Source organism: Persephonella marina EX-H1, from assembly GCF_000021565.1.
GTDB classification, from domain to species: domain Bacteria; phylum Aquificota; class Aquificia; order Aquificales; family Hydrogenothermaceae; genus Persephonella; species Persephonella marina.
The window spans coordinates 1,666,677-1,778,529 of the sequence record NC_012440.1; the positions used below are offsets into that span (position 1 = coordinate 1,666,677).

Annotated in this window: 138 protein-coding genes and 2 tRNA genes (2 of these 140 only partly in view); 75 read left to right on the top strand and 65 right to left on the bottom strand. The window is 35.9% G+C overall.

The features are described 5' to 3' along the window. The 3 genes in view from ruvX to PERMA_RS08535 are tightly spaced (at most 22 nt apart) and all read left to right on the top strand, a layout consistent with a single transcriptional unit that may run on beyond the window. Positions 1-343: the 3' portion of a Holliday junction resolvase RuvX gene (gene ruvX, locus PERMA_RS08525; RefSeq protein ID WP_012675569.1), read on the top strand. Its footprint begins 86 nt before the window's first position; only the last 343 of its 429 coding nucleotides appear in the window; the start codon falls outside the window, past its left edge; it ends in the stop codon at positions 341-343. After that, the gene (mltG, locus tag PERMA_RS08530; protein ID WP_012676145.1) at positions 336-1,316 is read left to right on the top strand and encodes an endolytic transglycosylase MltG; all 981 of its coding nucleotides are present in this window, start codon (positions 336-338) and stop codon (positions 1,314-1,316) included. Before ruvX ends, mltG begins: the two co-directional genes overlap by 8 nt. A gap of 22 nt (positions 1,317-1,338) precedes the next feature. Further along, positions 1,339-2,352 carry an LptF/LptG family permease gene (locus PERMA_RS08535; protein ID WP_012676902.1) on the top strand — a complete coding sequence of 338 codons (1,014 nt, stop codon included), beginning with the start codon at positions 1,339-1,341 and terminating at the stop codon, positions 2,350-2,352. On the opposite strand, the gene aroA is transcribed toward PERMA_RS08535, so the two are convergent. The 5 genes from aroA to hemA are packed head-to-tail and all read right to left on the bottom strand — an operon-like array spanning position 2,353 to position 6,881. After that, positions 2,353-3,651: a 3-phosphoshikimate 1-carboxyvinyltransferase gene (gene aroA / locus PERMA_RS08540; protein ID WP_012676333.1), complete on the bottom strand. Its 1,299-nt coding sequence runs from the start codon at positions 3,649-3,651 to the stop codon at positions 2,353-2,355. It lies immediately after the preceding gene. 7 nt (positions 3,652-3,658) lie between these two features. Further along, entirely contained in the window at positions 3,659-4,579 is a 921-nt protein-coding gene (locus PERMA_RS08545; protein WP_012675895.1) for an ExeA family protein, read from the bottom strand. Continuing rightward, on the bottom strand, positions 4,579-5,049 hold the full coding sequence (lptA, locus tag PERMA_RS08550) for a lipopolysaccharide transport periplasmic protein LptA (RefSeq protein WP_015898884.1): 471 nt from the start codon (positions 5,047-5,049) through the stop codon (positions 4,579-4,581). The genes PERMA_RS08545 and lptA overlap by 1 nt, the downstream gene beginning before the upstream one ends. Next, entirely contained in the window at positions 5,050-5,562 is a 513-nt protein-coding gene (gene lptC / locus PERMA_RS08555) for an LPS export ABC transporter periplasmic protein LptC (protein ID WP_012675990.1), read from the bottom strand. Positions 5,563-5,564: 2 nt separating this feature from the next. Beyond that, positions 5,565-6,881 (bottom strand): glutamyl-tRNA reductase, encoded by a 1,317-nt coding sequence (gene hemA / locus PERMA_RS08560; protein WP_012675992.1) that lies wholly within the window; start codon positions 6,879-6,881, stop codon positions 5,565-5,567. Between the two features lie 104 nt (positions 6,882-6,985). Between hemA and PERMA_RS08565 the strand changes: the two genes are divergently transcribed. The 9 genes from PERMA_RS08565 to PERMA_RS08600 are packed head-to-tail and all read left to right on the top strand — an operon-like array spanning position 6,986 to position 12,723. After that, entirely contained in the window at positions 6,986-8,602 is a 1,617-nt protein-coding gene (locus PERMA_RS08565; RefSeq protein WP_012676340.1) for a sodium-dependent transporter, read from the top strand. Then, a complete protein-coding gene (locus PERMA_RS10925) occupies positions 8,583-8,705 on the top strand; it encodes a hypothetical protein (RefSeq protein ID WP_012675576.1) in 123 nt (40 codons plus the stop codon). The genes PERMA_RS08565 and PERMA_RS10925 overlap by 20 nt, the downstream gene beginning before the upstream one ends. A gap of 13 nt (positions 8,706-8,718) precedes the next feature. Next, entirely contained in the window at positions 8,719-9,141 is a 423-nt protein-coding gene (ndk, locus tag PERMA_RS08570) for a nucleoside-diphosphate kinase (RefSeq protein WP_012676408.1), read from the top strand. Next, complete coding sequence (locus PERMA_RS08575) at positions 9,134-9,631, top strand: DUF4149 domain-containing protein (protein ID WP_012676495.1); 498 nt, start codon at positions 9,134-9,136, stop codon at positions 9,629-9,631. Before ndk ends, PERMA_RS08575 begins: the two co-directional genes overlap by 8 nt. Positions 9,632-9,688: 57 nt before the next feature. After that, the gene (locus tag PERMA_RS08580; RefSeq protein WP_012675621.1) at positions 9,689-10,072 is read left to right on the top strand and encodes a HAMP domain-containing protein; all 384 of its coding nucleotides are present in this window, start codon (positions 9,689-9,691) and stop codon (positions 10,070-10,072) included. 39 nt (positions 10,073-10,111) lie between these two features. Continuing rightward, on the top strand, positions 10,112-11,080 hold the full coding sequence (locus PERMA_RS08585; RefSeq protein ID WP_012675776.1) for a DUF8082 domain-containing protein: 969 nt from the start codon (positions 10,112-10,114) through the stop codon (positions 11,078-11,080). 37 nt (positions 11,081-11,117) lie between these two features. Continuing rightward, the gene (locus tag PERMA_RS08590) at positions 11,118-11,477 is read left to right on the top strand and encodes a roadblock/LC7 domain-containing protein (RefSeq protein ID WP_012676839.1); all 360 of its coding nucleotides are present in this window, start codon (positions 11,118-11,120) and stop codon (positions 11,475-11,477) included. A 6-nt stretch (positions 11,478-11,483) separates the two neighbouring features. Then, positions 11,484-12,179, top strand: a complete 696-nt coding sequence (locus PERMA_RS08595) for a DUF4388 domain-containing protein (protein WP_012675668.1) — start codon at positions 11,484-11,486, stop codon at positions 12,177-12,179. 1 nt (position 12,180) lies between these two features. Beyond that, positions 12,181-12,723, top strand: coding sequence for a GTP-binding protein (locus PERMA_RS08600; RefSeq protein ID WP_012676337.1), 543 nt, complete (start codon positions 12,181-12,183; stop codon positions 12,721-12,723). Here PERMA_RS08600 and PERMA_RS08605 read toward each other — a convergent pair. After that, positions 12,720-14,027 carry an amidohydrolase gene (locus PERMA_RS08605; RefSeq protein ID WP_012676635.1) on the bottom strand — a complete coding sequence of 436 codons (1,308 nt, stop codon included), beginning with the start codon at positions 14,025-14,027 and terminating at the stop codon, positions 12,720-12,722. The two genes, PERMA_RS08600 and PERMA_RS08605, sit on opposite strands and share 4 nt — an antisense overlap. 122 nt (positions 14,028-14,149) lie before the next feature. Here PERMA_RS08605 and PERMA_RS08610 point away from each other — a divergent pair, with 122 nt between their 5' ends. The 6 genes from PERMA_RS08610 to lpxD all read left to right on the top strand — a co-directional run bounded on the left by PERMA_RS08610 (position 14,150) and on the right by lpxD (position 22,409). Beyond that, on the top strand, positions 14,150-15,364 hold the full coding sequence (locus tag PERMA_RS08610) for an FtsX-like permease family protein (RefSeq protein WP_012676953.1): 1,215 nt from the start codon (positions 14,150-14,152) through the stop codon (positions 15,362-15,364). After that, positions 15,357-16,031, top strand: a complete 675-nt coding sequence (locus tag PERMA_RS08615; protein WP_012676070.1) for an ABC transporter ATP-binding protein — start codon at positions 15,357-15,359, stop codon at positions 16,029-16,031. The genes PERMA_RS08610 and PERMA_RS08615 overlap by 8 nt, the downstream gene beginning before the upstream one ends. 72 nt (positions 16,032-16,103) lie before the next feature. Then, entirely contained in the window at positions 16,104-18,554 is a 2,451-nt protein-coding gene (locus tag PERMA_RS08620; protein WP_012675839.1) for an ATP-dependent Clp protease ATP-binding subunit, read from the top strand. A 125-nt stretch (positions 18,555-18,679) separates the two neighbouring features. Further along, on the top strand, positions 18,680-20,911 hold the full coding sequence (bamA, locus tag PERMA_RS08625) for an outer membrane protein assembly factor BamA (RefSeq protein WP_274377782.1): 2,232 nt from the start codon (positions 18,680-18,682) through the stop codon (positions 20,909-20,911). A gap of 11 nt (positions 20,912-20,922) precedes the next feature. Continuing rightward, positions 20,923-21,426 (top strand): OmpH/Skp family outer membrane protein, encoded by a 504-nt coding sequence (locus PERMA_RS08630; protein WP_012676736.1) that lies wholly within the window; start codon positions 20,923-20,925, stop codon positions 21,424-21,426. After that, positions 21,423-22,409 carry a UDP-3-O-(3-hydroxymyristoyl)glucosamine N-acyltransferase gene (gene lpxD, locus PERMA_RS08635; protein ID WP_012676876.1) on the top strand — a complete coding sequence of 329 codons (987 nt, stop codon included), beginning with the start codon at positions 21,423-21,425 and terminating at the stop codon, positions 22,407-22,409. The genes PERMA_RS08630 and lpxD overlap by 4 nt, the downstream gene beginning before the upstream one ends. Here the strand turns inward: lpxD and PERMA_RS08640 are convergent. Both PERMA_RS08640 and PERMA_RS08645 read right to left on the bottom strand, forming a co-directional pair. Next, positions 22,406-23,260 (bottom strand): cytochrome c biogenesis CcdA family protein, encoded by an 855-nt coding sequence (locus PERMA_RS08640; RefSeq protein WP_012676060.1) that lies wholly within the window; start codon positions 23,258-23,260, stop codon positions 22,406-22,408. The genes lpxD and PERMA_RS08640 overlap by 4 nt on opposite strands. Positions 23,261-23,263: 3 nt before the next feature. After that, positions 23,264-23,743: a peroxiredoxin family protein gene (locus PERMA_RS08645; RefSeq protein WP_012675362.1), complete on the bottom strand. Its 480-nt coding sequence runs from the start codon at positions 23,741-23,743 to the stop codon at positions 23,264-23,266. A gap of 122 nt (positions 23,744-23,865) precedes the next feature. Between PERMA_RS08645 and PERMA_RS08650 the strand changes: the two genes are divergently transcribed. Beyond that, the gene (locus tag PERMA_RS08650) at positions 23,866-24,597 is read left to right on the top strand and encodes a succinate dehydrogenase/fumarate reductase iron-sulfur subunit (protein ID WP_012675321.1); all 732 of its coding nucleotides are present in this window, start codon (positions 23,866-23,868) and stop codon (positions 24,595-24,597) included. On the opposite strand, the gene PERMA_RS08655 is transcribed toward PERMA_RS08650, so the two are convergent. From PERMA_RS08655 to PERMA_RS08695, 10 genes are all read right to left on the bottom strand, one after another. Then, a complete protein-coding gene (locus tag PERMA_RS08655; protein WP_012676969.1) occupies positions 24,594-25,661 on the bottom strand; it encodes an AI-2E family transporter in 1,068 nt (355 codons plus the stop codon). The two genes, PERMA_RS08650 and PERMA_RS08655, sit on opposite strands and share 4 nt — an antisense overlap. A gap of 127 nt (positions 25,662-25,788) precedes the next feature. Then, positions 25,789-26,733, bottom strand: a complete 945-nt coding sequence (locus PERMA_RS08660) for a UDP-glucuronic acid decarboxylase family protein (protein WP_012676434.1) — start codon at positions 26,731-26,733, stop codon at positions 25,789-25,791. Continuing rightward, positions 26,733-27,956, bottom strand: coding sequence for an NAD(P)/FAD-dependent oxidoreductase (locus tag PERMA_RS08665; protein WP_012676843.1), 1,224 nt, complete (start codon positions 27,954-27,956; stop codon positions 26,733-26,735). The genes PERMA_RS08660 and PERMA_RS08665 overlap by 1 nt, the downstream gene beginning before the upstream one ends. Positions 27,957-28,010: 54 nt before the next feature. Further along, positions 28,011-28,811 (bottom strand): 2-amino-3,7-dideoxy-D-threo-hept-6-ulosonate synthase, encoded by an 801-nt coding sequence (locus tag PERMA_RS08670; RefSeq protein ID WP_012675743.1) that lies wholly within the window; start codon positions 28,809-28,811, stop codon positions 28,011-28,013. 24 nt (positions 28,812-28,835) lie between these two features. After that, the gene (locus PERMA_RS10785) at positions 28,836-28,973 is read right to left on the bottom strand and encodes a hypothetical protein (protein ID WP_015898901.1); all 138 of its coding nucleotides are present in this window, start codon (positions 28,971-28,973) and stop codon (positions 28,836-28,838) included. After that, a complete protein-coding gene (locus tag PERMA_RS08675; RefSeq protein ID WP_012676146.1) occupies positions 28,960-29,361 on the bottom strand; it encodes a LapA family protein in 402 nt (133 codons plus the stop codon). Before PERMA_RS08675 ends, PERMA_RS10785 begins: the two co-directional genes overlap by 14 nt. Next, positions 29,351-29,854 (bottom strand): HIT family protein, encoded by a 504-nt coding sequence (locus tag PERMA_RS08680; RefSeq protein WP_012676243.1) that lies wholly within the window; start codon positions 29,852-29,854, stop codon positions 29,351-29,353. The genes PERMA_RS08675 and PERMA_RS08680 overlap by 11 nt, the downstream gene beginning before the upstream one ends. Positions 29,855-29,863: 9 nt before the next feature. Further along, on the bottom strand, positions 29,864-31,942 hold the full coding sequence (locus PERMA_RS08685) for a primosomal protein N' family DNA-binding protein (RefSeq protein ID WP_012676786.1): 2,079 nt from the start codon (positions 31,940-31,942) through the stop codon (positions 29,864-29,866). Between the two features lie 3 nt (positions 31,943-31,945). Then, positions 31,946-32,479: an ATP-dependent protease subunit HslV gene (gene hslV, locus PERMA_RS08690; protein ID WP_012675687.1), complete on the bottom strand. Its 534-nt coding sequence runs from the start codon at positions 32,477-32,479 to the stop codon at positions 31,946-31,948. Beyond that, positions 32,466-33,065 carry a C40 family peptidase gene (locus tag PERMA_RS08695; protein WP_012676531.1) on the bottom strand — a complete coding sequence of 200 codons (600 nt, stop codon included), beginning with the start codon at positions 33,063-33,065 and terminating at the stop codon, positions 32,466-32,468. Before PERMA_RS08695 ends, hslV begins: the two co-directional genes overlap by 14 nt. A gap of 81 nt (positions 33,066-33,146) precedes the next feature. Here PERMA_RS08695 and PERMA_RS08700 point away from each other — a divergent pair, with 81 nt between their 5' ends. The 6 genes from PERMA_RS08700 (at position 33,147) to nadA (ending at position 37,563) form a co-directional block, all read left to right on the top strand. After that, the gene (locus PERMA_RS08700; RefSeq protein ID WP_012676254.1) at positions 33,147-33,605 is read left to right on the top strand and encodes an RsmD family RNA methyltransferase; all 459 of its coding nucleotides are present in this window, start codon (positions 33,147-33,149) and stop codon (positions 33,603-33,605) included. Beyond that, positions 33,602-34,087 (top strand): pantetheine-phosphate adenylyltransferase, encoded by a 486-nt coding sequence (coaD, locus tag PERMA_RS08705; protein ID WP_015898933.1) that lies wholly within the window; start codon positions 33,602-33,604, stop codon positions 34,085-34,087. Before PERMA_RS08700 ends, coaD begins: the two co-directional genes overlap by 4 nt. 2 nt (positions 34,088-34,089) lie before the next feature. Next, positions 34,090-34,584: a hypothetical protein gene (locus tag PERMA_RS08710; protein WP_041530927.1), complete on the top strand. Its 495-nt coding sequence runs from the start codon at positions 34,090-34,092 to the stop codon at positions 34,582-34,584. Next, positions 34,584-35,582: a DNA polymerase III subunit delta gene (holA, locus tag PERMA_RS08715; protein WP_012675631.1), complete on the top strand. Its 999-nt coding sequence runs from the start codon at positions 34,584-34,586 to the stop codon at positions 35,580-35,582. The genes PERMA_RS08710 and holA overlap by 1 nt, the downstream gene beginning before the upstream one ends. Further along, complete coding sequence (ruvB, locus tag PERMA_RS08720) at positions 35,582-36,547, top strand: Holliday junction branch migration DNA helicase RuvB (protein WP_012676845.1); 966 nt, start codon at positions 35,582-35,584, stop codon at positions 36,545-36,547. The genes holA and ruvB overlap by 1 nt, the downstream gene beginning before the upstream one ends. A gap of 74 nt (positions 36,548-36,621) precedes the next feature. Continuing rightward, entirely contained in the window at positions 36,622-37,563 is a 942-nt protein-coding gene (nadA, locus tag PERMA_RS08725) for a quinolinate synthase NadA (protein WP_012675794.1), read from the top strand. Positions 37,564-37,609: 46 nt separating this feature from the next. Here the strand turns inward: nadA and PERMA_RS08730 are convergent, their stop codons facing one another. After that, entirely contained in the window at positions 37,610-37,960 is a 351-nt protein-coding gene (locus PERMA_RS08730; RefSeq protein WP_015898978.1) for a rhodanese-like domain-containing protein, read from the bottom strand. A gap of 177 nt (positions 37,961-38,137) precedes the next feature. Between PERMA_RS08730 and PERMA_RS08735 the strand changes: the two genes are divergently transcribed. Together PERMA_RS08735 and cas6 are read left to right on the top strand one after the other, a co-directional pair. Beyond that, positions 38,138-39,541 (top strand): FAD-binding oxidoreductase, encoded by a 1,404-nt coding sequence (locus PERMA_RS08735; protein WP_012676767.1) that lies wholly within the window; start codon positions 38,138-38,140, stop codon positions 39,539-39,541. Between the two features lie 76 nt (positions 39,542-39,617). Next, positions 39,618-40,418 carry a CRISPR-associated endoribonuclease Cas6 gene (gene cas6, locus PERMA_RS08740; protein ID WP_012675739.1) on the top strand — a complete coding sequence of 267 codons (801 nt, stop codon included), beginning with the start codon at positions 39,618-39,620 and terminating at the stop codon, positions 40,416-40,418. Here cas6 and PERMA_RS08745 read toward each other — a convergent pair. Then, positions 40,412-41,395 (bottom strand): MBL fold metallo-hydrolase, encoded by a 984-nt coding sequence (locus PERMA_RS08745; RefSeq protein WP_012676855.1) that lies wholly within the window; start codon positions 41,393-41,395, stop codon positions 40,412-40,414. The two genes, cas6 and PERMA_RS08745, sit on opposite strands and share 7 nt — an antisense overlap. 72 nt (positions 41,396-41,467) lie before the next feature. On the opposite strand from PERMA_RS08745, the gene PERMA_RS08750 reads away from it, so the two are divergent. Next, positions 41,468-42,751 (top strand): GGDEF domain-containing protein, encoded by a 1,284-nt coding sequence (locus PERMA_RS08750; protein WP_012676533.1) that lies wholly within the window; start codon positions 41,468-41,470, stop codon positions 42,749-42,751. Here PERMA_RS08750 and PERMA_RS08755 read toward each other — a convergent pair. Next, complete coding sequence (locus tag PERMA_RS08755; protein WP_012675685.1) at positions 42,740-43,597, bottom strand: M28 family peptidase; 858 nt, start codon at positions 43,595-43,597, stop codon at positions 42,740-42,742. The two genes, PERMA_RS08750 and PERMA_RS08755, sit on opposite strands and share 12 nt — an antisense overlap. Positions 43,598-43,696: 99 nt before the next feature. Here PERMA_RS08755 and PERMA_RS08760 point away from each other — a divergent pair, with 99 nt between their 5' ends. Beyond that, the gene (locus PERMA_RS08760) at positions 43,697-44,122 is read left to right on the top strand and encodes a bacteriohemerythrin (protein WP_012675489.1); all 426 of its coding nucleotides are present in this window, start codon (positions 43,697-43,699) and stop codon (positions 44,120-44,122) included. Here PERMA_RS08760 and PERMA_RS08765 read toward each other — a convergent pair. The 6 genes from PERMA_RS08765 to PERMA_RS08790 all read right to left on the bottom strand — a co-directional run bounded on the left by PERMA_RS08765 (position 44,110) and on the right by PERMA_RS08790 (position 52,516). Further along, complete coding sequence (locus tag PERMA_RS08765) at positions 44,110-44,745, bottom strand: class I SAM-dependent methyltransferase (RefSeq protein WP_012676815.1); 636 nt, start codon at positions 44,743-44,745, stop codon at positions 44,110-44,112. The two genes, PERMA_RS08760 and PERMA_RS08765, sit on opposite strands and share 13 nt — an antisense overlap. 1 nt (position 44,746) lies before the next feature. Continuing rightward, positions 44,747-47,512 carry a PD-(D/E)XK nuclease family protein gene (locus PERMA_RS08770; protein ID WP_015898866.1) on the bottom strand — a complete coding sequence of 922 codons (2,766 nt, stop codon included), beginning with the start codon at positions 47,510-47,512 and terminating at the stop codon, positions 44,747-44,749. Between the two features lie 719 nt (positions 47,513-48,231). Further along, positions 48,232-48,305, bottom strand: a tRNA-Trp gene (locus PERMA_RS08775). 1 nt (position 48,306) lies between these two features. After that, entirely contained in the window at positions 48,307-50,736 is a 2,430-nt protein-coding gene (locus PERMA_RS08780; RefSeq protein ID WP_012675733.1) for a phage tail tape measure protein, read from the bottom strand. Continuing rightward, positions 50,736-51,257 (bottom strand): HK97 gp10 family phage protein, encoded by a 522-nt coding sequence (locus PERMA_RS08785; protein WP_012676680.1) that lies wholly within the window; start codon positions 51,255-51,257, stop codon positions 50,736-50,738. The genes PERMA_RS08780 and PERMA_RS08785 overlap by 1 nt, the downstream gene beginning before the upstream one ends. Then, entirely contained in the window at positions 51,257-52,516 is a 1,260-nt protein-coding gene (locus tag PERMA_RS08790; RefSeq protein ID WP_012675650.1) for a phage portal protein, read from the bottom strand. The genes PERMA_RS08785 and PERMA_RS08790 overlap by 1 nt, the downstream gene beginning before the upstream one ends. 125 nt (positions 52,517-52,641) lie before the next feature. Between PERMA_RS08790 and PERMA_RS08795 the strand changes: the two genes are divergently transcribed. Further along, on the top strand, positions 52,642-53,022 hold the full coding sequence (locus PERMA_RS08795) for a hypothetical protein (protein WP_041530928.1): 381 nt from the start codon (positions 52,642-52,644) through the stop codon (positions 53,020-53,022). On the opposite strand, the gene PERMA_RS08800 is transcribed toward PERMA_RS08795, so the two are convergent. From PERMA_RS08800 to PERMA_RS08930, 26 genes are all read right to left on the bottom strand, one after another. Continuing rightward, the gene (locus PERMA_RS08800; RefSeq protein WP_041530929.1) at positions 52,993-53,265 is read right to left on the bottom strand and encodes a hypothetical protein; all 273 of its coding nucleotides are present in this window, start codon (positions 53,263-53,265) and stop codon (positions 52,993-52,995) included. The two genes, PERMA_RS08795 and PERMA_RS08800, sit on opposite strands and share 30 nt — an antisense overlap. Next, positions 53,246-54,592, bottom strand: coding sequence for a hypothetical protein (locus tag PERMA_RS08805; protein WP_012675433.1), 1,347 nt, complete (start codon positions 54,590-54,592; stop codon positions 53,246-53,248). Before PERMA_RS08805 ends, PERMA_RS08800 begins: the two co-directional genes overlap by 20 nt. Then, positions 54,585-54,896 carry a hypothetical protein gene (locus tag PERMA_RS08810; RefSeq protein ID WP_012676247.1) on the bottom strand — a complete coding sequence of 104 codons (312 nt, stop codon included), beginning with the start codon at positions 54,894-54,896 and terminating at the stop codon, positions 54,585-54,587. Before PERMA_RS08810 ends, PERMA_RS08805 begins: the two co-directional genes overlap by 8 nt. After that, entirely contained in the window at positions 54,887-55,210 is a 324-nt protein-coding gene (locus PERMA_RS08815; protein WP_012675629.1) for a hypothetical protein, read from the bottom strand. Before PERMA_RS08815 ends, PERMA_RS08810 begins: the two co-directional genes overlap by 10 nt. A 36-nt stretch (positions 55,211-55,246) precedes the next feature. After that, positions 55,247-56,212: a hypothetical protein gene (locus PERMA_RS08820; protein WP_012676544.1), complete on the bottom strand. Its 966-nt coding sequence runs from the start codon at positions 56,210-56,212 to the stop codon at positions 55,247-55,249. 17 nt (positions 56,213-56,229) lie between these two features. Next, complete coding sequence (locus tag PERMA_RS08825) at positions 56,230-56,574, bottom strand: DUF2190 family protein (protein WP_012675565.1); 345 nt, start codon at positions 56,572-56,574, stop codon at positions 56,230-56,232. Positions 56,575-56,588: 14 nt separating this feature from the next. Further along, positions 56,589-57,467 (bottom strand): coiled-coil domain-containing protein, encoded by an 879-nt coding sequence (locus PERMA_RS08830; protein ID WP_012676454.1) that lies wholly within the window; start codon positions 57,465-57,467, stop codon positions 56,589-56,591. A gap of 53 nt (positions 57,468-57,520) precedes the next feature. Then, positions 57,521-58,246, bottom strand: coding sequence for a hypothetical protein (locus PERMA_RS08835; RefSeq protein ID WP_012676080.1), 726 nt, complete (start codon positions 58,244-58,246; stop codon positions 57,521-57,523). 136 nt (positions 58,247-58,382) lie between these two features. Continuing rightward, positions 58,383-58,940, bottom strand: a complete 558-nt coding sequence (locus PERMA_RS08840; RefSeq protein ID WP_012676753.1) for a hypothetical protein — start codon at positions 58,938-58,940, stop codon at positions 58,383-58,385. 124 nt (positions 58,941-59,064) lie between these two features. Beyond that, positions 59,065-60,144, bottom strand: a complete 1,080-nt coding sequence (locus tag PERMA_RS08845; RefSeq protein WP_012675465.1) for a recombinase RecT — start codon at positions 60,142-60,144, stop codon at positions 59,065-59,067. A gap of 7 nt (positions 60,145-60,151) precedes the next feature. After that, entirely contained in the window at positions 60,152-60,349 is a 198-nt protein-coding gene (locus PERMA_RS08850; protein ID WP_041530930.1) for a hypothetical protein, read from the bottom strand. Beyond that, positions 60,333-60,503 carry a hypothetical protein gene (locus tag PERMA_RS10790; RefSeq protein WP_012676401.1) on the bottom strand — a complete coding sequence of 57 codons (171 nt, stop codon included), beginning with the start codon at positions 60,501-60,503 and terminating at the stop codon, positions 60,333-60,335. The genes PERMA_RS08850 and PERMA_RS10790 overlap by 17 nt, the downstream gene beginning before the upstream one ends. Continuing rightward, positions 60,478-60,939 carry a YopX family protein gene (locus PERMA_RS10580; RefSeq protein WP_015898976.1) on the bottom strand — a complete coding sequence of 154 codons (462 nt, stop codon included), beginning with the start codon at positions 60,937-60,939 and terminating at the stop codon, positions 60,478-60,480. The genes PERMA_RS10790 and PERMA_RS10580 overlap by 26 nt, the downstream gene beginning before the upstream one ends. Next, positions 60,936-61,307 carry a hypothetical protein gene (locus PERMA_RS08865; protein WP_041530931.1) on the bottom strand — a complete coding sequence of 124 codons (372 nt, stop codon included), beginning with the start codon at positions 61,305-61,307 and terminating at the stop codon, positions 60,936-60,938. Before PERMA_RS08865 ends, PERMA_RS10580 begins: the two co-directional genes overlap by 4 nt. A 3-nt stretch (positions 61,308-61,310) precedes the next feature. Further along, complete coding sequence (locus PERMA_RS08870) at positions 61,311-61,553, bottom strand: hypothetical protein (protein ID WP_012676000.1); 243 nt, start codon at positions 61,551-61,553, stop codon at positions 61,311-61,313. Positions 61,554-61,583: 30 nt separating this feature from the next. Next, entirely contained in the window at positions 61,584-61,823 is a 240-nt protein-coding gene (locus PERMA_RS08875) for a hypothetical protein (protein ID WP_041530932.1), read from the bottom strand. A gap of 67 nt (positions 61,824-61,890) precedes the next feature. Continuing rightward, complete coding sequence (locus tag PERMA_RS08880) at positions 61,891-62,169, bottom strand: HU family DNA-binding protein (RefSeq protein WP_012676808.1); 279 nt, start codon at positions 62,167-62,169, stop codon at positions 61,891-61,893. Positions 62,170-62,273: 104 nt separating this feature from the next. Continuing rightward, positions 62,274-62,906 carry an ATP-binding protein gene (locus PERMA_RS08885; RefSeq protein WP_148206425.1) on the bottom strand — a complete coding sequence of 211 codons (633 nt, stop codon included), beginning with the start codon at positions 62,904-62,906 and terminating at the stop codon, positions 62,274-62,276. Between the two features lie 18 nt (positions 62,907-62,924). After that, positions 62,925-63,446, bottom strand: a complete 522-nt coding sequence (locus PERMA_RS08890) for a hypothetical protein (protein WP_012676644.1) — start codon at positions 63,444-63,446, stop codon at positions 62,925-62,927. Continuing rightward, entirely contained in the window at positions 63,443-63,985 is a 543-nt protein-coding gene (locus PERMA_RS08895) for a hypothetical protein (protein WP_012675551.1), read from the bottom strand. Before PERMA_RS08895 ends, PERMA_RS08890 begins: the two co-directional genes overlap by 4 nt. Continuing rightward, entirely contained in the window at positions 63,982-64,674 is a 693-nt protein-coding gene (locus PERMA_RS08900) for an AAA family ATPase (RefSeq protein ID WP_012676630.1), read from the bottom strand. Before PERMA_RS08900 ends, PERMA_RS08895 begins: the two co-directional genes overlap by 4 nt. A gap of 1 nt (position 64,675) precedes the next feature. Further along, positions 64,676-66,130, bottom strand: a complete 1,455-nt coding sequence (locus PERMA_RS08905; RefSeq protein WP_012676410.1) for a helix-turn-helix domain-containing protein — start codon at positions 66,128-66,130, stop codon at positions 64,676-64,678. A 5-nt stretch (positions 66,131-66,135) separates the two neighbouring features. Further along, complete coding sequence (locus PERMA_RS08910) at positions 66,136-67,155, bottom strand: ParB N-terminal domain-containing protein (protein WP_015898936.1); 1,020 nt, start codon at positions 67,153-67,155, stop codon at positions 66,136-66,138. Between the two features lie 234 nt (positions 67,156-67,389). Then, positions 67,390-67,605, bottom strand: coding sequence for a hypothetical protein (locus tag PERMA_RS08920; RefSeq protein WP_012675964.1), 216 nt, complete (start codon positions 67,603-67,605; stop codon positions 67,390-67,392). A gap of 12 nt (positions 67,606-67,617) precedes the next feature. Next, positions 67,618-68,088, bottom strand: a complete 471-nt coding sequence (locus tag PERMA_RS08925; RefSeq protein ID WP_015898928.1) for a phage regulatory CII family protein — start codon at positions 68,086-68,088, stop codon at positions 67,618-67,620. 108 nt (positions 68,089-68,196) lie between these two features. After that, entirely contained in the window at positions 68,197-68,472 is a 276-nt protein-coding gene (locus PERMA_RS08930) for a helix-turn-helix domain-containing protein (protein ID WP_041530935.1), read from the bottom strand. 424 nt (positions 68,473-68,896) lie between these two features. Between PERMA_RS08930 and PERMA_RS10585 the strand changes: the two genes are divergently transcribed. From PERMA_RS10585 to PERMA_RS09080, 31 genes are all read left to right on the top strand, one after another. Further along, a complete protein-coding gene (locus PERMA_RS10585) occupies positions 68,897-69,376 on the top strand; it encodes a helix-turn-helix domain-containing protein (protein WP_012676173.1) in 480 nt (159 codons plus the stop codon). Positions 69,377-69,402: 26 nt separating this feature from the next. Beyond that, positions 69,403-69,912 (top strand): hypothetical protein, encoded by a 510-nt coding sequence (locus PERMA_RS08940; RefSeq protein WP_012676797.1) that lies wholly within the window; start codon positions 69,403-69,405, stop codon positions 69,910-69,912. 123 nt (positions 69,913-70,035) lie between these two features. Beyond that, positions 70,036-70,206 carry a hypothetical protein gene (locus PERMA_RS10795; protein WP_012675874.1) on the top strand — a complete coding sequence of 57 codons (171 nt, stop codon included), beginning with the start codon at positions 70,036-70,038 and terminating at the stop codon, positions 70,204-70,206. Next, a complete protein-coding gene (locus PERMA_RS08945; RefSeq protein ID WP_012676226.1) occupies positions 70,172-71,008 on the top strand; it encodes a chalcone isomerase family protein in 837 nt (278 codons plus the stop codon). Before PERMA_RS10795 ends, PERMA_RS08945 begins: the two co-directional genes overlap by 35 nt. A gap of 4 nt (positions 71,009-71,012) precedes the next feature. Beyond that, entirely contained in the window at positions 71,013-71,648 is a 636-nt protein-coding gene (locus PERMA_RS08950) for a hypothetical protein (RefSeq protein ID WP_012675667.1), read from the top strand. A 20-nt stretch (positions 71,649-71,668) separates the two neighbouring features. After that, entirely contained in the window at positions 71,669-72,712 is a 1,044-nt protein-coding gene (locus PERMA_RS08955; RefSeq protein WP_012675958.1) for a hypothetical protein, read from the top strand. Further along, positions 72,705-73,073, top strand: coding sequence for a hypothetical protein (locus PERMA_RS08960; protein ID WP_015899043.1), 369 nt, complete (start codon positions 72,705-72,707; stop codon positions 73,071-73,073). The genes PERMA_RS08955 and PERMA_RS08960 overlap by 8 nt, the downstream gene beginning before the upstream one ends. Continuing rightward, positions 73,051-73,755, top strand: coding sequence for a hypothetical protein (locus tag PERMA_RS08965; RefSeq protein ID WP_012675505.1), 705 nt, complete (start codon positions 73,051-73,053; stop codon positions 73,753-73,755). The genes PERMA_RS08960 and PERMA_RS08965 overlap by 23 nt, the downstream gene beginning before the upstream one ends. A 32-nt stretch (positions 73,756-73,787) precedes the next feature. Then, positions 73,788-74,495 (top strand): hypothetical protein, encoded by a 708-nt coding sequence (locus PERMA_RS08970; protein WP_012676820.1) that lies wholly within the window; start codon positions 73,788-73,790, stop codon positions 74,493-74,495. A 1-nt stretch (position 74,496) separates the two neighbouring features. Beyond that, positions 74,497-74,889, top strand: coding sequence for a hypothetical protein (locus PERMA_RS08975; protein ID WP_012675265.1), 393 nt, complete (start codon positions 74,497-74,499; stop codon positions 74,887-74,889). A 10-nt stretch (positions 74,890-74,899) separates the two neighbouring features. Continuing rightward, entirely contained in the window at positions 74,900-75,319 is a 420-nt protein-coding gene (locus PERMA_RS08980) for a contractile injection system sheath initiator (protein WP_012676620.1), read from the top strand. Positions 75,320-75,322: 3 nt separating this feature from the next. Further along, positions 75,323-76,486, top strand: a complete 1,164-nt coding sequence (locus PERMA_RS08985) for a baseplate J/gp47 family protein (RefSeq protein ID WP_015898942.1) — start codon at positions 75,323-75,325, stop codon at positions 76,484-76,486. A 3-nt stretch (positions 76,487-76,489) separates the two neighbouring features. Next, on the top strand, positions 76,490-77,128 hold the full coding sequence (locus tag PERMA_RS08990) for a hypothetical protein (RefSeq protein ID WP_012675734.1): 639 nt from the start codon (positions 76,490-76,492) through the stop codon (positions 77,126-77,128). Positions 77,129-77,209: 81 nt separating this feature from the next. After that, positions 77,210-77,491, top strand: coding sequence for a PDDEXK family nuclease (locus PERMA_RS08995; protein ID WP_012675310.1), 282 nt, complete (start codon positions 77,210-77,212; stop codon positions 77,489-77,491). Then, positions 77,473-77,766 carry a hypothetical protein gene (locus tag PERMA_RS09000; protein WP_012675956.1) on the top strand — a complete coding sequence of 98 codons (294 nt, stop codon included), beginning with the start codon at positions 77,473-77,475 and terminating at the stop codon, positions 77,764-77,766. The genes PERMA_RS08995 and PERMA_RS09000 overlap by 19 nt, the downstream gene beginning before the upstream one ends. Beyond that, entirely contained in the window at positions 77,750-78,043 is a 294-nt protein-coding gene (locus tag PERMA_RS09005; RefSeq protein ID WP_012676595.1) for a hypothetical protein, read from the top strand. Before PERMA_RS09000 ends, PERMA_RS09005 begins: the two co-directional genes overlap by 17 nt. A gap of 2 nt (positions 78,044-78,045) precedes the next feature. Further along, entirely contained in the window at positions 78,046-78,558 is a 513-nt protein-coding gene (locus tag PERMA_RS09010; RefSeq protein ID WP_012676622.1) for a hypothetical protein, read from the top strand. Then, the gene (gene terL / locus PERMA_RS09015) at positions 78,548-80,104 is read left to right on the top strand and encodes a phage terminase large subunit (protein ID WP_015898931.1); all 1,557 of its coding nucleotides are present in this window, start codon (positions 78,548-78,550) and stop codon (positions 80,102-80,104) included. The genes PERMA_RS09010 and terL overlap by 11 nt, the downstream gene beginning before the upstream one ends. A 93-nt stretch (positions 80,105-80,197) precedes the next feature. Further along, positions 80,198-80,557: a hypothetical protein gene (locus tag PERMA_RS09020; RefSeq protein ID WP_012675824.1), complete on the top strand. Its 360-nt coding sequence runs from the start codon at positions 80,198-80,200 to the stop codon at positions 80,555-80,557. A 96-nt stretch (positions 80,558-80,653) separates the two neighbouring features. Beyond that, positions 80,654-81,106: a hypothetical protein gene (locus tag PERMA_RS09025; RefSeq protein ID WP_012676130.1), complete on the top strand. Its 453-nt coding sequence runs from the start codon at positions 80,654-80,656 to the stop codon at positions 81,104-81,106. Further along, positions 81,103-81,402: a hypothetical protein gene (locus PERMA_RS09030; RefSeq protein ID WP_015898883.1), complete on the top strand. Its 300-nt coding sequence runs from the start codon at positions 81,103-81,105 to the stop codon at positions 81,400-81,402. The genes PERMA_RS09025 and PERMA_RS09030 overlap by 4 nt, the downstream gene beginning before the upstream one ends. Beyond that, the gene (locus PERMA_RS09035) at positions 81,402-82,601 is read left to right on the top strand and encodes a DUF2586 family protein (protein ID WP_012675476.1); all 1,200 of its coding nucleotides are present in this window, start codon (positions 81,402-81,404) and stop codon (positions 82,599-82,601) included. The genes PERMA_RS09030 and PERMA_RS09035 overlap by 1 nt, the downstream gene beginning before the upstream one ends. A 6-nt stretch (positions 82,602-82,607) precedes the next feature. Next, positions 82,608-83,060 carry a hypothetical protein gene (locus PERMA_RS09040; protein ID WP_012676311.1) on the top strand — a complete coding sequence of 151 codons (453 nt, stop codon included), beginning with the start codon at positions 82,608-82,610 and terminating at the stop codon, positions 83,058-83,060. After that, positions 83,060-83,725, top strand: a complete 666-nt coding sequence (locus PERMA_RS09045) for a phage tail protein (RefSeq protein WP_012675828.1) — start codon at positions 83,060-83,062, stop codon at positions 83,723-83,725. Before PERMA_RS09040 ends, PERMA_RS09045 begins: the two co-directional genes overlap by 1 nt. A gap of 1 nt (position 83,726) precedes the next feature. Further along, the gene (locus tag PERMA_RS09050) at positions 83,727-84,275 is read left to right on the top strand and encodes a hypothetical protein (protein ID WP_012676749.1); all 549 of its coding nucleotides are present in this window, start codon (positions 83,727-83,729) and stop codon (positions 84,273-84,275) included. Positions 84,276-84,287: 12 nt separating this feature from the next. Then, complete coding sequence (locus tag PERMA_RS09055; RefSeq protein ID WP_012675823.1) at positions 84,288-85,202, top strand: hypothetical protein; 915 nt, start codon at positions 84,288-84,290, stop codon at positions 85,200-85,202. 11 nt (positions 85,203-85,213) lie between these two features. After that, positions 85,214-85,615: a hypothetical protein gene (locus tag PERMA_RS09060; RefSeq protein ID WP_041530936.1), complete on the top strand. Its 402-nt coding sequence runs from the start codon at positions 85,214-85,216 to the stop codon at positions 85,613-85,615. Then, positions 85,612-86,040, top strand: coding sequence for an N-acetylmuramidase domain-containing protein (locus tag PERMA_RS09065; protein WP_041530937.1), 429 nt, complete (start codon positions 85,612-85,614; stop codon positions 86,038-86,040). The genes PERMA_RS09060 and PERMA_RS09065 overlap by 4 nt, the downstream gene beginning before the upstream one ends. Positions 86,041-86,042: 2 nt before the next feature. Further along, complete coding sequence (locus tag PERMA_RS09070) at positions 86,043-87,164, top strand: hypothetical protein (RefSeq protein WP_012676315.1); 1,122 nt, start codon at positions 86,043-86,045, stop codon at positions 87,162-87,164. Continuing rightward, positions 87,161-87,406 carry a hypothetical protein gene (locus PERMA_RS09075; RefSeq protein WP_012675223.1) on the top strand — a complete coding sequence of 82 codons (246 nt, stop codon included), beginning with the start codon at positions 87,161-87,163 and terminating at the stop codon, positions 87,404-87,406. Before PERMA_RS09070 ends, PERMA_RS09075 begins: the two co-directional genes overlap by 4 nt. Then, positions 87,375-87,827 carry a synaptonemal complex protein 1 gene (locus PERMA_RS09080; protein WP_015898943.1) on the top strand — a complete coding sequence of 151 codons (453 nt, stop codon included), beginning with the start codon at positions 87,375-87,377 and terminating at the stop codon, positions 87,825-87,827. Before PERMA_RS09075 ends, PERMA_RS09080 begins: the two co-directional genes overlap by 32 nt. 523 nt (positions 87,828-88,350) lie before the next feature. Here the strand turns inward: PERMA_RS09080 and PERMA_RS09090 are convergent. Next, positions 88,351-88,441 (bottom strand) — tRNA-Ser (locus tag PERMA_RS09090). A 56-nt stretch (positions 88,442-88,497) separates the two neighbouring features. Here PERMA_RS09090 and gmhA point away from each other — a divergent pair. Next, positions 88,498-89,079, top strand: coding sequence for a D-sedoheptulose 7-phosphate isomerase (gene gmhA, locus PERMA_RS09095; RefSeq protein ID WP_012676120.1), 582 nt, complete (start codon positions 88,498-88,500; stop codon positions 89,077-89,079). Here the strand turns inward: gmhA and PERMA_RS09100 are convergent. The 3 genes from PERMA_RS09100 to PERMA_RS09110 are packed head-to-tail and all read right to left on the bottom strand — an operon-like array spanning position 89,072 to position 92,444. After that, positions 89,072-90,319 (bottom strand): sigma-54 interaction domain-containing protein, encoded by a 1,248-nt coding sequence (locus PERMA_RS09100; RefSeq protein ID WP_015898944.1) that lies wholly within the window; start codon positions 90,317-90,319, stop codon positions 89,072-89,074. The two genes, gmhA and PERMA_RS09100, sit on opposite strands and share 8 nt — an antisense overlap. A 2-nt stretch (positions 90,320-90,321) precedes the next feature. Then, positions 90,322-91,302, bottom strand: coding sequence for a tetratricopeptide repeat protein (locus PERMA_RS09105; RefSeq protein ID WP_012676750.1), 981 nt, complete (start codon positions 91,300-91,302; stop codon positions 90,322-90,324). Positions 91,303-91,328: 26 nt separating this feature from the next. Continuing rightward, positions 91,329-92,444, bottom strand: coding sequence for an MFS transporter (locus PERMA_RS09110; RefSeq protein WP_012676637.1), 1,116 nt, complete (start codon positions 92,442-92,444; stop codon positions 91,329-91,331). A gap of 72 nt (positions 92,445-92,516) precedes the next feature. Between PERMA_RS09110 and PERMA_RS09115 the strand changes: the two genes are divergently transcribed. Genes PERMA_RS09115 through PERMA_RS09130 form a run of 4 tightly spaced genes read left to right on the top strand, consistent with a single transcriptional unit; the run spans position 92,517 to position 95,738 of the window. Then, positions 92,517-94,103: an ATP-binding protein gene (locus PERMA_RS09115; protein ID WP_012676664.1), complete on the top strand. Its 1,587-nt coding sequence runs from the start codon at positions 92,517-92,519 to the stop codon at positions 94,101-94,103. Further along, positions 94,103-94,765: a phosphoribosyltransferase gene (locus PERMA_RS09120; RefSeq protein WP_012675526.1), complete on the top strand. Its 663-nt coding sequence runs from the start codon at positions 94,103-94,105 to the stop codon at positions 94,763-94,765. The genes PERMA_RS09115 and PERMA_RS09120 overlap by 1 nt, the downstream gene beginning before the upstream one ends. Beyond that, positions 94,762-95,373 (top strand): Tll0287-like domain-containing protein, encoded by a 612-nt coding sequence (locus PERMA_RS09125; protein ID WP_012676619.1) that lies wholly within the window; start codon positions 94,762-94,764, stop codon positions 95,371-95,373. Before PERMA_RS09120 ends, PERMA_RS09125 begins: the two co-directional genes overlap by 4 nt. Before the next feature lie 59 nt (positions 95,374-95,432). Next, complete coding sequence (locus tag PERMA_RS09130; protein ID WP_012675234.1) at positions 95,433-95,738, top strand: hypothetical protein; 306 nt, start codon at positions 95,433-95,435, stop codon at positions 95,736-95,738. Between the two features lie 18 nt (positions 95,739-95,756). Here PERMA_RS09130 and PERMA_RS09135 read toward each other — a convergent pair whose 3' ends face one another. Then, a complete protein-coding gene (locus tag PERMA_RS09135) occupies positions 95,757-95,978 on the bottom strand; it encodes a ferredoxin (RefSeq protein ID WP_012675991.1) in 222 nt (73 codons plus the stop codon). Positions 95,979-96,102: 124 nt separating this feature from the next. Here PERMA_RS09135 and hemW point away from each other — a divergent pair, with 124 nt between their 5' ends. Together hemW and PERMA_RS10590 are read left to right on the top strand one after the other, a co-directional pair. Next, a complete protein-coding gene (gene hemW / locus PERMA_RS09140; RefSeq protein WP_012675421.1) occupies positions 96,103-97,203 on the top strand; it encodes a radical SAM family heme chaperone HemW in 1,101 nt (366 codons plus the stop codon). A gap of 95 nt (positions 97,204-97,298) precedes the next feature. Beyond that, positions 97,299-99,410 carry a cytochrome c3 family protein gene (locus tag PERMA_RS10590; protein ID WP_015898984.1) on the top strand — a complete coding sequence of 704 codons (2,112 nt, stop codon included), beginning with the start codon at positions 97,299-97,301 and terminating at the stop codon, positions 99,408-99,410. Here PERMA_RS10590 and ligA read toward each other — a convergent pair whose 3' ends face one another. The 7 genes from ligA to hisD all read right to left on the bottom strand — a co-directional run bounded on the left by ligA (position 99,411) and on the right by hisD (position 106,402). Further along, positions 99,411-101,555, bottom strand: coding sequence for an NAD-dependent DNA ligase LigA (gene ligA / locus PERMA_RS09150; protein WP_012675999.1), 2,145 nt, complete (start codon positions 101,553-101,555; stop codon positions 99,411-99,413). It abuts the gene before it with no gap. 4 nt (positions 101,556-101,559) lie between these two features. Then, positions 101,560-102,219: a deoxyribose-phosphate aldolase gene (deoC, locus tag PERMA_RS09155; protein ID WP_012676543.1), complete on the bottom strand. Its 660-nt coding sequence runs from the start codon at positions 102,217-102,219 to the stop codon at positions 101,560-101,562. Continuing rightward, positions 102,185-103,024, bottom strand: a complete 840-nt coding sequence (locus tag PERMA_RS09160; protein WP_012675915.1) for a 50S ribosomal protein L11 methyltransferase — start codon at positions 103,022-103,024, stop codon at positions 102,185-102,187. Before PERMA_RS09160 ends, deoC begins: the two co-directional genes overlap by 35 nt. A 1-nt stretch (position 103,025) precedes the next feature. Beyond that, complete coding sequence (locus PERMA_RS09165) at positions 103,026-103,454, bottom strand: hypothetical protein (RefSeq protein ID WP_012675520.1); 429 nt, start codon at positions 103,452-103,454, stop codon at positions 103,026-103,028. A gap of 12 nt (positions 103,455-103,466) precedes the next feature. After that, a complete protein-coding gene (locus PERMA_RS09170; protein ID WP_012676613.1) occupies positions 103,467-103,895 on the bottom strand; it encodes a heat shock protein transcriptional repressor HspR in 429 nt (142 codons plus the stop codon). Between the two features lie 15 nt (positions 103,896-103,910). Further along, positions 103,911-105,041 (bottom strand): molecular chaperone DnaJ, encoded by a 1,131-nt coding sequence (gene dnaJ / locus PERMA_RS09175; RefSeq protein WP_012675495.1) that lies wholly within the window; start codon positions 105,039-105,041, stop codon positions 103,911-103,913. Positions 105,042-105,112: 71 nt separating this feature from the next. Then, the gene (gene hisD, locus PERMA_RS09180; RefSeq protein ID WP_012676228.1) at positions 105,113-106,402 is read right to left on the bottom strand and encodes a histidinol dehydrogenase; all 1,290 of its coding nucleotides are present in this window, start codon (positions 106,400-106,402) and stop codon (positions 105,113-105,115) included. A 53-nt stretch (positions 106,403-106,455) separates the two neighbouring features. On the opposite strand from hisD, the gene PERMA_RS09185 reads away from it, so the two are divergent. The 7 genes in view from PERMA_RS09185 to lptB are tightly spaced (at most 40 nt apart) and all read left to right on the top strand, a layout consistent with a single transcriptional unit that may run on beyond the window. After that, positions 106,456-107,094, top strand: a complete 639-nt coding sequence (locus tag PERMA_RS09185; protein ID WP_041530939.1) for a purine nucleoside phosphorylase YfiH/LACC1 family protein — start codon at positions 106,456-106,458, stop codon at positions 107,092-107,094. Continuing rightward, positions 107,095-107,931 carry an acetyl-CoA carboxylase, carboxyltransferase subunit beta gene (gene accD / locus PERMA_RS09190; protein ID WP_012676566.1) on the top strand — a complete coding sequence of 279 codons (837 nt, stop codon included), beginning with the start codon at positions 107,095-107,097 and terminating at the stop codon, positions 107,929-107,931. 1 nt (position 107,932) lies between these two features. Then, on the top strand, positions 107,933-108,430 hold the full coding sequence (mobB, locus tag PERMA_RS09195; protein ID WP_012676946.1) for a molybdopterin-guanine dinucleotide biosynthesis protein B: 498 nt from the start codon (positions 107,933-107,935) through the stop codon (positions 108,428-108,430). 32 nt (positions 108,431-108,462) lie between these two features. Beyond that, positions 108,463-108,732, top strand: coding sequence for an acylphosphatase (locus PERMA_RS09200; protein WP_012675784.1), 270 nt, complete (start codon positions 108,463-108,465; stop codon positions 108,730-108,732). After that, positions 108,716-109,927, top strand: a complete 1,212-nt coding sequence (locus PERMA_RS09205; RefSeq protein WP_012676201.1) for a LysM peptidoglycan-binding domain-containing protein — start codon at positions 108,716-108,718, stop codon at positions 109,925-109,927. The genes PERMA_RS09200 and PERMA_RS09205 overlap by 17 nt, the downstream gene beginning before the upstream one ends. Before the next feature lie 40 nt (positions 109,928-109,967). Then, on the top strand, positions 109,968-111,197 hold the full coding sequence (locus PERMA_RS09210; protein ID WP_012675339.1) for an aminotransferase class I/II-fold pyridoxal phosphate-dependent enzyme: 1,230 nt from the start codon (positions 109,968-109,970) through the stop codon (positions 111,195-111,197). 6 nt (positions 111,198-111,203) lie between these two features. Next, a protein-coding gene (lptB, locus tag PERMA_RS09215) for an LPS export ABC transporter ATP-binding protein (protein WP_012676642.1) crosses the window boundary here: on the top strand, positions 111,204-111,853 show its 5' portion. 85 nt of this gene lie beyond the right edge of the window; only the first 650 of its 735 coding nucleotides appear in the window; the start codon lies at positions 111,204-111,206; the stop codon falls past the right edge of the window.

The following is a 111,853-nucleotide window of genomic DNA, read 5'->3' on the forward strand; positions in this document are numbered from 1 at the left end:
TCCACTTCCATATATAGATAATGATGAGCATGCCTTTGAGAAGATAAGGGATGTTGTGAGAGAGTACGATATAGGAACTGTTGTTATAGGGCTACCTTTAACACTTAAAGGTAAAGAGGGAACACAGGCTAAGCTGACCAAAGAGTTTGCACAGAAGCTGAAAGGCTATCTACCTGAGGATGTTGAGATAGAGTTTGTTGATGAGAGGTTCACAACATCGCTTGCTGAGAAACAGCTTAAAGAGACAGGTAAAAGATCAAAAAAGAGGGAAAAGATAGACAGTCTCTCTGCTGTTTATATACTTAAAACATACCTTGAAAAGAAGCAGTACATGAATGGTTAGGTTACTGAAGTATACCTTTTTCTTCATATCCACAGCTCTCTTTTTAGCTTTATTAATGTATATCTACATAATCATTCCACATCCTGTTGGGAAGGAAAAAACGGTCTTCATACAGAAGGGAAAGTCATTAAAGGAGATATCTTCCATACTTGAGAAAGAAGGGATTATTAAGGACGGAAATATTTTTTTAATATACAGCCTTTTAAGGAATAAGCCTTTAAAGGCCGGTTACTACAGGTTTAAAGGAGCTTACTCAGTTAAAGATGTGTGGGATATACTCTATGAGGGAAGGGAGCAGATATACCCATTTACTATAATCCCTGGAGAAGATCTTTTTGATATAGCTGAAAAACTTGAGAGTGAAGGTTTTGTGAAAAAAAGGGAATTTCTGGATTATGTCTTAAATAGAAAGAATGTGGAAAAGTCTGGTCTTAAAGGCATATCATTTGAGGGTTACTTCCCACCGGAAACCTATTTTCTCAGTAAAAACTCTGATGTAGAGTATATCGTTAAAGCATTCTTGAAGGAGTTTAAGAAAAAATATCTTCCTTTTAAGGAACAGTTTGAGAAAAAGGGGATAGCATTTTACAAAGGTATGATAATAGCTTCTATGGTTGAGAAGGAAAGCCCTGTTGATGAAGAAAAGCCTGTTATTGCCGGAATAATAATAAAAAGGCTTAAGAAAAATATGCCCCTACAGATAGACCCTACCGTTATATACAGTCTAAAACTTGAAGGGAGATGGGATGGAAAGCTCGGTGGTGATATTATGAGATTTGATTCGCCTTATAACACTTACATAAATAAGGGACTTCCACCAACTCCTATATCATCTTTCAGTCTTGAGAGTCTGAAAGCTGTTTTAAACTACAGAGAGACAGATTACCTTTACTACTTCTCACCTGACGGAAAGAGACACATTTTTTCTAAAACGTACAGAGAACACCTTAGAAAGCTGAAAAAATACAGATGATTTATGATAGAATGATCAGGAAATGAAGATACTCTACAGATACATAACTAAAAATATACTAAAGAACTTTCTGGTGCTTATAGCTGTATTTTCCATAGTTATTGTGTCCTCACAGCTTCTTCATCTTCCTTCAGTTATGTACCATGCCGATATAACAAACTTCTTCAAACTTCTCTTTCTTATGAACCTGTCTTTTTTAAAGTTTCAGCTTTTATTTGCCTTCTTCCTTTCAACAGCTCTCCTTGGTTTCAATATGAGGGAAAACAGGGAGATATATGCGGTTTACTCAGCAGGTATAACTAAAGGTCAGCTGATAAAACCTCTAGTTGTTATCTCACTGATCATCTTTACAGTATCTCTGATTGTAAGTATGTTTGTGGTACCTTATGCAAACAGGGAAAGGGCAAAATTTATAACACTGAATATAAAAAGATACTTCCTTGATGCTGTTCAGGAAAAGAACTTCTTTCAGCTTTCAGACAATGTTACGATTTATACAGAGAAGAAGGAAGGGAACAGATTTGAGAACGTTTTTATATATAACAGGGAAAGGGGACAGACAATATCTGCAAAGGAAGCCTTTTTTGATACAACAACATTCTTTCTGAAGAAGGGCTATATACAGATACCTGATGAAAAGGGTTTTAATATTTTAAGATTTGAAAGTTACAGATTTAATATAGATGTTGAGTACCTAAAAAAGTACTCTATAGAGGATTACAGAAATAAAGATCTTCTGATGATAATTAAGAAAAGTAAAAAGGATAAGAATAGAGCCCTTTCTGTCTTAACTGACAGGATTCTTTTCCCTTTTCCATTTCTTTTTATTGGTGTTTTAGGTTTTATGGTAGGAATAAAAACCCAGAAAGGTAAGGACAGCGTTATAGCAACAACAGTTCTTATATCTATAGTTTATCTTGTTTTGAACTTCTACTTTATAAAGCTTATAGGGAAAGGTAAGATTGATCCGTCTGTTTACGCTTTTGTCCTTTTAGCCTATTTCTCATCAATCACTTACTATTTCTACAGAAAGTGATCAGTTTGATATTATCCTTTCAAGATGTTCGTAAAACTCTGGATAGGATATAAATACAGAGTCGGCATCTTTTATCTTTATCCCTTCCTCAGATATAAGACCTAATATTGAAAATCCCATAGCTATTCTGTGGTCTTTATAGCTGTCAACAACGCCGCCTTTTACCTTCTGCTTTCCTTTTATCACCATTCCGTCAGGTAGCTCCTCAACATCTATACCTAAATTTTTAAGGTTTTCAACAACAGCCTTTATTCTGTCGCTCTCTTTTACCCTCAGCTCTTCAGCACCTGTTATTATCGTCTCTCCTTCAGCCTGTGTTGCTACTATACTCAGGAGAGGTATCTCATCAACCATTGATGGAACATCTTCCTTTTTTATCCTTATTCCTTTAAGGTCGGGTGAGTATCTTACATAGATATCCGCAACAGGCTCCTTTGCCTTCTCCCTTATATTTGTGTACCGGATATCTCCTCCCATCTCTTTAAGCTTTCTGAAAAATCCATCCCTTGTTGGATTTATGAGAACATCCTTAAGTAAAAGCTCAGAGTCAGGTATTAGAACAGCAGCAGCTGCAAAAAATGCTGCAGAAGATGGATCAGCTGGAACATCAATCTCTATACCTTCAAGTTTTTTTGATCCTGAGATAGTCACTGAGTACTCATCGTCCCTTTCTATATGTATATCAGCCCCCATAGCATCAAGCATCTTTTCAGTGTGATCCCTTGATATGTATGGCTCTGTAACTTTTGTTTTCCCTTCTGCTAAAAGTCCTGCAATAAGAAGTGCAGATTTTACCTGTGCACTTGATCTTTTGTTGTAAAACTGTATCCCTTTAAGTGATGATCCTCTAACAGATAGAGGTAGAAGTTTTCCGTCCTGTCTCCCATCTATCTTTGCACCCATACTTCTTAAAGGATCTGCCACCCTTCCCATAGGTCTCTGTCTAAGACTGTCATCACCTGTTAGAGCGGAGAAGAACTCCTGACCTGATAGAAGTCCAAGTGTCAGCCTTGTTGTTGTCCCTGAGTTTCCCATATCCAGTATGTCCTCAGGCTCTTTAAAGCCTTTAAGATTAACACCTTTTATCTTGAGAACGCCTTTTTCCTCAATAATAGAAACTCCCAACTTCCTGTAGACATTTAATGTTGTTAATGTATCTCCTGCTTTAAGAAAGTTCTTCACAACTGAGACACCATCTGCAAGAGATGTAAGTATTATTGATCTGTGGGATATTGATTTATCTGAAGGAACTCTAAGTTCCCCTTTTATTCTACTTACCTTAGATATCTCCTTCTCCATTCAAACCTCACTGAAAGAATATTCTGTATATTATGTATGCAATACCTGTCAGGTTCAGTAAAACAAGTAAAGATATTATAATCTTTTCCTTTGATAAAAATCCAAATCTGTCCTCTATCAAAAAGTCCGGATTTAGTGTCTCCTTCGCAGCCTCAACATTCTCAGGTTTTATTAAGAATGATCCTGTCATGAATGCAGACATTAATGATCTTGAAGCCAGTATATTTACTATCCTTGGTATTCCTTTTGAGTATTTATGTATCTTTGTTACAGCGTTTTCTGTAAATCTTACATTCCCACCACCTGCTATCATAAGCCTGTGTTTTATATACTTCTCCGTCTCATCCAGTGTTAGATGTCTGAGATATACCTTGTTTGTTATTCTCTGGTTCAACTGTCTGAGCTGTGGAAGTTTAAGTTTTTTATCAAGCTCAGGCTGACCGAGAAGGATTATCTGGACGAGTTTTTCATTCTCCGTCTCAAGGTTTGAAAGGAGTCTCAGCTCCTCAAGTGTCTCAACAGGTAAGTTCTGTGCCTCATCAACTATTATTAGAACTTTTTTCCCTTCAGACACCTTCTTCTCAAGGAAATCTCTGAACTTTTTTATAAGCTCATTCTTTGATGTTGTGTTTATCTCAAGTCCTAGATCATCAAGGACAACATTTAAAAACTCCTCAGGTGAAAGATTCGGTGTAAGAACAAATGCGTATATAATGTTGTCTGAAAGGGACGCTATAAACTTTCTTATTACAGTTGTCTTCCCTGTTCCAGGTTCACCTATTATTACGCAGAAACCTTCACCATGCTTTATAACGTAGTTCAGAAGTTCATCTGCAAGTCTGTGTGAGTGGGATGGATAAAAATACTTATAATCAGGTGTTATCTTAAAAGGATCTTCCCTAAGCCCATAAAACTCAAGGTATGTCATTATTTTTCCTTTTCTTTTATCTTGTCTGGAAATATAACAGTTCTTACCTTGTTGTCCTTTCCTTTAACTTCTGCAACTTCAGTATCTAAATGGTATATGATCTCGTCCCCTTCAATTATATTCTTTTCCTGGATCAGTTTTGCTTTGTCAATCAGAACTATAATATCTTTATCTTTAATATACTCAGCCTTTTTACTGCTTCCTGATCTGTTCCCCTTTTTGAATCTAACATCACCCTCTGCATATATCCTTGATATATCACCTTCTTCACTTAAATAGATTATCATCTTTTCGGCATTTATTGTAAGGTTTCCCTTTTTTACAGTTACATTTCCCTTATAAACAGCTGTATTTTCATTTTTATTATATACAAGCTCATCTGCTTCTATAAGTATCGGTTCTTCCTTTTTCTCTTCCTGTGGATAAGCGAAGCTGAATAACATAAAAAATATAAGGATTAGTCTCACCATCTATATACCTCTGAACACCGTTCTTGCATTTTTTATTATCATTCTCTCATTTTTCAGATCAATAAAAACCCCTTTTCCTGTTGTTACCATCCTATCGGAGTAAAGGTGAACATCACTGTTGTTTTTTGCCACCCTCTCCTTTGTGAATATATAAAGCTGTGGTGTTTTCATTACAAACCTGTCTGTCTGGATATTAACATTCTTTATAAGTTTTAGAACATTTTTATTCTTAAAGTATATCCCTTTTTCAGCCTTTATCTTGAACTTTTCTTTCTCCTTTATATAATCCAGATCAAATATGTCTATAAGTATTCTGTCCCTTTTTTCTGTCAGCCTTTCCCCTCTCAGTAAAAAGCTGTCTCCATTTTTACCTATTAGCAGAAAATCGTTTATCTGTGCATCTGAGTATTTTATATTTGACAGCTTCTCCTCAAGTATGTATCTGTTTATCTCGTTAAGGATGAAAACAGCTGTAAGAAATATGATGGAGAGTGATATTATATGCCTTTTCACTCTCAGTCCTTCTTAACATTTTTTTTCTTCTCTTTTTCCTTAAGCTTTCTCAGATCCCATTTTGAGCTGAACATCTCATCAAGGATATCAACATAAAAATCTTTGTTCTCCTTGGATGCTTTATCCTTGATGTACATTGTAGGTCTGTGGAGAAGCTTGTTTATTATAGCTCTGACAGCAAGATCTATATTCTCCCTCTCCTTCTCATTCAGGTAAGGCATCTGGTTGAAAAGCTTTTCAAGCTGGTACTCTCTTATCTCGTCTGCGTAGTTTCTTATTTTTGTTATTAAAGGTGCGACCTTTAACTGGTTTAACCAGTGCTCAAACTTGTGAACCTCCTCATCAAGCATCATCTCGGCAGAAAGGGCTGCAAGTTTTCTTTCCTCAAGGTTTTTATCAACTACAACCTTGAGATCATCAATGTTGTAAAGGTATACATTATCAACATCATTAACATCTTCAGCAACATTTCTCGGGACAGATATATCAATTATAAATACAGGATCACCTTTCCTTATCCTGTTTATCTCCTCAAAATGCTCCTTTCTCAGTATAGGCTCTTTAGCCCCTGTTGATACGATAACTATGTCTGACTCAGGTAAAAACTCAAAAAGCTTATCAAACCTTATAGCACTTCCACCAAACTCCTCAGCAAGCTGGACAGCCTTCTCAAATGTTCTGTTTGATACAAAAATATGTTTAACTCCTGATGATGAGAGATGCCTCGCTGCAAGCTCGGCCATCTCACCTGCACCTAAAAGGAGAACATTTTTGTCTGATAGGTCTCCGAATATCTTTTTTGCAAGCTCTACAGCAGCATAACTTATTGATACGGCTCTTTTGCTTATCCCTGTTGATGTTCTTATCTTTTTGGAAACATTCAGAGCCTTATCAAAAAGTCTTGTGAGAATATGTCTTACAGTTTTCTCTTCCCTTGCTTTTGTGAAAGCATCTTTAAACTGGCATACTATCTGTGGTTCTCCTATTACCATTGAGTCCAGGCTTGCTGAAACCTTGAATATATGTTTTATAGCCTCTCTACCTGTGAGTTTGAAAAGATACTTCTCAAGCTCATTTTTCTGAAGTCCTGAGTATGATGACAGTATCTGAACAATCCTGTTAAAGGCATCATCCGGATCATCTGTTACACCGTATATCTCAACCCTGTTACATGTTGATAGAATTGAGACCTCGTATATGGAGTTAATCTCTGATATTTTCTTTAAAAGACCTGATAGCTGATCTTCAGATATAGCGAGCTTTTCCCTTACATCTACTGGAGCCGTCTTGTAGTTCAGTCCTACAGCAAAAATTTCCATCTCTCACCAGCTGTTTAATATATGTAAAACAATCCCTTAAAGTATTATAATATGAAATAAAAATGTTATATGTCAAATCTTGGATATGAGGAGAAAGAAAATTAATGGTTCATAAGAGAGAGCAGTGGGGAACAAGGATCGGACTTATACTTGCAGTGGCGGGAAATGCTATTGGACTTGGAAACTTTCTGAGATTCCCCGTTCAGGCTGCCGATAATGGTGGCGGAGCTTTTATGATCCCATACATGATATCTTTTATCCTCCTTGGTATACCTTTAATCTGGGTTGAGTGGGCACTTGGAAGGTATGGTGGAGAGAGAGGACACGGAACAGCTGTCGCCGTTTTTGATCTTATATGGAGACATCCTTTGGCAAAATATATAGGGATATTTGGTGTTCTAATACCTCTCGTTGTTGTTGTTTATTACACTTATATAGAGTCCTGGACACTAATATACTCATTTTTTCATCTTATAAATGAGGTTCCGAGCACACCTCTCACAGCTGATATTAAAGATTACCTTAAGCCTTTTAATGATTTTCTCGGTGGTATTATAGGTGCATCTTCAGGGAGTGATATATTTTTCACTCCACCTTTAGAGACGTACCTTTTCTTTCTTGTAACACTTCTTTTGAATCTTTACATAATTTACAGGGGAGTTTCTGCAGGTATTGAGAAGGTGGCGAAGTTTGCTATGCCCCTGATCTTCATAATGGCTATCATACTTGTTATAAGAGTTTTCACACTTACATCTCCAGATGGAAGAAACTTCCTTGATGGACTTGGTTTCCTCTGGAATCCTGATTTCTCAGCATTAAAGGATCCTAAGGTATGGCTTGCGGCAGCTGGACAGATATTTTTCACTCTAAGTATAGGTTTTGGGGCTATACTTACATACGCTTCATATCTTAAACCTAAAAGTGATGTTGCTTTAAACGGTCTTGCATCAGCATCTGTTAATGAGTTTGCAGAGGTTATTCTTGGTGGTTCAATAGCTATAACAGCATCTGTTATATTTTTCGGGATTGCGGGAACACAGTATATAGCATCAGAGGGAGCGTTTAATCTTGGTTTTATGGCTCTACCTGCTATATTTGCAAACATACCTTACGGTGCATTCTTTGGCTTTCTATGGTTTTTACTTTTATTCTTTGCAGGTATAACATCTTCTATAGCGCTTATGCAGCCTGCCATGGCATTCCTTGAAGATGAGTTTGGTTTGTCAAGGGATAGAGCTGTTAAATATCTTGGAGCTTTTCTATTTGTTTCTTCACATATACCTATATTTTTAAAGGGAGCTTTAGATGAGCTTGATTTCTGGGTTGGAACCTTTGCCCTTGTGATATTTGCACTTTTTGAGGTTATAACTTTTGTATGGATACTTGGTATCCCCCAGCTGAGTGAGAAATTGCAGGAAAAGTCTTTATTATCAAAAATCTTTATCGTTTTAAAACATTCACCTGAGTATGCCTGGAAAGAGCTTAACAGGTATGCTGATATAAAGATCCCAAGGATTTTTTATTACATCCTGTCCTATATAGCTCCATTATTTTTGATAGTTATACTTTTATGGTGGTTTGTTACGACGCTTCCAGCAAAGTTTATACCTGAACATATAAACGGCTGGATAGCAAGGCTGTTCATACTTTTCGTTTTCATTCTTGGTGTTGTTCTCGTTAAAAAATCATGGGAGAGAAAGTATGGAAGGACATCTTCTTAACAGTTACGGGGCTCTATTTATGGCTGTTTCCTGGGGAATAGTTCTCACACTTAATATATATTCATTCTACAAGATACTGTATAATAATAAGAAAAACAAATGATCAGGAGGTTTTAATGTCGGTGGAAAGGACGCTTATGCTTGTCAAACCTGACGCAGTAAGAAGAAATCTTGAAGGAAAGATTATAGCTCATGTTCAGGAGAAAGGTTTTAAGCTTGTTGCACTGAAAAAGCTTAAGCTTACAAAAGAACAGGCTCAACAGTTCTATATCGTCCATAAGGACAGACCTTTTTATGATGAACTCTGTGAGTTTATGTCTTCAGGACCTATTGTTGCTATGGTATGGGAAGGAGAGAATGCTATATCAAGAATAAGGGAGATAATGGGCGCAACAAATCCTGAGGAAGCTGAAGAGGGAACGTTAAGAAAGTTATATGGAACTAATGTAGGGGAAAATGCTGTTCATGGATCAGACTCACCGGAGTCTGCCAAAGTTGAGATACCATTCTTCTTCAGCAGGTTAGAGATTGTTGAGTAAGATCATTGATCTTCTGATCCTGTTTATTCTTGGAGTATTAGCAGGATTCAATATATTTTTAACATTTATAGTAGCACCTGTTCTTTTCTCAAATTTAGATAACAGACATGCAGGGGAGATCATGAATCTGATCTTCCCCTATTATTTTTCATCAGGATGGATTTTAGGTATAGCTGTATACTCACTTTTTGCCCTTAAAACTGTTAAAAATAAAGAGATAATAAAGAAGTTTAAACTTTTTGTTGTAGCACTTGGACTTTTAATAATACTGAATATGGCATTACATAAAACGGTTCTTCCTATAGCCAGATCGTTAAATATCCAGTATTACACTCTCCTTAAGGAAGACAAAAAGGAAGAGGCTAAAATAGTAAAAGATAAGTTTAAAAAGGTTCATGCTGTCTCAAGTTCAATCAATCTGATAAATCTCATACTCGAGATCTATCTTTTTCAGCATTTCTTATTAAAGATAAGAAAAAAAGAGGATTAATTTTAGTAACTTCCTTTCCGAAAAATTAGTACTGATACAATCTTTCGGAGGTGAAATATGACTGAGAAGAGGTCTTCTGTTTTAAACCAGATATCTGTTATTATCCTGCTTGGATCTTTTTTTGGAGCGTTTTTTGTAGGTTTTCTTGTCTATTTACTTATCTCAGAACACGATAAGGAGGGAGCTTTAAAAAAAGCATTTTTTTCTTATATTATTACCCAGGCTGTGTTTCTTGTTCTTGTTTACATTATAAGGTTAAGTATAGATAAAACTATAATCTCTAAAATAAAAAGTATAACCAGAGCTATGGATGAGGTAAGTCTCGGAAATCTTGATGTTGAAGTTAAAGCATCTGGAAATGATGAACTGACTGATCTTGCAGAATCTTTTGAGAGAATGAGAATCAGTATGAAAACAATTATTGAAAAATTAGAAAGATAAAAGTTATAATCGGGTTGTAAATATGTATGGGGGACTGTAATGAATATAGAACAGATTCTTAAGGATCATATTAATAGTCTTTACTCAAAACTTTCACCTTCTTTCATATCCATTTATTATCATGAAAAACCTCTCATTACTAAAACGGTACTATCTGATAAGAAAAAAAGGCTTGAAGAAACGCTTGGCCTTATAATATACAAAGGTCATCAGATAAATGAGATCATTCCTGAATTCGGTGAGGAATATATATACACAGAAGGAGAGGATGTCCAGATATACATACACTTTGTTACTCCAGATATATCAATAGTGACTCTCTCAGAAAACAAGATCAAGTTTTCCCTATTAAAACTGGAACATGAGATAGTAGCAAGGGATCTAAAACAGTACGTGGATCAGATAAAATCCATGGCAGAAGGCAAGGATGAAAAATCTGAAGGTGCTACGTCTGTACCTGTAGAAGAGGTAAAGGAAAAAGAAACAGAACAAAAAGTTATAAAAGAAGAAGAAAGTTCCGATAAGATAGAAGAGTATACGGAAGATATTGAGGAACTTGAAAAAGTTTTATCTGAAAGTACAGAGGAAAAATCTGAATATGAGAAGGAGATAGAGCAGTTAAAGGATCAGGAGGTTGTTGAGGAGGAGGCACCTTCCCTAGAGGAGTTACTGTTGGAGGAAAAAGCAGAAGAAGAGATTGAAGAGGTTGTAGAAGAAGAGTCTCCTCCATCCTTAGAAGAGATATTGATTGAGGACAAGGAAGAAGTTGTTCAGGAGAATATAAATTATTTAGATGCATCTATACTGGATAAAATTTACAAAAATCTGGCAAAGGAAATGGGACCTGTAGCAAGGATAATTTTCAATCAAAAGATGAAGGATCTTAATATAGATAAGGAGAAACTTTCAACCGATCAGGTAAGAAAACTGATTGATGAGTTGTCTCAAGAAATACTGGTTGAAAGTAGAAGGGAAAGGTTTATAAAGAACTGTAACAATCTGATATAATTGAGTTAGCTTTAACTAATAATTCAAGGGGGATATGATGGCTGATAAATTTAGCGATGTTCTTCAAACTGTAGTCAGAGATTCTGGTTCTGATGGGGCGATTCTTGTAAGTACTGACGGTCTGGCTATTGCATCTGTTTTACCTGAGGATGTTGATGAGGATAGGGTTGCGGCTATGGGGGCAGCTATACTCTCTCTTGGTGAAAGGGTTACAGCCGAACTGGAAAAGGGTGAACTTGAACAGCTTTATGTTAAAGGTTCAAAAGGTTATATGATATTTACAGGTATAAAGGACCTTGCAGTATTAGGGGTACTTGCACCATCAAATGCAAAATTAGGATTACTCCTTATGGAGATAAAAAGGGCGGCTAAAAAGATTGAAGAGCTATTAGGGTAAAAAGTAATGGCAATTACCGGAACGCTTGAAGTATTTAATTTTATTGACATTTTTCAGATTTTAAAAAAGGATAAAAAAAACGGTATCCTGGTAGTTGAGGACAATAAGAAAAATCTTGCCGTTTACTTCAAAGATGGGGATATAGTTTATATCAGGGATGTTCCTAAGGTCTTTTATATATACCTTGATGTTGATTTTTCTCAGGTAATGAAAAAGGAGAATATAAAAAAAGAAGATCTCTACAGGATGCTTGTCGCAAGACTTCCTATTCTACTTGCAATTAAAAAGGGAAAGTTCTCTTTCACATCAGGTTTTATAAAGTACTCAGACGATATAAAGCCTCTCGTTCCCGTTGAAAAGATAATAATGTATCTAAGCCGTCAGCTTACCGAAAATGAGGTTGAAAGAAAGATATCCGATATGAAGCTTGTCTTTGAAAAAACTGAAAACTGGGAGAGTATAGCAAAGAATGCACATCTAACAAATATAGAAAAGAAGATACTTGCTTTAATAGATGGGGAGAGATCTGTAGAAAAGATCATGGAAGAGGCAAAGGTAAATAAACTCACACTCCAGAGAGTTCTCTACGGTTTTCTGGCAGCAGGAATTATACAGAGGAAGAAAAAGGTAAAAAGAAAGATAGGGTTTGATCTAACTAAAAATTTACTGAGTAAAATAATAGCAAGGATAAAAGGATTATAAGATGGGAGAAAAAGGAAAAAACCAGATAAAAATCGTGGTGGCAGGTCCCTACGCTGCTGGAAAAACACAGTTCATAAACACCGTAAGTGAGATCCAGACAGTCCAGACAGAGGCAAAAACGACAAAGTCAGACGAAAAAACGGTTAAGAATCACACAACCGTTGCTATGGATTTTGGAAGGATAACTATTGATGACAATCATGTACTTTATCTTTTTGGTACACCTGGACAGGAAAGGTTTGATTTTATGTGGGATATACTCGGAAAGGGTATGGTTGGTCTCGTTGTTCTTGTTGACAGTACTGACCCTTCAACATTCCACGAAGCTAGAAAGATCATAAACTACTTTGAAAGTAGATATCCTGCACCATTTGTTGTTGGATGTAATAAACAGGATCTTAAAGGTGCGTGGGATCCTCAGGATATAAGAATAGCCCTTGATCTTAATGATGATGTAAAGGTTCTCCCCCTTGTTGCTCTAAGTAAGGAGAGTGTTAAAAATATACTTCTTGAGCTTTTAGAGGAGATAGCAAAACATATCTAGCTTTCTGTTATTCTTTTCTTCCATCTTTCCGCTATTTCCATTATCTCATCTCTGCATAAAGGCAGAACTTCCTTATTTAAAACCTTTATCTCACCACCTACTATAACAGTATCAACATCCGATCCTCTCGATGAATGAACTATCTGTGTATAAGGATCAAATAACGGGTTTAGATGTGGCTGTGTAGCATCAATCAGGACTATATCAGCAAGTTTTCCTGTTTCTATGCTCCCTATCCTGTCTTCCATTCTTACAGCTTTTGCCCCTTCCCTTGTAGCCATTAAAAGAGCTTCTTTAGCGTTTAAAACAGTTGGGTCTTTTGATATCCCTTTATGCAGTTTAGCTGCTGTTGATATCTCCCCTATAATATCAAGATCGTCATTTGATGCTGTTCCATCTGTTCCTATAGATACAGTAACACCTGCCTTTAACATCTCAGGAACAGGAGCGACACCTGAGGCGAGTTTAAGATTGCTCTCAGGACAGTGGGAAACCTTCACACCCCTTTTTGAGAGTATCTCTATCTCTATCTCTGTAGGATGAACCATATGTGCAGCAAGGACTCTATCATTTAAAACACCTATACTGTCAAGATGTTCAACAGGTGTTTTCCCGTATTTTTCCTTTACTGTTGCTACTTCAAACTCGGTTTCAGATATATGTATATGGAAAAGTATGTCGTATTTCTCCGCCACATCCATACATTTCTTAAGTGTTTCCGGCGAGCAAGTGTATGGAGCGTGTGGACCTATTGCAGGGTATACATACTCTCCTGAGTACTCTTTTATAAAAGATACAGTTTTCTCAATCCCTTCATCTGGAGTTTTTGCTCCAGGTGTGGGAAAGTCAAGAATCCCTGTTGATAAAACCCCTCTTATCCCAGCTTCATTTATAACATCAGCAACAGCGTTCTCATAGAAATACATATCAACAAATGTTGTTATCCCATTCCTCAGCATCTCGTAAACGGCTATCTTTGTCCCATCCTTCACAAAATCGTAACTTACAAACTTACCTTCAACGGGCCATATATACTCCTCAAGCCATACCTTTAAAGGATTATCACTTCCGTACCCTCTGAGAAGTGTCATGGCTGCGTGTGTATGTGTATTTATAAGACCTGGTATGGCTATCTTCCCTTTACATACAATCGTTTTACCGTAATACCTGTTTTTGATACCTTCACCTATTGCGATTATCTTTTTATCTTTTATAGCGATATCAGCATCTCTATACTCTGTAAGGTTCTCGTCCATTGTTAAGATATACGATATATCTGTAAGTATGAGATCAGCCCTTTCCAACCTTTTCCTCCGAGCTTTTATTTTGAACTATTATACAACAGGTGTAACACTCAGGCTATCTAACAGTTAACTGTTACTGATATAATAAGGTATTATGGAACTGGATGAGGTAAAGAATTTATATGCCGCTTTATATTAGGATAGCCATCAGATATCTTATGTCACTGAAAACCAAAGCCCTCTCATTTATGACTGTGATATCCCTTCTTGGTATTGTTGTTGGTGTTGCAGCGCTTCTTATAACACTTGCAGTTATGAGCGGTTTTCTCTGGGGAATAAAGAAAAAGATTCTTGAGACATCTCCCCATATTGTTATCTTTAAGATATCAGGTAATTTTACAGAGTACAGGGAATTTCCAGAGAAGTATCTTAAAGGAATTTCTGAGATAGTGGATTACCAGCCTTTTGTATACTCCCAGGCTCTAGCATCTAAAGACTCAACGGTTATATCTGTGACTGTGAGAGGTGTTCCACCTGAAAAGGACAGAAGAATACTTGGGATTGATAAAAAGATAATAGCTGGAAGCTATGACAGTATAAAAGATGATAGGAATGTTATCATAGGAAAGGATGTTGCCCTTGCACTAAATGTATGGATAGGTGACAGTATAACCCTCACATCTCCTTTTGGAAGGAAGACACCACTTGGTTATATACCTAAGGTAAAAAAGGTCTATGTAGGGGGGATAATCGATTTTGGTATGTACGAGTATGACTCAACATATATAGGTATGAATCTTGAGTCAGCACAGAGATTCTTTGATATGAAAGATTCTGTAACGGGAATACAGCTTAAGATAGATGATCCTTATAAAGCAGCTTTGGTGAAATCAAAGCTTGAGGAAAAAATACACTTCCCATATTTAGTCCGTTCGTGGATGGATCTGAACAAAAGTCTTTTTCAGGCTTTAGAGCTTGAGAAGCTTGCCATGTTTTTAGTCCTCGCACTTATAGTTCTTGTAGCATCCTTTAATATATCAAGCCTCCTTATAACGAAGGCGAGAGAGAAGAGAAAGGATATAGGAATTCTGAAAACGATAGGTGCAGACAGCAGATTTATAATGAAGATATTTCTATGGCAGGGTCTCATTATAGGGATAACAGGAACAGCGATAGGTCTTGTAATAGGTCTTACAGTTATACATTTTGGAGACACCTACCATCTTATAAAGCTGAATCCTGAGGTTTATATGATGGAATACCTTCCGCTGAAGATAGGTTTTATAGATATCCTGGCAGTCTCTGTAGCATCAATGTTGATATGTTTTGTTTCCTCTGTGATACCTGCCTATATGGCATCAAAGGAAATACCCTCGGAAGTGCTGAGATATGAGTAGTATAGCTATAAAAACAGAGAATCTAAAAAAGATATACTTCCTTGAAGGTGCACAGATTGATGCCCTTAAAGGGATAGATCTTGAGATCTATGAAGGTGAGATGGTTGCACTTATGGGACCTTCAGGTTCAGGTAAATCAACACTTTTACATCTTATAGGTGGTATAGATATCCCTACTGAGGGAAAGGTCTTCATACACGGAACAGATATATTCTCTTTAAATGAGAAAAGACTCGCAAGGTTCAGAAATGAAAACATAGGCTTTGTTTTCCAGTTTCATTATCTTTTGCCTGAGTTTACTGCACTTGAAAATGTTATGTTTCCAGTTCAGATTTATAGTAAAGGGGATGCTGAGGAAAAGGCGAGGGAGATTTTAGAGAGGCTCGGTCTTTCACACAGGATCAACCATAAACCATCCCAGATGTCAGGTGGTGAACAGCAGAGGGTTGCTATAGCAAGGGCGATAGTAAACCGCCCCTCAATCATTATAGCTGATGAACCTACAGGTAATCTTGACAGCAGGAATACAGAAACAGTAATGAAAATTTTCAGGGAAATGAACGATAAAGATAATGTGACCATAATCATTGCAACACACGATAAAGATGTAGCAAATTATTGTAAGAGAACTATATATCTGAGAGATGGGATTTTGGTCAATGAATAAGACTTGAAAATTTTAGACATTGGATATATTAATGGGCTAAACTAATAGATATACAAATAGAGGTGTTTTATCATGTTTGAAAAATTTACGGAAAGAGCAAGAAAAGTAATACTGAATGCGAGAGAGAAGGCATTAGAATATAGAAGCAATTACCTGGGCAGTGAACATCTGCTCCTTTCTCTACTTGAGGAAGAGGACATTCCTGTTCTTGTTCTTTCAAGATTTGGTCTTACTGTTGACAAGGTAAAAAGAACCCTTACATCACAGATGGTTCACGGATCACACTCAGGTGAGGTTCTTTTTGCTCCTGATGCGAAGAGAGTTCTTGAGTTTGCCGTTGAAGAGGCCAGAATACTTCACCACCAGTTTGTAGGGCCTGAACATCTCCTTATCGGGATAGTCCGTGAGAAGACAGGTCTTGGCGGTAGAGTTTTAAGAGGTTTTGGTATAGATGAGTACTCAATAAGAAGGGAGATACTCCAGATACTTGGAGAGATACCACCTCAGGAGCAGGTGAAACAGGTTCCTACACCTAATATAGACAGATTCAGCAGAGATCTTACAGCTCTTGCAAGGGAAGGAAAGCTTGATCCTGTTATAGGAAGGGATAAGGAGATAGACAGGGTTATACAGATACTCTCAAGAAGAAGAAAGAACAACCCTGTTCTTATAGGTGAGCCAGGTGTAGGTAAAACATCAATTGTTGAAGGTCTCGCCCAGAGAATAGCAAATAAGGAAGTACCTGAGACATTACAGTCTAAAAGAATTGTTGCTCTTGATCTTGCTGCCCTTGTTGCAGGAACAAAGTACAGAGGACAGTTTGAAGAAAGGCTTAAGAATATACTTAAAGAGCTTGAAAAAGCACCTTACATAATACTTTTCATAGATGAGCTTCATACACTTGTAGGAGCAGGAGCAGCTGAAGGTTCAATAGATGCATCAAATATGTTAAAACCGGCTCTTGCAAGGGGAGAGATACAGGTTATAGGAGCAACAACAATAGATGAGTACAGAAAGTACATAGAGAAGGATGGAGCACTTGAGAGAAGATTCCAGCCAGTTCTTGTAGAGCCTCCTACACCTGAAGATACTGTAAAGATACTTATGGGTCTGAAGAAGAAGTTTGAGGAGTTCCACGAGGTTGAGTACACAAAGGATGCTGTTGAAAAGGCTGTTGAGTACTCAGTTAAGTATATAACAGAAAGACAGCTGCCAGATAAGGCTATAGATCTGATAGATGAGGCTGGAGCATGGGTGAGAATAAGGGAGATGGAACTTCCTCCTAAGCTCAAAAAGATAGAGGACAAGATAAGAAAGATAGAGGAAGAAAAGGCTAAAGCTGCAAAAGAGCAGGATTATGAAAAAGCTGCAAAACTGAGAGATGAAGAGCTGAAACTGAGGGCTAAGTTTGAGACATTAAAGGCTGAATGGAAGGAGAAAAGGAAGGTTAAAAAACCTAAGGTTAAAGATCAGGATATAGCACTGGTTGTTGCAAAATGGACTGGAATACCTGTTGCAAGACTAACAGAGACACAGGCAGAGAAACTGTTACATATAGAGGAAGAGCTACACAAAAGGGTTGTTGATCAGTCTGAGGCTATAGAAGCAATAGCAAAGGCTATAAGAAGAAACAGTGTTGGTCTGAAAGGAACACACAGACCTATAGGTGTGTTTATGTTCCTCGGTCCAACAGGTGTTGGTAAGACTGAAACAGCTAAGGCCCTTGCTGAGTATCTGTTTGGAACTGAAGAGGCACTTATAAGGTTTGATATGTCTGAGTATATGGAAAAACATACAGTATCAAGGCTTGTTGGAGCACCTCCAGGATATGTTGGGTATGAGGAAGGAGGTCAGCTTACAGAAGCTGTGAGAAGAAGACCTTACTCAGTGATACTTTTTGATGAGATAGAGAAAGCACATCCCGATGTGTTTAACATATTCCTCCAGATATTTGATGATGGAAGACTTACAGACTCTTTTGGAAGGGTTGTTGATTTCAGCAATACTATAATAATCATGACTTCTAACCTTGGAGCAAGACTTATACTTGAATCAAACAGACTTGGATTTGAAAGATCAACAGGAATGCTTGAATACAACGAGATGAAGAAGAATGTTCTCCAGCAGGTTAAGAAACATTTCAGCCCCGAGTTCCTTAACAGACTTGACGAGATAATAGTATTCAAGCCTCTGGACAAAGAAGTTATAAAAGGTATAATTGATATTCAGCTTAAGGAAATAAACAAAAGGTTAAAGGAATGGGGCATAACTGTAAAACTTACGAAGAAGTTCGTAGAGTATCTGATAGAGAAAGAGTTCAGACCGGAATTTGGAGCAAGAAGTATAAAGAGAGCCCTCCAGTCACTTGTAGAGGATCTTTTAGCGGAAGAGATACTGAAAGGGAAGATAACAGAAGGCTCTGTGGCAGAAGTTACTGTGAAGAAGGATGGTCAGGTTGGAATAAAGGTAAAAAGACCAAAAACACAGAAAAAAGCGAAGAAAAAAGAAGTAGCAGCAACATAAATCTCATAAAAGGAGGATTTTTCCTCCTTTTTTTTATTCTCCTCTTCATATCACCAGCAAAATCTGAAGAGTTACAGAGTATCAAACCGGGTTCAATCCAGGAAGAAGTCCTCAAGATATACAGAATCAGAAAGATAGAGATAAAAGGCCTCAAGTACATAAGTCCAGAAATAATAAAACCCGTTATCCCATTTGGAAAAGGTGCTGTTGTAACAAGGGATACCATCGTAAACACACTGAGAGATCTTTATAAACTTGGTTACTTTAGAGAGGTTGAGACATACACAAGATACACTGAGAACGGTATTGATCTTATATTTGTTTTTGAAGAACTTCCTGTTGTTCAGAAGATAGAGTTTGAGGGAAATGATGAGATAACAACAGAAGATCTTATGCAGGTTCTAGGGATTCAGACCCAGGAAAGACAGGAGACGGGGACTGTTCTCCCTTTCACAACAGTAGGTCCTGAGCTTGCGGAAAAGCTTTCGTCTATTAAAAGAGGTCTTGGCAGGGTTTTCTCCATAGATGAGATAAACAGGATGATAAAAGCTATTGAGAAGAAGTATGAAAAGGAAGGGTTTTATAACGTAAAGGTTGATTACTACTTTAAGGGAAACATTCTTGTATTCAAGATTGATGAAGGTAAGAGAGCATATGTTAAAAAGATAATAATTGAGGGAAATAAGCAGATTGAAGAGGATGAGATCCTTGATGTTATGGAGACAAAGCAGAGGAATCCGTGGAAGCTCAGGTTCCATCCAAGGCTTCAAAAGGATGTTCTTTACGGGGATATAGAGAAAATAAGGGATCTTTATCTTAAAAAAGGTTTCTTTGATGTTGAGATATCACAGCCCCAGATAACCCTGAAGAAAGGTGAGGAGTATTACATAACAATAAATATAAAGGAAGGGGAAAGATACAGACTTGAGGGGATAGAGTTTAAAAACAACACGCTATACACTGAAGATGAGCTTTTGGAAAGGTTTAAAAAGGATCTTAAGATAGGTGATTACTACGACGGTGAGATTATAGAAAAGATAAGAGGTGAGATAACAGGTAAGTACTCAGATCTTGGTTTTATATTTGCAAACACTTATGTAAAAAAGATAATAGACAGGGATAAAAAGGTAGTAAAGGTAGTTTACGATATAAACAAGGGAGAGATATTCTACGTTGATCTTATAGATATATCAGGAAATTACGAGTCAAGGGATTATGTCATAAGAAGAGAGCTGAGGTTTGCTCCAGGAGATCTCTTCCTTAAAAAGGATGTTATGAGATCACAGTCAAGGCTTTACAGACTCGGATTTTACAATATGGTAGGTTTTGATCCGAAGGTGAAGGAAGAAGGTGTTATGGATGTTGATGTTAATGTATCAGAGAGATTTACAGGACAGATGTCTGTAGGTGCAGGTTACAGCCAGTTAACAGGATTCTCACTTTTTGCTTCCATAAAAAAGGGGAACTTCCTTGGAACAGGTGACACACTTGGTCTCTCATTATCTATAGGTAGTCAGTACAGAAATAATGAGCTTTCATACCTTCACAGATGGGCTTTTTATAAACCTCTTGATCTTGGTTTTTCTATATATGAAAGATATATAGACTACACAACATTCACATCCACAAAGGTCGGTTTTTCACCAACACTTTCCTACGAGATCTCTGAGTACTGGAGAACGGGAATAGGTATAACAGCGGAAAAAGGAAAATACTCAAATATAGATGAGAACGCACCAACAAGGATAAAAGATCAGGCTGGAAGTTATGAGCTTTACTCCATATACAACTACTACAACAGAAATAGTGTTGATAACCCTCTTCTCCCAACAAGGGGATCTGACTTTAATGTGACATTCAAGGTAGGTTTTGGAACAAGGGGATTTTACAAGTTCAGCACAAGTTACGCATTCTTCCTCCCTGATAAACTTTTTTTCACAGACTGGGTTTTCTCATTTAAGGTGAGGTACGGTGCTGTTAAGGAGATGAATGATAAACTTCCACTTGATGAGCTTTTCTTTGTAGGTGGTGATTTTTCTGTGAGAGGTTTTGATTACGGTATGGCAGGACCTTACGATGACAATCTTGATCCTTCAGGGGCTAAACAGCAGCTCGTTTTCAACTACCAGCTTTCACACCCGCTTGTTGAGAGATTTTTATGGGGTTACATATTCTTAGATCAGGGTAAGGGTTTTAATGGTGGAAATCCTTTTAAGGATATGTACTACTCTGTAGGAGCAGGTTTAAAGATCGTGACGCCAGTTGCACCTATAGATATTTATTATGGTAAAGTATTAAATGCACCACCAGGTGTAAGTGATTCAAGACTTGGTTTTGTTCTGGGAACGTTCTTTTAATGGAGGGAGTTATGAGAAGACTGTTTTTTATGTTCACTTTTTTAATTATATTTACAGGAGTTTCGTACGGACAGAATGTTGCGTATCTTGATATCCAGAAAGTTATGAATATGTCCAAGGAAGGTCTGAAGTACAAAGAGGAGATAAAAGAGAAGATAAGGTACTACGAGGAGAAGGTAAAGGAGCTTGAGAATAAGATAGCTGAGATAGAGAAACAGCTTGAAAGTCCTGTCTTAAGTGAGGAAGGAAGGAAGAAAAAATCAGAAGAGAAAAGAAAGTTAGAAAGGGAGCTTAGCAGGATTGAACAGGAGGCTAATGAAGAGTTATCAAAGATGAAAGCTGAGGCTGAGCAGAAGCTTGTTAAAAAGATTATTGAGGTTGTGAAGGATTACTCAGAAAAGAACAATATAGATCTTGTGTTTATCGGAGGGATGTACAGCGGTGTTCTTTATGCCTCACCTAAGATTGATATAACAGATGAGATAATAAAAAGAATGGGCGAAGGAGAAAAATGAGGCTGACAAGGATAGCTGAGATCACAGGTGGGAAGCTTATTAATCTGAAGGATGATATAGATATAAGATCCCTTTCAAGCCTTGAAGGTGCAGAGGAGGGAGACCTTACATTTGTTTCAGGTAAAAAATTTTTGAACCTTGTTTATAAAACGAAAGCATCAGCTATTATCACAGGTAAAGAGCTTGATATAGACAAGCCCCAGATTATCGTTGATAAACCTGATCAGGTCTTTTATGAGCTTATAAAGGTTTTCTACCCCGATGAGGAGGTTAAGGGCCAGATATCGGAAACAGCTGTAATAGGAAAGGATGTCTCTATAGGTGAGGATGTTTATATCGGTGATTATGTTGTTATTCAGGATGGGGTTAAGATAGGAAGAGGAACAAAGATCTACCCCTTCAGCTTTATAGGAAAAAACTGTGTTATAGGTGAAGATACAGTAATATATCCAAGGGTCACACTTTATCCTGACGTTGTTCTCGGTAAGAGGGTTATAATCCATTCAGGTGTTGTTATAGGATCAGACGGTTTTGGATACTACCAGAAGGATGGAAAGCATATAAAGATAAAACATGTTGGAAAGGTTATTATTGAGGATGATGTTGAGATAGGGGCAAATACAACTATAGACAGAGCCATGATAGATAAAACTGTTATAGGAAAGGGAACAAAGATAGACAATCTTGTTATGGTAGCCCATAACTGTCAGATCGGTGAGAACTGTATTATTCTTGCACAGGTTGGTATGGCCGGTAGCGGTAGAATAGGTAAAAATGTTATTCTCGCAGGTCAGGTAGGTGTGGCGGATCATATCAATATAGGTGACAACGTTATAGTTATAGGCAAGTCTTCTGTTCCAAAGGATCTTCCATCTAACGGTGTTTACGGTTCAAGTATCCCAGCTATGGAATGGAACAAATGGAAGAGAATCCTTGCTTATCTATCAAAGCTTCCTGATATACTTAAAAAGTTTAAGTCTTAAAGGAAGAAGGCTGTTATCTTCTCAAGACTTCCGGTAAGTATAAGTATCCCAACCATTATCAGAAGTATTCCACCTAGTATCTCAATCCAGAGGAAGTACCTTCTCATAAAGTTAAAGAATCTGAAAAACTGGTTTATGGCAGCTGCTGTTATAATAAATGGTATTCCAAGTCCCATTGAGAAAGCGAATAAAAGCGTAACACCCTGCATTACAGTTTCCTGCTGTGATGCATAGAGGAGAATAGCACCAAGTATAGGACCTATACATGGTGTCCAGCCGAAAGCAAAGGCAACACCAACAATGAAAGCACCTATTATACCGGCAGGTTTTTTCTTGATCTCAGTTGTTTTCTGCTGGTAAAGTACTCTGTATGCCCCGGAGAAATAAAAGACAAGTAAAGAGATGGATATAACAACAAGGAATAAAAGATCATTTAATATATTACCTGTTGAGACCACACCGTAACCATATATCAGTAAAGAAATTCCAGTTATAACAAAGAGCCATTTTTTAACATTCTCAGACTGGAAAACACCTGTAAAATGCACTCCCAGGAGTATAACTAAAACTGCTGCTATCTTTGATATTATCGTTTTATACTCCTGTAAAAGCTGTCCAACAAATGTTGAGGCTGCACCTAGAGCTGTAAAAACAATGGAAAACCCAACAACAAATGCGATAGCTGCATAAACAACAGACCAGTCTATCCTGTTGTTATTCTGTGATGCAGACTGTACAGATATTCCAGATATATAGGCTATATACCCGGGAATGATTGGGAGTACGCAAGGAGATAAAAAAGCTATTAATCCAGCGAAAAATGCAGCCCAGATAGAAACACTCTCCACCATCTATCAGTTCTCCTTGAGAAGTTTGTTAATGATCTTTCTGTACTTCCTGACAGGATAATCACCATAAATTATCTTTCCTATAGTCAGGTCTTTTTTCAGTATATACGTTATCGGTGTTCCTATAATCCTGTATTTTGAGATCACAACACTGTCTCCAATCAGAACGGTTATATCAAACTTCCATCTTTCCTTTATATCCTTTATATATGATATATCCTTTGTATCTATTACTATACCAAAAAATTTCACACTTTTTCCCTGATACTCTTTTGCAAGCTTGCTGAGTTTTGGAAGTTCTTCCCTGCAAGTATGGCATGTTGTTGACCAGAAAGTGAGTATAACTACATTTCCTTTAAGGTCTTCAAGTTTGACCGTCCTTCCATTCTCATCTTTCAGTATAAAGCTGTATGGCTTCAGACCTTTTCCTGAGGATATACCTGATATTATAAACAGAGCGATTATAACAGAAAGAACTTTTTTCATGGTTACCCTCTCAGATGGATCTTTACTTTAATGTTAATAACAATCAATTTTTTACTGTATGAGATAGATTATAATATTTTTCTTCCAGAAATATAGAATTAATCAGAAAAGATGGAGAGACTATGAAAGTTAAGATAAAGATAAAGAGGTTTAACGGAAAGGATCATTACTTTGATCAGTTTGATGTACAGATTGAGGACAGAACAACTGTTCTTGAAGCATTGATGCATATAAAAGATTACATGGATAACTCATTATCATTCAGAGCCCAGTGCCGTTCAGCTATATGTGGAACATGCGCTGTTAAGATTGGTGAGAATCATGTTTTAGCCTGTAAAACAAAAGTAAAACAGTTTGTTCAGGATGGTGTTTTAACTGTTGAACCTGCAGGAAATCTGCCTGTTATAAAGGATCTTATTACCGATCAGGATATATTCCTTTTAAAACTGAAGGATGCAAAGGCATGGTTTGTTCCATCTGAAAAGTTTGAGCCTGTTTATCCTGATGATCTGAAACTTTATGAAAAGGAGACAGACTGTATACTGTGCGGTATATGTTACAGTGTCTGTCCTGTTTTCCAGACAGGTCAGGAGTTTGGAGGTCCTATAAATTTTGTAAAGATTTTCAGGTTCTGGAAAGACAAAAATGATGCCCTTAAAGATCAGAGGATAGTTATAGCTGATAAAAACAGGATAACAGCATGTGTTCACTGTAAGTACTGCACATTTTCCTGTCCTAAAGAGATACCTGTTGAGCAGGATATACTCCAGCTAAAATTTTTCGGAAAACAGAAAGGTATCATAAAGGAGGAACAGGAAGGTTCTGGTGGTTTCTCAACACCTTTCGGCTTTTAATCCTGAGAGGAGAACCTTTCAGCGTAAAGATAAAGCATATTGTCTATAAGAACTATCACTATAGGTGCAAGGAATATACCTATAAAACCAAAAAGATTAAGACCACCTAATATGGCGAAAAAGAGTATAACAGGATGAATATTTGTTTTATCACCTATAACAACAGGTTTTATTATGTTATCAACAAGACTTATAACAAAAGTTCCCCAAAGAGCAAATAAAAATCCTGTAAGAAATCCCTTAGAGATAAAAAGATAGATAGCTATAGGTATCCATACCAAGGATGCACCACCAATAGGTAAAAATGCTGCTATAAAGGTTATAAACGCCCAGAAAAGGCTGAACTCCAGACCTGCTGTGAAATAACCTATAAACGAGAGTATTCCCTGTGCTATAGCTGTTAAAACAGATCCGAGAACAACACCCTGTATGGCCGTGTATGTTTTTGATAAGAGGAAGTTCTTATCCTTCTCAGGTAGAGGTATAAGCTTTAAAACCCTGTCATACAGACTCTCTCCATCTTTAAAAAGGAAAAATATCGTAACAAGCATTATACCTATACCGATTATCAGAAATGTTATATTTATAAAGAGACTTTTACCCTGTTCTATAAGAAAGTTCGCTATATTACTGAGAATATTTCTAAGAACGGTATTAAGATCTATCTCTATATGAAGTGTCTGGAGGGACTGTAAGAATATCTTATGTATTGAGGAAAGTATCGGTATCTGGTTTATGTAATACTCAATTGTATGTCCTTCCGATACAGCCTGTATGATAACCGGATAAAGTGATATAACCTGATTTGTGAAAAATGCTATCAGAACTATAGAGGGAACGATTATAAACATGAAAACAATGGCTGTTGAGATAAGGGATGAAAGAAGTGTACTTTTAAGCTTGTGGTCTAACTTTTTCTTTACTGGATAGAATATTATCGTTATAAGTATTGACAGTATTATTACTTTTAAAAATGGTAAAAACAGTAAATACCCTAAAAAAAGAAAGAAAGATAGGAAAATAAAAAAAAATATATTTCCTATCTGTCCGTAATTAGAACCCAACTATTTTATTACTCTTCTCCTCTTTTTAATGCACCTGCTAGAAATGCGAGTGCTCCTGTAAAGATTGTGAAAATAGCCATAATGATGAAAGGTAACCATGCATCCATGCCGCTAACCTCCTTTTTATTTAGAGCACTTTTAATTTATTTTTAAAATACTGTATCGTATTTTCAAGCCCTTCGTCAAGAGAGACTTTTGGTTCCCATCCGAGAACCTCTTTAGCCTTTGTTATGTCAGGACATCTCTGTCTTGGATCATCTTCAGGTAAAGGTCTGAACACTATACCTGATCTTGATCCTGTTTTTTCAATGATTATCTTCGCAAAATCAATAATCCTGTATTCGTCCGGGTTTCCTAAATTGAAAACCTCCCCTTCTATACCTTCCTTCACAGAAACCCTGAATATCCCCTCAACAAGATCATCTATATAGCAGAAACTTCTTGTCTGACTTCCATCTCCGTAAACTGTAAGATCCTCTCCTCTTAAAGCCTGAGATATAAAGTTTGGAACAACCCTCCCATCATTAAGCCTCATCCTTGGACCGTATGTATTGAAAATTCTAACTATTCTCACATCTATATGATGTTCCCTGTGGTAAGCCATTGTCATCGCTTCCGAAAATCTTTTAGCCTCATCATATACAGACCTTGGTCCTATAGGGTTCACATTTCCCCAGTATGTTTCTGGCTGTGGATGAACCTGAGGATCTCCATATATCTCTGATGTTGAGGCAAATATATATCTTGCCTTTTTAGCCTTTGCAAGTCCAAGTGTGTGTAGTGTCCCAAGGGAGTCAACCTTCATGGTATGTATGGGATGTTGAAGGTAATCTACAGGGCTTGCAGGACAGGCAAAATGTAGAACAAGATCAATATCATCTGGAACATATATGTAGTTTGTAACATCGTACTTTATAAACTTAAAGTTTTCCTCACCAAAAAGGTGAGCTATATTGTCGGGACTTCCTGTTAGAAAGTTATCAAGACCTATAACATAAAAACCTTCCTTCAAAAATCTGTCACATAGATGACTTCCGATAAAACCTGCTGCTCCTGTTATTAATACTTTCATTACCCACCTTCATATATTTTCATTAGTTCTCTGTATCCCTTCTTCGATATTATCTTTAAAGGAATCTTGTAATGTTTAAAAACAAGCTCCTTAAAGATATATGCAGGATAACCTTTAACCTTGAAACTATTTTTTACCATACCTACGCCGTATTTTCCACCTAATGCAGAAACCATACCTTTAAATTCTGGTTTTTTATAGTTTAAAGGTTCACCTTTCAGTATTGATTTTATATAATCAGCAACTATCTCTCCTGACTGTATCGCTATCTGAGCTGTAGGTGGTATTATATTTCCCGTATCTGGATCTCTTATCTCTGCACAGTCACCTATAGCAAAAACATTATCAAAACCCTCAACACGAAAATATTTATCAGTGTAGGCCTGATTTTTCCTGTTCATCTTGATACCAAGTCGTGGTATTAACGTACTTCCAATAATACCTCCAGTCCATATGAGAAAATCCATCTTTATCTCAGTTCCATCTTCCAGGAAAACCTTATCGGGTTCAACCTTTGTTATCTTCTTTCCCGTTATTATATCAACCCCAAGTGACTTAAGTCTGTTGTATGCAACCTCAAGAACGTAAGGATGCTGCCCGGGAAGTATTGTATCAGCAGCCTCAATTAATGTTATACTCAGTCCTTCACACAGGAAACCTATCTTTTTAAAGAACATCTTTGCGTAGTAGGCCATCTCTGCAGCTATCTCAACACCGGCGAGACCTGCACCACCTACTACTATATTAAACTGCTTGTCCTTCTCGATATAACATTTGTCCTCTTCCTGTATCTTTTTCAGAATCTTCTGCTCAAATTTCTGTTTAAAGTCAAGACTCCTTGTTAATGTTTTTACACCTGAGGAATGTTTCCTTAATCCTTCTATAGGAGGGAAAAATGTTCTGCTTCCAACGGCAAGAACAAGATAATCATACTGAAGACCGAACTTCTCACCTATAACTGTATTTTTGTCAAAATCTATCTTTATAACCTTATCTTTAAAAAAATAGACCGTTTTTCCAAGTCCCTGTGCAAGTGTTGAAAGATCTATTATAACGTCTGATATCAGATATTTGTTAGCTATAAAGTTATAGACTTCAGGCTGAAGGAAGTGGTAAGGATTTTTATCTATAAGGTAAACTTCAGCGTCAAGGTTGTACTTTGCGAATCTTTTGGCGAAGGAAACACCTCCGTAACCTCCGCCTACTACGACGATCTTTTTCATTATTTTTCATATCCTGATATATATTTTATATATTTTTATTATCGGAGGTTTTTTCTATCCCTCAAGAATTTTTAATGCTTCATCAACAGTTATACCTTCGTGTACTATCTTTGATAGAACATAAGTTATCTTTGATACGTTATCATGCTGGAATATATTCCTTCCAACTGATAGTCCTGCACATCCTGCAACAACAACAGCATCATATATCATCTGTAAAAGCTCTTTATCTGAGCTTACCTTTGGTCCCCCTGCTATAACAACAGGAACTGGGCATCCCTCAACAACCTTTCTGAATGTTTCAGGATCTCCTGTGTAAGGAACCTTAACTATGTCAGCTCCAAGCTCTGCACCAATTCTTGCTATATGCGCAACAGCGTCAGGATCAAAAGGATTCTTAACCTCTGGACCTCTGTAGTAGATCATAGCAACAAGTGGCATCTGCCATTCAATACATGCCTTTGATACAGCACCAAAATCCTTCAGCATCTGTTTTTCATCTTCAGCACCTATATTAACATGTATTGATACACCATCAGCACCGAGTTTTATAGCCTCTTCAACTGTACATACGAGAACCTTATCATTCTTTCTTATAGATAGATCTGTTGATGCTGACATGTGAACAATAAGACCTACATCTTTACCTTTCCCTCTGTGTCCCTGCTCAACCATCCCTTTATGGAGAATTATCGCATTTGCACCACCTTCAGCTATCTTCTCAACTGTATCCTTTATATTAATTATCCCTTTCATTGGACCTGAGCTAACACCGTGATCCATAGGAACTATCACAGTTTTTCCTGTGTCCCTGTTCATTATCCTTTCCAGTCTCACTCTCTTTCCGATGCCCAACTTCTTCCTCCTTATCTCCTTGTTTTATATAATTTTACCAGCAATAAAACCTAAAATAAAAGAAATGACAGCGATAATAATAAGTTTTTTATTCTCATCCGTTTTGTATGGAGAAGGTCTTTTACCCCTTTCCCTCATATAATCCCTGTCATAAAGACCCATCTTCCTTGACCTCTTCAGTTATCTCTTTAACTGTTACATTCTGTTTAGCTTTTAGATCTTCTATCTCTTTCTGGTATTTTTTTATCTCCTCATTCAGTTTTTCTTTCTCTTCGTTGCACTTTTTTATACTTTTTTCAAGACTGCTGATCTCTTTTTTCAGTTTCAGTTTTTCTATCTTGAATGATATCCAGTCTGTAATTGTGAATATAAGTATAAGAACAGCACCAAGTATAACACTTATTATGATAACAAGGGCAAGTGGTATCTCAGGTGTTTTGTATGTAGGTAGAAGATTTACGGATATACTTGGCTGTGTGTTCATTGATACAAAGTAAGCAACAGCGAGTAAGATTATAAGCCATAGAATAAGTTTGATCTTATTCAGCATCTTCTTCCTCTATCTCTTTTATAGCTTTTTTTATCTTTGTGTAAATATCCTTAAGATCCTGGGATATAACCTTTACCTCGCCTATAACGGGCATAAAATTAGTATCCCCGTTCCATCTTGGAACTATATGATTATGAATATGATCTTCAAGACCTGCACCTGCAACCCTGCCTAAGTTATAGCCAATATTAAAACCCTCTGGATTTAAGGCTTTTCTTAATGCCTTTACCATCATCTGTGTAACCTTTGATATCTCACAGAGGGTTTCATGATCAATCTGTGTAAAATCTCCTATATGCTCATTTGGGCATACCATTACATGACCTGCATTGTAAGGAAAAAGGTTCATGATAACAAAAACCCTTTTTCCCCTGTACAGAACAAGTTTTTTCTCGTCATCATCGGATCTGTATGCATCGCACAAAAAACATTCTTCAATCTTATCGTATGTTTCAATATACTGTGATCTCCATGGTGAGTATAATCTCTCCATTCCTCCTCCTTAAACTATCTGTTTTGGATCAACATCAATAATTAATTTTATACCTTTTTCTGATGATTTTTCATAAAGTCTCTTCAGTTTCTCTTTTTCTTTAAAATCCTTAAGTATTATCTGGACTCTATTTCTGTCCCTTATCTTTGATCTGTATGCGTAAAAAACCCCTTCATAATCAATATTTCTGATTTTTTCATCCTTAAGCCATTTCTCAAATATACTTTTTACAGACTCTATGCTTAGACCTTTCTTCTCAAAAGTCAGGAGAATGAATCTTCTGAAAGGTGGAAGTCCGGAGATTTTTCTGTTTTCAAGCTCACTTTCGTAGAATAATGAAGGTTTTTTTTCAGAAAGTGATAATAAAGCTGGATTTTCTTTCGCATTTGTTAAGACTATATACCTTTCCTTTGATAAGAACAAAGGCTGAAATAAAGATTTGAAGAATACCTCATCCCCTTTAAAATCAGGCATAAAGAGAAATATATCAGGATAAACATTTATAACAAAATCATACCTATCATAAACAAACTCCTTATCCATTACAGTTGTTCCAACTTTTATCCTTGTTTTTCTTTCCTCATCAATAAATGAGACCTGATCTGGAAATATCTTTTTTATATCCTCGTATATCTTTTCTGTTCCAGTTCCTATCTCCTTAAGTTCAAGATCACATCTTAAGCATCTGTCCAAATACTGGTATTTCTTCCCACATACCTCACATTTTGTATATTTGGTGTCTTCCTTGTGGATCTTTAATGGGTAATCACATCTCTCACACAGAACTTCCTCCTCACATCTTTCACAGTAAAGAAATGATGCGTAACCTTTTCTGTTACTTAAAATAAGTACCGTTTTATCCTCAGGGATCTTTTTAAGCTCAGTGATATACATACCCTTTTCATACTTTTTAATCAAAATCTCCGTATTTATACCGGTAATGTCTTCCTTTTTTTCCAGATTCTTTAAAAGTCCTTTACCAAGTGAGTAGTAGCTCTCAACTGAGGGGACTGAGGAGCCGTAGATAACGGATATTCCTTCTGAGTGTCTGTAGATCTCATAAACAGCTCTTCTCAGATCAAATCTTGGAGTCCTTAAAGGCTTATAACTGTCAGACTGCTCTTCCTCTATTATTATCAGTGAGAGATCCTTTGCCGGGACAAATGCTGAGCTGTAAGTCCCAACAATTATAAATCCGGATGATTCCATCAGTGAGAACCATATATCTGTCTTGTCCTTCTCAGGAATTCCATCAAAGTAAGGTATGACCCTCTCTCCAAATTTTTCATTCAGATCTCTGTATACCTTTTTTACTGATGCTACATTTGGAAATATTATTATTCCTGTTTTTCCCTCTTTTAAAAGCTTTGAAAAAATAGAGATATACTTTTTCAGTCTTGTATCTGGATCATCAAAGCTGTATACATAAACCCCTTTTCTCCTTTTTTCTGTGGAGAAAGATCCCTTCTCCTGCCTTAATCTTATCCCTTCCCTTAGATGTATATTTATCTTTTTTATAAGACCCTTCTCAAAAAGTGTATCAACAGTTTTTTTTGAAAATCCAAGCTCTCTTATCTGATCTAAACTCAGCTCACCTTTCTCTATAAGTATCTCAAGAAGCTCCCTTGATCTTTTTGTAAGCTTTATGCTACTGTCAATCCTCGTTATATCTGGTGTTATAACATAGTTTATCTCACCTTTAGTTATCCATCTTTTCTTCTCCCTGCTGTACTCCCACCTTAAACCTTCAGGGATGAGATTGTTTAAGGAGATACCTATAGGTGATATGTAGTAATCTGATATGTTTTTTATAGCCTTTATATAGTTTTCAGGAAATACAGGTTTTTTATCAGGAAAATCTATAACATCCCTTATATTTCTTATATCTTCTGTGTTCTGCGAAATATCTGTTATTATCCCTGAGAAACCTTTTTTCTTAAAAGGAACTAAAACCCTTCTGCCTATGAGCTTTTTATCTCCAACTGATCTTAAAAGTGATGAGGGTATTCTGTAAGTGAATGTCATAAACTGGGCTACAGGGAGTGCAACCTCAACGTATATATCTTTTTCAAAAAATTCATCTGACAACTTTTACAGCTCTTCTATAGTTATGTTGCTGTTTGTGTATATACATATCTCTCCTGCTATCTTCATGGCCTCTTCAACGATCTGCCTCGCTGAAAGATCTGTATTTCTGTAAAGTGCAAGTGCAGCAGATCTTGCGTAATCTCCTCCTGATCCTATCGCCAGAACTGGCTCATCAGGTTCTATAACATCTCCATTTCCCGATATAAGAAGCATTATCTCCTTATCAGCTGCTACCATAACAGCCTCAAGTCTTCTTAAAAATTTATCTGTTCTCCAGTCTTTTGCAAGTTCAACAGCGGCTCTTAAAAGATTTCCCCTGTATTTGTTAAGCTTTTCCTCAAGTCTTTCCATAAGTGCAAGTCCGTCAGCTGCAGAGCCTGCAAAACCTACAACTATCTTCCCCTCATATAGCTTTCTTATCTTTCTTGCAGATGCTTTCATAACTGAGTTACCAAGTGTGACCTGTCCATCACCTGCGATAACAGTTTTGCCGTCCCTTCTGACAATACATATCGTTGTGCTTTTAGTTCTGCTCATTTTCTTTTACACTCTCTTTGTTTTTTGTGAGTATCTCAGGATCATAAAGGAAAAGCCTTTTAGCAAAAAGGAAATGTCTGAGATAAAAGTCCTTATCAATATCAGATATTATTATCCTTTTACTACCTGAAGAGGCGTGTATCATCTTCCCTTCACCTATGTATATACCAACATGTGATGGGAATTTTGCGTATGTCTGGAAGAATAGAAGATCTCCAGGCTGAAGATTCTCCCTGCTTACAAAAAGACCGTACTCAGCCTGATATCTTGCTGTCCTTGGAAGCTGTATACCTGCCATTGCATAAACCTTCTGGACAAAGGCTGAACAGTCCATACCTCTACTTGTTTCCCCACCAAATATGTAGTTAATCCCGAGAAAACCTATCGCAAAATCAACTATATCCTTCTGGAACTTGGGAGCGGGAATACCGTCATCAACCATAACAGCTCTGTACTTTTCCTTTGCATAAGGAACCTTCAGACTGTTGTAGTAATCGTTCTCTATCAGCTGGTATTTTTTGCTTTTTGCAAATGAGAGACCTGAGAGAATTAGAACCGTTAAAACTGCAGATATAACCCTACCCATTGACATTCCTCATATTATAAAATTTTCCAATATTATTAAATCATAATCGTTGATAGATTAATAATAGTTTATAATAAAATCATGAAAAAGATTAGACCAACTTCAGGTAAAGTAAAACAGGCTTTATTTAATATTCTATACGATATTACAGGTGAGAGTTTCCTTGATCTCTTTGCAGGAACAGGTGAGATAGGTCTGACAGCTGTAAAAAAGGGGGCTTCTCAGGTTATATTTGTTGAGAAGGACAGAAAGAGGGCTGAGCAGATAAAGAAAAAGGTCTCAAAATACACACAGAATTTTAAGGTTATAACTGCCGATGCTATAAAATTTTTGAAAAATTATAAAAAAGAGGCTTTTGATATAATCTTTGCTGATCCACCTTACGATTATAAAGATTATGAGAAGCTTATAGATCTTGCCCTTGAAAAACTTTCAGAAAATGGCGTTTTTATACTTGAACACAGATCGGATAGACATTTTGGTGCTGATGAGGAGAGAACTTATGGGGACACAACATTATCATTCTGGAGAAAGGCATGATAACAAAGGTTTGCGTTTATCCTGGAACTTTTGATCCTGTTCATTACGGGCATATAGATATTGTTAAGAGAGCCTTAAATGTTTTTGAGAATGTTATAGTTGCTATAGCTGAAAATCCTAAGAAAAAGCCCCTTTTCAGTATAGATGAAAGGGTTGATATGTTCAGGGAGTCAATAAAGGAGTTCTCAGACAGGGTTATTGTGGAATCATTTGAAGGACTTCTGATTAATTTTATGAGAAAGTACAACACAAAGATCATAGTCAGAGGAGTGAGACTTTTTACAGATTTTGAGTATGAGCTGCAGATAGCGATGACAAACTACAATCTTGATAAAGTTGAGACATTCTTCCTTATGCCTTCTCAGGAGCTTATACATATAAGCTCATCAATTGTTAAAGATGTTGCATTACACCACGGTGATCTTTCCAAAATGGTTCATCCTTATGTTGAAAAAAAATTAAGGGAGAAGTTTAAGGTGTGAAGATGAGGTGGTTAGTTTTAATTTTACTGATGTTTGTTAGCTCCTGTGGGTACAGGGCTACAGACTTTACAGAGAAGAAGGCTGAGGGAAAGCTGCAGGATATATTCTGTGTAAGGAGTGTTGATATAAACACACCAGAGGCAACAGCTGTTGATATTTTTTACAGATATGTAAGTCAGGCTGTTCTATCAGCAGGTTACAGACTTGAATGTTCAAAATGGACAGACAGATATGTCTACCTCACAGTAAAAAGGCTTGATGTTAAGCCTATCGGTTACTCAATATCACAGAGGGCTTACATTTATAAGGTCAGTGGTATTATGGAGCTAACGGTTGAAGATAAGGAAAAAAATGTTATTTTATCAAGGGAGATATGGGAGACAGTTCAGTATATCGGTTCTGGATTGAGTGCCGATATTGAAAGGAGATACGCTATTGAGGAGCTTGCAAGACTCGTTGAAGCAAGGATATTTTCTATACTAACAGAGCTTGAGTGATGGCAGAGACAAATATTATTCAGCTTATTAAAAATTTCAGTTTTGAGGATCTATTACCTGTAAATCTTGTTTACGGTAAAGAGGAGCTGTTAAAGAGGCAGCTTATTGATAAGGTTAAGTCTTTTAAGGGTGAGGATATCCATATACTGTGGGGGGATGAAACCTCTGTGAAGGAGATAGAGGAGATATTCTCAAGTTCTTCACTTTTTTCAAAGGGAAATATAGCTGTTTTATGGGATCTTGAGAGTTTTATAAAAAATCTGAAAAAGGGAGATACTGAAAGATTTTTAGATACTCTCAGAAAGATAAACAGTCCTGACAGATTTTTTATAATATCAAATAAGGATAAACTACCTGCAAAAGAGCCTTATAAAAGTTTAAAAGAGATAGCAAATATAATCGTTTCAGCACCGTTAACACCTAAGGCCTTTGTTCTTTCAATAAAGAAAAAGATAGAGGGAAATGGGAAAAAGATAGATGACAGAACAGTTCTGTATCTATCCTCAAAGCTGAAAAATGATCTTATGTATGCAAAACAGGAGATAGAAAAGCTCCTCCTATATGTTTCTGATAAAGATGAGATAACGGAAGAGGATATTGATAAAGTTGTTATACCAAAGATTGAGGAAAATATATTTGTTTTCCTTAATAGATTTTTCTCAAAAGATCCAAAGGCTGTAGAGATCTTTATCAATCTTATAGAAACAACACATCATCCATTTGAGGTACAGTCTTTCTTACTTGGTCAGCTTAACAAACTGCTTGTATTCAGATCTTTACTTGATGAAGGAAAACCTTTAGATGCTGTATTTTCCCAGCTTGGGATAAAACATCCTGCACAGAAGGGAACATTTCAGAAGCTGGTCTCTGTTCTATCAAAGGAAGACCTGATAGAGATGATTAAGGAGCTGTATAAACTTGAGATACAGCAGAAGGTTTACTACAGTGATATATATGAGAGCTCAACAGAGTATGTGATAAAGATGGTGAATGGATAATGGAAATCTTAAGGGAAGAGAGCTTTGATATAGATCTCAGACCTAAAAGTATAGATGATTATATAGGTCAGGATGAGGTAAAAAAACAGATAAAGATATTTGTTGATGCCTCAAAAAAAACAGGTAAAACACTTGATCATATACTTATAGGCGGTCCACCTGGACTTGGGAAAACATCACTTGCACAGGTTATAGCCAGGGAGCTGGGGAAGAATATTGTGTTCACCTCAGGTCCTGTCCTTGAGAAGAAGGGAGATATAGCTGGTATACTCTCCTCACTTGAGGAGGGGGATATACTCTTTATAGATGAGATCCATAGACTCAATCCTTCTGTAGAGGAGGCTTTATATCCTGCAATGGAGGATTTCTGCCTTGATATAATCATAGGAAAGGGAAGCAGTTCAAGATCTGTAAGGATAGATATACCACCTTTTACGCTGATAGGAGCAACAACAAGATCAGGGATGTTAACATCCCCCTTAATATCAAGATTTGGGATAATACTTCATATTGATTATTACGATACGGATTCCCTAACAAGGATAGTCTTAAGATCTGCAAAGATACTCGGTATAAAGATAACAGAAAATGGGGCAAGGGAGATAGCAAGAAGGTCAAGGGGAACTCCAAGAATAGCAAACAGATTTTTAAAAAGGGTTTACGACTTTGCTGTTGTAAAAAAAGACGGAACTGTAACTGAAGATACAGCAAGGGAGGCGCTTGATTTTTTAGGAATAGACAGTTACGGTCTTGACAGCAGGGACAGAAAGTATCTCCAGATAATAATTGAAAAGTTCAACGGAAAACCTGTAGGTCTCAACACTCTCTCTTCAGCTCTGTCAGAGGACAGGTACACAATAGAGGAGATAATTGAGCCGTTTCTTTTAAGATCAGGTTTTATAGAGAGAACACCAAAGGGTAGAAAGCCGACAGATAAAGCCTTAAAAATATTCAAAAAAATTTGAAAATATCACAGATATTATATATATTAAGTAAACCTGAAATAAAACACCGTTTTATTTTTTAAGGAGGTTTAACATTGACAGCTGTTGTAGAGAACAAAGAGGCTTTAATTGAGAGAATAAATTATCTGAGAAAGAAAAAAAATGCTGTTCTTCTCGCACATTTCTACCAGAGAGGAGAGATACAGGACATAGCAGACTATGTTGGTGATTCCCTTGAGCTTGCAAGGAGGGCACAGGAAACTGATGCTGACATTATTGTTTTCTCAGGTGTGAGATTTATGGCTGAAACGGCAAAAATACTCAATCCAACAAAAAAAGTTCTCCATCCAAACCCTGAAAGTGGCTGTCCTATGGCTGATATGGCCACAGTTGAAGGTGTTTTGAAACTTAAAGAGGAGCATCCGGACGCTGTTGTTGTTTCATATATAAACACAAATGCAGATGTCAAAACAATATCTGATGTTATTGTTACATCAAGAAATGCTGTAAAAGTGGTTAAGGCTTTGGATGCAAAGAAGATAATATTTGTTCCAGACCAGTTTCTTGGAAGCTATATAGCAAGGCAGGTTCCAGAGAAGGAGTTTATACTCTGGAAAGGATTCTGTCCTCCACATTTTAATCTAACACCTGATCAGCTTCTTGCACTTAAAGAGAGATATCCTGATGCCAAGATAGCTGTTCATCCAGAGTGTAACACTGAGACCGTTAAGATAGCAGATTTTGTTGGAAGTACATCACAGATAATTGAGTTTGCAACAACCTGTGACTCTAAGAATGTGATAATAGGAACGGAGATAGGTCTAAAACACTGGCTTGAGAAGTTAAACCCAGACAAGAACTATATATTCCCTGTTAATGCAGACTACTGTGGAACCATACACTGCTGTGATATGAAGAAGAACACACTTGAGAAGATAGCTGATGTTTTAGAGAGGGAGATTAATGAGATAGTTCTTCCAGAGGATATTATAGAAAAAGCGAAAAAACCATTAGATAAGATGCTTGAGATAGTTTAAAAAAAGCCCCTTACGGGGCAAAGGGACGGGAGAGAGGGGGAAGGGGTTAGTACTGGGGGACTGTCGGATCTATAAATTCAGACCACGCCAAAATACCACCTTCAACATTTTTAACATTTTTAAACCCTTTTTCCATAAGCCATAAAGTTGCCTGAAGGCTTCTGTTTCCGCTTCTACAGATTATGTATATAGGTTTATCCTTAGGAAGCTTGTCTATAACTGCGGGAAGTTTCATAAGTGGAATTAGCATAGCCTCTTTTTCTCTTATCCTTGAAAACTCATACTCCTGAGGTTCTCTAACGTCTAGAAGGATAAAATCCTCACCGCTGTCTATCTTTTCCTTGAGCTCATTTACTGAGATATGTATCTTGCTGTAAGTCTCTCTGTCTAAAAACAAGGCTGATCCTCCGTTTTTTTTATTTTTAAATTTAACAACAGCATTAGATTATTTTTATAATCTATATCATAAATTTAGAATATAAAGATTTTTTTATCTTGTGAGATGGATCATTTATAAAAAGATAAAAACAGGTATGCTAAAATCTTAAAGAGACAAAATCTTAAGGAGTAAGGTATGTTTGAGATAGAACAGAGAGAGATTATAAATGTTCCAGAGAATATAAAAAATATACTGAGGAAGGAGATAGGGGAATATAAAGTTCTTGATGATGATATGGACAGGCTTCTCTATTCTTACGATGCAACAAGGATAAAAATGCTTCCTTCAGTTGTCGTTATACCAGAGACAGAAGAGGAGGTAAGAAAGGTAGTAAGTATATGCTATCAGGAGGGAATACCTGTAACCCCAAGGGGTGCAGGATCAGGATATACGGGAGGAGCTCTTCCTGTTAAAGGTGGTGTTCTTGTTTCATTTGAGAAGATGGACAGAATACTTGAGATAGATGAGGAAAACGCTGTAGCCAGGGTTCAGCCTGGCGTGGTTACATATAAACTCCAGCAGGAGGTTGAAAAAAGAGGGCTTTTCTATCCACCAGATCCTGCAAGCTACAAGTTCTGCACAATTGGGGGAAATGTTGCTGAGAATGCTGGAGGTCCAAGATGTGTTAAGTATGGGGTTACAAGAGAGTATGTTATGGAGCTAAACACTGTAATATACAGCGGTGAGATTATACACACAGGGAGACCTACACTGAAGGATGTTGCAGGATACGATATAACAAGGGTTCTTATAGGAAGTGAGGGAACTTTAGGCCTTTTCACAGAGATAACATTAAAGCTTATACCTAAACCTAAAGCTTCAAAAACAGTGAAGGCTATATTCTCAGATATAGCTTCTGTAGGAAAAACTGTAAAGGATATATTCAAGGCGGGAATATCCCCTTCCGCCCTTGAGTTTATGGATAAACTTGCTATAAACGCTGTTGAGGATTTTGGTCATTTTGGACTGCCGAGAGATGCTGAAGTTTTATTACTTATTGAGGTTGACGGGCATCCAAAGGCTTTAGAGGAGGAGATAGTTGAGGTGGCAAGAATATGTGAGCTTAATGGAGCATCTGTTGAGATAGCCCAGACAGATAGAGAGGCTGAAAATCTGTGGACTGCGAGAAGATCACTATCACCTGCCGTATCAAAACTGGGAAGGGTTAAGATAAACGAGGATATAGTATTCCCAAGAAGTTATCTCCCTGAAGCACTCCCTCAGCTCAGGGATATTGGTAAGAGATACAATCTGAAGATGGTAAATTTTGGACATATCGGTGATGGAAATGTTCATGCAAACTTCATGATAAGCGGTCTTGATCCTGATGAGCTGAAAAGGACGGAAAAGGCTGTGGAAGAGGTGTTTGATCTTGCCTTGAAGTACGGTGGATCAATAACCGGAGAACATGGTGTAGGTATAACAAAAGCATCATTTATGAAAAAGATGTTCAAGCCTAAAGAGATAGAGATAATGAGGGGAATAAAGTCAGTCTTTGATCCGGAAGGTCTGATAAATCCCGGCAAGATGGGTCTGTGAAAATAATTTTTTCTTAATAATAATTTTTGATTTATAATAATAATAGATCTCTTATGCAAGTCTGGGGGAAAATTATATGAGACTGAAGATTCAGATAGAGACTGAGTGTGTTCCTATAATCTACAGACATCGTGTTGTTTCATTTATTAAAGAGGCTCTAAAAAAATCAAACGGAAGTTATAAGGACTTTCTATACCAGAACAAGATAACAAAACCTTTCACATTCAATCTAGTTCTACCAAAAAACAGGGAGGCAAACAAAACTTTAATAAAGATAGATGATAACTTCAGTGTTGAGGATATAGTTTTCTCACTTAAGGACAGATGTATAACAATTTATATAAGCTCACTTGACAGAGGATTTATAAACAGTCTTTACAGAGGGATAAAGAGGCTGAAATTTTTTGATTTCAGCTGGAATGACAGTATGCTTGTTGAAGGGAAGAAGATAATATGGAAGGTCAGAAGTATAACTGTCTTTCCTGATAAAGTTATAAAAGAGTCATCAGTACTATTCAAAACAAACTCACCTATGATAATTGAGGATAAAGAGGACAGACCTGTTCTTTTCAATCAGCCTGAGTTTGAGGAATGTCTTAACGAGATAGCTGACAGGATACTTAAGGCAAAACATATTAAAGGCTCAGGTTTATCAAAACCTTTAAGGTTTGAGCCTGTTGAGATGAGGAAACAGGTCGTCAAGCATACACTTAAGGATTTCAGGGACAAAACAGGTAAACCTGTGATGTATCTTACCGGGAACTCAGGTGTATTCAGGCTTTCAGGGGACCCTTCAGACCTGAATATACTTCACAAGATAGGTATAGGAAACAGGACAGGTCAGGGTTTTGGGATGATTGAGCTTGTAAGTCAGTAGGTCTCCGGAAATATCTTTTTTGCCTCTTCTATTATTCTGTAGCTGTTTTTTCCATATCTCCTTGAGAAATGAAAAACTACAAGCTTTTTGACCTCTGCTTCCTTTGCTATCTTACCTGTCTGGTCAGCTGTTAGATGGAAAACCTTTGAGGCCTGTTCTTTGTCTTCAGGTAGAAAAACAGCTTCACAGTAAAGAATATCAGAGTTTTTCACAAGCTGGACTATCTTTTTCCTGTTTTCTTCAGAGTATATAACATCTGTTACATAGGATATCTTGTATCCTGGGAGTGTGTAGCTGAACTGATCCTTAAGGTACTCATAACTGTATTCTTTTCCAGCTATCTGGAAATTTTTTCCCCTGTTTTTTTCATCCTCTAAAAATCTCTTAAAATCACCTATCTCCTTTCCTTTTAAAGGCAGTTCCTTGATCTTTTCTTTTTTCAGGTATAGTTTTTCTTTGTACTCAAAGGAATAACCGAGAACATTTATCTTGTGATCCAGAACGGCAAATCTAACTCTGTAGTTCTGATCTTCGTAAATGATATCATTCTCAGCCTTCTCCTCTTTTATAAAATCCTTTGCAAACTTTTTCTTTATATCATAGCTATAGTACTCAAACCTTCCCTCATTCCACTGTTTAAGATTGAAAACAAGCTGGGGCTCATACTCAACGAGATTCCATGTGTACCCCTGCAGTTTACAGTAAAGATTATCAGCGATTGGTGAAATACCAAAGATATCAACCGTATGTGGTTTTCCAAGTTTGTTTCTGAGTAGATGGTCAAAGCCTATAAAATGATCCATATGTGTGTGGGTTATAAATACCTTTGTTATCTTTCTTAAAAGATGTCTGTCCAGCCTTCTTATATTTCCGACATCAAAAAGTATATACTCTCCAAGACTTTCTATCTCAATAACTATACCTGGATCGTCAGTTCTCTCATTTATCAGATAATGTTTTATCCTTGGTTTTGCCATCCCAGTTCCTTGTTAGAAATAGATATTATTTTTATATTTAAATACACCTAATATTTGACTAAGGAAAATACTATGTTTTTTAAAAAAAGTAAAGAATGTATAAATGAGTTTTTAGGTTATAGGGGGACGGAAGATCTTTTCTTTACAGAGAATAACGAATCCATCAAAGATATCTCAAGGGAGGATATAGAAAGGGAGTTCAGAAATCTCTCATTTCTGTATTTCTCAAGGAAGATAGAACAGATCTTTAAAGATTACTTTCTAAAAGTAAAGATAAACCAGATAAGGTTTGCACTGGCTTTTGGTTTATTTTTATACTCAATCTTTGCCGTTCTTGATTATTTATTGTTCCCACAGGTGATGTACGATCTTTGGGTCGTAAGGGCTTTTGTTGTTTCAATAGGATTGTCTGCACTTGCCTACTCCTATGTTTCTAAAAATAAAACCTTTCTTGAGTTTTTTGTTTCTGTTGTTATTTTTATCGGAGGAATGGGTATTCTACTGATGATAATCCTTATAGATTTTTATGAGGAGAAGGCACATATATACTATGCTGGACTTCTCCTTGTTGTGTTTTTTGCCTACACATTTTCTTCCATAAGACTTCTTTACGCTGTAGTTCCATCAATATCCGTAGTTATAGCTTACCTGATAGCTGATATCACATATATAAAAACTGAGAAATTTATTCTTATAAACAACAGTTTTTTCCTTGTTTCGGCAAATGTTATGGGGATATTTGCAGGGTATATGCTGGAGTATTTCTTCAGGAAAAACTTTCTTCAGTCGTTCCTTATATTTTTAGATAAGAAAAAGACAGAGTATCTGAACAGAAAGCTGTATGAGATGACAATAACAGACGAACTTACAAAGGTCGCTAACAGAAGGTTCTTTCAAGAAGCTGTTGAGAAAGAACTTAAAAGGGCATACAGAGAAAGATACCCTGTATCACTTCTTATAGTGGATGTTGACCATTTTAAAGAGTACAACGACTCTTTTGGACATACCGCAGGTGATAGATGTCTATGTAGTGTTGCTGAGATACTTAAAAAATACAGAAAGAGATCCTATGATCTTGTTGCAAGGTATGGTGGAGATGAGTTTATTGTCGTTCTGCCGAAAGCTTCGGAAGATTATGCGATGAATGTAGCCCAGATGATAAGGTCTGATGTGGAAGATCTGTGTATAAAACATATAGAGCCTTTTAACAGGGTTACCGTTTCCATAGGTGTTGCTGTTCTGAATGGGAAAAGGATAAAGGGGGTAACAGTAAAAAACCTGATAAATACAGCGGATAAAGCTCTTTATATTGCGAAAAAGGAAGGCAGAAACAGGGTGGTAAAACTAGATATTTAGTACAACATTGTATATACCTTTTACAACCTCTGACATCCTCTCAAAATCAAGTGTTCCTATTGTGTCCGTTCTTCTGTGGTAGTTTGGATTTCTGTAAAATGCTGTGTCAGTTATCATAACAGCGTTGTATCCAAACTTCCAGAAATTCCTGTGATCTGAAAAATCAACACCTAAAAGAAATACAGGGGCATTTATTGAGTAAACAGGTATAGATGAACCTTTTTTGATAAGTTCTTCAACTCTTTTTGTTATCTTCTTCTGTCCCATCTTTCCCACAACACCAATAAAATTACCTTTATCTGGATAGAAAAACTTAAAAAATGGTAGAGGAAACTGCTGTGAGTCAGGTTCATCAGAAAAATATCCTATCATCTCAAGGGACAGCATAACCTTTATCTTTGCTTTTTCTTTGTAAAGAGTTTTTGCGTGTATATAACTTCCCATCTTATCGGTTCCAAAAAATGGAGGCTCTTCAAGTGTGTAGGCCACAAGGTCAACTCTGTGTTTTAATTTAGGTCTATATAGTTTTAAAAACCTTCCGATCTGTAGAATACCTGCTACACCACTTGCGTTATCATCTGCACCTGGTGTATCACCTGCAACATCGTAATGTGCTCCCACAATAACTCTTTCCTCTTTTTCTGTATTGTATGATGCGATAATATTACTGTACTTTCTTGAATTAACATTGTATGTCTGCACAGTTATCTCAAGATCTTCAAACTGGGAGATGATATACTCTGCTGCTCTATCAAGGGATCCAACATTATAAAAATTTCTGAAAGGTCTTATTTTACAAAGCTGCTCAACATCCGTGTAAAGATTTCTTGTTATATTTCCGTCCATTATACACTTATTTTAAGTCAAAAAATGATATAAATCAGTGATTTTTATTTAAAATATCTTTAATATTTTTATAGAAATTAAGATTTAGGAGTCTGAAATATGTTAATAAGAAAAGAGGACTTTCCAAAGGTTGCTTTATCAAAAATGAATGAAATTCACAGTACGGAAATAGATATTGTTAACAGCCTTTATGATGCTGTAGTTAGATGTATTGAAGGAAAGGAAAGCGTGGAAACTGTGGATAAACTTCTGAGAGAATTCCTGAATGATGTTAGGGAGCATTTCAGCTTTGAGCAGGAACTTATGGAAAAGTACGGCTTTTTCGCCTATCCTATGCACAAAGGTGAGCATGATAATGTTTTAAGGGAGCTCGCATCTGTAGAGAGTATATGGGAGGAAAAGAAAAATCCTGCAACTATAAAGGAGTATCTTGAGAACTACTTTGCTCCATGGATTGTGAACCACGTCCAGACGATGGATACTGTTACAGCGATGTTCCTCTCAAACTTTGTTCATGCAGAATGATCCTTCTTAATTCCGTAGCCAACTATATGGTAATTAACAGGTATAAAGGGGCTTTTAAATCTGACATTTTTAATATATGCATCAGGAAAGTATCTTCTTATAACTGATGCTGTGTCCCTTTTTATATCACACCCTTCAAAAAGCCATTTCCATGCTGGCTGAAGTATGTTTTGAACGGAGTATGTAAAACTGCCCTCAGGAGCAACAACATGTTCGATGAATACAAATATCCCACCAGGTTTTAATACCCTTTTTATCTCCCTCAGGACTTTACTCTGAGATTTAACACTGCAGAGAACAAGTGTTGACACGACAGCGTCAAAACTGTTGTCTTCAAACGGTAGTTTTTCACCAACGCCTTCAATAATATGTAACTTTATATCAGACCTAACTGCTTTATCTTTGAGGTACTCAAGCATCTCCTTACTTGGCTCTATAACCGTGAGATCCTTTACTTTTTTGTAGTAATCTAGGTTAATTCCCGTTCCAGCTCCAATCTCAAGAACTTTTCCTCCAATTCTGTTGAAAAGCTCTATCTTGTGTTTTCCGTACACATTTTTCATATACCATTCAAGATTTTTCATAAAAACAGCATTAAATCTGCTTTTACACCTACAGGTCATACTAATTCACCTCCAGTTTACCTTCTTTTATTTTAATGAAATCTTCAAGATAACTGTACTTATTTTCATCAAAACTGTAAATTTTGCAAATATCTGTAAACTCACAGTAACCACAGCTTTCTGATTTTGTGTACGGAACAAAAAACCCATCCTTTAACATATTAAGTATTATATAGATCACTTTATCAGTTTTTTCATCAATCTCCTTGTCTAACTGTGTGGAGACCTCTGAGTGGTTTTCTTTAATAAAGAGGAGACCCAGTTTTTGTACATCTTTCCCTGAACTCTCAAGAAATTTTTTATAAATAACAAGCTGGAGATACTCACCTTTTAGCAGGGCTTTTCTCAGATCATCAATCCTTTTCTTTCCTGTTTTATAGTCGTATATGATATATTTACCATTTTTTAAATCCCTGTCAGCTCTATCTATCTTTCCTGTGAACTTAAATCCATAAATATTTACAGATCTTTTCATTTCAATAACTTCAGGTATGTAAATGTTTCTTATCCTTTCAAGATCTTTTATAACAAACTCTGTTAATATATCAGAAAGCAATAAAACTCTTTTTTCCTCAAATATCCTTGCTGAAGGTTTCAGTTCTTCAAGTAAAGGTCTAAACTTCTCCTTAACAAGGGCAGGTATGATCATTCTTAATCTGGATTTGTCCTTTATTCTTTTTCTGTATACAAACTCAAGTATCTCATGTATAGCCGTTCCTTCTTTATCTGGAGGAATTCTTTCTGTATCTACAATCTCAAAAGTGTCCGGATTTATCACTGAGCTTAAGAAAAATCTGTATGGACAGTCTGAAAATGTCTGGAGCTTTGAAGGTGTAAGCTTGATGTATTTGGGATTTACATTTACATATCCTTCATACTCTGTTATATACTCAGACTCTCTTTTTATATGTGCCTCAACCACTTTTTTTAATAGGTTATCTGTATTTATAAGATGAGCCGCGTTTTTAAGTCTGAACTCTTTTAATGTGGTTATCTCTTCCGGGTCTTCCAGTTTTAGGGTATCTCCATTCTCAAAGTATGATCTTCCGTAGTTTAATCTTAAAAGTTCCTCAACTAATACTGATGGTGAAAGATCGTTTCCTTTATCGTCTCTGTTTTTGTAAGATATATAAATGTTTTTTGAGGAGTTAAATATTGATATAAATGTTATTATCTGCTGCCAGTAGGATGCGTTCAGCTTGGGAAGACCCTTCTCTTCAAGTTTTACCCTGAGAGTGTTATTAATAACAGGATCATCTTTAATGATGGAAGGGTACTTTCCCTCGTTCATATCAACAAAAAACAGGTAATCAAATATAATTCCTTCAGATATGTTTGGTGTTCTTATCTGAACAATATCTCCTTTTAATCTCCTATCAATATCTTCTTCCTCAAGGTAGTGCAGAAGTATACTGTTGAACTCGGAATATGTAATCTCAGGGTAAAGCTTTTTCAGTACATGGTTTAACTGAATGTTCTCAAGTATATTGAGGAATTTTTCAGTATGTTCATTTTTCTTAAAAAATCTTTCTATTATATCTGTGTAGTTCTGTATAAGATCATTTAAAGATCCCCTTTCAGGAATTTTTTTAATGGATCTTAACAGATCTATTATACCGTTGTACCCTTTATCACTCAGTAATTTTATAATGCTCTCATACCCCTCTTCGTAGGAGTTTTCTATCAGATCTTTTTCAAATGAAGATATATCTATATCATCAATATTGAGAATCTCTTTTGATATGCTGTTGAGAAGGTCAATCTTTGAAAAGTTGTTTTCTTTCAGGCTGAATAATAAGAACATCTTTTTAAAAGGTAGCTGATCAATAAATCTGTTTTCCTCTGAAAGATAGTAAGGGATGTTGTACTCCTGAAAAACAGATTTTATGTCCTTCAGATAGCTTCCAAGATCGTTTATCACCACTCCAATTTTATACCATCTCGTATTTTCTTTAATCTTTAGGATGCTTTTTGCTATCTTTACAATTTCGTCCCTTTTACCTTTTGATACTATAAACTTGATGTTCTTGCATCCTATACCTTCTTCAGTTATAGCTGAGGAAAACATAAGTGATGTCAGTTTCTGGTCTTCTTTTTTTATACTCTCTGTATATGTTTTAAGTCTGAAGTTTTTAAAGAACTCAAAAGTGGATCTGAGGTAAGGGTTTTTTTCAAAAACTGAATATCCGGGATTTATCGGGATATAAACAGATGATCTGTTTTTAAGCAGTGATCTGAACATATCTCTGTCTATCTCTGTCAGAGAGTGGAAACCAAAAACAAAGAGGAAGTCTGTTTTATAATCCTTCAATGATGCTTCTGTGATTATATCTTCTCTATCTTTCAGATTTAAGTCTGCCAGTTTTCTCTGGTATTCTTCGTATACCTCTTTTAATCTTTCCCCTTCAGGAAGATCCTGAGGTTCTATTTTTGATTCTTTTAGTTTCTGAATAGTCTCGCTGTATGCTCTGGATAGGCCTTCTATATGGATATCCTTTTCTTTAAGTATACTATCTATCAATATCTCCTTCTCAAGATTGTTTATAGGCTCTTTCCCTGTAAGCTCCCTTGCGATATCAAGTTTTGTGAAAAATTCAGCGTTGTATAAAAGACCTAAGCTATCTGATAGATACTCCTTTATAGCTCTTCTCATATTGTTAGAGGAGATTATAAATGTAAGCCTGCTCTCAGGATTCACCTTTCTGATATTTTTAACTGTATCAGTCAGCTTTTCAAAAAGGAAGGGGTAACTTCCTGCGTATATCACAGAGCCCTCCTAACCATAAAAGATGATTATATAATATCAGAATTGATTCGAATCTATTCAGGAATACTTAATAGAAAGACACACAGAAAGGCCTGTTTATATAGAGTGTCAAAAACCTGTAGTTCCAGAAAAACCGGAGTCTATCCCATATAAAATCTTTCGTGTTCAGTTTGAAAACAAGTATTACTACTGTGCTGATGTTGAAAATGCAAGAATAATATCTGAAAACTGGTTAGGATATAAGAATTGGTGTGAGAGTCTGGAAATAAATTTAAAAAGGAAAATCCACTAATGAGGTGGAGGGACGGCTACTTCCCCTCATACCGGCATCGGATTAACCGAAGCCGCCGCTGGCAACGCCGATTTTCCAGCTGTCACCTCATCAGTGGTTAATTAAAAAATAAATCCTTATACTGAGAACTGCCATCCTAAACTATCCCAATTTTTTGGACAAACTGAAAATCAGTTTTTTAATGTGTCTGGGACACTTTTTTGGTTATTGATAATCAAGGATTTGCGAAAGTGGGGTGTCCCATTTTTTTGGAAATTTATAAAATTTATAATTTCCCAATTTTTTGGGACACCTATTTAGTTATATTCCATTTTATCACAATTTCGGGAAATATAGGAAAATAAAGGGATATAGCGGGATAAGTTTTTTTATTAAATTAAACTGTCCCATTTTTTGGGGAAACTGTCCCATTTTATTTGGATAAAAACGGGGTAGGCAGGATTTGAACCTGCGATCTTTGGATTTGGAGTCCAATGCTTTTCCTGGCTAAGCTACTACCCCATTATATATTTTCAGCGATTAAACTCCAATCTAATTTTTCTAATTCTTTTGGAAGTTCCTGAGCAATTTCTTTTGAGTTTGTTGCCTGCGTATTGATAATAATTTGTTTAATTACCACAGTTGTAGATTTTTTTTCGGTTTTCTTTGTGTTTTGAACAGGATAGATAGGAACTTCAGTGAAATTGTTTTTGCTCTCTTTGAACGGGTTTGATAAATTATCAGCTAAACCGGACATCAATTTTAGAATTTCATTTTCTTTTCCAAGGATACCAACTTTTAGTCCTTCCAGGGCGAATAATCCTATTTCCATAAATACTTTAGAGGGAGACTTTATGCCTAAAAACTCTTTTATTCCACCTACAATGTTTTTACCAATGTTTTTTACTGCTTCTACTGGTTTTGAAATCATAGATTTTATTCCATTTAAAAGTCCTTCAATTATACTTCTGCCTATGTCAAATAAGTTAAAGTTTTTTAGAAATTCTTTTATTGTTTCAAAGGGATGTATAACTGTATATATAAGTTTGCTTCCAAATTTAATAGCTTCTGTGATTAGATTTATCAAACCTGCAATGAACTCGGCTATTATAGAAATAACAGATACAAGAGTTTTTCCTGCAAGTATTCCCATTCTCGCAAAGATTATAAATGCACTGTTATCGGGGTTATATTTAAATCCAAAAACTTTTGCTATTGCTTGAAAAACCGGTTCAAGTGCTCTGGCTAAATTTGAAAAAGCATCTTTTAAAGGTTTTATAGCATTTGAAATATCACTAAAGCCTTCTTTAAAACCCATCCAGAAGGCTTTTATTCTGTCAAGGTAAAGGAAATTATAGATTGCTTTAAACAGTCCTTTAACTTTATCCCAGTTTTTATAAACAAGATAACCTGCTATAGCTATTCCTGTCAGAACCGCACCTACTGGAGTAAAAACAAAGCTAATAGCAGCCATTGTTAAACTTCTTAAAGCAATTACTGATGTTTTAATACTATTTGTTAGTGCCATAAAAGCGGCTTTTGAAAATGTAGATACTCCAGAAGATAGATTAAGTTTAGCGATAGCAACATTAAGAGAAGGAATTAATTCTTTTTTGACTATATTGCTAAGCTCTATAATTTCTGATTTTAGATTTACAAAACTTAAAATCCCTTTTGTTATCCCCATTCCAAGTAAACCGATTGTCCCAAGAAGTCCACCTATAACCAGTGTTAGAATCCCGAATGCTCCTATTGGTAAGAGAATGACAGAAGCTAATGTTTTATGGTGATTTATGAATGTAGCTATTGGTGAAAGAATAGCACTGAAAGCCTGTATCATCATATTGAGTGGTGGTAAGAATACAGATCCTATTAAAGATGCTATGTTTTTTATGTTATTCCAAAGTAGCTGGAGCTGTGCAGCTGTAGATTTTGTTAATGCTTCAAATTCTTGTTGCATAGAACCTGCTTGAGCCCCATCTTGAACCTCTTTTATTTTCTCTTTTAGTCTATCAAGATTATTCACAAGGATTTGTATCTTACCAACATGTTCCAGACCAACCCAATCTTTTAAAAGCTGTGTTTGTTTTGTTGAGTCCAGTCTTTTTACTGCATCTAAGACTTTAATAAGAGCCTCTGAAGGATTCTGTTGTTTTAATTTCATAAATTCATCTTTAGTCATTCCAATAGCAGACAGGACATTTAAGAATCCTTTATCCATTGCTTGGGTTCTGGTTAAAAGTGTTCTGAATGAGGTTGCTGTTTCTTCTGAAGAAATACCTGCTTCTTTAATAACAGCTCCAAATACTGCTGCATATTTTGCTTCTATCCCGAATGCTTTTGCTGTAGCACCAACTCTTTTCAAGATATCAATAATATCTTTGGCAGCTGCTCCCATTGTGTTTGACAGGTAATTAACTGTATCACCAACTTCCTGCAAAGCCTGGATTGTTGGAATAGCAAATGCATTTTTTATTTCTCCAAATGCTTTTCCTGCTTCTTCTGGAAGCATATCAAATGCAAAAGCAGCCTTTGATACCATTTCTGTAAATTCTATAAGCTGTTCTTTGGGAATTCCCATCTGGGAGAGTGAAGCAGATAAAGCAAATATCTCGTCTGTTGCTATTGGAATTTGAGAAGACATTTTTATGAAAGCTTCTGTATATTTGGAAAGCTGTTCTTCTGAAGCTCCTACAACTTTATTGAATTCATAAACCTGTTTTTCAAGCTGAATAGCTGAGGCAACGGGCAGGGCAAAAGCTGCTGTAATACTTCCACCTAAGATAGCCAGATCCTTACCAATATTTGCAAGCTTGCTTGAAGTTTTGTATAAACTGTCCAGAGATTTCTGGACTTCCTCAGAAACTTTTTCTATATGTTTTAGAGGCTCAGATATCTTATCTATTACCTCAAAGATTACTCCGACCCTGAATATATCATCAGCTCCAAACATCATAATCCTCGAATTATTTCTAAGATTTCTCCAATAACTTTAATCTTTGCTTTTTGGAGGAAATGTTTCCCTTCTATTTTTGTCTGCTTTTTCAGGACAAATAATGGAATAACTTGTTTTTTCTTTGATGCCATCAGAACATTATTTTTAATGAATATGTTAAAACCTTGCTTTTTAAGTACATCTATAAAAGCCCTTGGAGAACCATACTTTTCAGTTTGCTTTTTTATTTTTTTGTTCACTGGAATAGCAAGGAATTTTGCATTTATAGGTTTTATAGTTGCTCCATGTTCCTGTGCAGGTCCATATTCTACATTAGTTCCAACTGCAGACCAGTTATCTCCTATTTCTACTTTTATACTTCTTCTTAGGTGTCCTGTATCAACGGGAACCTCTTCTTTTGCATACTTTTCCGCTCTTGCTGCCACTTCTTTCAGAAATCTTCTTTCCTTTTCTTTGAATTCTTTTACCTTTTTTTCTAATGCTTTGTGAAACCTTTCAAAACCAAAAGTCCCTGCCATTATGCATTTTCCTCTTGCCAGTTATTCTCCGGATTGTAATCTGTGTCTTCTGCTTCACTTTCAACCAGTTGTGGTAGATAATCCTCAATAATTGCTTTAGCTTGCTGCTCGTTAATTATTCCTGCTGCTACAAGTTTTGAAATACTATCAACTACATCTTTAAGGTCTTTTTTGTAAGGCTCAGGGAATTCCACTTCTGTTTCGTAGGTATTGAATTTATAGCCTTCATGCAACTCTAAAAGCTTAAGTATAATCCTGTTTGCATCCTGAAGAGCCTGTTTCCATATAAGCTGTCTTCTTTTTGTTTTTCTGATTATTGGGTGCATTTGTTCTTTTACTGAAGCAAGAGAGGAAGGAGTATGAGCTCCTAAAAGGAACTCTGGGGTTTCAGATAATATGACAATGTTATAGAAAAGTATTTCAAGGAAGTCTTTTAATTCTCCGAATGGTCTGGAACTTTCTAAGAATTTAGCTTCACTATCTTCGGGAAGAAGTAATGCTTTATTCATATCCCAGTTTTTTATCTGTTTTTCAGCTGCTTCTGTATCTCTTGTGATGATAACTGGGGTTGGTGTTCCGTGATATTTAAGGTTTTTTCTTGCAGCTTCTATTGTATCGCTGTAAGCCTTGATGGCTTTTATGGTGGCTTCTGTTATATCCCCAGTTCCATATAATTCCCCTGCAAATCTATCATAGGCAATATGGATAAGAGGAATTTCTTTTAACTTGTTTTCTACTCTTTTTACTAATCTATCATCTTTGTATGTTTCTATAGATGCAGAGGTTAATCTTGTTGTAATTTTTGTCTGGCTAACGCCTTGTAAGTCTGGGTTGATTATATGGGTAATAAGAGCTTCTCTGTAGTCTCTTATGTCTTCAGGATTTGGGATTATGGAAACTTTACCGGGGAAGACAGTCATTATATCAATACCGTTCTTGTATCCTATAAACAGGTAAGCATTTCCAAAAAGTGAAGCATCTCTACCAGCAGATTGAACCTCTTCCAGGTTGTTGTTCCAGATTTTTTGGAGAATACTTTGAGCCTCTGGATCTTCACATTTTATAGAAAAACCATCTGCAAAAATGAAAGATGCTGATATATTTGTTATAGCTTTTACAAAAAACTCTTCTCTGTAATACTGTTTTAGTTTTTCAGGGTCAAGCTGGGAGTAATCATCTTCAGCTATTTTACTCCAAAGAGAATCAATCAGAGCTGGTACTTTTCTTAATGGAGTCTTAAATATATCAAAAAATCCCATAGTTCACCTTTTGGAAAATACTTTGATAAAAGATTAATTCTGGTGTAAAAGAATTGTTAGGACAGGTTGGACAAGGAATGTCTATTAGTTTATATTTAAAATAAACTGTAAAAGAGGTATAGTTAATGAATATTTATGATAAAAAATACATAAAAGATTACATTAAAGAACAGTTAAGAAGTTTTTACGAAAAACATGGATGGAAACATCTGGAAGTTTTTTTGGAAATTAATGTGGTTAGATATAAAGGATTTAGAGTAAGCGTTAAATTTATGGATGATAGAGGGGAAATAAAATACATTGAGCGATTTTTACCTGAATTTGAATTAGAAAGGGTTTTTTCAAAAGATATTGCTATAACAATGTTTATGGATTCAATAGTTTCTTATGTTATTAATGAATATGGAAGAATACATCCTGAAGGAATATATGTGAGACAAATTATAAATGAGCCGATTAAACCTGAAGATATGTCCTCAGATATCCTTAAGTTTTTCATAAAGTAAAGGTGCATTATCTTCTGCGAATCCGAGTATAAACTCATAGACTCCTGGTTCTGTTATTGTTTCTTTATGCTTTTGAAGGATTTTCTCAACAAAGTTTTCTAATTCAGTATCTCCAGTTCTTAAAGCTCTTTCCATATCATAAATATCTACTCCAACAAATTCGTCAATATCTATATCCTGCTTATAAATAAACTCTAAAGCATCTTTAATCTGCTTTACTTCTTTATCTTTTACCTTCACCATCACCAAGTTCCATAAAAGTTTTATTTCCTTTGTGTTTTTCTAAACGTATTTTTAACTGCTGTATATAATTTACAACTCTTTCTTTATTGGTGCTACCTTTTTCCTTGTCAACTTTGAAAAATGTTCTAATTTTCAGTGTATCTTTATCTATTATAGCTATAGTTCCAGTTTTATATTTTGTGAACATATACTTCCCTGTATCTTTATTTCCAACATCATCAAGATAGTAAACACGATTTGGATTTTCTAAAGTTTCTTTTAGAACTTTATCAAACTTTTCTTTGTAGTAAGCTTTTCTGTCTTCTCTTAAATTTTTCCATGATACTCCAAAAAGATTTGGAATGTGTTTTTCTAATTTTTCTTCTTCGGTTTGCTTTTTTACCCAGCTTGGAATTTTATCCTTCCTCACATCTTTCAAAATTTTCCTTGTGTTTTTGATATGCCTTTTCTTCTCTTTTGAAAACTGTATCTCTTTTTCTGAAACAATAGGTTTTTTCCCTATCTGGGCTGGAGATATTGCACATGTGCAGTTTGGGTGTAGTGGTATATCTCCTCCTACATCAGCTTCGTATATAATCCCACATCGCGCTTGACATTTAGGGCAGGGGGTTTTACCACATAGCCACTTAACTTTGTTTATTCCCATTTTTTTGTAGTAATGCAAAGATCCATGAGTGTAGGCTCTTGCTGTTTCTGTTCTTGCAATTATTAAAGCTCTATCGTAAACATCTCTGAATACTTCATTTGAAGGAAGTGGTGTTTTGGCAATCCTTCTTGCGATTTTATAAACAGACTCTCCCTGAAGCATGCCAAAAGATACCTGTTTTTTTATCTTATTGATTAGGTCTTTAGAAAGATTATCAGAAAAAACCATTGAATAGGCTGTCAAAAAACTAACTGCCTCTTTTGGAACTAAGAAAAAGCTTTCTTTTATCTGCAGATCCTTGACTGATTGTTTGAAAACTTCCTTAAATGTTTCTTTTATCTGGGGTATATCTTTTTCTTCTGCCTTTTCTACTATTTCTTGAAATGCTTCTTTTAAACTCTGTGAAACTTCCTGCAGACTCTCTTCTGCAATTTTTTTCATTAAATGCTGGGACGGTTTTTCAAGAGTGTTCTGGATATCTTTTTCTATTTCTTTTAACAGATTTTGCAGTCTCCAGTTTTGATATGGTGTTTCTTCCTGATTTAGGAGCTTTTGTGAAATTTCTTTTTGAGCTTCTTCAAGAAGTTTTACATACTCTCTGGCATATTGATTACCGCTTCTTAGTAATTTTTTCTTTGCTTCTTTTGCTTTCTTCTGGATTATATTTTGTATGTTAGCCATAATACACTTTCAGGTAAGTTTTGATTGCAACCTTTTCAGTTCCTACATAGTAGTCTTCAAGCTTAATAGCTATATACTGCTGATTTAGAACTGTGATTATATCTCCAGCATTAATGCCAGCATCAAAGGGAAGATAGGTAACGGCGTCATATTCTTCTGAAAATCCAAATTCATCTGTGTTTGTGGATGTTATTTTTGAGGTGAAATAGCCATTTACTATACTCTGGTCGGAAAGAGTTATAGGAACCTTTGGAAAAGGAAGGCTGTCAAATATTTTTCTAAACAGGTCTGGTTTTAATCCCATTTTGGTTCCTCTTCAGGAAGGGGAACTATTTTCACTGTAGAGCCTGTTTCTTTTTTTAGCTTCTCTTTATAATCTGCAAGAAGCGTCTTTAAGGCTTCTAATCTGCTGTTACCCTCTACTTTAAGGTCTCCTATGGAAGCTGATTGAATAGCAGAGATTTCTATTTTTATCAGCTCAATAACAAGTTTATAAAGGGCTATCTTTTCTGAAGGCTCATTTAAAAACTCATCTGCAAGTGTTTCAGTTGTGGTCTGGTCTGCAAAAGGAAGTCTAACTAATGCTTTCTGGACAAGAGATGTTTTATCAATAGCCATAGGAAACCTCAAAGAAGAGGGCAGGAGCCCTCAGAATTAGAGAGTAATTCTTATTCCGTATTTATTAGAAAGGACAACACCGTTATATCTCTCTGTATAAGCAAGAAGTATTTCTTGAGATGTTATGTCAAAGTCTCTATCTACCTGCAGGCTCTGTCTGTGCTGGTAGTACTGGTCTTTTTTCGGAATTACAAGGTCAACTGGTCCTGTAGGGTCATAGTGAACTGTATCTATTATGTCAAAATCAAAAGTAAGCCTTTCTCCTCTCTGTCCTGCTACAGTGGAATCTTTTTTAGCCTGAATAAGTTCTGCTGCTACTTCAACAGGTGCTATAACAACAGGTTTTCTGATGCTGTCTTTTTTGAGTTTTCTTAGGAGTTTAGCCCAGGCAGTGTTAAGTGTTTTTATCCAGGATGTTGCATAAGCTACAGTGTCGTAATTTGTTTTCTTTATAAGACCATACATGGCAGCAGCTTTATCAACCACAGCCTGTTCTTTCGCTTTTCTTGTTGCATCCTCTATTTTCCACCATTTATTATCTTCAAACCAGACCTTTAAAAGAGCTATTCCAGCAGCATAAGTAACATTTCTTACTGTAACTGTCTTTCCAGATGCCATGTGTGTAAACTTTACTCTCGCACCGGGTTTCAATTCTTCAAAAGTAATTGATTGTTCTCCTGATTCGTATGTTTCAGATTCAGATGTGGACTGAATGGTGTTGAATATTCTCATCCATCTATCGTCATACTCTGGGACCACATCTTCATCAACTTTAACGACAACAGGTTTGGGTGGCTTCATTGCTTCTGGTGGATATTGGGTGGCAGCCTGAAGTTTTTGCTGCAGGTATTTTATACCTTGCTCTCTTGGAATAGGAAGACCATCAGGACCATAAAGACCAGCCTTCATATAGCTATCTACAGATTCAATAAATTTTGCCTGTAGTTTTTTATCAGCAAGAATAACTGCAGCCTGTATTTCTCCATTTACTATGATTCCCATTTTTTATTTAACCTCCTTTAATAAAGTTCTGGCATAAGTGTTACTAAAACTTTAGTTTCACCTGCTGCTTTGCCAGCGAAAGCTTTCCCTATTTTGGGGTTAGTGGTATCAGCAGAATCGTAAGGTTTTACACCACCATTTCCATCGTATTGGAGCAAGTCCCCTGATGCTATTGCAACAGTAGGATCTGCTACAGGAAGTTCAAAAACACCTCTTGTCATAATTATTCCTTCCTGCCCTGCAGGTATATCTGTATAAGCAACCCCAACCCAATTTCCAATCTTCACAAGAGAATTCGCAGTTATATCAGAAGTTCCTGTGTTTTTAACTAAAACCCTGTCATCTCTTTCATACTTAAGCATTTTCTAAGACCTCCTTAATACTTGATAAATGGATTATCTTCTGTTTGTGTGTTGTCATTTGGATTTGGAATAGTAAATCCAGCCTGCATTTTTGGAAGTTTTTCTTTAAATGCAGCAGTAAGCTTGTCAATTTCCTCTTTTGTTTTTGCTACTTCAAGGCTTGCTTTAAGCAGATCTCTAACTGTGTCTGGAACTTCAGAGAGTTTTTCTGTTCTGTATGCCTGAATCTCTGCTTCTTGTTTTTCAGCCTGGAGTTTTTGAATTTCTTTTTCCTTTTCCTCAAGACTTGCTTTGAGAGTTTGGATCTGCTCATCTTTTGACTTTAGCTGGGACTCAAGCTCTGTGTTTTTTGCAAGTAGTTTTTTGATTTCTTCTTGCATATCTAAATCCTCCTTAGATTTTTTTGCATCTAATCTTCTGTTATTTGGCTCTGCTCCGGCTAAAACCAGAGAAAGTTCAATAGGTTCAAATTCATTGATTGTTACTACTCCTGTAGCTTCATCTACCGTGTAGTTTGTGATATAACCACCGATGGAAACTTCTTTGATAGGAGTAGGTTTCATTTTTGCCAATGCGACAATTTTTTCTTCTGCTTTAGGAATTCTTACATAAGCTATCAGCTCACCATTCACTACTTCAGTACTGGCAACAACACCTACAATGTGAAATACACTTTCTCTATGATCAGCAAGGAGAGGTTTACCTTTTAGTTTTTCAGCTGTGAGATTTACGGCTTCTGAGGTAAAGGTTGCATCTGTTGGTTCATAGTTTATAAGTGGTCTAAATACAGTGTTTTCGGAAAGTGCCACAAATGGAATTTCAATATATTCGTCTGTTTCCTTTAGCTTATATTTCTGATTAGTTTTTGCCGTAAGTTTCAGGTTCTTACTCATTACTCACCTTTCAAGAGTTTTGATAAAAAAATAGAACGGGAAGATAGAAAAAGTTAGGACAGGTTGGACAGATAAAGTGTTGTAGTCAGTTTTTTATCCTCATATGTATGAATAACTGTTTCTACAAGATATTTGTTTGCAAGTATATCTACAATGTGAAGAGGGTATATATCAAAAAGAGGTTTTGTCAGGTAAAGTTCCATGTGGTCTTTTTTAGGTATCGCTAATTTTATTAAATCAGTTGTTATTTCTGCTTTATAGTCCTTATGAAACTTATCTTCATTTATATCGTGAAAATGAAGAACCCCATCCATATCAAAAAACCAGATAAAGTTTTTAAGATTCCATGTTTTTTGAACTCTTCTCAGTGCTGTATCTATTGATTCATTCCATATAGGAAAATGATGTTTCTGAATAAATGATTTTTCTGTGAATGCTACTTCGTACTTTACGATAGAGTTTATTATTTCTTTAGGAGTAGTTTTATTGAAGGATTTTGTGATTCTTTCATTTACCAGCTTTATATATTCATCTTTTGCTTTTATAAATATAATTCTCTTGTTTGAAATATCTGTAACATAACCTTTAAAGACCGGATAAAGTTCTTTGTATCCAAGATAAAGTTCTACCCTGTCATCTAATTTTGCTTCAATTTTGGAAACTTTAAGTTGACAATGCTGAGTATGGAATCTTGCGGACTGGAAGACTTTAAATTCCAAAAGATTTTGAGTTTCCTCTTCGTCTCCAATAATAAGTTTAAAGTTGGCTTTGTATATCATTCTTCAACCTGTGGAAATTCTTTTTTGTAAAGGAAGAGAGCCATACCTCCCAGCTCTCTAAACTCTTCAAAAGAGGATGGCTTTCTATGGAAGTATTTCATTATCAATGTTTCAATAAATAGAAGACCGTCATTTTCTATTTCTGTTGCAAACTTTCTGACTTTTTTATTTCTGCTTTCACCTCATCCTCAATTGTTTTAACAAGTACAGGGAATATTCTGATAGCAATAAGAGGAAAACTTTCCAGAACATTTTTCATCTTTTGAGATTCCTCTACCGAGTCAATAATAGCTTCTTTCATTTTTTCTACCAGTTTTATTCCTCTGGCATTCTTGAGCATTTCTTTTGTCTTTTCATAGTTAAAGCTTTTTAGTGTAAATTCTTCAAACATCTCTATTTCAAGTTCAGGGTCATAAACAGGAACATAAAGTTTTTCATCTTCTATATAAGGATCTTCTTCTGTTAGACCTAAATGCTGACCTATTATTACAGCAACTCTATCCCTAACAAGTTCTGGAGAGTCTTTTAGTTTTGTTCTGTCTCGTGGGTCAACAGCTGAAAAAACAAGAACCTTTGATGCTTTTTCTGTCTTTCCTTTTCTATTGAGTTCTATAAATGCGTTAATGTCTTTTTCTGAAGGTGTAGAAAATCTAAAGGTGAAAGTTTGTCCTTGATACTGGATATCAAGCTCCATGTTTTTACCTCACTGATTTGTTTTGATAACAAGATAACCTTTAGGGATGATCTATGTTAGGACAGGTTGGACAAAAAAGCCCCCTATTGCAGGGGGCAAGGGGGGAGTTTAGGGGGAAGGGGGATTAGAACGGAACGTCTTCGTCAGACGGTTCAAAAGAAATATTTTCAACTATATTTAATAGTCGTTCAAGTTCGTCAATCGTTAACTGTTTTGAACTTTCTTTCCCAAATTCTTTAAATATAATCTGTTTAATTTCTTCATTGGATATGTTCTTTTCCTGTGCCACTTCTAAAATAGATTTTAGTAAACCTTTTCTTTTATAAGCTTCCTCTATGTAATCCCTTACTTCTTTCCAGATGTAGTAATTATCTGTTTCTGATAGAGTACCTATTGAGTATTTATCATTTAGTAACTTGTAGTAGTTTATACCCGCTTCATCAGCAAGGAATTTTAATTTATCTTCAAGAACTGTGAGGAGCCTATCAGCTATATCTGAAGCTTCAGATTTCGTTAATTCTTTGGAGCTTTCTTTTCCGGTTTTCTCTCTTAGCCAGTTTTTAAACTCATGGTCATAGAAATCCTTACTGATTAGATTAGCAATAGCATGTAGTATTTTCACTTGTTCCTGTGTTATAGGTTCTTCATCATCTTCCTCATTTATGAATTGAGGTTCTTCGTCAATTTCTTCAACAGATGTGTATCCAGCCACATTGAAAGCTTTTCTTAATGCTCTGTTTACAGCTCTGGTTTCTGCCATTTCTTGTGGATTAGATTTCACTGCCCAACTTTTTTCGTTTGTAGATGCTTTTCCCCATCCAATATAAGGCTCCTTCTGACCTTTCAAATAAACTTCTGCTCTCCATAGATGTATATCTTTTGGGTTATTCCCTAAGAAGTAAGCTTTTCTCTCTTCTTCTGTAGCAGGTCTGGTTTTTATCCCCTGAAGTTTTCCAGAATTGTGGGCTATATGTAATAGTCCAGCGTTAGTTATATAAAGCCTGTCTTGAATAATTGTTAAGTGACCCAATATTGGATTGAGTCCAAGCTGCTGTGCCGCCAAAACTATTAATGCCCTCTGTTCATTTGTGTAAGGTTTCCCTTCTCTGTCTCTAAGTATAAGCTGACCAGCTTGCTGCATAAGTTTATCATAATCAACATTTCCCATTAATGCTGTTGGTGGTGCTAATGTTTTTGTTTCCATGGCTATATTACCTCCTTGTTTTTTTTGATAATACTTTTATCTTGACACCATCTTTTTGAAAAACCTTTTTGATACTATACTCTTTTTTTAGCTCTTCCCAACAATCTGGACAAGCTATTTCTTCTTTTCCATCAATTATTACTCTTGTTGGATGGCAAGTTGAAAATGAACAAAAATCACATCCATAACTAATGTGAAAACTCATTTTGCTCCTCCAGTAGTTTTTGTATAAGTTTGCTTGCTTGCTTTTTTGTTAAATTGTTTAAATCGTATTCGTTTGTTATCTTTACAACTTTCTCTGGTGGAAGTTTTTGAAGTAAAGATAAAATGTAGTTAAGTTGTTTTTTTGTTGCTTCCATACCATATCTTCCCAATCAGTTCAGGATTCTGATAAATATTGCCTACTACGATATAGTTTTCAGACGGGTCTGCCTCGGTAGAAAAATCCCATTCACAAGTATCTTTTATTTTCCAAGAATTTCTACTCCATATTACCTGATAAATTGGGGACTCTTTCATAATAGCTGATACTATTAAGTCACCTTCATATATTGGTTTACTGTTTGCGTCATAATAGCCTGTAAATTGACCAATCGTTTCTGGTCTAACTTCAATCAACAATCCAAATCCACTGTAAACAGCTATTCCATCTACAATATTGGTTAATCCAAGTTCAAAGCCTTCTGGGAATATGAAATATCTACCTTCGGCTGTTCTGATTAGATCTCCTTCTATAAAGTCATATTCTTTTGCTTTTACTGGGATGCCTCTAAACTTTATGTCCTCTAATCTCATAATTGCTTTGCCCCCTTATTTAAAGTTCCCTTAACAGCTTTTACATGGGTTTTCCAAAGGATTGCTTTTTGTTCCTTGATTGCATAAGAGGAAGCAATGGTGTGAGAAACCTGGTCAACTATTTCATCGGCAGTATGTTGACTGAAAGGTTCGTTAGCAATTAGGAGTATTTCAATTATGTACTCTCCAGACTGCTTATAAACTCTGCATACAGCTGCTACTGGATATCTGTTAAACTCAAATAGCTCATATTCACCAATTATATTTCCAAAAAATTTGTTCATTGCTTCATCTATAGAAATAGTTTTAACCTGAGACTGTTCTTTAGGGGATTTTTTCTTAAGCCATGGAAAAATTTTTGATAGCATTCGTTACTCCTCCAGCTTTTTTAAAATTTCATCTCTTATACGGTTCAGGTTTCTTTCAATGTTTTTGATGCTTTTGTCTGCTATAGAAGAAAGGGGCTGTCCAAGAAGCCCCTCTATGCTTCTGACTTTCACGAGTATCTTTTCTGGATAACGGAGTAGTTCCTCAAGCTCTGAAAACACCTCTTCAATCTTGGTATCTGATATGTCTATCTTTTTTCTTTTCTTTTCAAACTGGTTGAGCTCCATCTTGCAAATCTCCTCTATTGTTTTTATCATTTAGTTAGCGTGTGTCTTTACTTGTTTTTTGAGAAGGATCCTCATCTTTGGGGGTTCTTCTCTTTTTATCCAGTAGCGAACCTCTTGTCTATTGGCTGTCTTTTTTGTGAAATAATGTCTCCAGGTTTTGCCAGTTGACCTGCAGATGACCGTTACGAAACTCCCTGATTCCTGGATCTCATAAAATCTGCTGTCAAAATGAACTCTTGAAATACCGAAGTCTAAAACGATGTTTCTCATGTTACACCTCCTACTTAAAGAGTTTTTCTACTAATAAAGGGATTGAAAACATTCATCTTAATTCTCCTTAAAAAGTATTTGATTCAATTTCTTTCTTTAATGCTTTTGCTGGAGCAAACACAGGGACTCTTTTAGATGGAAGCTGTTTTATTTCTCCGTGAGTTTTTACTTTACGGGAACTTCGTATCTTTGTATAGAACACGCCAAAACCCGGAACCTGAAGTCTATCTCCCCGGAGCATTACACTCTTTAAGGTATGAAATACTTCTTCAACTACCTTGTCTGCCACTTCAACAGGAACCTGTGCGTTTTTGGAAACCTGAATCTTTAGTTCTTTGTAAGTCATGTCTTCACCTCCTATGAGTTTCTTATCATTTCTACAAGTATCCATGCACCTGCAAAAATAAAGGCAGAAAAAGCTACTGCTCCTGCAAGTTCTTCCATTTGTCTTCACCTCCTTTTTATCCTTAAGTCTTTATCCTTGATTTGCTTAATCTCACACATTTCAAGCAGCCTTGATATTACTGGTTCTTCTGCGATAAAGTTTGCAAGGTCTTTAAAGCTTGCGTTTGTAGTGATAAAAAGTAGTTTGTCCGTGTTGTATGCATAGTAGATTATTTCTGTTGCAAATTTTCTTTCATATTCATTCAGATTTGGATTGAAATCATCTATCAAATAGCAGTCAAACTCTTTGTATATTTTTCTGGTTTCATTGATATCAAAGTTCTGCAATGATATATATGCTGGTGCATTTACTTTGTATTCCTGTAGAAGTTTCGCTGTTTTATATATGCAGGCAAATGTTTTTCCTATTCCAGCATTTCCTGACAGTATTAATCCCTTTTTGCTCTTGAGGGTTTCCTCAAGGGCTTTTGTTTTTCTTTTTTCTTTCTGGAACACTATATTTATATATTTTTCTGGGAAGTTTCCTTGAAGAAGTTTTTCTTTTATCTGATGTGGCGGTAGAGGTTTAAGAACTTTTACAATTCCTTCTGGTTTTGCTATCCAGTAGTATGTATCACCTTCAAAACAAAGACGCTCTCCATTTACTTTCTTTATAGCTTCTTCTACACTTTTTGCCATCAACATCCTCAAACCCTCCTAAAAGTTTGGAACATCTTCATCATCATCTGAGACATTTGGAATGCTAAGGTCTTCTTCTTCTTGCTCTGCAGCATTAATGTAGAAGTCAAGCCCTCGCTCGTTTTCTGGCGATGTCCATTTTCTCCTTTCCTGGTTTTGTGCTTTCTTTATAGCCGGGAGCAGAGCTCTAAACTGAGTTATTCCTTTTGCTCCTTTTCTTTGTGTTTTCTTGAAATGTTCATAATCGCTTTTTAACTGGTCTGTAGTTTCCCCATTTTGCTGATAGATTTTTACAAGCTCTTTTAGATGTTTTCCGATAATTGCCTGATATTTCACGCTCATAAGTTTTTCCGGTGGGTCATTATTCCAAAGCTGTAAATACCAGCCCATAAGATGTCTGATATCAACCTTGTCTTTTTGTTTTTCTTCAAGATAGACTTGCAGTCCTTTGATGAGTTTGTCTAATTTTTCTCTTGCCTGCTTTCCAGAGCGAGTATCTCTAATCTCTATGAGTTTTTTCAAAATTGTTTCGTGTCTCATAGTGTTACTCCTTTTAGTCTTCTTCTAATGATTTTTAGCCTTTCCTTGATTGCTTCCTCACTTCTTCCAAGTTCTTTTGAAAGCTGAGCAGCCTTTTGTCTGCTATAGCGATAATTATCAGATTTGAAAACTTCAATTAACTTTTGTTCTTCCCATTTCTGCCATTTCTGGAACTTTCTACCTGTTTTTCCACGGTGTCTGCGGCTTTGGTGATACAGTTTGTAATACTCTTTCTTGCATGCATTTGAGCAGAACATCTGTTTTTCTTCAAATGGAACATATTCTCTATTGCATACAGCACACTTTTTCTTTTCTATATACTTCTCCCAATCTGTAGCATATTCTCTAAGAGCAAATATACCTTCTGATACTGCAGTAATTGTTGCCTTATAGAGCTGTTGCTTTATGAAGTCTTTCACTTTGTTTCTTATAAATGCTTTTCCAAGATGTTTATACTTTGTTCCTTCCAGATCCTTGACCACATCTTTTGCTGTAAAAACTTTTCTTTTGACCATAAATGACCAGATGACATTTTTCATAATGAAACCTCTACTGCCTTTATAAGTTTTTTGATTTCTTTTTCTGAAAGCTGGTTTAGTTTCATACCTTTTGCGTAATAAAGAAGCCTATCTATCTCTATTGTTGTCCAGCCTCTTTGTTTTGCGATTTTGAGCAGGTTTTCATCTGTTTTGATTTTGTATGCAGCTGCAAGTTGATTGACCGTTTTTTCCGATAGAGAATCAAGGGATTTTCTGATTATTACACGTTTATTCAGTGCTGGATATTTCGTAATGTGTTTCAGCAGGTCAAGGTCTCCAAGAAGAACAAATCTGATTGGAAATTCTTCAAATACATCCTTTATTTCTCCCATTAAGACTCTTTTTGTTAGCAATCTTTGAGCTTCGTCTAAAATCACAATTGGATACTGCTGTGTTGCCTCAAGATATGTAGCCAAAAACTCAAGTGTTTCCTGGTAGCTTCTTGAAATAGCTGAACCTAAAACTCTTGCAAGTTCCCTTGTAAACTTAGAAGGTGTATCAAGTGTTTGGGAAATTTTCATGTAAAAAACATCATGGTGATGCTTGGTGAGCATTTTTGCGGCTTGGGTTTTGCCAACACCGTAATTTGCAGAGACTATGGCAATACCTTGCTTGTCATCTTTGATTGTCTTTCTCATAAGCAATACTACTTTTTCAAGTTCTTCATAAGCGTGTGTCTTTACTTGCATTTTAGTCCTCCTCTGCTAAGAGTTGTTCTAAGATGTTTGGTTCCTCTTCATCTATCTGTTGTTCTACAGGTAAATTTTCAAGCTGTATCTCCTCAAGGTTTATATCTGGTTTATATGGATCTTCTTGCAGAGCTTCCACCTCAAGCATAGCTTTATCTTCTTCCAGCTTCTGTATTCTCTTCTGGATGCGTTTTTGTTTTTGCTTGATTTGTTTGTCTTTGATTGTCTCAAGGTCTGCTGGCTGGCTGATGAGATTAGCAGTTCCTAAATACTCTCCAGTTTCTGCGTGATAAACAAACAGCTTTGTTATGTTTTCAATGTCTCTTAAACAGAGAACTGGCAGATTTTTTCTTTTTCTGCCCAGCTGGTTTTCTGTCTTGTGATAGATAAATTCATAGATGAGGTTGTCTATCTTTATCTGGTTATTAATCACTTTTCTTTCAAATTTTTGAGCAAATGCCATTCTGATGGTTTCTTCATCTACCTGCCTTGTTTCAAGCCCGTATGAGTTGACCAGCTCCAGTGGTGAGAATGCTCCCTGAATGTGTTTGAAGTTATGAGATTCTTTATTGAAATGCTCTATAGATAGATGCCATAAATCTTCAATGGTTCCCTCAAAGCCTGATGCTCTAATAGTTCTTGCTGTGTCTTTTAGGCTTCTGAAAAATCTTTCTATGATTTTTGAAGATGGGTTATAGGATTTTGTATTTCTGTATTCAACGCCAAGCTCTTTTAAAGCATTTATGATGTAATCGTTTTTGATGATTTTTTCATTGTCAGACTTGATGGCTTTTGGAACTCCGTACTGGATAAAAAGCGTCATCAGGTAGTAAGCAACATCAAGTGAGTTAAAGGCTTTGTTGTAATGTTTTGCGTTTTTCTCTTTGTTTTCAACAATCATTGCCGGGAATACATAGCCTGTGAATGTATCAATAACCTGCATAATTGAGTAATTTTTACCTTCCCACTCATAGCCCGTGGCATCTATTTCCCACAGAGCAACTTCTCTCTTAACAGTTCCTTTAGACTGGACAAACTTTGAGATTTCTTTTTTGAGCCTTCTTTGCTTTTCCAGTTTCTCCTGAGAACCAAACTCTCTGATTATGAAGTAGTCAAGAAAGCTGTAAAATGCTTTTTTCTTCAGGTTTATGTTTTCCTCAAACAAGTCAAGTTTTATCATTTCGTAGATTTGAGAGTTAGACAGAGGTCTGCTTATGCCTTTTTCTTCGGTTCTTAGAGTAAGCAAGGTCTTTAGCTTGCTTTTGAGTTTTTCCGACATAGACTTATAAATCTGCAGGTTCTTCTCTCCTCTTTTTCTTTCTTTTCCTACCTCTCCATTTACAATTCTGTGAACTGTTGATTTGCTTATTCCTGTGATATCTGCTATCTGTCTTATTGAAAAGCCTTGAGAGTAAAGCCGAATTACTTTTGCCTTTGCCTTAGTGTTTTTGCGCATAGCCATTATCTCCTGTTGTATTCAAATAATGCTTTTCTGTCTTTGTAAATCTCCATATCTTTATAGGTCTCTTCTTTAAAGGCAAAGTAAATCTCTTCAAGGATTTCTACAGCTGTATCTGTTCCAAAGTGAAACTGTATTTCTATAACTATGTCCCATATATCGTTTTTCCGTCTTTCAAGAAGCTGAGTTGGGGTCAGATATTCTGATGGCTTGTCTTTCTTGGTTTTTTTCTTTGGTTTTTCCTGGCGTTCTTCTGTATCCTGCTCCTGTGCTTCTTCGGGTTGATATTCGTTCCAGTCTGACCAATCGGGTTCTGAAGTGTCTGTTGCATTTTTTTCCTCGGTAACTTTTGCAACATTTAACCATCTTGATATAGTAGATTTATCTTTGTTTAATATCTCTGCTATCTGTGAAACAGTATATCCTTGTTCTTTTAACTCGTTAGCCTTTTTCTTAAGCTCTTCCTTTTCACTTTTTATAAGTCCTGCTTCCGAAAGAACCTTTTCTACATAAGCAACAGAAGTTTTTAACACTTTTGCGATTATTTCTTTTCTGGTTCTTTTGTCGTATTGGGTTAGTATTTCCCAGTCTCTTAAGATGGCTTTTTTCTTTTCTGTTTGGGTTAGAGGAGTATCTATTTCTTTTTCTTCTGTGTTTACTGCCTGTGCGACTACTGGATAGAGACCTTCTGGAACTTCCCAGATTTCAGCGTATATTTTTTCACTTCCAAGTTCCTTATTTGCATAAAACCTGTGATTTCCGTCAAGAATAATCTTTTTAAAATCACTTTCTCTTTCTACCACAAGAATAGGTGGGAATATATCTCCTTCTTCAAGCTGTTCTGAATACAGCTTAACCCTTTCCCAGTCTGTGCTTTCTCTTGGGTATATCCCCTGGTCAATGATTAAATCTTCCAGATAAAATTCATCAACATACTTTTGTCTGCAGCCAAGCTGTGTTAAAAGCTTATAAACATCGGGTCTTCTATTTTTTAAGGTTAACTTTTCTACTTTTTCTCTCATTTTGTTCCTCCTGAAATTCGTTCTAATCGTTCACTTAAGCTGAAAGTTTTTGAGAAATTATGTCTAACCTGTCCTAACTTTTTGGTGTAAATGAGGGTATAGATAATAGGTATGGAAGACCTGTTAAAAGATTTATTGGTTTTACTTGTGGAAAAAGGAAATATAGACTTTCTATATCTATCTGTCCTTGCATTCTTGATAATATATATTGAAGAAAAAAGAACCTTTATAAACTCAACCATTTTGCTTCTCCTTTCCTTTATGTGTTTCTTGTTGTTTCTTGCTTTGGGAGTTAAGATTTTCGCTTATATTTCCAAGGGTTTCTTTTATCTGATGTAATGTTCTGTTCAAAATCCCAAAATGTATGAGTAAAAGGAGTATTAGGGTTATTCCCGTAGCAAAAATAGCCGCAGCTATTAAAGAAAAGCCGTTTTGTAAGATTTCTTCCATTATTTCTCCTCCTTAATACTCTTCCTTGAGGCTTAACACCTTCTGCCTAACAATTGCTCTTTTTTCATTGAGGATTGCAAGAGCTTCATCAATTTCGTTTAGTAATTGAAGCAGTTCCTCTTTTGTTATCCTTCCGTCTTCCATAATGTTTACTTCCGTAAGAGGAACATCGTTAAGCTCTTTCATAAGTCTGGAGAGTTTTACATCCTCAGCAGATGGGTTATCTTGCTTGACAGGAACATAGCCGTATCTTCTGAGAAGCTCTTGTAGAACCTGTTGAAAAAGCTCTGGTGTTTCGTCTTTGAGAATATCCAGGATATCTACAGCTTTTGAGAGAGGATCTCGGCGGTAGTAAGGGTTATCTGCATCTTGAGCCCAGCTGTAAACTGTTTTGTGAGAGATACCAGCTCTTACCTGGAAGATTAGAGGATTTACCCTCTTGATAAATTTTTTGTAAACCCATCCAAAATTAGCGTGTGCCATTACTTGTTACCTCCTTTTATTAATCTTTGCATTTAAAGGCTCTAATTAAATCTTCTGCTATCATAGCCAAGAGAAGTATCACAATTAGAAGTATTCCAAAATCCATCTTTATTTCTCCTCAGACTTTTCTCTGGAATTTTCCACAGACTCCAGGACATAAGGAAAAAGCGAACCTTCTGGGACTTCTAAAAATTTTTCAATTTCCTTAGCTACTCTGCGAGACTTGGCGTCTTTATGAAGCATCTGATATAAGAAGCTTTCTGATACTCCGAGAATTTCAGCAAACTGTTTGAGAGTAAGACCTCTTTTGAGTAGTTCTCCCTTGATGAAATTTATCTTGCCGAACTTTTTTATCTGTTGTTTAATATTAACTGTGGTTGGCATATATGTGCCTCCTATGTATGTGGTTGAGTATAAGTATATACTCAATGGGTGTAGATGTCAACCCTTTGGGTGTATTTGAGTGTGGTTACAAATTTAAGAATATGTGTATAAAAAATTACCGAGTAAAAATTTAGACACTTTAGGAATATGAAATTGAAGTGTCCCAAAATTTACCGAGGGAAGAAATGGAACACGAGCATAGGTTATATGAATAGTGTTCCAAAATTTATTTAGCTAAAAAATGGAACATTTTACAAATAAAAATGTGTTGCAAAAATTAGTTAGCTAAAAATTGCAACACCGAATTAGTAAGCCAAATATGAATAGGTATCAAAATTTACCAGGGTAAAAAATGATACAAATGATTAAAGCTAAGTGGGGAATTTCTTACTTGGTAAAAATTTCCCCAAAATGAACCGAAAATATGGAAAATATAGGACAGAGAATAAAACAGCTTAGAAAAATGTTAGGGTTGTCTCAAAGAGAATTTGCTGAAAAGATAGGTAAAAGCTTAAGAGCTGTTCAAAATTGGGAGTATGAGCAGAGAACCCCTGACGAAAGCACCCTTCGTCTCATATCCCAGACATTTGGAGTAAATCTTGATTGGTTAAAGACCGGGGAAGGGGAGATGTGGGTAAAAGATCAAGATAAAAGCGGTGTAAGTATAGAACCTTTTGAAAAATTGATACAAGCTATTAATCGTATAGAAAAGATTCCATCTGTAGTTGAGAAAATTTTAAAGGATTACTATGAAAAAAGAGACATTGAAGAGTTTACAAATATACTTTCAGAAATAATAAAGGAAATAGAAATTACATCGAAAGTAAAAATAGATAATGTAAAAAACTCACAAATAATAAAAGCTGAAAAGATTGATGAGATTACATATAAAAAGAATAAATAAGAATAAAATTTTTAGGGGGTAGAAAAATGGATATAAGGGAAATTAAGGACAGTCAAGTTATCATATCCAACAAGCCACCGATTGTTAAAGCTCTCAATCAACCATCAGAATCCGATATAAAAGCCTTCACAGAATACATAAATGGTAAACTTCAGGATTTAAAAGAAGAAGTAAGCAACTTTATCAAAGAATTTCATGCAACTTTATGGATAACTTCATTTATTTTTACATACATTACTTTGGCATATATGCATAAATGGATGAAGTATCCTACATTAGAAAGTGAATTATTCTTCTTTGTATTCTTCTTTTTTGGTTATATGGGCTCTTTATATTATTTTGTTTCTATCATAAAGCTCAAAAATAAAAGACGAATCAGGAATAAAGCTAAAGAATGGATAGAAGAAATAAAAAATACTAAACCTATTTTTAATGCTTATTGTTCAAAAAACAAAGAATATCTTTATCAGTTAGATCTAATAAAAGAAGAATTTGAAAAAATAAAGAATTGGAAGTGGGATAAACTTGCTCCGTAGCAGGAATAAAAAGTATGGAGAAACGTAATAAATTATTCAATTGTATAGAAAACTTTATAGTAGCGAAATGTAAATTTTTGCCTTAATATTATAATTGACATTTTGGACAGCAGGAATTTAACTATGGATAAAAAAATCAAAATTATAAAACAATGGCTTAAGGTTTTTCCAGAAGAAACTAAGCCAGTAGCAGAGGAAGTTTTAAAAAAAATAGAAAAAATAGAAAAAGAACAAAAGGAATTTGAGGAGAGGTTTAAAATTGCAAAAGAAGGAAGAAAATATAGAATTATATGATTTTCTTTACGAAGACAAAGATAGAATTCATTTTTATTTTAGTCAGCTTTTTGAAGGACTATTAAAAGAGGTAGAAACAGTAGAACAATCAAAAAGCGATAGTAATATAAATGTAAGCATTGGGGCTTTCAAGACATATGCAGAATATAACGCGACAGATGAAATGAACAAACTGTTAAAAGAAAAAAAGGAACCACTTGATATTATAGCATTAAAGCTTTTTGAGAAAGTAGATTTATCTACACTAAGAAACTTTAATGATGCTATGGAAGGAAGGTTATTTATAGAATACGGTTCTTTTTCCTTAATTTCTAAGGAACTTATAAAAAGCGTGTATTCATTCTTCTTTGAAACTATAGATAAAGTTAATAGCCTTAAATTGACAGGTTCAAAAAAAAGAAAAGAGATTGAAAGAATATCAAAGTTTTTAGGAATTACTAAAGATGAAATCGAAATGTGGTCTCAAGTAATAGACTTGTTGAAACCTTTTATAGAGAAAATTTCTTTTGAAAGCTTTGCTGTTTTTACGACAAGTTCAGAACAAAGGTTAGTGGGAATAATAAAGGAAGAATACTTAAAAGATTCTTTAAACTCCTATTACCTAAAATATGGTGAAAAATCAATATCTAATGTGTATTTAATAGGGATAAAGGATTATAAGCCGTCCAAGTTAAACTATGATTTTGATTCCTTTTTAAATGGGTTTTCTCAGATTTTTGAAGGAATTAAACAAATGGTAATTCCATTTGAACATGAATTATTTACGCCCATTGCAATTTTTAGGAAAATAGAAGCAAGGTAGTGCTATGGAAATATTGCAAGGATTATTAAGCCTATTTTTCATTATCTCTATAGGATACATTGCCTTTACTTTTATCAAGAAAAAACCAAAAAAAGTTCCTGTTTCCATTTCCATAGGATTATTTATTGCTTTGTTCATAGTTGATGCTTTAACTCCAGAGAAAAAAGAAGAACCAAAGGTTACTATAGAAAAAACTAAAAAAATAAAGAACAAGAAATTTGAGGAAGTTCTACAGATTTTACAACAACATCCTTATATGGTATCCGCTGAGAAAGTAAATATTAAAAGTTCTGAGGATAATTTTAAAGTAATAGAGATACATTTCTTTGAGAAAGCAACATTCATGGACTATGCATTAGGCTTCAAAAATTTAACTCAAGAAATTTCAAAGCTTTCAAATCAGCTTAATTGGTTCTACATAGATGTTTACAATGGAGATAAATTTATTTTCAGACTGCAGTATTTTCCTCATCAAGTTTTAGGAGTATATCAAAAAGACCCAAATGGAAGAGTTATTCATGCAATTATTATGAATAATCTTCAGGTAGTAAAAAAGAACAAGGATTTAGAAACTTGGTTTATAGAGCAATGCAGAACTTATAAAGGGTATTTAGACCCGTTTTGTAGGAAGGTTATATAAACTTATTTTGGGAGGGTGTCATGAAAGGATTTTATAGAAGTAGTGCTCTAAAATACAAATTGAAAAGAATTGATGAAGAACACATAGATACTTTTTTGGAGAATATAAATGTATCTGATATAACAAAGAAAAGGACAAAAGCAGAAAAAATAGATAGAGTAATATCTTTTTACCAAAAGAATTTAGAGAGGAAAGATGGTTACTATTTATTTCCCGAAGTTGCAGAAGAAAATCTAAAAACTTTCTATCAATTCATACAAAGTTATGGTTTTAGTACAAGCTCGTCTATTTATGTATTCCAAGTAGAAAGAATAGAAAATTTATTCAACTTTTTAAAAGAACATACTGAGTTTAATTTTAATGCATATTCTTTTTACAACTTGGCACAAATAAAATTTGATTCTAATCAGGGAGAAATCAATATAAATGGTAAAGTTGTAAACGTATTCTTGCCTCAGAGAGTGTTCGTTTATGTTGCTAAAAAAGAAAGCGGTTCTGAAGATATTGAAGGAAACAAAAGAATAGAGAAAAAAGAGATCTCTATTATAAATAAAGGAGATAACTTTATAGAAATACGAGGAGAGTTTGATGCAATAAAAAATATGATTTTATCTTTGAAATCTTTCGAAGAAGAAGAGGGGTTTCAGATTTTAAGACTTATTAAAATTTCAAAAACTGAGAAAGAGAAAAAGAATCCATATACGAGGTTTGAAGTTTCAGAAACAAAGATAGATGTTGAGAAGTTTAGGAAAAAATTAGGAGCAAAATATAGAAAAATTAAAGCTCCGGTAGAAGGAAGCAAAACAGAAGAAGCTACGCTAAAATTCGAGGAAAGCGGTATTGATAGTTTTGAGGAAGAAGAAAATAAGCATTTAAAAGAGGTAATCAAGGATGCTTCAAAAGGAGTGGATAAAGGAGAATTGATATTAAATATAGATGACTATAATTTTAAATTTACAGTTACGGCTTCAGGAGGAATTAATTTTAAAGGAAATCCACCAGAAAAAGTGTTATCTTATGTAATCCAAGAGCTTAAGCAATTTTTAAGGTCGCAGAATGTTTAACAAGGAACTTTATCAAAAAGCTTTAAAAGATGTGATAAGTTTTCTAAAAAATCATCCTAATCCATCTGTAAAATGGAGAAATTTAAAAGAAGCATTAGGAGAAAATTCACCATTTAAAAATAGAGAGTTTTATTTACTTTCTGCTTTATCTTCATTGAAAGAAGAAGGAGCTATCAGATTTAGAGAAAGGTATATTGATTGGGAAGGGCATACATTGGAAAAAACTATAGAAGGAAGGTTCTTTTGCGAGGAGTGCAATGAGTACATAGAGTCTGATTTTGTAATCATGGATTTGGTAATCGTAAGAACATCACATTTTCAGAAGATAGGTGACCTAAATGGCTTCAGAAAGTTATCTTGAAGATTTAGTCCTGTCCTTAAAAAAATGGAAAGATAAAATTAACAAAAATTTCGGAATTGATTTGAATTCTTTTTCTGAGGAAATTTCTGAGGATACGAAAAATAATATACGAACTTTACTCTCAGGAGAGATAGTGAATAGCCAAGAAAAGGGTTACTTATTAGAGGATGTTATTAAGGACTTATTTGAAACTTTAGATTTTGCAACCTCTTTTGATATTACAAATAAAGAAACAGACCATGGACAATTTGATTTTATCGTAGATTTTATTTTACAGGATGATATAAAAGATATATTAGCCAAAATTACAGAGATAGAAGTTCTACATAATGGGATCCTTGGAGAGTGTAAGAACTATCAAGATGGAGTAGGAAAATCATTGATAGAGCAAGCCTGTTGGAGGGTATGTAAAAAGAAAAAAAGTATGTTTTATGTTGCACCAAAGTACAAAAGAGGTGCCATAAGTGAAATTAATTTTTTTAACAATCACCATTTTATGAGCTTTAATAGAATCTGTTGGGATGGAAGTACCAAGTTAGGTATTATTCCATTAGATCTTAACTTTTTGAGAATTTGTTTACAAGAAGATATAAGATTTTCTTCGGTCATCTTTTTTACAATAAAGCAGGCAAAAGAAGGCAGAATTAATAATATATTAAATCTTCCGTCCAACCTGTCCTAAACCTCTACCCTTTCCTGATATATCTTTTTCTTATGATTGAAAAACAAATAGAAGAAATTAAAAGCTTAATAGAGAAGACTGTATCTATCCCTACTCCGCCAGTATTAGGAAAGGTAGAAAAAGTTTATGAAGTAGCAGGTAAATCTGATTTTCTTAATTGCCTGTATTCAGCTGATGTAAGACTAATAGAACTGACAGATGGTGGAGACTTTAAAGATTCAGATCTTGTTATCCCAGATGTTCCAATCCTTGGAATAGGGTTTGGAAATAACAGGGGAATATTTTTCCTGCCGGAAAAAGGAGCAATAGTAAAAGTGTCTTTCCTTTATGGATGCTTGTCCTATCCAGTCATAGATGGAATTCTTCCTTACAGAAAATCCATTCCTCAACACGGAAAAGATAATCTCCAGATAAATGTTCCAAATAATGAAATTAAAGATATTGGAAATAATAAAACAGAAAACATAAAAAACCTATGGCAAGTTTCCGCTGATACCATAAAGAAAGAAGCTAAATCACTTTTTAACTATACAGGAGAATTTATTCTCAATGGCAATTTAACAGTTAATGGAAATATATCGGCTACTGGAACAGTGCTTGCCCAGTCTGGTTTACAAACAATGGCAGGTGGCAAAAAGATGATGGTTGATGAAATGATGGATACATTTAACAGTCATACACATACTGGAGATAGCGGTGGAACTACCAGCTCACCAAACCAGCAGGTTATAGGAGGATAAGATGGCAGATACATGGCAAAGTATGAACCTCGGAGATATTCTTACAGGACCAGCACAGAGTATAGGTGCCATAGATACAGAAGCCAAGGATCTATTCACAAAATATTCTGCAGTAGCTAATCAGCTTGGGCAAAAAGTTGCTGTTTTAAATAGTCTTCTTGGGAAAACAGGTGGACTATTACAGGATTTGCAAAACACAGGAATTTATGTTTTACAGCTTGAACCAGGAAGCGGTAATCTTGTAAGTAGAATATACAATGCCTCAAATGCTCCAACAGGAAATTATTCAGCAGGTTTAGTTCTTGGAATATCTGCTGTAGATCTTGCTTCGGCATTAGATAAATATCAAAAAATGATGAATATATTAACAAGTCCTATAGAAGTACCAAAATGATAGGTAAGTGATGAACTACGGAACAGATATTTACTGCATTAATGGTGAGTTTCAGGTTTTACCAACAGGAGATATAACACTTGTAAATGATAAATACTGTCTTATCCAGGACATTATTAACAGGCTTAAAACAGCAAAAGGTTCACATTTCAGACATCCAGATTATGGGATAGACCTTTATAAATATCTTAAGGCTCAGTGGTCAGAGGAAACAGAACTTGAAATACTGACACTTATTGAAACAGAGGTTGAAAAGGACCCAAGGATTTTGGAAGCAACAGCTGTTAGAGAATATATAGACATGAGAACATTTGTAATAAAGCTTATTGTTGAAACTGTAAATTATGATTCTCCAATTAACCTTGTTGTCACCCTGGATAGAGATAACCAGGATGTTTATGTAAAGATTTCAAAAACAGTAGAGGGATAGGAAATGGACTATAAACAGACATTGGACAGCTTGTTAGACTATCCAACATTTGAACAGCTCTTACAAGAATCAATTACACTATCAAGACAAAAAAACCCTAAAATAACAAACTACAACGTCGGTGGAGCATATAGAACGCTTCTTGAAGTAAACTCAGAGGCTATAAAACAGCTGTATGACCTTGTGAGAGAACATATTGTTCCAAATATGTTTGTGATGACTGCTAAGGGGAAGTGGCTTGATGTTCACGCAGCTACATTTGGAATTACAAGAAAACCTGCAAAGAAAGCAAAAGGATATGTACTTTTCAGAAGAACAGATACATCAGGAAATATACTTGTTCCAAAAGGAACAATAATAAAAACAGCTCCTAACATTTTTGGAGAAGAGTTGAAGTTTATTACCACCGAGGAAAAAGTCTTGATAGATGGACAGGCAGAAATTTCAGTCCAGATAGAAGCTGAAGAATCTGGAGCAAAATACAATGTGGGAGAGGGAATGATAAGCACTCTGACCACATATATATCTGGAATTGATGAAATATATAACCCAGCCAACTGGCTACTTGAAGAAGGAACAGATGAGGAAACAGACGAAAGTCTCAGAAACAGAATTCTTCTTGTGTGGGCTACAAAGTCTATATTTACAGATGATTATTATAGATTTCATACATTGTCTGTTGATGGTGTAGTTGATTGTTATATAGACAATCAGCATCCAAGAGGACAGGGAACAGCTGATATATACATAGTTTCATCTTCTGGAATGCCAACAACAGATTTAATTTCACAGGTTCAGGCTGTAATAGATGATGTAAAAACTCCAGCTGCAGATGTTCTGGTAAAGGCTCCTGTGGAAAAACAGATTAATTTAGACATAACGATAACATCTTATTCTGATTATCCAGATAAAACGTTAATTCAAACTGAAGCGAAAAGAAGAATAAATGCCCTGTTCATTTATAACCCAGACTATAAGGAAATAATTTTTGATTACGAAAGTAGAAGATTTACTATTGGTAAAAATATAACTCTTTCTACTATTTACTATGTCCTTATGGAAATAGAAGGAGTAGAAAAAGTAAACATAAACAGTCCAACAACTGATATTGCTGTGAATCCAAATGAACTTCCAACACTTCAAGGCTTAACATTGCAGGTGGTGTAAGGAATGGAAAATAGAGTAGTAAAGCTGATTGATGAAGATGGAAATAAAGTAGTTTTGCCAATAGACAATACAGGACTTGAAATAAATAAGAGTATAAAATATCAGGATGATACAGGAGAAGGAAACAGTTCCCTTACAAGACTGTATGAAGGATACGAACCCGCATATATAGATATAACATTTAGTCTTGCTGATGAAGAGGATATTACTGCTTTTGAAAAGCTGAAACGGATTGAAAAAGCTTTCAAGCGATTAAAAGATGGCAGACCTGTTATCTGGACTATCATAGATAAACACTGCAAGGCAAGAGGAGTAAAAAAGGTTCAGTTCTATGATCTTAGATCCTCTGAAACAGACACTGGAATAGAGGCAACTCTTCAATTAATAGAAGCTCAGTTACCTGAGGAAAAAAAGGAAAAGAAAACTTCTACTGGCACAAATGATATAGCAGATAATACATCTGAAAATACTGCAAACAAAACAAAAACATGCACAGCACAATCAACATCAGAATATTGTAGGAAACTCCTTGTGAAATACGAAAAAGAACGAATGGAAGGTAAAACAATCCTCGCATTTGAAGACTGGGCAAAGCAAAAGCCACTGCCACCTTCAGCAGACACAGATACTATAGCAGTGTAAAAACTTCATTGTCCAACCTGTCCTAACACTATCAGCAGCTGTGTTTTATTTTTTTATCAAAACTACATTCAAGGCTGGAAAATGAAAGCAAAAGCAAAAGGTTCAAGAATAGAACGGGAAGTGAAAAAAATATTTGAAGAGTATGGTTTTGAAGTTATAAGGTCTGCAGGAAGCCTTGGAAAAGCAGACCTACAGGTTAAAGGAGTAGGTTCTATTCAAGTGAAAGCCAGAAAAACTTTCTCAGTTTTAAACCTCTTTGACGGAGCAGATAAGCTCGTAATCAAAGCCAACAGAAAAGAGCCTTATATCGTAATACCCCTAAGAATTTATCTGGAGGAAATTAAATGTCGGAATGGCAAATAGCAATCAGTATTGGACAACTGATAGGAACGGTAGGAGCTTTAGTCTGGTTTACACGAAGTTTAAAAACAGACCTTTCAAAACTTCAAGACAGTCACAACAAGAAAATAGAGAACCTGCAAGAAAAACATTATAAGCTCCGGGAAGAAATAGCTGATAAATATCTAAAAAGAGATGAATGGCTTGCATATCACAATAAAACAGAAGCAAAAATGGAAAGAGAGTTTGAAGAAATCAAAAAACTTATTATGGAGATAAGAAATGGAAAAAGTAGATAAACAGATTAATGCCTTAATCTTAAAATTCTTAGACAAAATGGGAAATGAAGGATTAACTATAGCTTTTATTGAAGGGCTTCTTTATGATTGGCACTTGTTTCCAGACAGACATCACCTAATGAATGTAAATATAAGATACCTTGTCAACAAGCACTATATAGAACCGAAAAACAATCACCCAATACTTGATGATGCTATGAAATTCAGGATTACACCTAAAGGAAAAGCACTACTAAAAAAAGAATTTATAGACGCAAACATTGACTTGGAGATTTAACTATGCCAAGAAAACACAATTTTGATAAACAGCCACACTTAAAAAAAGAAGTTGCAAGGATGTATGCAGAAGGTAAAACAATAGCAGAAATAGAAACAGAGTTGAAAATAAAATTTCCAAATGCCCATGCTTCAAAAACATCAATTCACAGATTTATCCAGAGAGTCAAACCACTACTGGAGCTAAAACAGGCAGGTTTACTTTCAGATGAAGATTTTGACCTTATGACCCAGTCTCAAAATATAGCACTGCTTACCAATGGCTTGCTTATGGAGTTATTTGCAGAATGGCAGGAAAAAGGAGAAATAGAAGAAAAAAAGATTGACAAGCTTTTATCTCTTATAAATGCTTCAGCAAATCTTTCCCGTTCAACTGCTTATGTAGAAAAAACAAAAACTCAGCTGATTCAATATACAGAAAAGCTGTTTGAAAAAATCACAAAGGTATTAATTGAAGTGGTAGAGGACAAACAGCTACGAGAAAAAATAATAAACAGACTTCAAGATGAGTTATAAAAAAGAAGGTATAAAAAGAGCTTTAGAAAAGGTAAAAAGCAGGTCTCCTCAGCAAGATCCTGAAAAACAAGCAAGGGTAGAAAAAGCTAAAAATGATTTCTGGTATTTTTGTAGCTATTATCTATCTCATAAATTCTTTTCCGAGCCAGCTCCATATCAAAAGCTTTTAATCCAACTGTTTAATACAAGAAATGCTACTCCAGAGATTGTTGAAAAACTAAAAGAATGGACTGAACCTGAAACTTGGAAATACCTAATTCCTAAGAAAAATATAAAAGGAATAATTAATATTGAACCAAGAGGACATGGAAAAACAACAAGGGCAGAAGCTTTTCTACTCTGGAATGCGATATTTGAAAAACATAAAAACATAATGGTAATAGCTGCATCAAAAGAAGCTGCAGAAGAGATTCTTGAAAATATAAAACTTGAAGTAGAAGAAAATGAAAAACTACTTGAAGATTTTGGAGAGCTTGAAGGCTCACCGTGGAAAGCAAATTATATTAAGTTTAAAAATGGAGTTTCTATATCTGCAAGAGGTATTGACGGCAGAATAAGAGGTTCAAGAAAAGGAGCGACAAGACCAGACTTAATTTTATGTGACGACCTAATAAAAGACCAGGCAGCAGAGAGTCCAACACTAAGAGAAAAAATTTACAACAGGTTCAAAAGAGCAGTTTTACCTATGGCAGATAGAGACGCATTTATAATTTTCACAAATACCATACTACACTACGATGACCTTCCAAGTAGGTTACTCAAAGAATACGAGCAAGGAAAACATAAAGAATGGTTTGCAGTTTTCTTTGCAACACCGTTTATTGATAAGAATGGCGAAGAAAAGGCTTTATGGGATAGTTATTGGGATTTAGAAAGTTTAAGGAAAAAAGAAGAACAAATAGGTTCTACTGCCTTTGCCCAGGAATATAGAAACAGACCTCGCTCAGAAAAAGATATGATATTCAAGCCTGACTGGTTCCAATATTACGACATAACAGAAGTATGGGGCAAAAAATTAGATGTTGTAATGGGAGTAGATCCTGCTACAGGAAAAAAGGATGGAGATTATTCTGCAATAGTAACTGTTGGTAAGGATATGAGTACAGGCTTATATTATGTGTTAGATGCTTTTGGAGAAAGGATATCAGATTTAAAGTTTGTAAATAAATTGATTGAAAAATATCAATTATATAAACCACGGAAAATAATCTTTGAATCACAAATATTTCAAGAACTGTATAAGAATACAGTTATGCGAGAAGCTTCTAAACAAGGTGTTCATTTGCCTATTAAGCCTGTAAAAGCAAATGCACCAAAAGAAGTTAGAATTAAATCTTTGGAACCGTTGGTTGAAAACGGGTTAATTCTGTTTAGGGAAAATCAAACTCGCCTGTTAGAGCAATTAGAAGAGTTCCCAAAAGGTGCCCACGATGATTTACCTGATGCTCTTGCTTATGCGATAAGAGAGTTTGAAAAGTCTTCAGGAGAAGTAAAAATAGTAGATTCTACCCCATGGAATTCTAAAAGACTGGAAATTCAATACTAATGCTCAACCACATCAATTTCTTCCTAACTTGATACAGAAAAATAAATCATGTAGATTCACAAAAAAAGTAAACGCAATCTGAGGGATTTGCCCATGGGTGTAAAAATACCTACAAAAGAGGGGAATTTAATTCAGGATGAAATCTGGAATCTTATCAGGAGAAAACAGGAATTAAATGAAGAACTAGCAAGAATAAACAGAAAACTAAAAGAAAAATTAAGCCTGCAAAGACAAGTAATTGTAGATTTTGAAAGCTGGGTAAAACAAAAAAGCATAGAAAAATTAGGAGAGGTAAAGGCTTCTTATTCCATTAGGGAAGCTTCTAAAGTAACTGGAATTTCTCGCTCAACTATCCATCATAGAATAATGGAAGGTCAGATTTTAACATTGGAAGACAAAAATAAAAGAATACCTTTTGAAGAAGTAGTTAAATTGGTAAGTCTTTATTACTAATACACTTTATCTGTCCAACCTGTCCTAACTTTTTCTACCTTCACATTCTATCTTTTTTACATGATTAAAATACCGAGTAGCCAAGAGATTTTAAATATGTTAGTAGCTGACTTCTCTCAGATTATTAATACGACAAAAGCCCATAAAGGGTATGGACAACATTCTACTATTCCAGCACTTGCTATTGAGTTTGCAGGTCAAAATATCAAAAGAAATAGAAAGAGATGGAGAACAATAAAAACAGATACAGATATAACAATTAGATACAAAATTGATGATTTTATATATACAATTGAATTAAATGCACTCATCTCTGAAAGTCAGATTGGCTTACTGGACCAGATAGTATCTACTGTGCTTAACAATCCCTATAAAACAGATTCAAATGGAGAAATATTGCAGCTTCACATCAACCCTTTTGAATTCCAGGAAGAAACAGACAAACAAGGAATAAACAAATATAGAACAGTTTTAACAGTAAAAGGTATATCAGTTTTAGATAAAAATTACCCCAAAATACCAATTAATAAGGAGGTTATATTCTCATGAAAGCAAAAGAGATAGCAGAAAAACTTTTAATTAAAAAAGCAAAAATTAAACAGGGAGATAAAGAAAGAGAAATAGTTCTAAAAAACAGAATGCACATTTTTGAAGGTATGAAAGCTGCTTTCAACATCAAAGATGATGATGAAATGTCAGAAGAAAAATTTAAAGAGATGATGGATGCTTTTTTAAACAGTAAAAGCCATGAAATACCAGATCTATCAAAAAAATCTCCAGAAAAAGAAGGAGAAGATATTGCCACAGGTGCATTAGTAACTAAAAAGAAAGGAGGCAGTAAATAATGATTAGAGTAGAAGGACAGAAATCAGCATTACCAGATGTTGATGTTCTTTTTTATGATGGTGCATTAGGAAGAATACCAGCCACTGGAGATGGAATAGCAATAGCAGTTGGAGTTAAAGATACATCTGGAACAGCTACAGCAAATCAAGTTTATAGATTATTTCTACCTAATGATTACGAAAAAGCGATAGAGCTATTTGGTGGTGCTTTTGCAGACAAGCTACTTGATGCTGTTTCAAATGGACAGGGGATAGTTTACGCAATATCTGCAGCTTCAAGCACATCGGCTGATATACTTACTGCAATAGAAACAGCAGTAGAACAATCACTTGTAAATGGAGATGCACTTTTTGAATATATAGCAGTTCTAACACCTGTAGATAAAACACTTGCAACATCAATAGAGTCTTATCTTACTTCTCTTGTATCAAGACACATATATGTTTGGGCAATTGTAGAAGCAAGAGACAGAGATACAACTACAGAACCAGATTTTGATACTTATGTTACAAATCTAATATCCGAATGGTCTGGATTTAATGCTTTAAGAACATTTGTTGTTGCTGCTTATGCGACATTTACAAACATAAAGGGAAATCAGGGATATAGAAACGGTCTTGGTTCTATAATGGGACTTATCTCAAGAGCTAAAGTCTCTCAGGACATTGGAGAAGTTGGAGCATTTCCTATTAAAAATCTTGTTTCACTTCCAGATGGTCTTACCTATTCCCATATTTATACACTTGACCAGGCAGGTTTCATAACCATCAGAACCTACGATGGATATGCAGGATATTATGTAACAAATCCTGTTGCAATAAATGATCCAACTTCTGATTATCACTTTATGTATGCAAGAAGAGTGGCTGATAAAGCTGCAAAAATTTCAAGAAAAACAACCCTGAAGTATATAAAAGGTGAAATACTTCCGCCAAACAATCAGGATCCTGCAAATCCAGTAAGACCTACAAAATCACCTACAGTTCAGGAATTAAAAGCAAAAATAGAACATGCTTTAAAAGTAGGAATGTATGACCAGAAAGAACTTTATGGCTATAGAGTTTACATTCCAGAAGATCAGGATATCTGGGCAACAAAAACACTGAACGTTTACACAAAACTAATTCCAACACCACATATGGATTGGATTGAAATACATCAATCCTTTGAGAATCCACTTCTTGAAATAGGAGGTTAATAAAAAATGGCTAACGTATTAATCAATGGGAAAGAATATGACTGGAGTTCTGTTGAAATAGGAATAGACGATGCACCACAAGTATTAAAAGACCATATTGTAGCCATTGACTACGAAGATAAAGACAACATAAAAGCTCGGTACGGTAGAGGAAATAAACCACTTGGCTGGACACAAGGCAGATGGGAAGGGTCAGCAAAAATCACCTTAACAAGAACCGGATTTAACATTTTAATGGAGTGGGTAAGAACCCAGGGTAAACAGAGAGTTTCCCAGATACCTCCTTTCCCTATAACCATATCTTACCTTGATGATGAATTTAACGTAACTGTTACAGATAAACTGCCGTCTGTAAAAATGGATAATCCAAAAACAAAAGCAGCAGAAGGCGATGAAAAGGTTGATGTGGAAATAGCTCTAATCCTTTTAGAGCCAATTGAATGGGGAGTTAAAGCATAATGATTGCAGACTGGCTGTGGGAAATATCTCCCACAAGCTTTAAAACAGGGAATAAAGATAAAACAGAAAGAGATATTTACAAGCTTTACCAGGTTTGGGAATCTAATATTGAAAACTTCAGGCAACATGCATTTACAGTAAGAAGACAAAGGTTTCCACAACTTGCAAGTTCAAATGCTTTATATCTGCTTGGTAAAGAAAGAGGATTTAACAGATTCAAATCTGAAACAGAAGAGGAATTTAGAAACAGAGTTATAAACGCAATATCTTGGTATGAAAAAGCAGGAACCGTAAAGGGAATTAGAGAAATTTTATCTTTATACGGCTTTGAAAATGTAAAAATAACACCAGTTTTAAAAATAGATCCAAGCAGATGGGCAGAGTTCAGGGTAGAAACAACTTCAGAAAGACAAATAAATGCAGAAACCGTTCAACTTGTTATAGACATAGTAAACAAATTGAAACCAACTCATGAAAAACTGAGAGAAATAATCCTTTCTTACCTAACAAAAACAAACTGCTATCTTTCATCAGGCACAATGGCAGAAACCACAGCCTATAGTGAAATGATAACAGGCTTTAAGTGGACATCAAAAGGAGAAGCTTTTGTTTATGCAGGTTCTATGGGAGAAGTGGCATCAACAACACAATTTGTAGAGGTGTAAAATGGCAGTAGGACAAAGTATTCTAACAGTCAAAGGCTCTTATGCACTGGCAGATGCTTCACAAACAGGGAAATCCATAAAACCAAAGTTTTATAAGGTTTCAAATCAAGACATAACACTTGACCCAACTCTAACAGATATAAGCGGAGTATGGAAACAGGCGGATATAAGCGGATATTTCCCAGTAAACGATAACACTGTTGAATTTCTTGTAGATATCCCGCCAGAAGAAGCAACAAGCTATGGAAGAACATTTGGCTTATATCTTGAAGATGGAACACTGTTTATGATAGCAAAACCACCTTATCCTTTCCCTCCAGCATTGCGTCAGACTTTCAAAATTCAGCTTGTTTATAACAATGCTAATAATCTGATTGATTTCCAGTATGTTCCGTTTTATGAGACTGAACAGGATCTAAGTATTCTTTCCGTCTCTGTATCGCTTGGTAAATTACTTCAGCAGCATAGAAACGAAATAGAAATGCTAAAGTCATGGAATAAATCCCTCTCACAAGAAATACAAAAGATTAAATCAAAACTTGGAATGTAAGGAGGATAAATAATGGGTATAGACGTTCAAGGGTTAAATGAAAATGCATTAAGGACACTAAAAAACAGTGATGAATTTGTAAGGAAATACATAGAGTTCTTATCTGCTCCAGCAGGGACTATAACAATGGAATATTATGATGAGTTTGGAAACTTAAAAACAGCTACATTTGATAACAGAAATAAACTTGTTCAGGATTTGATTGCTAATCTAAACAATGCAATGACCAAAATACTATACTTAGACTATATAAACGGTAATGACGGAAACGACGGTTCATTAACTAATCCACTTAAGACTCCTGAGGAAGCATTATCAAGAATTCCAAATGGTGGATGGGGGGTTATTTGGCTTTTAACAGACGTTACATGTGACACAACTAAAGAAGCAGTGGACAAAGACAATATATCTGTAGTATTTGGAGCATCCCAGGATGTTTTAACAGCCTTAGGGAGAAATCCTAAAATAAGCTTTATCAATAATAGAACACAAATCCTGAAAGGAAATAATAACAGACTGTGGTTTAGAAATATAGACAGTGATTTTCAATTTACAGGATTAGCTTCACCAGTTTCTTTATTTGCATGGAATACCCACGTATATCAAGGAGATGCATCATTTAATATGAATGGTGGTATCGGATTTTATAACTGTAATATTTCTATTTCAACAGACAATGATACCGGAATTACTTTAATAGATTCTATGCCAGCTGTTCGCCTTGAATACGTTAACGTTTCATATACAAATGCTACAGGAAATGATGCATTTCACTTTGCAAATGCGAAATCTGTAAAAGTTCTTGGAGTTTACGGTTCATCATTAACAATCAACGGGGCAGTTTCAACATTTGAAGCAAACATACTGAATGTCGTAAAAGATGCAAACGGAACTCCAAGAAATATCATCACAAACCTAATTCTCTAAGGGAGGTTAAAATGATAAGGATAATCAAACTTGGGAACACGATTTACGAAAACATAGAAGCTAAAGAGATAGACGGACAAGGGAACGAAATCTGGAATGTCCCCAATGATGTAGTCCAGCTTAAAAAAGCACTTTCTGACACGCTCGCCTGGCTTGCCAAACAGAGAGTAAACAGTATTTTAGACCAGTATCAATATAACGGACTCGCAGATGTTCAAATTTATGCTTCTCAAAACGACCAGGAAGCTCAAACACTGCTTGATTGGTATTCTACATACGATAACCTCATTTGGTCTTACATAGATAACGACCTTGCAGCATTTCAGACAGTAGATGAGCTCTTACAGATAGATATGAAGAACATAGAACAACAAATCTATGAACAATCAATTCAAACGAGTCCACTGCCATGAAAACTTTAGCTGAGATTATCAAGCAAATTGAAAGTAGCAATAACAAATTAGCGGTTCGTTTTGAACCGCATTTTTATGAACGTTTGAAAAATAGAACAAATGATACTGCAGTATTAAAAATTAGAGAAATACACAAATGCACCTATTATACAGCCCTTATGATAGCCTCCACGAGCTGGGGCTACTTTCAGATAATGGGGTATAACTTGTATTTCTACAACCTGATAGACACCACGGTCTTTGAATTTCTATACAATGAAGAACTCCAGGAAAAAGCCTTTCAAGAATTCATAGAGAAAAGAAAAATCAATTTCTCCGTTGAAGAACTAAAATCAGACCCTGAAAAGATCAGAAGATTCGCCAGATATTACAACGGCGATGAAATCGGATATGCCAGAAAAATAGAAAAACTATTGAGGGTTTAGTTATGTTCTATGCTTACTTCCTGTTTCAGCTTTTTCTAATCATTCTACTTTCTCCAATAAGATGGACTATTAATCTTACAGCCAGGTTCCTGTGGAAACCAGAGTTCAAGTTTAAGCCAGAATTGTTTAAGAGTTCGGATAAAAACCTTAAAGAGCATGCAAATCAGATACATGAAGAACTAAAAACAAAAATAGAAAAAATTAAAAACGCAGGAGATGCTGTAAAGTTTATCTCTATATGGTATGTAGCCACAAAAGACAAAGAAGTATTAGAGCTTGTAAAAAGTTATATAAAAGACGGCAAACTAAATAGAAAAGCAGACACAAAGACTAATAAAAACTTTTCAGGGGATATGTTTGCTGGCTTGTCATACATGCTAACAGAGATGTATTTCAGCAGAGAGATTGACATTGAGGAAGATTTTAAAAGAGAAGTGATTAAAGCCTTTGAAAGTGCATTATTTGAAAAGCCCTATCTGATATTCAAATCAAACAGCAAAAACATGGATAGAGGATATCTCTTAAGATGGTTCTTTGCCAATAGCGGGCATTTTCTACCACTGCTTACATTACTTCAGCTTATGCATAGACTTACAGGACAGAAAAAATATATGCTTCTTTATTATCTGATATTTCCAGTTGCAGCTATAGACATTCTAATAAATTCAACATTCGCCATTGCATTAGGCAGATATCAATATCTCCAGTGGTATTATATACACAGCAATTTTCTCTATTATTACTCTCTATACAGACTAACCAGGAATAACATCTTCAAATATGCGATGGATTTTATATATGGACGCTTCTGGTTCAACCCAGACTTCGCAGGACTAATCAGTGATAAAGACATGGTCCTGCTCTGGGCAGAAGATTACACAAAAAAACCAGACAGATGCCAGAAGATCTGGGAAGAAAACATAACAGAATTTAAGAATCTTAAAAACATGCTTAGATTCAGAAAATCAACAGAATATTACAGTAAAGTTGTTATCCCACCAAGATGCAGAAGAAACGACTATCAGTGGGAAAAGGCTCTAAACGGAAATGAGTATAACTACAGCTCACATCTGGCAGGAATAGACTTCTTACATCTCATATATCTACTGGAGAAAAGAAGATGAGTATCCTGACAATGCTAAAGGAACCTGATGGAAAGTGGTCCTTTACAAGAGTATCAGGTTTTATACTACTGATTCACTATATGATATCAGCAAGCTATATAACAGTAAAAACAGCAACCATCCCTGATTTCCCTACAAATCACTTTTACCTGATAGCTTCTCTATACGGAATAAACAAACTATTTCCGAGGTTCAAAGAGGCTGTAAAAAATGTGGCTGAATTTATTAAGCCTAATAAATAAAAGATGGATTGGCTATATACTTGTCTTATTTTTTGTTGCTGGTTTTATACTCCAGCAGAGATTAAAGATAGAGAATTTAGAAAGGCAGATCTCACAAATAAAAATACAGTTACAACAAAAAGAAAATGAAATAAAAATCTGTAACTCCAACAAGAAAACATTTCTATCCAATATAGAACAAAGAGACAAAGTAATAAAACAGCTACAAAGAGAACTAAGTGAACAGAAAAACATCTGTAACAGCTTACTACAGAAAAAAGACAAGCTTATATCTGACCTGCAGAAACTGAAAATGACCAAACCAGAACCCGTGAAACCAACCGTAATTGTAAAGAAAGAATGCAAACTCAAAATTGAAACAGGAGAACAGCTCCATGAGAAAGATTATATATTCAATGTGCTTTCTAATATTGGCAAGTAGCTGTAGCATTAAGCCAAAAGAAAAAATAGTGTATAAATACATAGAAAAGCCTGTTTATATAGAGTGTCAAAAACCTGTTGTTCCTGAAAAGCCTGCCTTTCAACCTTACCAAATCTTCCGTGTCCAGTTTGAAGGGGAGTATTATTATTGTGTAAATGTAGTGAATGCGAAAATTTTAAGTGAAAACTGGTTGAGATATAAGAACTGGTGTGAGAGTCTGGAAATAAATTTAAAAAGGAAAACCCACTAATGAGATGGAGGGACGGCTACTTCCCCTCATACCGGCATAGGGAAACCCCTACCCCGCCGCTGGCAACGCCGATTTTCCAGCTGTCACCTCATCAGTGGTTAATTAAAAATTAAATCCTTATACTGAGAACTGCCATCCTAAACTGTCCCATTTTTTTGGACAAAGTGAAAATCAGTTTTTTAATGTGTCTGGGACACTTTTTTAGTTATTGATAATCAAGGATTTGCGAAAGTGGGGGTGTCCCATTTTTTTGGGAAATTATAAAATTATAAATGGCGGAGGGTGAGGGATTCGAACCCCCGGTGGGCTGTTAACCCACAAGTGATTTCAAATCACCCGCCTTCGTCCGCTCGGCCAACCCTCCACGGATGTGAGGATATATATTATAATAATCCTATTATAAAAATCAAGGGCTGTATTATGGATCAGGATTCTGTAATAAATATTTTTGAGGAGAGTGCTTCTTTAAAAAAAGAGTTTGTTTATGAGTATGCAGAAGAAATTCTTAATTTTGGAATTCTTCTGGCTAAAAGATTGAAAAATGGAAACAAGGTTTTGATCTGCGGTAATGGCGGTAGTTCAGCAGATGCCCAGCATTTTGCTGCTGAGATAGTTGGAAGGTTTGAACTTGAGAGGAAAGGATTTCCTGCAATAGCTTTAACTACAGATACTTCAATATTAACAGCTGTAGGAAATGATTACGGCTTTGAAAATATATTTTCAAGGCAGGTTGAGGCTCTGGGTGAGAAGGGAGATATACTTATAGGCATATCAACGAGTGGAAATTCAGAAAATGTTGTAAGAGCTGTATTGAAAGCAAAAGAGATAGGTATGTTCACAGCTGGTTTTTTAGGAAAGGATGGTGGAAAACTGAAGGATATTGTAGATTTTCCTTTTATCGTAAAACATAACAGTACAGCTAGAATTCAGGAGGTTCACCTTACTCTTGAACATACTCTATGTAAGATAGTAGATCTTTATCTTACAGGTGAGATCAGCTGATCTCTCCAACAAGATTGTACTTTTTCATCTTTCTCCATAAAGTTGTTACACTAATTCCAAGCATTTCTGCCGCTTTTTTTCTGTTTCCTGAAGATTTTCTCAATGCCTCCTTTATCCTTTCCTTTTCGCTGAACATCTTATCTTCAGATAATTTCGGCTCAAACTCTGTAGTATCCGTGTATATCTCCTCAAATGTGAGAAACTCGTCTGATATATGCTGGATATCAATAACATCCCTGTCATAGGCCATTATACATGCAGACTCAAGAACAGCCCTTAGCTCCCTTATATTTCCATACCATTCATGTTCCATAAGAAAGTCCATAGCTCTCTGTGTGATTCTCTTTCCCTTCCTGTGTAAGTAGCTGTTTACAATAAGAGGTATATCCTCCTTTCTTTCCCTTAAAGGTGGAATCTCTATCCTGGTTATTGCTATTCTGTAGTACAGATCGCTTCTGAAGTCTCCTTTTTTTATACTCTGTAAGAGATTTTTATTTGTTGCCGAGATAATCCTTACATTCACCTTTTTAGGTCTGCTGCTTCCCAATCTCTCAAACTCTTTTGTATCAACAAAAACAAGGAGTTTTGCCTGTGATGTAAGTGAGAGATCTCCAATCTCATCAAGAAATAGTGTTCCATTATCTGCTATCTCAACTTTTCCAGGTTTTGATGTTGTTGCACCTGTAAATGCTCCCTTTTCGTATCCAAAAAACTCACTCTCAAATAATGTCTCAGGAATAGCTGAACAGTTGACAGATACAAAAGGAAATGAGACCCTGTTGCTGTTTATATGGATCCATTTTGCAAGTTTAGATTTTCCTGTTCCCGTCTCACCTGAGATCAGAACAGAAACATCCGAGTATGCGATTAAGGATGCCTTCTCAAGGAGTTTTTTCATCTTTATATTCTGTGTGTTAAAAACAAGAAAGTCTTCATCTTCGGTCTCCCTTTCCTGGAAGTAAAACTGCAGTATATAGCCTTCTGGTGATCCGTCTCTGCTGTATATACGGGACAGATTAAAAATACCTGTAGAGAGATGATTGGAAGAATCTTTTATCATCCCGAAGAATTTTGGGATGTCAACTTTACTTTTTATGTCTGTCTCAACAATCTTTGATACAGGTTCTCCTATTAGCTCATCCGTATGATACCCAAGGTATAGGGAAAAATCCTCACTTATCCAGAGTATCTCAAGATTATTGTTGAGAATAATGCTGAAACCTTTCTCAAGTAAGTTCATATCTAATCTCCAAGAAGGAGTAACTTTTCCTCAATACGGTATCTCAGCTCCTTTGAGAGATCAGGATGTTTTAAAAGCCTTTTGTAAATTCTGTAGGCTTTATCCTTGTAGCCTAACTTTTCATTTACACGGGCAAGCCCTAACGATCCTTCAATATAACCCATCTCATCTAATATTTTATACAGATCTTTTGCTATAACAAGGGATCTCTCCTTTTCGTATAAATGGGCAAGATTATATATGATCTTTTTGTTCTCAGGATACATAAAGTAAGCTTCTTCAAGTATAGCCTTTGATTTTTCTCTCATTCCAAGGGCTTCATATGCCTTTGCCTTCAGAATTATAGCTGGGATGTAATCTTTCTTGACCTTAAGCGTTCTATTTGCATACTTTATACTGGCTTTGTAATATCCTCCTCTGTAATGAAGATCAGCTATCTTAAAAATAATATCAGAGTTACTCTTATTAAGTCTCCATGCCTGTTTATAAAAGTATATAGCTGATTTTATGTCTCCTCTCTTTTCTGCCTCTTTTCCTTTTCTTATATATGAGATTATTTTATCTCTTTTAGTTTCCCTTTTAACTTTATTTGTTTCCTTTTTAAAGGATGGTTTTTGGGGAACAAGAGTTAATACTCTGGAATTTTTAAACACCCTGTCTATCTCTGATTTTACCTGTTCAATTTTTATATTTACAGGTGGATAATTCAATGTTTTTATTTTTTTAGTCTGTTTTTTTTCCTGATGTTCCTTTAAAACTATTTCCTGTTTTTGAGAAACCTGAATTTCTTTATTTTTACCTGTATCCCCAGATATTTCCAGAAAGAATATCCCTGCATAGATAAAAATTGCTGTTAATATTAGGAAAAAGATCAGTACATTCTTTTTTCTTTTTGGTTTTACCCTGCTGAATGGGTGTATATCTGCTGATTCTGAATCGATCTCTTCTCTCTTTTTTGTCAAAAACTTTCCTGTTAAGCTCAAATCTTACCCCCTTACTTATATTATAGTCAAAAATATCTCTTTATTATAAGAAAAGCAATGGAAGATGCTATAACACCCATTACAAAAGGAGCTTCAGCATTTATACTTTCCCATAAGTACCCTGCAATTACACCGGCAATAAGAGAAGAGAAACCTACCGTGAAATGGTACATACCAAAAACGAATCCTTTTCTGAACTTGACTTTTTTTCCTAATGTGGCCCATATTCCTATATCAAGAAATGCATCTGCAAAAGCAAATAGTATAAATCCGGCAACAGGAAAGATAATCATAAGAATGTGAGATATAAGGAACATACTTACTGTCATCTCTAGATGCTTTTTCTCACCTAGACGGTCAAAGAACCTTCCACTTATCAGTGCTGCAATACCGATTATTATTGAGAAGATGAGATATACACTTACTGTTATTGCTTCACTATCAACCTGTTTGTATATCTTTAAAATATAAAAAGAGTATCCAAAATTTGCGAATGAAAGCAAAAAGAACAGGAAAATATATTTGGGGAAGAAAATTTCCCAGGTAACTATCTTTATTCTTTTAGTTTTTCTCTCTTTGGGTATTCTGATGAAAAACACAAGAATCAGGGCTAATATTAGAGGAACCAGAGATAGATAGAAGTAATCCTGGTAATCAGCTTTTCCGAGAAAAAATATAAGAAACACAAGAGCTATAAGTATACCCAGGAAGGATCCAACATTCTCAAAAGCCCTATTTATTCCAAAAGTTCTTCCTATATTTTCCTTTTTTTCAGAGGAAAGAATTGTGTCTTTTACAGGTGCAAAAGAGCCGTCTGAAGTTGCTTCTAAAATTACAGCTATAATAAAATCGTCCCATTTTTTTCCGAGGGTGAAATAAATTTTACTGAATATAGATAATGCTACAGTCCAGATTATCATCCGTTTTCTGCTTAAAAAGTCTGACCAGTAACCTGAAAAGATCTTTACAAGGTTAGATACAAGATCATAACCTCCTTCTATAATTCCTATTACAAACATTGAAACACCTATGCTGTTTACAAGGAAGAAAGGAAGTACAGAAAATACCATCTCATATGACAGAGTTATAAAAAATGTTATCAGGTTTATAATTAGGACTGTGTTGAGGAAACTTTTTTTCATAAATGGAAACCATCCTGCTTTTTTAATTTATAATTAATTGTGAAAATAAATATTATATTGCAGGGAATAAAAATGAAACAGATAGGTATCTGTATCGGAGCAACAAGACCAAACAGGGTTAACTTTATAACTGATGAACCTGTAAGGGTAGGTCAGTTTGTCTGTCTGACATATGAGGAGAGTTCGGGGGAAAGTAAAACAGTCCTCGGGATGATTCACAGGCTTGAGAGGAGTAATCCGTATCTTCCAGATGATATCAGGGCTCCTGAAGCAGCTGAGAGTATAAAAAAGTTCTCTATTAATGAGAACTACATCAGAGGTGAGATAAGTATACTGGGAGAGATTCTGGATAATGGTGATGAAGTTTTCCTCCAGATGCCGAGGACACCACCGCTTCCAGCAGCAGAGGTTTTGGAGGCACCCCCTGATCTTTTAAAGAAAGTTTTTGGTGCAAAAAGTGAAAAGTTTGTCAGGATAGGAAGACTTCTTTCAGAAAAAGAGGACATACCTGTTTATGTGGATATTGAGCAGATAGTGTTAAGACATCTTGCTATACTCGCCGTTACCGGTGCAGGAAAATCAAACACAGTTTCCGTTCTTTTGAAGAATATTATAAATTTAGGAGGAACTGTAGCTGTTTTTGATTTCCATGGAGAGTACGTTAAGAGTAAGCTCACAAAAAATGGAAAGAATGCTGTTAACCTGATCCCACCTTTAATAAATCCTGTTATGCTAAAACCAAAGGAGTTTGCATCCTTAATAGGTATAAAGCAGAACGCATATGTTCAGTTCAGATACTTCCGTATTGCTTTTGAGTATCTGATGGAACAGCTCAAAGAGGAAAGAGGTGATAACTGGCAGAACTATATAGATACATCTGAATTTCTATCAAGATTAAAATCAACAATAGAGGATATATCTGATCCTGAGACAGAGATAGGAAGTAAAATAAAAGGTAAGGTCAGAGAAGAATCATTATTTGAAGTTCTTAACAAACTGGAGGATCTTGAGCTTGAACTTGGTCATATTATAAAACTCGGTGTTCCACCACTGATTGAGAAGATAAAACCGGGTATGGTTAATGTTTTTGATTTTTCGGAGCTAGATGAGGATGTAGCTGATGCTATAGCATCAAACATACTTAGATGGTCTCTTGAAGAGAGAAAGAAGGCTGTAAGAAAAGGAAGCTCAAAACTTCCGTTTCCACTTTTAATAGTTATAGAAGAAGCACACATACTTGCAGGTGAGAAGAGAAACACAGAATCAAAGTACTATATATCAAGGATCGCAAGGGAAGGTCGTAAGTTTGGACTAGGTCTTGCTGTCGTAACTCAAAGACCAAAAGGTCTTGATAAAGAGATACTTTCACAGATGAATAATATGATTATACTGAAGCTTGTTGAACCTGAAGATCAGAAGCATGTTCAGAGGGCAAGTGAGTCATTATCGCAGGAGCTTATGGACTATCTACCTGGACTGAATCCAGGTGAGGGAATAATCATAGGAAATATGACAAGGATACCACTTCTTGTGAAGATAGATAGAGCTGAGGAAAAGATAGAAGGAAACGATATCAATGTAGTGAAAGAATGGAAAAAGTTTGAAAAGGATAGAGATTATTATATAGAAGATCCATTGAAAGAGCTGGAAAATCTGTGATGAAATTTAGAAACAGAGAGGAAGCAGGAAAACTTTTAGCTGGTGAGATAAAAAGAAATCTTGAAAAAACAGAGGATGTAGTCATCCTTGCAATACCACGGGGAGGTGTTCCTGTAGCTTACTATGTTTCAAAAGAGACGGGAATTCCGTTTCATATGGTTGTTACTAAAAAGATCACCCCACCCTATGAACCTGAGGCAGCTATAGGAGCTATAGCTCCAGATGGAACATTTATGATCAGTTCTTATGCTTATCTTTCGGAAAAGGAGCTTGAAGAAGCAAAAAAGAGAGCTCTTGAAGGTGCCCTGGAAAAACTGAAGAAGTACTCCAGAGGAGAAGAACCGTATGTTAAGGATAAAACTGTTATTGTTGTTGACGACGGAATAGCAACAGGCTATACAGCAATGGTTGCAGGTGAGTACCTGAAAAAAAGAGGAGCAAAGAAGGTTATACTTGCTGTTCCGGTCTGTCCTGTTGACAGTGTAGAGAGGGTCAAAAAAGTTTTTGATCAGGTGATCTGTTACCATAAGGACAATACACCTTTTTTTGCGGTGGGAATGTTTTATGAAGACTTTCATCAGGTAACAGATGATGAGATGTTTAATTACATAAAAAAGGCAGAAAAAGAAGGACTACTGTATAAAAAGGAGGGCAGAGAATGAGAAAGGTTATCGCAGCAGCTGTAGTGTCAGGACTTTTAATATTCTCAATTTCATGTGCAACAAAAAAAACATCAGAGATTCCTCCTGAAAAAGAGAAAAAGATAGTCCAGATAGGAAGTAGTGCCACGAAAAAACTTTTGAAAACATTAAAAGGTGAGCTTATTGAGGCTTTAAAGAGAGGTCCTCTTTATGCTATTGATGTATGCTCAAAGAAAGCTCTACAGCTGACAGAAAAGGTAGAAAAGGAAATAGGAAAGGGGATAGATATAAAGAGGACATCTTTAAGATACAGAAACCCTAAAAATGCACCTGACCTTTACGAGAGGGAAGCTTTAGAGTATTTTGAGAAATTCGAAAAGGAGAAAAAGCCACTTCCAGATTATTATCTTCAAAAGGTTGTTATAGATGGAAAGACTTACTACAGATTTTATAAACCATTAAAGGTTCTTCCAGTATGTCTTACATGTCATGGAAAACTCCGTGATATGGATCCAAAACTCCAGACAAAACTTATGAAGCTCTATCCAGGTGATCAGGCTATAAACTATGAAGAAGGTGATTTTAGAGGTGTGGTAAGGGTTTCCATTCCTGAGGAAGCCTTGAAATAAATATTGATAATCAGCCTCCCTGATATATATTACCCTATATTTTTCAGGGAGGTTTTATTATGAGATTTGACCAGAAGACAGTAGGGATAGTCCTTACCGTTCTTGTTGTTTTTGTTGTTGGAGGGTTAATGGTTGAAAGAACTGTTGAGTTCCTGAACTCTGATTTCTCAAACAATGAGACAGATTTCAGAGGATTTCTTATCCAGATTTTTGCTCACATACTTACGATAATAGGATGGCTTTTCATTATAATAGCCGCTTTTCTTAAAGGACATTTTAATGACATAGAAAAACCTAAGACAGATATTCTTGAACTTGAAGAGAAAATAAGGAAGAAAGAGATTATGGACAGAAAAGGGGGATAATCCCCCTCTATAGAGAAATTACTCAACCTCTTCTGTTACGAGAGCTCCTGATGGACACTCTTCTGTGATTTCCATAGCTCTTTCGGCAAGTTCACCTTCTATAACAGCTCCATCTCCACCTATATCGTCTTTAACTTTAGCTATGCCGTCTCCAGCATCTTCGTAAACCTCTGGAAGCTCGTCATAGCATAAAGCACATGCTGTGCAGAGATCTGCATCTACAGAAACCTTAACTTTCATAGGTCAAACCTCCTGTTTTGATTATAAGTTAGTAAAAATTAAGTCTAAATAGTATATGCCACAAATGAAAATATTTCAATAAAACAATGTTTGATTTTTCCTGTAAAAATGCTAAATTATTCTCATGATTAAAGGTTTATACATACATATTCCTTTTTGCAGTATAAAATGTCCATACTGTGACTTTGTATCAATCACATCTGATGATAAAGGTCTGCACAGACGTTATATTGAAGCATTAAAAAAGGAGATCTTACTTTATAAAGAGCTTGATTTTGATCTTGAGACTGTTTACTTTGGTGGTGGAACACCGTCTTTATTAGATCCAGAACTCCTTTCAGAGTTTATTTATTTTATAAAGGATCAGATCTCTGTTGTAGAAAGTCCTGAGATAACCGTTGAGGTAAACCCTAAAACATATAGATACGAAGATTTCAGAATTATAAAAGAAGCAGGTGTAAACAGGATCAGTATAGGCGTACAATCTTTTCTTGAAAGAAATCTAAGGATGCTTGGAAGGGATCATTCTGTTAAAGACAGTTATAAAGCTGTTGAAGATTGTTTAAAATCAGGTATAGAAAATATAAATCTTGATCTTATATATGGGATACAGAACCAGTCATTAAAGGATCTTGAAAAAGATCTTGAGATTTATACATCTCTTCCAGTAAAACATATATCCGCTTACATGCTAACCCCATATGAAGGAACACCTTTTGAACAGTCTGTCAGAGAAGGTGTTTACAGGCTTAAAGATGAAGATGAGCTTTATGATATGTTTGTTCTAATAAATTCTTATCTTGAAACGCAAGGATTCCTCAGATATGAACTCTCAAACTGGTCAAAAGAGGGATACCAGTGCAGACATAACCTGTTCTACTGGAAACATGTACCATTCCTTGGTATAGGTGTTTCTGCATGGTCCTATATAAACGGGAAGAGATCCGGGAATACCGGAAACCTAAAAGAATATCTTGAAAAAATAGAAAAAGGAAAAAAACCTGCTGTTTTTTCTGAAACTATAGATAAGTCTGAATTTTTAAAGGAAAAGATATTTTTAGGTTTAAGATTAAGGGAAGGGGTGCCTGTTAAATATCTTTCAGGGAAGCTAGACTCTGTAGAGGAGCTTGTATCAGAGAATTTTGGTCTTATAGATGGGGATAGATTTATCCTTACAGAAAAAGGATTAATGGTTATAAACAGAATAGTTTCGCTTCTAATTTAGGACATCATCATATTTATAAAAATATCTTTTTTATATTTTCTGTTGTTTTTTTCTGGTGTATTATTAACTTAATTATAAAACTGGATTAATAAGTTATGAGAAATTATTTTATTTGTCTTTTTGCATTACTACTGCTTTTTAATAGTGTAAAAGCTCAGATAGCAAATACAAAGCATAACCTGTCTGCTTCAGGACCTGGAACTATTAAAGCGTTCAGTGAAAATGAGATCTGTGTATTCTGTCATATTCCCCATGATGAAAGGGAAGGAACACCTCTGTGGAATAGAAAGATGCCAACATCGGTTTACACTCTTTATGATAGCGAGTTTATACAGAGAATTAATTACCCTGCACCATCTCAACCTTCTGAGATTGAAGGTCAACCTGGAATAGTTTCAAGGCAGTGTTTGAGCTGTCATGACGGAACGGTTGCTATTGGCGATATATTCATTCTCAGAGGAACAGAGTTGGGAAATACGATTATCAAAATGCAGGGTGTCAATCCTGATGGTACTATGCCGCAGACAGCAGTAGGTTATATAGGAACAGATTTATCTGTACACCATCCAGTTGCGATTGAGTATAATCCTAATATTCAGAAAAATTTTGATGTAGGTTCAAAATCTGTAGAGCTCAATCCGGTTCCTGATCCACCTATAAAGCTTTACACGTATGGAGGTAAAAATTATGTGGAATGTACATCATGTCATGATCCTCACAAGGAAAACAAAAAGTTCTTAAGGGTTGATGTTGGAAATTTAGCTCAGGATTTCAAACAGACATGTATATCCTGTCACAATAAGCCTGGATGGAACGGAAGTGCACACGATACACAGACATTAACATATACTGATCCGGATGTAATAAAAAAATATGGAGAGGGATCCCCAGTTTCTGTAGCTGATTTAGGATGTGGTAACTGTCATACTCCACATAAAGCCCAGGGAAAGCCTCTTTTAAGAAAGATTGAGGAAAGAACATGTTTCTCAGGAGTTGCCTCATCATCAAATCTGGCTCCATGCCATGGATCAGGAGGAGCAAAGGATATAGAAAGTCTGCTGCCACCAAATAGACAGTATGGACATCCTGTTATGGAGATTCTATTTGAGAATGTACATACTCCGCTTGATCTTCTTTACGGTTATGGATCTACGGAGATAGATCCGGCTAATAGCAAGTCTGTTAAGTTTTCCGATTCAAAACATGCAGAATGTATGGACTGTCACAATCCTCACGCTGTCAAACCTGGAACACATACCCCACCAAATCAGTGGTATCCTTCAACAGTAACGGAAACAAACAATCAGGTCTCAAATGTTCTTTCTGGTGTTTATGGTGTTGAGCCTATATGGGGAGGTTTATGGACACAGCCTTCAGGTTTCAAAACCTTAGCAAATGCCCAGAAAGAATACCAGATATGTATGAAATGCCACTCAAAATGGGGACTTGGGAATTCTCCTAATTTTGACTGTACAACAGCATGGACATCAGATCAATCTGGCATAGTTCTTACAGATCAATCCTGTGAGTTCAGTCCTGAAAATAAGTCTGCACATCCTGTTGTTATGCCTTTAAATCAGATGACCGGAAATTATGCTCCGAAATCTCTTGATCCTACACAGCTGAAACCACCATGGAACAGTAATGTGGGGAATCAGACAATGTACTGTTCAGACTGTCACGGTAATGATGATGAAACTTTAAATCCGAAAGGGCCCCATGGATCCCATGCTATGTATATGTTGAAAGGACCGAATAAAAACTGGCCGGCGGACCAGAACGGTAGACTTTATAAGGTGGGTGATATATTTGGAACAAGCTCTGACGGTGGAACAACACAGGGACTTTTCTGTGTAAACTGTCATAATCTGGAGAATGCAGAGGTACATCAGTTTAAAGGAGGAGGCAGAATGGGTGGAGGTGGTATGGGTGGAGGTGGTGGGATGTCAAAATTTGTAGATTTCCCCTGTATTTACTGTCATATAGCTGTTCCTCACGGATCTCCTGTATCAAGGTTGATAGGTTACAGTAACTTCCCTCAGCCATACAACTACAATGGAAACAGCCTAAAACTCACAGGATTTGTGAAAAATAATATACTTAGAAAAAGTGATGCAAGATCTGACTCATGGACCTGTAGATGTCACCGGATGGGTGGCGGTATGGGAGGAGGAGGAGGAAATTATGATTTCAATCCTTATCCTTAATCATAGATGTACTTTATCTTTCAGGTCATCAGGTATATGATCTTTTATCATCTCTATAAACTGTTTTTCATCAAGGATCTGAACGCCAAGGCTTAATGCTTTGCGGTATTTTGAGCCGGGATTCTCACCAACAACAACATAGCTTGTCTTTCTGCTTACAGAACTTGATGCATGACCTCCAAGTCTCTCAACTATCTCCTGAGCTATCTCCCTTGAACAGCACGATAGAGTTCCTGTAAACACAAATGTTTTCCCTTCAAATATATTTTCCACGACCTCCTCTTTTTCCTTACATGTCTGTACGCCTAACCTTTTAAGTTCCTGTATCATCTTTATGTTGTCAGGATTATGGAAGAAGTCGTATATACTGTGCGCAACTACGTATCCCACATCAGGTAATCTCTCAAGATCTTCAACAGACCAGTCTTTAAGATCCTCTACACAGTTTATATTCTCTGCAAGTGTTCTTGCTGTAACCTTTCCAACAAATCTTATACCAAGTCCTGTGATAAGCCTGTTTATAGGTCTGTTTTTTGACTCCTCTATCGCCTTTTTCAGGTTTTCTACAGATTTCTGTCCAAAACCTTCAAGCTGAATGATCTTGTCATAAGGCAGTCTGTAAATATCAGGTATTGATCTTAAAAATCCAAGCTGATAGAACTTCCTTATATTTGCCTCTCCAAGGCCTCTTATATCCATTGCATCCTTAGATGCGAAGTATATTATCCTTTCAACAACCTGTGCCGGACAGTTTATATTTATACATCTCCATACAGCCTCTCCTGCAGGTTTAACAAGCGGTGAACCGCAGGATGGACATTCCTTTGGAAACTGTATAGGTTTTTCCTTTCCTGTTCTAGCCTCTGTTACAACCTTAACAACATAAGGGATAACATCACCTGCCCTCTCTATAAGAACAAGATCTCCAACCCTTATATCTTTCTCTTTGATAAAATCCTCGTTTATCAGGGACACGGATGAAACTGTAACACCTCCTATCTCAACAGGTTCAAGTTTTGCAACAGGTGTTACAGCACCTGTTCTCCCAACCTGAAAAACAACCTTTATTATTTTTGTTGTTGCCTGTCTAGCCCTGAACTTGAATGCTATAGCCCATCTAGGATGGTGTGATGTCACCCCTAATCTGTCGTACAGAGATATATCGTTGACCTTTATTACCATACCATCTATCTCATATGGATAATCATCCCTTTTTCTCTCCCACTCCCTGCAGTAATCAATAACCTCATCAATACCTCTGCATACCTTTATCTCTTTATAGGGAGATTTAAACCCAAGCTCGTAAAGTATTTTTATAGAGTCGTAATGGTATCTCAGTTTATTTCCAAGAAGATTATTCCCATCTTTATCAACAGCGTATGTTATCTGGTAAACAAAAGCCTCAAGACCTCTCTTTGCAACCTCCTTAGGATCCTGAAGTCTCAAAGAACCTGCTGCAGCATTCCTTGGGTTTGCAAGTGGAGGAAGACCTTCCTCAAGTCTCTGGTGGTTTATCTCCTTGAACTTTTCCTTATTTATAAGAACCTCTCCTCTTATCTCTATCCTATCAATACCATAAACTGAAAATTCAGCTGATAATGGAACTGTTTTTATAACCCTTATATTTGGCGTTATATCCTCTCCAACAACACCATCTCCCCTTGTTGCACCTCTCACAAACATATCTTTTTCATAAACAAGGGATATACCTGCACCATCAAATTTTGGCTCAACAGCATACTCAATAATATCAATTCCTACAGCCTCTCTCACTCTCCTGTCAAACTCCCTCAGATCCTCCTCGTTATAGGAGTTGTCAAGTGATAACATAGGGGCAAGATGTTTTACCTGAGGAAACTCCTTTGTAAGCTCAGAAGGAACTCTCTGAGTTGGTGAATCAGGTGTTATAAGCTCAGGAAATCTGCTTTCTATATCCTTCAGGAGATGAAAGAGTTGATCATACTCGTAATCTGATATTACAGGGTTTGCAAGTACATAGTATCTCCAGTCGTGGTATCTTATAACATCTCTAAGATCCTCTATTATAGCCTCTGCATCTTCCTTTGTTTTTATATGTTCTTTTTTTATCTTTAAAAGCTCTTTTGTTCTCTGTATAAGCTCCCTTTCCCTTTCCTTGGTGTACATCTTATTACCTCTTGCCTTTTATAATATCAACGCCGTGGCTTGTTCCTATTCTGTCAGCTCCTGCTTTTATCATTGATACGGCAGTATCAAAATCCCTTATTCCACCTGCCGCTTTTATTTTTATCTTACCTTTCGCCTTTTCTCTGAAAAGTTTTATATCGGAAAGTTTCGCACCTTCAGGGGCAAAACCTGTTGATGTCTTGATAAATTCAGCTCCTAAGTTTATAACGATCTGTACTGCCTTTTCCTTTTCTTCCTGAGATAGATAAGCTGTTTCAACTATGATCTTATGTGTTACATTCTGTGTGTAGTATATGATCGTTTTCAGCTCTTCCTCCACATAAGAGTAGTCCTTAGATTTGAAGGCTCCTATATTCCATACTATATCAAGCTCATCAGCACCATCATTTACCGCTGATGAGGCTTCTATGAGCTTTGTTTTTAACCTGTTTGCTCCAAGTGGAAATCCAACAACTGTTATCACTTTAAGATCTGTTTTTTTAAGAAGGTCCTTTACAAACTTTACGAAAAAAGGGTTTACACATACGCCGTAAAAGTTATTTTCTACAGCCTCCCTGCATAAATCTTCTATCTTTTTGTATGTTGCATCAGGTTTTAGATAGGAATGCTCAATCCTTTTTGCTATGTCTGAGTACAAATCCATACCATTTTTCCTCTAATCCTTCATCTTTTTTTGATACCTCTTTTAAAACCTCAAGATTAAGATCTTTTGAAAGTTTAAGGATCTGTGATCTCTCTTTTTCTCCGTATATCCCTGATACTATGAGGTACTTCCTGAAAAGTTTTGAGATCTTTTTAAATGCTTCCCTGAATATATCTATCTGGAGATTTGCAAGAACTATGTCGTATCTCTCGTTTATATCCTCAAAACTTTTTCTCTCACATAAAACCTCAACCTCGTTCTCCCAGCTATTTGTTTTGCATTCCTCAACAGCTTCAGGCTGTATATCTATACCTTTTACAAGACCAGCACCTATCTTCTTTGATGCTATTGACAGAATACCTGAACCTGTCCCTATGTCTAATACAGAATCTTCTTTTTCTATATATTCAGGAATAAGTGATAGAACGATCTGTGTTGATGGGTGAAGTCCTGTTCCAAAGGCTTTTCCTATCTTAAGTTTTATAGGTATGAGATCACCTTCGTATATCTCCCATTCCGGGATTATAACAAAAGGAGGGATCTTTATAGGCTTAAAATGTTCCTTCCATTTCTCTTCCCAGTTTTCTTCCTTGATATCCTCTTCAAGTATGAGAGTTCCGTTTCCAAGATCTTCAAAGATCTCCTGAACAGCCTCTTTTACAGATTTCAGCTCTTTATCGTCAACATATATAGCAAATACAGTTTCTTCAGTATCTCTGTTTAGTATCTCAAACCCATAACCGTTAAACTCTACAGCGAATATCTCAAAAAGTGATGTTGGAAGGGAGTAGATAAGTTTTTTCATTTTACTTTTCCATCTTTCTTATGTGAAAGATAAGATTTCCGTAAGTGTCGTACTCTATCTTTATCTCTACAGGCAGACCTTCTATCTCTCTCCAGGTGAATATGTAGTTAAAAACATCAACCTTACCATTACTTCTAACCTTTATCTTTCTTACATGTTTGGCTTCATCTGTTTTTAGGGAGTATATCAGTTTTACATGGATACCGTCGTTATGTTCTACCTGTTCTATCCTCTCAAGCTCAGGTAGTGGTGCAGAATCTATTTTATCAAGCCAGTCCTCATAAAGATCCTGCTGTTCAATTACTATTTTTACACCATCTTCAGCCTTTTCCCTGTTTATATGTGACAGCTCCTCATCTAATATTGATTTTATGTATGAGTAAACCTCGTGAAACTGGTTTGTGACCTCTTTTTTCAGGGCTTCTTCCAAGTTTTCAACCTCTTACTCTTCTTCCTTTTTATACCTATTATACATATAATCCTCAAGTCTGGTAATTTCTACCTTAGGGATTCTCATAAGAGCGTTACGCTGTTCCTCTAAATTTCCTGTGTACCTTCTCTTTATCTCTTCCTGTATGTACTCAAGCAGATACTCAATCTGTTTCTGCATCTGTTCCATCTGCTCTTTCATTCTAAGTATAGCATCAACACCTGCAAGATTTACACCAAGCTCCCTTGTAAGAAACAGTATAAACTCAAGCTTCTCAATATCCTCCTGGGAGTAAAGTCTTGTCTTCCCTTCAGTCCTTGATGGTGTAAGAAGTCCTTCCCTCTCATAAAGTCTTAATGTCTGGGGATGGATATTAAACATCCTTGAGACAGCACCTATCATATATAAAGGTTCTTTTTTGCCTTTCTTGTCCTTTCTCATCTTCCACACCCCTTATTAAGGTTTTTCGTATCTTTTAGCAGGTTCTTTTAGTTCTTTCTTCAGCTCCTCAACAGCCTTTATCCCTTTTCCTGAAAGCTGATCCTTTGAAGGTATGATAACATTTACAACAACGACAAGATCACCATAACCTGAAGATTTAAGCTTTGGCATTCCCTTTCCGTAAATTCTTATACTCTCACCGCTCTGCGTTCCAGGTTTTATCTTTATCTTCTCCTTTTTTCCATCTAATAATGGAACTTCCAGCTCTGTTCCAAGTATGGCCTCAGCAACATTTATATTTAATCTTATGTAAAGGTTGTCTCCTCTCCTTTCATAAAGAGGATGGGTAGATACATTTACTATGATCCAGAGGTCACCTGGAGCACCTCCAAACTTTCCGCTGTGTCCCTTACCAGGAACTCTAAGTTTAGTTCCGTTATCAACGCCTGGTGGTATCTTTACCTTAACTGTCTCAGTTTTCATCACAAGACCACGTCCGTTACATCTATCACACGGATCCTGGAGATAACCAAGACCGTGACATCTTGGACATGTCTGTGTTATATGCATAAAGCCTGATGTATATGTTATCTGACCTGTTCCTCTACACTCAGGACAGCTGACAGGTGTGCTTCCAGGTTTTTCACCTGTCCCTGCACATTTTTCACATACAACGTATCTTGGAACTTCAAGTGAAAGTGTTGTTCCCCTGTAAGCATCCTCAAGGGATACTGTCACAGTCTGGTATATATCCTCTCCTCTCTGTCTCTGGTAACCTTTTTTCCTTTCAGATGTTCTTCTTCTCCCACCGAATATATCACCAAAGTTAAAAAGATCCTCAAGTATGTCGTCTATATTCATTCCAAAACCGCCAAATCCTGAAAAGCCTTCGAAATCCTGTGACTTCTGTCCGGCTCCTGTAAATGCAGCATGACCGAACTGATCGTAAAGCTTTCTCTTCTCAGGATCGGAAAGTACCTGGTAAGCCTCACTTATCTCCTTAAATTTTTCCTCAGCTTCTTTATTATTTGGGTTCAGGTCGGGATGGTATTTTCTGGCCAGTCTTCTGTATGCTTTTTTTATCTCATCCTGTGAAGCTGTTCTGCTTACCCCTAAGATTTCGTAGTAATCCTTCTGTGCAGGCATTAATCATACACCCCTGTATATTTTTTATATCAATGAAAAATATATAACTTTAGTCTGATATTGTCAAATTTTTAGGATGATCTTTTCCTCACCTCAACACTTAACCTGTGGGCATAGAGACCTTCTGCTGTTGCTATCTGTCTTGCATACTTTTCAACCCTGTCAAAACCTTCCCTTGAAACATAAATGATAGAAGATCTTTTGATAAAGTCATAAACCCCAAGTGGTGAAGAGAATCTTGCTGATCTTCCTGTTGGAAGGACATGGTTTGGACCAAGTATATAATCCCCTAAAGGCTCTGTTGAGTACTCTCCAAGGAATATTGCACCTGCATGTTTTATCTTTTCAAGAAGATCAAATGGAGATTTTGTTATTATCTCAAGATGCTCAGGGGCTATGAAGTTTGATACTTCACATGCTGTGTCAAGGTCATCAACGATAAATATATGACCGTAGTTATCCAGGGATTTCCTTGCTATCTCTTCCCTTTCAAAATCCTTAAGAAGGACGTTGTAAAGTATATTTTTTACATCTATTGCAAGATCCTCTGATGTTGTAACAAGTATAGAAGCTGCGAGTTCATCATGTTCAGCCTGTGATAAAAGATCAGCTGCTACCCATTCTGGGTTTGCTGTCTCGTCTGCTATCACAAGTATCTCAGAAGGTCCAGCTATAGAATCTATATCAACAATTCCGTAAACATTCTTTTTTGCAAGGGCAACAAAAATATTCCCGGGTCCAACAATCTTATCAACCTTTTTGACTGTTTCTGTACCGTAAGCCATAGCTGCTATAGCCTGAGCTCCTCCTATCCTGTAAACTGTATCAACTCCACATAAAAATGCTGCAGCAAGTGTATACTTGTTCGGGTTTGGTGAGCACATAACCATCTCTTTAACGCCTGCAACCTTTGCTGGAGCTGCGTTCATTATAACTGTTGATGGGTAGGCAGCCTTTCCACCGGGAACATACAGACCAACCCTTTCCATAGGTATAACTTTTTGACCGAGAAGCATCCCCTCTTCCTCAAGTAGATAGGATCTCTCTATCTGTGCTTCATGAAAAGATTTAACCCTTTCAAGGGCAACCTCAAGAGCCCATTTTGTATCATCATCAAGCTGATCATATGCCTTTTCAAGCTCATCAAATGTTATAACAAGCTCTTCAGGAGATGAAAGCTTAACCTTGTCAAAAAGCTCTGTGTAATCAATTAATGCCTCATCACCTTTCTCTTTAACATTTTTTATAATATCCTTTACAGCTGTCTCGTACTGCTCTATCTCCATCTCACTTCTTTTTATAAGCTTAATAAGTTCTTCATTTGTCTGGTACTCCCTGTTTCTTAGATCAACTATTCTCATCTCTTACCTCTCTTTATGTACTTTTATTTAAATATGATAACATTATATCCGTTATGTATTACCTTAAGTTGGGAAAACTTAACGTTGTTTTTACAGCAAGAAAAGATGGAAATATGCGTAATTTTCAAAAAAGGAAGGAAACAGCACAAAATTTTGGATTTACAGATATATATATCCCAAAACAGAAGCATACAGATATAATAACAGATCTGGAGAATCCTGATACTGTTGCTGATGGGGTTTATACAGAAAAAAAGATGAGACCTGTTGGTGTTTTAACAGCAGACTGTATGGCTGTTGTAATGTCAGATATGGAGAGGGTTGTTGTTGTTCATGCAGGATGGAGAGGTCTCTTAAATGGAATAGTAGATAAAGGTCTGGATTATTTTACTGACAGAAAAGATCTGATCGTGTTTGTATCCCCACACGCAAGAGCATGCTGTTACGAGGTGAAGGAAGATTTTGTGGATTATGCAAAAAGATCTGGTGTTTCTGAAGAATACTTTACATACAGGGATGGAAGGATATATTTTTCAATGAGTGATCTTTTAATAGATAGATTAAAAAGCTGTGGAATTGAAAGAGTTATTGATGTATCTTTATGTACAATCTGTGATGGTGAGTTTTTCTCCTATAGAAAGGGAGATTTTGAGGAAAGAATATTAACATTTTCATGGCTTTCGGAGGACTGAATGGGACTTAAGGAGTTTTTAAGTAAGTTGAAAGGAAAGAGGAAGCTCCAGATAGAAAGGGGCGAATGGATTAAATGTGATAAATGTAAAACGCTCCTTTACAGTGAGGATCTTAAAAGGAATATGAAGATCTGCCCACACTGCGGTTATAACTTCAGGATGACAGCACAGGAGAGGGTTGATTCACTCTTAGATGAGGTTTACACTTACGATCTTTTCCCGAAGATAAAGCCTGTTGATATTATAGGCTTTAAGGATACAAAAAAGTACAGAGATAGACTGAAACAGGCACAGGAAAAAACAGGTCTAAATGATGCGATCATAATAGCGAATGGAAAGATTTACGACAGGGAGATAGTTTTAGGGGCTATGGACTTCAGGTTTATGGGCGGGAGTATGGGAAGTGTTGTAGGAGCAAAGTTCGTTAGGGGAGCCCAGTATGCTATAGAGAAGAGGATACCTTTTATTGTTGTTACAGCATCAGGTGGTGCAAGAATGCAGGAGAGTATAGTATCACTTATGCAGATGGCAAAAACATCAATAGCTGTTGATAGAATGAACAAAGCGGGGATACTTTATATAACAGTTCTTACAGATCCTACAATGGGAGGAGTTTCCGCAAGCTTTGCATTCCTGGGAGATGTGATAATAGCAGAACCTGACAGCCTTATAGGTTTTGCAGGTCCAAGGGTTATAGAACAGACAATAAGACAGCAGCTTCCTGAAGGATTCCAGAGATCAGAGTTCTTACTTGAGAAAGGTCAGATAGATATGGTTGTTGACAGGAAAAATCTGAAGAAAACTATATACACATTAATAAAGCAGATGCAGGGCTGATATGGATATACCTGTTATATGTATAGTTGGAGCCCACAACAGCGGTAAGACAACATTTATAACAAAACTTATATCACTTTTAAAATCTGAAGGTTATAAGATAACAGCTGTAAAGCACGATCCTAAGGGAAAGGCTGTTACTGACACACCGGGAAAGGACAGTTTTAAGATGTATCAGGCAGGTGCGGATCAGGTTATACTCGCATCACCTGATAAGATAACCTCATACATAAGACCAGAAAAGAATTACACACCTGAATATATAATTGAAAATCTGATTGTGGGAGATCCTGATCTTATAATCCTTGAAGGTTTTAAATGGTTTGACGGTATTGATAAGTACGAGGTTATAAGGAAAGAGGAAAAAAGGGATCTTCTTTTAAAGGACAGTCCAGACCTGAAAGGTGTGATAACAGACTACTATGGATTCAATCCATCCTTTGATATAAACGATCCTGTCCAGTTCATGGAATATCTTAAAAGAGAGTATCTTAGATAGTATAATATTTAAAAAGGTTCAGGAGGGCTATCTTGCTTTTACATATAGTTTTCGCAGGCACTGTTCAGGGTGTAGGTTTCAGATACTTTGTGAAAAGGAAAGCGGATCAGTTTGGCGTTAAAGGCTTTGTAAGGAACCTTCCAGATGGAACTGTTGAGGTTATGGCTGAAGGAGACGAAGATGTATTAAAAGAGTTTATGTCTGCTATAGAGAAAGGTCCACCTTTGGCTGAGGTAACTGGACTCAGATATGAGTTTATAGATAAAGATGGAGGGTTCTCCGATTTTGAAATTCAGTATTAGATATATATTAGTAGCAGTTCTGACTTTATGTTTTTCTGTTTTAGCTGAAGAATACACGGTAAGATCAGGAGATAGTTTAGACAGGATAGCAAGGAAGTTTGGTGTTTCAGTTCAGGATATTATTAGAGAAAATAATCTAAAAAAGCCTTACAGGATATATCCTGGTCAGAAGCTTAAAATCCCCCAGACTGATTTTATATATCACAGAGTTAAGTACGGTGAAAATCTCAGCTATATAGCAAAAAAGTATAAGGTTTCTGTTAAGAGTATTATAAGGGCAAACGGTCTGAAAAAACCTTATGTAATAAGAACAGGACAGATACTGAAAATCCCAAAAAAATCTGTTAAATCCTCAACTATTACTGAAGAACGTTACTGTAAGATAAAGCATAAAGTCAAAAAAGGTGAAAGCCTTATAACAATAGCAAAAAAGTACAGGGTATGGGTTAAGGATATAAAAAGGCTTAACAATATAAAGGGGAACACCATAAGGGTTGGACAGGTTCTCTGTATAAAAGAGGGTGTGAAGAAGTCAGTTAAAAAATCAAAGAAAAGTAAAGGTTCATCTATAATCGTAAAGAAAAAGAAGATAGTAAGAAAAAAGATAATACGTTACAGGGTAAAATCCGGAGATAGTCTTGCAAAGATAGCAAAAAGATACGGAACTACAATCTCCGAGATAGCAAGACTGAATGGACTTAAAAAGCCTTACACAATATACCCGGGTCAGAGACTCAAGATCCCTAAGAAGATCGTTTATGTAGAGGAGGAGATAGTTAAGAGAAAATCTGTTCCATTTGGTTTTATATGGCCTGTTGATGGAAAGATCGTTAAAAATTTTGTTAACAACTCACAGATGAGACATCTTGGTATAGATATCCAGACTGAGTGTGATACCCCTGTAAAGGCTGCAGAGGATGGGAAGGTGATATTTGCTGGAGACAGTATAAAGGCTTATGGGAGGCTGATAGTTATAAAACATGCAAATAATTTCAATACTGTGTACGGTCATATAAACCAGATAAATGTTAAGGATGGGCAGGTTGTAAAAAAAGGAGACACTATAGGAACAGCAGGTTTACTTAATAACTCTGAAAAATGCGGGATATACTTTGAGATAAGAAAAAATACTGTACCTGTTGACCCTCTTGTTTTTTTAAATGAGAAGCCAAATTTAGATAAAAAGGAAAATTGATATAAAATATTAGGCTATTAATATTTTGTTAGAGGTGGAAATGGAAGACAAAAAATATCCAGAGTTTCCAAGGATAAAGAGGCTTCCCCATTACGTTTTTGCTATAGTTAACGATCTGAAGGCAAGACTGAGAAGGGAAGGGGAAGATATTATAGATTTTGGTATGGGAAACCCGGATCTAAAGCCGGCTCAACATGTTATAGATAAACTGTGTGAATCGGCAAGAAAGAAAACAACACACAGATACTCAATGTCACAGGGAATACCAAGACTTAGAAAGGCTATAACTGACTTTTATAAAGAAAGGTTTGGTGTTGAGCTTGATCCAGATGAGGAGGCGATTCTTACAATAGGTTCAAAGGAAGGTCTTTCACATCTGATGCTCGCTATGCTTTCACCCGGTGATATAGCCCTCGTCCCAAGTCCAAGATATCCTATACATTACTACGCACCTGTTATCGCAGGAGCTTCTGTTCTTACAGTTCCACTTCCACTTGAGGGATCAGATGATGAGAAACAGGAGCAGTTCTTGAAAAATATATATGAGTCTTACGAGGACAGCTATCCGGAACCTAAGGTTCTTCTTCTAAACTTCCCAAACAATCCAACAACAATGACTGTAACGATTGATTTCTTTAAAGAGATCATCTCTTTTGCAAAGAAAAAAGGGATGTGGGTTATACATGATTTTGCCTACGCTGATCTTTGTTACGACGGGTATCAGGCTCCAAGTATCTTACAGGTTGAGGGAGCAAAGGATATAGCTGTTGAGACATACTCCCTTACAAAGGGATTCTCTATGGCTGGATGGAGGGTAGGTTTTGTTCTCGGAAATCCTGTTCTTGTATATAACCTGAAAAGACTTAAAAGCTATCTTGATTACGGAATGTTCACACCAATTCAGGTGGCAAGTATCATAGCCTTAGAAAGTGATTACAGTATAGTTGAGAAAGCAAGGGACACTTACAGTGAGAGACTGGATGTTCTCGTAGATGGACTGAATAAAGCTGGATGGAAGGTAGAGAAGCCAAAGGCAACGATGTTCCTGTGGGCTAGAATACCTGATGAGTTTCAGCATCTTGGATCTGTAGAGTTCAGTAAGCTTCTTCTGACTGAGGCAAATGTTGCTGTTGCTCCCGGTGTTGGGTTTGGAGAGCATGGAGAAGGGTATGTGAGATTTGCTGTTGTTGAAAACAAGAAGAGAATAAGACAGGCTGTTAGAAATATAAAGAGATTTATGAAGAAGTACAGAAAGGAGGTTCCTGTATAGGATAGTATGGAACAGCTCTCAGTATTAGAAGTTGATAGGATAAAAAAAAGGTATAAAGACAGAACTGTAATAGATGGAATTTCACTTTATGTTAAAGAGGGGGAGATAGTAGGACTGCTTGGACCTAATGGTGCAGGTAAAACAACAACATTCAGATGTCTCCTTGGATTCATAAAACCGGATGAAGGGAGAATAAGGCTTAATGGTGAGGATATAACAGATCTACCTGTTTATGAGAGGGCAAAAAAGGGTATATCATTTCTTCCTCAGGAGTCTTCCATATTCAGAGACCTTACTGTATGGGAAAATGTTGCGATGTTCCTGCAGTTCAGAACTGAAGATCCTGTTGAGATAGAGGAAAAGGGGAGAGCCTTACTTGAGGATTTTGGTATATACCATCTTAAGGATCAGAAAGCATCAACACTCTCAGGTGGTGAGAGAAGGAGACTTGAGATAGCAAGATCCCTTGTTATAAACCCTTCATTCCTTCTTTTAGATGAGCCTTTTGCAGGTGTTGATCCTGTATCAGTTAAGGATATAAACAATCTTATTAAAGATCTTGTAAAGAGGGATATAGGTGTTATTGTAACGGATCACAATGTGAGGGAGACATTAAAGATCACTGATAGAGCATACATAATAGCTCACGGAAAGGT

Bases quoted from the DNA above. Each gene is read 5' to 3' on its own strand.
- mltG (WP_012676145.1), top strand. From the start codon at position 336: ATGGTTAGGTTACTGAAGTATACCTTTTTCTTCATATCCACAGCTCTC.
- PERMA_RS08535 (WP_012676902.1), top strand. From the start codon at position 1,339: ATGAAGATACTCTACAGATACATAACTAAAAATATACTAAAGAACTTT.
- aroA (WP_012676333.1), bottom strand. From the start codon at position 3,651: ATGGAGAAGGAGATATCTAAGGTAAGTAGAATAAAAGGGGAACTTAGA.
- PERMA_RS08545 (WP_012675895.1), bottom strand. From the start codon at position 4,579: ATGACATACCTTGAGTTTTATGGGCTTAGGGAAGATCCTTTTAAGATA.
- lptA (WP_015898884.1), bottom strand. From the start codon at position 5,049: ATGGTGAGACTAATCCTTATATTTTTTATGTTATTCAGCTTCGCTTAT.
- hemA (WP_012675992.1), bottom strand. From the start codon at position 6,881: ATGGAAATTTTTGCTGTAGGACTGAACTACAAGACGGCTCCAGTAGAT.
- PERMA_RS08565 (WP_012676340.1), top strand. From the start codon at position 6,986: ATGGTTCATAAGAGAGAGCAGTGGGGAACAAGGATCGGACTTATACTT.
- PERMA_RS10925 (WP_012675576.1), top strand. From the start codon at position 8,583: ATGGAAGGACATCTTCTTAACAGTTACGGGGCTCTATTTATGGCTGTT.
- ndk (WP_012676408.1), top strand. From the start codon at position 8,719: ATGTCGGTGGAAAGGACGCTTATGCTTGTCAAACCTGACGCAGTAAGA.
- PERMA_RS08580 (WP_012675621.1), top strand. From the start codon at position 9,689: ATGACTGAGAAGAGGTCTTCTGTTTTAAACCAGATATCTGTTATTATC.
- PERMA_RS08585 (WP_012675776.1), top strand. From the start codon at position 10,112: ATGAATATAGAACAGATTCTTAAGGATCATATTAATAGTCTTTACTCA.
- PERMA_RS08590 (WP_012676839.1), top strand. From the start codon at position 11,118: ATGGCTGATAAATTTAGCGATGTTCTTCAAACTGTAGTCAGAGATTCT.
- PERMA_RS08595 (WP_012675668.1), top strand. From the start codon at position 11,484: ATGGCAATTACCGGAACGCTTGAAGTATTTAATTTTATTGACATTTTT.
- PERMA_RS08600 (WP_012676337.1), top strand. From the start codon at position 12,181: ATGGGAGAAAAAGGAAAAAACCAGATAAAAATCGTGGTGGCAGGTCCC.
- PERMA_RS08610 (WP_012676953.1), top strand. From the start codon at position 14,150: ATGCCGCTTTATATTAGGATAGCCATCAGATATCTTATGTCACTGAAA.
- PERMA_RS08615 (WP_012676070.1), top strand. From the start codon at position 15,357: ATGAGTAGTATAGCTATAAAAACAGAGAATCTAAAAAAGATATACTTC.
- PERMA_RS08620 (WP_012675839.1), top strand. From the start codon at position 16,104: ATGTTTGAAAAATTTACGGAAAGAGCAAGAAAAGTAATACTGAATGCG.
- PERMA_RS08630 (WP_012676736.1), top strand. From the start codon at position 20,923: ATGAGAAGACTGTTTTTTATGTTCACTTTTTTAATTATATTTACAGGA.
- lpxD (WP_012676876.1), top strand. From the start codon at position 21,423: ATGAGGCTGACAAGGATAGCTGAGATCACAGGTGGGAAGCTTATTAAT.
- PERMA_RS08640 (WP_012676060.1), bottom strand. From the start codon at position 23,260: ATGGTGGAGAGTGTTTCTATCTGGGCTGCATTTTTCGCTGGATTAATA.
- PERMA_RS08645 (WP_012675362.1), bottom strand. From the start codon at position 23,743: ATGAAAAAAGTTCTTTCTGTTATAATCGCTCTGTTTATAATATCAGGT.
- PERMA_RS08650 (WP_012675321.1), top strand. From the start codon at position 23,866: ATGAAAGTTAAGATAAAGATAAAGAGGTTTAACGGAAAGGATCATTAC.
- PERMA_RS08660 (WP_012676434.1), bottom strand. From the start codon at position 26,733: ATGAAAGTATTAATAACAGGAGCAGCAGGTTTTATCGGAAGTCATCTA.
- PERMA_RS08665 (WP_012676843.1), bottom strand. From the start codon at position 27,956: ATGAAAAAGATCGTCGTAGTAGGCGGAGGTTACGGAGGTGTTTCCTTC.
- PERMA_RS10785 (WP_015898901.1), bottom strand. From the start codon at position 28,973: ATGGGTCTTTATGACAGGGATTATATGAGGGAAAGGGGTAAAAGACCT.
- PERMA_RS08675 (WP_012676146.1), bottom strand. From the start codon at position 29,361: ATGCTGAATAAGATCAAACTTATTCTATGGCTTATAATCTTACTCGCT.
- PERMA_RS08680 (WP_012676243.1), bottom strand. From the start codon at position 29,854: ATGGAGAGATTATACTCACCATGGAGATCACAGTATATTGAAACATAC.
- hslV (WP_012675687.1), bottom strand. From the start codon at position 32,479: ATGAGCAGAACTAAAAGCACAACGATATGTATTGTCAGAAGGGACGGC.
- PERMA_RS08695 (WP_012676531.1), bottom strand. From the start codon at position 33,065: ATGGGTAGGGTTATATCTGCAGTTTTAACGGTTCTAATTCTCTCAGGT.
- PERMA_RS08700 (WP_012676254.1), top strand. From the start codon at position 33,147: ATGAAAAAGATTAGACCAACTTCAGGTAAAGTAAAACAGGCTTTATTT.
- coaD (WP_015898933.1), top strand. From the start codon at position 33,602: ATGATAACAAAGGTTTGCGTTTATCCTGGAACTTTTGATCCTGTTCAT.
- PERMA_RS08710 (WP_041530927.1), top strand. From the start codon at position 34,090: ATGAGGTGGTTAGTTTTAATTTTACTGATGTTTGTTAGCTCCTGTGGG.
- holA (WP_012675631.1), top strand. From the start codon at position 34,584: ATGGCAGAGACAAATATTATTCAGCTTATTAAAAATTTCAGTTTTGAG.
- ruvB (WP_012676845.1), top strand. From the start codon at position 35,582: ATGGAAATCTTAAGGGAAGAGAGCTTTGATATAGATCTCAGACCTAAA.
- PERMA_RS08735 (WP_012676767.1), top strand. From the start codon at position 38,138: ATGTTTGAGATAGAACAGAGAGAGATTATAAATGTTCCAGAGAATATA.
- cas6 (WP_012675739.1), top strand. From the start codon at position 39,618: ATGAGACTGAAGATTCAGATAGAGACTGAGTGTGTTCCTATAATCTAC.
- PERMA_RS08745 (WP_012676855.1), bottom strand. From the start codon at position 41,395: ATGGCAAAACCAAGGATAAAACATTATCTGATAAATGAGAGAACTGAC.
- PERMA_RS08750 (WP_012676533.1), top strand. From the start codon at position 41,468: ATGTTTTTTAAAAAAAGTAAAGAATGTATAAATGAGTTTTTAGGTTAT.
- PERMA_RS08755 (WP_012675685.1), bottom strand. From the start codon at position 43,597: ATGGACGGAAATATAACAAGAAATCTTTACACGGATGTTGAGCAGCTT.
- PERMA_RS08760 (WP_012675489.1), top strand. From the start codon at position 43,697: ATGTTAATAAGAAAAGAGGACTTTCCAAAGGTTGCTTTATCAAAAATG.
- PERMA_RS08765 (WP_012676815.1), bottom strand. From the start codon at position 44,745: ATGACCTGTAGGTGTAAAAGCAGATTTAATGCTGTTTTTATGAAAAAT.
- PERMA_RS08780 (WP_012675733.1), bottom strand. From the start codon at position 50,736: ATGTTTGGAGCTGATGATATATTCAGGGTCGGAGTAATCTTTGAGGTA.
- PERMA_RS08785 (WP_012676680.1), bottom strand. From the start codon at position 51,257: ATGGCAGGGACTTTTGGTTTTGAAAGGTTTCACAAAGCATTAGAAAAA.
- PERMA_RS08790 (WP_012675650.1), bottom strand. From the start codon at position 52,516: ATGGGATTTTTTGATATATTTAAGACTCCATTAAGAAAAGTACCAGCT.
- PERMA_RS08795 (WP_041530928.1), top strand. From the start codon at position 52,642: ATGAATATTTATGATAAAAAATACATAAAAGATTACATTAAAGAACAG.
- PERMA_RS08800 (WP_041530929.1), bottom strand. From the start codon at position 53,265: ATGGTGAAGGTAAAAGATAAAGAAGTAAAGCAGATTAAAGATGCTTTA.
- PERMA_RS08805 (WP_012675433.1), bottom strand. From the start codon at position 54,592: ATGGCTAACATACAAAATATAATCCAGAAGAAAGCAAAAGAAGCAAAG.
- PERMA_RS08810 (WP_012676247.1), bottom strand. From the start codon at position 54,896: ATGGGATTAAAACCAGACCTGTTTAGAAAAATATTTGACAGCCTTCCT.
- PERMA_RS08815 (WP_012675629.1), bottom strand. From the start codon at position 55,210: ATGGCTATTGATAAAACATCTCTTGTCCAGAAAGCATTAGTTAGACTT.
- PERMA_RS08820 (WP_012676544.1), bottom strand. From the start codon at position 56,212: ATGGGAATCATAGTAAATGGAGAAATACAGGCTGCAGTTATTCTTGCT.
- PERMA_RS08825 (WP_012675565.1), bottom strand. From the start codon at position 56,574: ATGCTTAAGTATGAAAGAGATGACAGGGTTTTAGTTAAAAACACAGGA.
- PERMA_RS08830 (WP_012676454.1), bottom strand. From the start codon at position 57,467: ATGAGTAAGAACCTGAAACTTACGGCAAAAACTAATCAGAAATATAAG.
- PERMA_RS08835 (WP_012676080.1), bottom strand. From the start codon at position 58,246: ATGATATACAAAGCCAACTTTAAACTTATTATTGGAGACGAAGAGGAA.
- PERMA_RS08840 (WP_012676753.1), bottom strand. From the start codon at position 58,940: ATGGAGCTTGATATCCAGTATCAAGGACAAACTTTCACCTTTAGATTT.
- PERMA_RS08845 (WP_012675465.1), bottom strand. From the start codon at position 60,144: ATGGAAACAAAAACATTAGCACCACCAACAGCATTAATGGGAAATGTT.
- PERMA_RS08850 (WP_041530930.1), bottom strand. From the start codon at position 60,349: ATGAGTTTTCACATTAGTTATGGATGTGATTTTTGTTCATTTTCAACT.
- PERMA_RS10790 (WP_012676401.1), bottom strand. From the start codon at position 60,503: ATGGAAGCAACAAAAAAACAACTTAACTACATTTTATCTTTACTTCAA.
- PERMA_RS10580 (WP_015898976.1), bottom strand. From the start codon at position 60,939: ATGAGATTAGAGGACATAAAGTTTAGAGGCATCCCAGTAAAAGCAAAA.
- PERMA_RS08865 (WP_041530931.1), bottom strand. From the start codon at position 61,307: ATGCTATCAAAAATTTTTCCATGGCTTAAGAAAAAATCCCCTAAAGAA.
- PERMA_RS08870 (WP_012676000.1), bottom strand. From the start codon at position 61,553: ATGGAGCTCAACCAGTTTGAAAAGAAAAGAAAAAAGATAGACATATCA.
- PERMA_RS08875 (WP_041530932.1), bottom strand. From the start codon at position 61,823: ATGAGAAACATCGTTTTAGACTTCGGTATTTCAAGAGTTCATTTTGAC.
- PERMA_RS08880 (WP_012676808.1), bottom strand. From the start codon at position 62,169: ATGACTTACAAAGAACTAAAGATTCAGGTTTCCAAAAACGCACAGGTT.
- PERMA_RS08885 (WP_148206425.1), bottom strand. From the start codon at position 62,906: ATGGCAAAAAGTGTAGAAGAAGCTATAAAGAAAGTAAATGGAGAGCGT.
- PERMA_RS08890 (WP_012676644.1), bottom strand. From the start codon at position 63,446: ATGAGACACGAAACAATTTTGAAAAAACTCATAGAGATTAGAGATACT.
- PERMA_RS08895 (WP_012675551.1), bottom strand. From the start codon at position 63,985: ATGAAAAATGTCATCTGGTCATTTATGGTCAAAAGAAAAGTTTTTACA.
- PERMA_RS08900 (WP_012676630.1), bottom strand. From the start codon at position 64,674: ATGCAAGTAAAGACACACGCTTATGAAGAACTTGAAAAAGTAGTATTG.
- PERMA_RS08905 (WP_012676410.1), bottom strand. From the start codon at position 66,130: ATGCGCAAAAACACTAAGGCAAAGGCAAAAGTAATTCGGCTTTACTCT.
- PERMA_RS08910 (WP_015898936.1), bottom strand. From the start codon at position 67,155: ATGAGAGAAAAAGTAGAAAAGTTAACCTTAAAAAATAGAAGACCCGAT.
- PERMA_RS08920 (WP_012675964.1), bottom strand. From the start codon at position 67,605: ATGGAAGAAATCTTACAAAACGGCTTTTCTTTAATAGCTGCGGCTATT.
- PERMA_RS08925 (WP_015898928.1), bottom strand. From the start codon at position 68,088: ATGGCACACGCTAATTTTGGATGGGTTTACAAAAAATTTATCAAGAGG.
- PERMA_RS08930 (WP_041530935.1), bottom strand. From the start codon at position 68,472: ATGCCAACCACAGTTAATATTAAACAACAGATAAAAAAGTTCGGCAAG.
- PERMA_RS10585 (WP_012676173.1), top strand. From the start codon at position 68,897: ATGGAAAATATAGGACAGAGAATAAAACAGCTTAGAAAAATGTTAGGG.
- PERMA_RS08940 (WP_012676797.1), top strand. From the start codon at position 69,403: ATGGATATAAGGGAAATTAAGGACAGTCAAGTTATCATATCCAACAAG.
- PERMA_RS10795 (WP_012675874.1), top strand. From the start codon at position 70,036: ATGGATAAAAAAATCAAAATTATAAAACAATGGCTTAAGGTTTTTCCA.
- PERMA_RS08950 (WP_012675667.1), top strand. From the start codon at position 71,013: ATGGAAATATTGCAAGGATTATTAAGCCTATTTTTCATTATCTCTATA.
- PERMA_RS08955 (WP_012675958.1), top strand. From the start codon at position 71,669: ATGAAAGGATTTTATAGAAGTAGTGCTCTAAAATACAAATTGAAAAGA.
- PERMA_RS08960 (WP_015899043.1), top strand. From the start codon at position 72,705: ATGTTTAACAAGGAACTTTATCAAAAAGCTTTAAAAGATGTGATAAGT.
- PERMA_RS08965 (WP_012675505.1), top strand. From the start codon at position 73,051: ATGGCTTCAGAAAGTTATCTTGAAGATTTAGTCCTGTCCTTAAAAAAA.
- PERMA_RS08970 (WP_012676820.1), top strand. From the start codon at position 73,788: ATGATTGAAAAACAAATAGAAGAAATTAAAAGCTTAATAGAGAAGACT.
- PERMA_RS08975 (WP_012675265.1), top strand. From the start codon at position 74,497: ATGGCAGATACATGGCAAAGTATGAACCTCGGAGATATTCTTACAGGA.
- PERMA_RS08980 (WP_012676620.1), top strand. From the start codon at position 74,900: ATGAACTACGGAACAGATATTTACTGCATTAATGGTGAGTTTCAGGTT.
- PERMA_RS08985 (WP_015898942.1), top strand. From the start codon at position 75,323: ATGGACTATAAACAGACATTGGACAGCTTGTTAGACTATCCAACATTT.
- PERMA_RS08990 (WP_012675734.1), top strand. From the start codon at position 76,490: ATGGAAAATAGAGTAGTAAAGCTGATTGATGAAGATGGAAATAAAGTA.
- PERMA_RS08995 (WP_012675310.1), top strand. From the start codon at position 77,210: ATGAAAGCAAAAGCAAAAGGTTCAAGAATAGAACGGGAAGTGAAAAAA.
- PERMA_RS09000 (WP_012675956.1), top strand. From the start codon at position 77,473: ATGTCGGAATGGCAAATAGCAATCAGTATTGGACAACTGATAGGAACG.
- PERMA_RS09005 (WP_012676595.1), top strand. From the start codon at position 77,750: ATGGAAAAAGTAGATAAACAGATTAATGCCTTAATCTTAAAATTCTTA.
- PERMA_RS09010 (WP_012676622.1), top strand. From the start codon at position 78,046: ATGCCAAGAAAACACAATTTTGATAAACAGCCACACTTAAAAAAAGAA.
- terL (WP_015898931.1), top strand. From the start codon at position 78,548: ATGAGTTATAAAAAAGAAGGTATAAAAAGAGCTTTAGAAAAGGTAAAA.
- PERMA_RS09020 (WP_012675824.1), top strand. From the start codon at position 80,198: ATGGGTGTAAAAATACCTACAAAAGAGGGGAATTTAATTCAGGATGAA.
- PERMA_RS09025 (WP_012676130.1), top strand. From the start codon at position 80,654: ATGTTAGTAGCTGACTTCTCTCAGATTATTAATACGACAAAAGCCCAT.
- PERMA_RS09030 (WP_015898883.1), top strand. From the start codon at position 81,103: ATGAAAGCAAAAGAGATAGCAGAAAAACTTTTAATTAAAAAAGCAAAA.
- PERMA_RS09035 (WP_012675476.1), top strand. From the start codon at position 81,402: ATGATTAGAGTAGAAGGACAGAAATCAGCATTACCAGATGTTGATGTT.
- PERMA_RS09040 (WP_012676311.1), top strand. From the start codon at position 82,608: ATGGCTAACGTATTAATCAATGGGAAAGAATATGACTGGAGTTCTGTT.
- PERMA_RS09045 (WP_012675828.1), top strand. From the start codon at position 83,060: ATGATTGCAGACTGGCTGTGGGAAATATCTCCCACAAGCTTTAAAACA.
- PERMA_RS09050 (WP_012676749.1), top strand. From the start codon at position 83,727: ATGGCAGTAGGACAAAGTATTCTAACAGTCAAAGGCTCTTATGCACTG.
- PERMA_RS09055 (WP_012675823.1), top strand. From the start codon at position 84,288: ATGGGTATAGACGTTCAAGGGTTAAATGAAAATGCATTAAGGACACTA.
- PERMA_RS09060 (WP_041530936.1), top strand. From the start codon at position 85,214: ATGATAAGGATAATCAAACTTGGGAACACGATTTACGAAAACATAGAA.
- PERMA_RS09065 (WP_041530937.1), top strand. From the start codon at position 85,612: ATGAAAACTTTAGCTGAGATTATCAAGCAAATTGAAAGTAGCAATAAC.
- PERMA_RS09070 (WP_012676315.1), top strand. From the start codon at position 86,043: ATGTTCTATGCTTACTTCCTGTTTCAGCTTTTTCTAATCATTCTACTT.
- PERMA_RS09075 (WP_012675223.1), top strand. From the start codon at position 87,161: ATGAGTATCCTGACAATGCTAAAGGAACCTGATGGAAAGTGGTCCTTT.
- PERMA_RS09080 (WP_015898943.1), top strand. From the start codon at position 87,375: ATGTGGCTGAATTTATTAAGCCTAATAAATAAAAGATGGATTGGCTAT.
- gmhA (WP_012676120.1), top strand. From the start codon at position 88,498: ATGGATCAGGATTCTGTAATAAATATTTTTGAGGAGAGTGCTTCTTTA.
- PERMA_RS09100 (WP_015898944.1), bottom strand. From the start codon at position 90,319: ATGAACTTACTTGAGAAAGGTTTCAGCATTATTCTCAACAATAATCTT.
- PERMA_RS09110 (WP_012676637.1), bottom strand. From the start codon at position 92,444: ATGAAAAAAAGTTTCCTCAACACAGTCCTAATTATAAACCTGATAACA.
- PERMA_RS09115 (WP_012676664.1), top strand. From the start codon at position 92,517: ATGAAACAGATAGGTATCTGTATCGGAGCAACAAGACCAAACAGGGTT.
- PERMA_RS09120 (WP_012675526.1), top strand. From the start codon at position 94,103: ATGAAATTTAGAAACAGAGAGGAAGCAGGAAAACTTTTAGCTGGTGAG.
- PERMA_RS09125 (WP_012676619.1), top strand. From the start codon at position 94,762: ATGAGAAAGGTTATCGCAGCAGCTGTAGTGTCAGGACTTTTAATATTC.
- PERMA_RS09130 (WP_012675234.1), top strand. From the start codon at position 95,433: ATGAGATTTGACCAGAAGACAGTAGGGATAGTCCTTACCGTTCTTGTT.
- PERMA_RS09135 (WP_012675991.1), bottom strand. From the start codon at position 95,978: ATGAAAGTTAAGGTTTCTGTAGATGCAGATCTCTGCACAGCATGTGCT.
- hemW (WP_012675421.1), top strand. From the start codon at position 96,103: ATGATTAAAGGTTTATACATACATATTCCTTTTTGCAGTATAAAATGT.
- PERMA_RS10590 (WP_015898984.1), top strand. From the start codon at position 97,299: ATGAGAAATTATTTTATTTGTCTTTTTGCATTACTACTGCTTTTTAAT.
- ligA (WP_012675999.1), bottom strand. From the start codon at position 101,555: ATGTACACCAAGGAAAGGGAAAGGGAGCTTATACAGAGAACAAAAGAG.
- deoC (WP_012676543.1), bottom strand. From the start codon at position 102,219: ATGGATTTGTACTCAGACATAGCAAAAAGGATTGAGCATTCCTATCTA.
- PERMA_RS09160 (WP_012675915.1), bottom strand. From the start codon at position 103,024: ATGAAAAAACTTATCTACTCCCTTCCAACATCACTTTTTGAGATATTC.
- PERMA_RS09170 (WP_012676613.1), bottom strand. From the start codon at position 103,895: ATGAGAAAGGACAAGAAAGGCAAAAAAGAACCTTTATATATGATAGGT.
- dnaJ (WP_012675495.1), bottom strand. From the start codon at position 105,041: ATGCCTGCACAGAAGGATTACTACGAAATCTTAGGGGTAAGCAGAACA.
- hisD (WP_012676228.1), bottom strand. From the start codon at position 106,402: ATGAGAATAGTTGATCTAAGAAACAGGGAGTACCAGACAAATGAAGAA.
- PERMA_RS09185 (WP_041530939.1), top strand. From the start codon at position 106,456: ATGTATTACCTTAAGTTGGGAAAACTTAACGTTGTTTTTACAGCAAGA.
- accD (WP_012676566.1), top strand. From the start codon at position 107,095: ATGGGACTTAAGGAGTTTTTAAGTAAGTTGAAAGGAAAGAGGAAGCTC.
- mobB (WP_012676946.1), top strand. From the start codon at position 107,933: ATGGATATACCTGTTATATGTATAGTTGGAGCCCACAACAGCGGTAAG.
- PERMA_RS09210 (WP_012675339.1), top strand. From the start codon at position 109,968: ATGGAAGACAAAAAATATCCAGAGTTTCCAAGGATAAAGAGGCTTCCC.